General features: G+C 61.1%; 111 protein-coding genes and 1 pseudogene (1 of these 112 running past the window's edge). 55 read left to right on the top strand and 57 right to left on the bottom strand.

The window, feature by feature from the left end; translation table 11 throughout:
• Positions 1-1,276, top strand: the 3' portion of a protein-coding gene (locus tag HX855_RS25225) for a CHASE2 domain-containing protein (RefSeq protein ID WP_177084430.1). It extends 1,016 nt beyond the left edge of the window; only the last 1,276 of its 2,292 coding nucleotides appear in the window; the start codon falls outside the window, past its left edge; its stop codon occupies positions 1,274-1,276.
• Between the two features lie 180 nt (positions 1,277-1,456).
• Here HX855_RS25225 and HX855_RS25220 read toward each other — a convergent pair whose 3' ends face one another.
• The 4 genes from HX855_RS25220 to glyQ form a co-directional block, all read right to left on the bottom strand.
• Positions 1,457-2,227 carry a 1-acyl-sn-glycerol-3-phosphate acyltransferase gene (locus tag HX855_RS25220; RefSeq protein WP_177084431.1) on the bottom strand — a complete coding sequence of 257 codons (771 nt, stop codon included), beginning with the start codon at positions 2,225-2,227 and terminating at the stop codon, positions 1,457-1,459.
• An 84-nt stretch (positions 2,228-2,311) separates the two neighbouring features.
• A complete protein-coding gene (gene gmhB, locus HX855_RS25215) occupies positions 2,312-2,848 on the bottom strand; it encodes a D-glycero-beta-D-manno-heptose 1,7-bisphosphate 7-phosphatase (protein ID WP_167664612.1) in 537 nt (178 codons plus the stop codon).
• Positions 2,849-2,850: 2 nt separating this feature from the next.
• Positions 2,851-4,905, bottom strand: coding sequence for a glycine--tRNA ligase subunit beta (glyS, locus tag HX855_RS25210; protein WP_177084432.1), 2,055 nt, complete (start codon positions 4,903-4,905; stop codon positions 2,851-2,853).
• Positions 4,902-5,855, bottom strand: a complete 954-nt coding sequence (gene glyQ, locus HX855_RS25205) for a glycine--tRNA ligase subunit alpha (protein WP_003213601.1) — start codon at positions 5,853-5,855, stop codon at positions 4,902-4,904. The genes glyS and glyQ overlap by 4 nt, the downstream gene beginning before the upstream one ends.
• An 81-nt stretch (positions 5,856-5,936) precedes the next feature.
• On the opposite strand from glyQ, the gene HX855_RS25200 reads away from it, so the two are divergent.
• Both HX855_RS25200 and HX855_RS25195 read left to right on the top strand, forming a co-directional pair.
• Entirely contained in the window at positions 5,937-6,494 is a 558-nt protein-coding gene (locus HX855_RS25200; protein ID WP_177084434.1) for a DNA-3-methyladenine glycosylase I, read from the top strand.
• A 40-nt stretch (positions 6,495-6,534) separates the two neighbouring features.
• Entirely contained in the window at positions 6,535-7,422 is an 888-nt protein-coding gene (locus tag HX855_RS25195; protein WP_177084435.1) for a lysophospholipid acyltransferase, read from the top strand.
• Positions 7,423-7,549: 127 nt separating this feature from the next.
• On the opposite strand, the gene HX855_RS25190 is transcribed toward HX855_RS25195, so the two are convergent.
• The 5 genes from HX855_RS25190 to def are packed head-to-tail and all read right to left on the bottom strand — an operon-like array spanning position 7,550 to position 12,106.
• Positions 7,550-7,861, bottom strand: a complete 312-nt coding sequence (locus HX855_RS25190) for a hypothetical protein (protein ID WP_177084437.1) — start codon at positions 7,859-7,861, stop codon at positions 7,550-7,552.
• A gap of 18 nt (positions 7,862-7,879) precedes the next feature.
• Positions 7,880-9,253, bottom strand: a complete 1,374-nt coding sequence (gene trkA / locus HX855_RS25185) for a Trk system potassium transporter TrkA (protein WP_003213611.1) — start codon at positions 9,251-9,253, stop codon at positions 7,880-7,882.
• A gap of 22 nt (positions 9,254-9,275) precedes the next feature.
• Positions 9,276-10,586: a 16S rRNA (cytosine(967)-C(5))-methyltransferase RsmB gene (rsmB, locus tag HX855_RS25180; RefSeq protein ID WP_177084439.1), complete on the bottom strand. Its 1,311-nt coding sequence runs from the start codon at positions 10,584-10,586 to the stop codon at positions 9,276-9,278.
• Positions 10,583-11,542, bottom strand: coding sequence for a methionyl-tRNA formyltransferase (gene fmt, locus HX855_RS25175; RefSeq protein WP_177084441.1), 960 nt, complete (start codon positions 11,540-11,542; stop codon positions 10,583-10,585). Before fmt ends, rsmB begins: the two co-directional genes overlap by 4 nt.
• A 57-nt stretch (positions 11,543-11,599) precedes the next feature.
• Positions 11,600-12,106: a peptide deformylase gene (gene def / locus HX855_RS25170; RefSeq protein WP_177084443.1), complete on the bottom strand. Its 507-nt coding sequence runs from the start codon at positions 12,104-12,106 to the stop codon at positions 11,600-11,602.
• Between the two features lie 136 nt (positions 12,107-12,242).
• On the opposite strand from def, the gene HX855_RS25165 reads away from it, so the two are divergent.
• The 3 genes from HX855_RS25165 to HX855_RS25155 all read left to right on the top strand — a co-directional run bounded on the left by HX855_RS25165 (position 12,243) and on the right by HX855_RS25155 (position 14,801).
• Positions 12,243-13,031 carry a peptidoglycan-binding protein gene (locus HX855_RS25165; RefSeq protein ID WP_177084445.1) on the top strand — a complete coding sequence of 263 codons (789 nt, stop codon included), beginning with the start codon at positions 12,243-12,245 and terminating at the stop codon, positions 13,029-13,031.
• 63 nt (positions 13,032-13,094) lie between these two features.
• Complete coding sequence (gene dprA, locus HX855_RS25160; protein WP_177084447.1) at positions 13,095-14,189, top strand: DNA-processing protein DprA; 1,095 nt, start codon at positions 13,095-13,097, stop codon at positions 14,187-14,189.
• A gap of 54 nt (positions 14,190-14,243) precedes the next feature.
• Positions 14,244-14,801 carry an L-threonylcarbamoyladenylate synthase gene (locus HX855_RS25155; RefSeq protein ID WP_177084449.1) on the top strand — a complete coding sequence of 186 codons (558 nt, stop codon included), beginning with the start codon at positions 14,244-14,246 and terminating at the stop codon, positions 14,799-14,801.
• A 140-nt stretch (positions 14,802-14,941) separates the two neighbouring features.
• On the opposite strand, the gene HX855_RS25150 is transcribed toward HX855_RS25155, so the two are convergent.
• Complete coding sequence (locus tag HX855_RS25150; protein WP_177084451.1) at positions 14,942-15,919, bottom strand: NADPH:quinone reductase; 978 nt, start codon at positions 15,917-15,919, stop codon at positions 14,942-14,944.
• 316 nt (positions 15,920-16,235) lie between these two features.
• Between HX855_RS25150 and hemF the strand changes: the two genes are divergently transcribed.
• Together hemF and aroE are read left to right on the top strand one after the other, a co-directional pair.
• Positions 16,236-17,165, top strand: a complete 930-nt coding sequence (hemF, locus tag HX855_RS25145; protein WP_177084453.1) for an oxygen-dependent coproporphyrinogen oxidase — start codon at positions 16,236-16,238, stop codon at positions 17,163-17,165.
• A complete protein-coding gene (gene aroE, locus HX855_RS25140; protein WP_177084455.1) occupies positions 17,165-17,983 on the top strand; it encodes a shikimate dehydrogenase in 819 nt (272 codons plus the stop codon). The genes hemF and aroE overlap by 1 nt, the downstream gene beginning before the upstream one ends.
• Before the next feature lie 130 nt (positions 17,984-18,113).
• On the opposite strand, the gene HX855_RS25135 is transcribed toward aroE, so the two are convergent.
• From HX855_RS25135 to betC, 3 genes are all read right to left on the bottom strand, one after another.
• Positions 18,114-19,682: a SulP family inorganic anion transporter gene (locus tag HX855_RS25135; RefSeq protein WP_177084457.1), complete on the bottom strand. Its 1,569-nt coding sequence runs from the start codon at positions 19,680-19,682 to the stop codon at positions 18,114-18,116.
• A 175-nt stretch (positions 19,683-19,857) separates the two neighbouring features.
• Complete coding sequence (gene choX / locus HX855_RS25130; RefSeq protein ID WP_177084460.1) at positions 19,858-20,778, bottom strand: choline ABC transporter substrate-binding protein; 921 nt, start codon at positions 20,776-20,778, stop codon at positions 19,858-19,860.
• A 16-nt stretch (positions 20,779-20,794) separates the two neighbouring features.
• Entirely contained in the window at positions 20,795-22,309 is a 1,515-nt protein-coding gene (gene betC, locus HX855_RS25125) for a choline-sulfatase (RefSeq protein WP_177084462.1), read from the bottom strand.
• 103 nt (positions 22,310-22,412) lie between these two features.
• Here betC and HX855_RS25120 point away from each other — a divergent pair, with 103 nt between their 5' ends.
• The 6 genes from HX855_RS25120 to HX855_RS25095 all read left to right on the top strand — a co-directional run bounded on the left by HX855_RS25120 (position 22,413) and on the right by HX855_RS25095 (position 28,085).
• Complete coding sequence (locus tag HX855_RS25120) at positions 22,413-23,363, top strand: choline sulfate utilization transcriptional regulator (protein ID WP_177084464.1); 951 nt, start codon at positions 22,413-22,415, stop codon at positions 23,361-23,363.
• Positions 23,364-23,394: 31 nt separating this feature from the next.
• Positions 23,395-23,721, top strand: a complete 327-nt coding sequence (locus HX855_RS25115; protein WP_177084466.1) for a DOPA 4,5-dioxygenase family protein — start codon at positions 23,395-23,397, stop codon at positions 23,719-23,721.
• A 102-nt stretch (positions 23,722-23,823) separates the two neighbouring features.
• Positions 23,824-24,792: a 2-dehydro-3-deoxygalactonokinase gene (locus HX855_RS25110; protein ID WP_177084467.1), complete on the top strand. Its 969-nt coding sequence runs from the start codon at positions 23,824-23,826 to the stop codon at positions 24,790-24,792.
• Between the two features lie 13 nt (positions 24,793-24,805).
• Positions 24,806-25,426: a 2-dehydro-3-deoxy-6-phosphogalactonate aldolase gene (locus HX855_RS25105; protein WP_177084469.1), complete on the top strand. Its 621-nt coding sequence runs from the start codon at positions 24,806-24,808 to the stop codon at positions 25,424-25,426.
• A 33-nt stretch (positions 25,427-25,459) separates the two neighbouring features.
• Complete coding sequence (gene dgoD / locus HX855_RS25100; RefSeq protein ID WP_003213645.1) at positions 25,460-26,608, top strand: galactonate dehydratase; 1,149 nt, start codon at positions 25,460-25,462, stop codon at positions 26,606-26,608.
• Between the two features lie 172 nt (positions 26,609-26,780).
• On the top strand, positions 26,781-28,085 hold the full coding sequence (locus HX855_RS25095; protein ID WP_177084471.1) for an MFS transporter: 1,305 nt from the start codon (positions 26,781-26,783) through the stop codon (positions 28,083-28,085).
• Here HX855_RS25095 and HX855_RS33500 read toward each other — a convergent pair.
• The 4 genes and pseudogenes from HX855_RS33500 to trpB all read right to left on the bottom strand — a co-directional run.
• Positions 28,069-28,167, bottom strand: a pseudogene (locus tag HX855_RS33500) (outer membrane lipoprotein carrier protein LolA); the annotation flags it as partial. The gene HX855_RS25095 and the pseudogene HX855_RS33500 sit on opposite strands and share 17 nt — an antisense overlap.
• A gap of 24 nt (positions 28,168-28,191) precedes the next feature.
• On the bottom strand, positions 28,192-28,638 hold the full coding sequence (locus HX855_RS25090) for an anti-virulence regulator CigR family protein (protein ID WP_177084473.1): 447 nt from the start codon (positions 28,636-28,638) through the stop codon (positions 28,192-28,194).
• 139 nt (positions 28,639-28,777) lie between these two features.
• Positions 28,778-29,587, bottom strand: a complete 810-nt coding sequence (gene trpA / locus HX855_RS25085) for a tryptophan synthase subunit alpha (RefSeq protein ID WP_010168557.1) — start codon at positions 29,585-29,587, stop codon at positions 28,778-28,780.
• The gene (gene trpB, locus HX855_RS25080) at positions 29,588-30,814 is read right to left on the bottom strand and encodes a tryptophan synthase subunit beta (protein WP_177084475.1); all 1,227 of its coding nucleotides are present in this window, start codon (positions 30,812-30,814) and stop codon (positions 29,588-29,590) included.
• Positions 30,815-30,923: 109 nt separating this feature from the next.
• On the opposite strand from trpB, the gene HX855_RS25075 reads away from it, so the two are divergent.
• On the top strand, positions 30,924-31,820 hold the full coding sequence (locus tag HX855_RS25075; RefSeq protein ID WP_177084477.1) for a LysR family transcriptional regulator: 897 nt from the start codon (positions 30,924-30,926) through the stop codon (positions 31,818-31,820).
• On the opposite strand, the gene HX855_RS25070 is transcribed toward HX855_RS25075, so the two are convergent.
• Complete coding sequence (locus HX855_RS25070; RefSeq protein WP_177084479.1) at positions 31,817-32,143, bottom strand: YqjD family protein; 327 nt, start codon at positions 32,141-32,143, stop codon at positions 31,817-31,819. The genes HX855_RS25075 and HX855_RS25070 overlap by 4 nt on opposite strands.
• 156 nt (positions 32,144-32,299) lie before the next feature.
• Between HX855_RS25070 and HX855_RS25065 the strand changes: the two genes are divergently transcribed.
• A complete protein-coding gene (locus HX855_RS25065) occupies positions 32,300-32,515 on the top strand; it encodes a dodecin (protein ID WP_017848986.1) in 216 nt (71 codons plus the stop codon).
• A 115-nt stretch (positions 32,516-32,630) separates the two neighbouring features.
• Complete coding sequence (locus HX855_RS25060; RefSeq protein ID WP_177084481.1) at positions 32,631-32,858, top strand: DUF1161 domain-containing protein; 228 nt, start codon at positions 32,631-32,633, stop codon at positions 32,856-32,858.
• Positions 32,859-32,917: 59 nt separating this feature from the next.
• Here HX855_RS25060 and HX855_RS25055 read toward each other — a convergent pair whose 3' ends face one another.
• The gene (locus HX855_RS25055) at positions 32,918-33,919 is read right to left on the bottom strand and encodes an LLM class flavin-dependent oxidoreductase (RefSeq protein ID WP_010168579.1); all 1,002 of its coding nucleotides are present in this window, start codon (positions 33,917-33,919) and stop codon (positions 32,918-32,920) included.
• A 216-nt stretch (positions 33,920-34,135) separates the two neighbouring features.
• Between HX855_RS25055 and HX855_RS25050 the strand changes: the two genes are divergently transcribed.
• Both HX855_RS25050 and HX855_RS25045 read left to right on the top strand, forming a co-directional pair.
• The gene (locus HX855_RS25050; RefSeq protein WP_177084483.1) at positions 34,136-34,567 is read left to right on the top strand and encodes an OsmC family protein; all 432 of its coding nucleotides are present in this window, start codon (positions 34,136-34,138) and stop codon (positions 34,565-34,567) included.
• A 182-nt stretch (positions 34,568-34,749) separates the two neighbouring features.
• Positions 34,750-34,989 (top strand): DUF1161 domain-containing protein, encoded by a 240-nt coding sequence (locus HX855_RS25045; protein WP_010168581.1) that lies wholly within the window; start codon positions 34,750-34,752, stop codon positions 34,987-34,989.
• Here the strand turns inward: HX855_RS25045 and HX855_RS25040 are convergent, their stop codons facing one another.
• Positions 34,990-35,412, bottom strand: coding sequence for a hypothetical protein (locus HX855_RS25040; RefSeq protein WP_177084485.1), 423 nt, complete (start codon positions 35,410-35,412; stop codon positions 34,990-34,992). It abuts the gene before it with no gap.
• A gap of 142 nt (positions 35,413-35,554) precedes the next feature.
• Here HX855_RS25040 and HX855_RS25035 point away from each other — a divergent pair, with 142 nt between their 5' ends.
• Entirely contained in the window at positions 35,555-36,610 is a 1,056-nt protein-coding gene (locus tag HX855_RS25035; RefSeq protein ID WP_177084487.1) for an aminopeptidase, read from the top strand.
• A gap of 66 nt (positions 36,611-36,676) precedes the next feature.
• Here HX855_RS25035 and HX855_RS25030 read toward each other — a convergent pair whose 3' ends face one another.
• The gene (locus HX855_RS25030) at positions 36,677-37,330 is read right to left on the bottom strand and encodes an HAD family hydrolase (protein WP_177084489.1); all 654 of its coding nucleotides are present in this window, start codon (positions 37,328-37,330) and stop codon (positions 36,677-36,679) included.
• Between the two features lie 11 nt (positions 37,331-37,341).
• Entirely contained in the window at positions 37,342-37,884 is a 543-nt protein-coding gene (locus tag HX855_RS25025) for a gamma carbonic anhydrase family protein (protein ID WP_177084491.1), read from the bottom strand.
• A gap of 102 nt (positions 37,885-37,986) precedes the next feature.
• Between HX855_RS25025 and prlC the strand changes: the two genes are divergently transcribed.
• Together prlC and HX855_RS25015 are read left to right on the top strand one after the other, a co-directional pair.
• Positions 37,987-40,038, top strand: a complete 2,052-nt coding sequence (gene prlC, locus HX855_RS25020) for an oligopeptidase A (RefSeq protein WP_309139936.1) — start codon at positions 37,987-37,989, stop codon at positions 40,036-40,038.
• Positions 40,035-40,307, top strand: coding sequence for a YheV family putative zinc ribbon protein (locus HX855_RS25015; protein ID WP_003214872.1), 273 nt, complete (start codon positions 40,035-40,037; stop codon positions 40,305-40,307). The genes prlC and HX855_RS25015 overlap by 4 nt, the downstream gene beginning before the upstream one ends.
• 27 nt (positions 40,308-40,334) lie before the next feature.
• Here HX855_RS25015 and HX855_RS25010 read toward each other — a convergent pair whose 3' ends face one another.
• Entirely contained in the window at positions 40,335-41,021 is a 687-nt protein-coding gene (locus tag HX855_RS25010; protein ID WP_177084495.1) for a tyrosine-protein phosphatase, read from the bottom strand.
• 275 nt (positions 41,022-41,296) lie between these two features.
• Between HX855_RS25010 and HX855_RS25005 the strand changes: the two genes are divergently transcribed.
• The 6 genes from HX855_RS25005 (at position 41,297) to HX855_RS24980 (ending at position 48,831) form a co-directional block, all read left to right on the top strand.
• The gene (locus HX855_RS25005) at positions 41,297-42,037 is read left to right on the top strand and encodes a gluconate 2-dehydrogenase subunit 3 family protein (protein ID WP_177084497.1); all 741 of its coding nucleotides are present in this window, start codon (positions 41,297-41,299) and stop codon (positions 42,035-42,037) included.
• A gap of 2 nt (positions 42,038-42,039) precedes the next feature.
• Entirely contained in the window at positions 42,040-43,824 is a 1,785-nt protein-coding gene (locus HX855_RS25000; protein ID WP_177084500.1) for a GMC family oxidoreductase, read from the top strand.
• A gap of 12 nt (positions 43,825-43,836) precedes the next feature.
• Entirely contained in the window at positions 43,837-45,135 is a 1,299-nt protein-coding gene (locus HX855_RS24995) for a cytochrome c (protein ID WP_177084502.1), read from the top strand.
• 81 nt (positions 45,136-45,216) lie between these two features.
• Positions 45,217-46,275, top strand: coding sequence for a PA0069 family radical SAM protein (locus HX855_RS24990; protein WP_177084504.1), 1,059 nt, complete (start codon positions 45,217-45,219; stop codon positions 46,273-46,275).
• A gap of 198 nt (positions 46,276-46,473) precedes the next feature.
• Positions 46,474-47,205, top strand: a complete 732-nt coding sequence (locus HX855_RS24985; RefSeq protein ID WP_177084506.1) for a carbonic anhydrase — start codon at positions 46,474-46,476, stop codon at positions 47,203-47,205.
• A gap of 84 nt (positions 47,206-47,289) precedes the next feature.
• Positions 47,290-48,831 (top strand): SulP family inorganic anion transporter, encoded by a 1,542-nt coding sequence (locus tag HX855_RS24980; protein ID WP_177084508.1) that lies wholly within the window; start codon positions 47,290-47,292, stop codon positions 48,829-48,831.
• A 129-nt stretch (positions 48,832-48,960) separates the two neighbouring features.
• On the opposite strand, the gene HX855_RS24975 is transcribed toward HX855_RS24980, so the two are convergent.
• A complete protein-coding gene (locus HX855_RS24975) occupies positions 48,961-49,608 on the bottom strand; it encodes a hypothetical protein (RefSeq protein WP_177084509.1) in 648 nt (215 codons plus the stop codon).
• A 369-nt stretch (positions 49,609-49,977) separates the two neighbouring features.
• Here HX855_RS24975 and coxB point away from each other — a divergent pair, with 369 nt between their 5' ends.
• From coxB to HX855_RS24955, 4 genes are all read left to right on the top strand, one after another.
• Positions 49,978-51,105, top strand: coding sequence for a cytochrome c oxidase subunit II (gene coxB, locus HX855_RS24970; RefSeq protein WP_177084511.1), 1,128 nt, complete (start codon positions 49,978-49,980; stop codon positions 51,103-51,105).
• Positions 51,106-51,163: 58 nt separating this feature from the next.
• Complete coding sequence (gene ctaD / locus HX855_RS24965; protein ID WP_003214853.1) at positions 51,164-52,753, top strand: cytochrome c oxidase subunit I; 1,590 nt, start codon at positions 51,164-51,166, stop codon at positions 52,751-52,753.
• Positions 52,754-52,894: 141 nt separating this feature from the next.
• Positions 52,895-53,446, top strand: coding sequence for a cytochrome c oxidase assembly protein (locus HX855_RS24960; protein ID WP_177084514.1), 552 nt, complete (start codon positions 52,895-52,897; stop codon positions 53,444-53,446).
• 35 nt (positions 53,447-53,481) lie between these two features.
• Entirely contained in the window at positions 53,482-54,369 is an 888-nt protein-coding gene (locus HX855_RS24955; protein ID WP_177084515.1) for a cytochrome c oxidase subunit 3, read from the top strand.
• 6 nt (positions 54,370-54,375) lie between these two features.
• On the opposite strand, the gene HX855_RS24950 is transcribed toward HX855_RS24955, so the two are convergent.
• Entirely contained in the window at positions 54,376-54,579 is a 204-nt protein-coding gene (locus tag HX855_RS24950; RefSeq protein WP_010168612.1) for a twin transmembrane helix small protein, read from the bottom strand.
• 84 nt (positions 54,580-54,663) lie between these two features.
• Between HX855_RS24950 and HX855_RS24945 the strand changes: the two genes are divergently transcribed.
• From HX855_RS24945 to HX855_RS24920, 6 genes are all read left to right on the top strand, one after another.
• Entirely contained in the window at positions 54,664-55,407 is a 744-nt protein-coding gene (locus tag HX855_RS24945; protein WP_177084516.1) for an SURF1 family protein, read from the top strand.
• Positions 55,373-55,972: a hypothetical protein gene (locus tag HX855_RS24940; RefSeq protein WP_177084517.1), complete on the top strand. Its 600-nt coding sequence runs from the start codon at positions 55,373-55,375 to the stop codon at positions 55,970-55,972. Before HX855_RS24945 ends, HX855_RS24940 begins: the two co-directional genes overlap by 35 nt.
• 10 nt (positions 55,973-55,982) lie before the next feature.
• Entirely contained in the window at positions 55,983-57,062 is a 1,080-nt protein-coding gene (locus HX855_RS24935) for a heme A synthase (RefSeq protein ID WP_177084518.1), read from the top strand.
• A complete protein-coding gene (gene cyoE / locus HX855_RS24930) occupies positions 57,050-57,949 on the top strand; it encodes a heme o synthase (protein WP_177084519.1) in 900 nt (299 codons plus the stop codon). Before HX855_RS24935 ends, cyoE begins: the two co-directional genes overlap by 13 nt.
• Positions 57,946-58,581 carry an SCO family protein gene (locus HX855_RS24925; protein ID WP_010168617.1) on the top strand — a complete coding sequence of 212 codons (636 nt, stop codon included), beginning with the start codon at positions 57,946-57,948 and terminating at the stop codon, positions 58,579-58,581. Before cyoE ends, HX855_RS24925 begins: the two co-directional genes overlap by 4 nt.
• A gap of 459 nt (positions 58,582-59,040) precedes the next feature.
• A complete protein-coding gene (locus HX855_RS24920) occupies positions 59,041-59,502 on the top strand; it encodes a Bro-N domain-containing protein (RefSeq protein WP_177084520.1) in 462 nt (153 codons plus the stop codon).
• Between the two features lie 138 nt (positions 59,503-59,640).
• On the opposite strand, the gene HX855_RS24915 is transcribed toward HX855_RS24920, so the two are convergent.
• From HX855_RS24915 to HX855_RS24905, 3 genes are read right to left on the bottom strand one after another with little or no spacing between them, the layout of a single operon-like run.
• Positions 59,641-60,414: a MetQ/NlpA family ABC transporter substrate-binding protein gene (locus HX855_RS24915; RefSeq protein ID WP_010168620.1), complete on the bottom strand. Its 774-nt coding sequence runs from the start codon at positions 60,412-60,414 to the stop codon at positions 59,641-59,643.
• A gap of 51 nt (positions 60,415-60,465) precedes the next feature.
• Entirely contained in the window at positions 60,466-61,140 is a 675-nt protein-coding gene (locus tag HX855_RS24910; protein WP_177084521.1) for a methionine ABC transporter permease, read from the bottom strand.
• On the bottom strand, positions 61,140-62,147 hold the full coding sequence (locus tag HX855_RS24905) for a methionine ABC transporter ATP-binding protein (protein ID WP_177084523.1): 1,008 nt from the start codon (positions 62,145-62,147) through the stop codon (positions 61,140-61,142). The genes HX855_RS24910 and HX855_RS24905 overlap by 1 nt, the downstream gene beginning before the upstream one ends.
• Positions 62,148-62,415: 268 nt before the next feature.
• Between HX855_RS24905 and katE the strand changes: the two genes are divergently transcribed.
• The gene (gene katE / locus HX855_RS24900; RefSeq protein ID WP_177084525.1) at positions 62,416-64,557 is read left to right on the top strand and encodes a catalase HPII; all 2,142 of its coding nucleotides are present in this window, start codon (positions 62,416-62,418) and stop codon (positions 64,555-64,557) included.
• Positions 64,558-64,669: 112 nt separating this feature from the next.
• Here katE and HX855_RS24895 read toward each other — a convergent pair whose 3' ends face one another.
• The 4 genes from HX855_RS24895 to HX855_RS24880 are packed head-to-tail and all read right to left on the bottom strand — an operon-like array spanning position 64,670 to position 67,475.
• On the bottom strand, positions 64,670-65,389 hold the full coding sequence (locus tag HX855_RS24895; protein ID WP_177084527.1) for a PA5502 family lipoprotein: 720 nt from the start codon (positions 65,387-65,389) through the stop codon (positions 64,670-64,672).
• Positions 65,390-65,426: 37 nt separating this feature from the next.
• Entirely contained in the window at positions 65,427-66,215 is a 789-nt protein-coding gene (gene znuB / locus HX855_RS24890) for a zinc ABC transporter permease subunit ZnuB (RefSeq protein WP_177084529.1), read from the bottom strand.
• Positions 66,208-66,993: a zinc ABC transporter ATP-binding protein ZnuC gene (znuC, locus tag HX855_RS24885; RefSeq protein WP_010168633.1), complete on the bottom strand. Its 786-nt coding sequence runs from the start codon at positions 66,991-66,993 to the stop codon at positions 66,208-66,210. The genes znuB and znuC overlap by 8 nt, the downstream gene beginning before the upstream one ends.
• Complete coding sequence (locus HX855_RS24880; protein WP_003214819.1) at positions 66,993-67,475, bottom strand: Fur family transcriptional regulator; 483 nt, start codon at positions 67,473-67,475, stop codon at positions 66,993-66,995. Before HX855_RS24880 ends, znuC begins: the two co-directional genes overlap by 1 nt.
• Positions 67,476-67,533: 58 nt before the next feature.
• Here HX855_RS24880 and HX855_RS24875 point away from each other — a divergent pair, with 58 nt between their 5' ends.
• A complete protein-coding gene (locus HX855_RS24875; protein ID WP_309139795.1) occupies positions 67,534-68,463 on the top strand; it encodes a metal ABC transporter solute-binding protein, Zn/Mn family in 930 nt (309 codons plus the stop codon).
• A gap of 118 nt (positions 68,464-68,581) precedes the next feature.
• On the opposite strand, the gene HX855_RS24870 is transcribed toward HX855_RS24875, so the two are convergent.
• Positions 68,582-69,535 (bottom strand): homoserine kinase, encoded by a 954-nt coding sequence (locus HX855_RS24870; RefSeq protein WP_177084533.1) that lies wholly within the window; start codon positions 69,533-69,535, stop codon positions 68,582-68,584.
• Between the two features lie 56 nt (positions 69,536-69,591).
• On the bottom strand, positions 69,592-69,882 hold the full coding sequence (locus HX855_RS24865; protein ID WP_177084535.1) for a DUF2782 domain-containing protein: 291 nt from the start codon (positions 69,880-69,882) through the stop codon (positions 69,592-69,594).
• A gap of 74 nt (positions 69,883-69,956) precedes the next feature.
• Here HX855_RS24865 and polA point away from each other — a divergent pair, with 74 nt between their 5' ends.
• Positions 69,957-72,749, top strand: a complete 2,793-nt coding sequence (gene polA, locus HX855_RS24860) for a DNA polymerase I (protein WP_177084537.1) — start codon at positions 69,957-69,959, stop codon at positions 72,747-72,749.
• 266 nt (positions 72,750-73,015) lie between these two features.
• Here polA and yihA read toward each other — a convergent pair whose 3' ends face one another.
• Positions 73,016-73,657: a ribosome biogenesis GTP-binding protein YihA/YsxC gene (gene yihA / locus HX855_RS24855; RefSeq protein ID WP_010168644.1), complete on the bottom strand. Its 642-nt coding sequence runs from the start codon at positions 73,655-73,657 to the stop codon at positions 73,016-73,018.
• Positions 73,658-73,849: 192 nt separating this feature from the next.
• On the opposite strand from yihA, the gene HX855_RS24850 reads away from it, so the two are divergent.
• The 6 genes from HX855_RS24850 to HX855_RS24825 all read left to right on the top strand — a co-directional run bounded on the left by HX855_RS24850 (position 73,850) and on the right by HX855_RS24825 (position 79,467).
• On the top strand, positions 73,850-74,152 hold the full coding sequence (locus tag HX855_RS24850) for a cytochrome c5 family protein (RefSeq protein WP_177084539.1): 303 nt from the start codon (positions 73,850-73,852) through the stop codon (positions 74,150-74,152).
• A 33-nt stretch (positions 74,153-74,185) separates the two neighbouring features.
• On the top strand, positions 74,186-74,791 hold the full coding sequence (locus HX855_RS24845; protein WP_177084541.1) for a cytochrome c4: 606 nt from the start codon (positions 74,186-74,188) through the stop codon (positions 74,789-74,791).
• A gap of 169 nt (positions 74,792-74,960) precedes the next feature.
• Entirely contained in the window at positions 74,961-75,599 is a 639-nt protein-coding gene (locus tag HX855_RS24840) for a thiol:disulfide interchange protein DsbA/DsbL (RefSeq protein ID WP_177084543.1), read from the top strand.
• A gap of 10 nt (positions 75,600-75,609) precedes the next feature.
• The gene (locus tag HX855_RS24835; RefSeq protein ID WP_177084544.1) at positions 75,610-76,488 is read left to right on the top strand and encodes an endonuclease/exonuclease/phosphatase family protein; all 879 of its coding nucleotides are present in this window, start codon (positions 75,610-75,612) and stop codon (positions 76,486-76,488) included.
• Positions 76,485-78,593 carry a diguanylate cyclase gene (locus HX855_RS24830; protein ID WP_177084546.1) on the top strand — a complete coding sequence of 703 codons (2,109 nt, stop codon included), beginning with the start codon at positions 76,485-76,487 and terminating at the stop codon, positions 78,591-78,593. Before HX855_RS24835 ends, HX855_RS24830 begins: the two co-directional genes overlap by 4 nt.
• 97 nt (positions 78,594-78,690) lie before the next feature.
• Entirely contained in the window at positions 78,691-79,467 is a 777-nt protein-coding gene (locus tag HX855_RS24825) for an N-acetylmuramoyl-L-alanine amidase (RefSeq protein WP_177084548.1), read from the top strand.
• Positions 79,468-79,484: 17 nt separating this feature from the next.
• Here the strand turns inward: HX855_RS24825 and HX855_RS24820 are convergent, their stop codons facing one another.
• Positions 79,485-81,272 carry a KinB sensor domain-containing domain gene (locus HX855_RS24820; protein ID WP_177084550.1) on the bottom strand — a complete coding sequence of 596 codons (1,788 nt, stop codon included), beginning with the start codon at positions 81,270-81,272 and terminating at the stop codon, positions 79,485-79,487.
• Positions 81,273-81,282: 10 nt separating this feature from the next.
• Complete coding sequence (gene algB, locus HX855_RS24815; RefSeq protein WP_010168658.1) at positions 81,283-82,629, bottom strand: sigma-54-dependent response regulator transcription factor AlgB; 1,347 nt, start codon at positions 82,627-82,629, stop codon at positions 81,283-81,285.
• A gap of 391 nt (positions 82,630-83,020) precedes the next feature.
• Between algB and HX855_RS24810 the strand changes: the two genes are divergently transcribed.
• From HX855_RS24810 to HX855_RS24790, 5 genes are all read left to right on the top strand, one after another.
• Entirely contained in the window at positions 83,021-83,305 is a 285-nt protein-coding gene (locus tag HX855_RS24810) for a hypothetical protein (protein WP_177084552.1), read from the top strand.
• A gap of 78 nt (positions 83,306-83,383) precedes the next feature.
• Entirely contained in the window at positions 83,384-83,548 is a 165-nt protein-coding gene (locus HX855_RS24805) for a DUF1328 domain-containing protein (protein WP_003170804.1), read from the top strand.
• Positions 83,549-83,550: 2 nt separating this feature from the next.
• Positions 83,551-84,018, top strand: coding sequence for an inhibitor of vertebrate lysozyme family protein (locus HX855_RS24800; RefSeq protein WP_177084554.1), 468 nt, complete (start codon positions 83,551-83,553; stop codon positions 84,016-84,018).
• A 729-nt stretch (positions 84,019-84,747) separates the two neighbouring features.
• Complete coding sequence (gltP, locus tag HX855_RS24795; RefSeq protein WP_177084556.1) at positions 84,748-86,079, top strand: glutamate/aspartate:proton symporter GltP; 1,332 nt, start codon at positions 84,748-84,750, stop codon at positions 86,077-86,079.
• 99 nt (positions 86,080-86,178) lie between these two features.
• Positions 86,179-87,408 carry a nucleoside recognition domain-containing protein gene (locus HX855_RS24790; RefSeq protein WP_177084558.1) on the top strand — a complete coding sequence of 410 codons (1,230 nt, stop codon included), beginning with the start codon at positions 86,179-86,181 and terminating at the stop codon, positions 87,406-87,408.
• Between the two features lie 119 nt (positions 87,409-87,527).
• On the opposite strand, the gene HX855_RS24785 is transcribed toward HX855_RS24790, so the two are convergent.
• The 9 genes from HX855_RS24785 to HX855_RS24745 all read right to left on the bottom strand — a co-directional run bounded on the left by HX855_RS24785 (position 87,528) and on the right by HX855_RS24745 (position 97,731).
• Positions 87,528-88,139, bottom strand: a complete 612-nt coding sequence (locus tag HX855_RS24785; protein WP_177084560.1) for an ABC-type transport auxiliary lipoprotein family protein — start codon at positions 88,137-88,139, stop codon at positions 87,528-87,530.
• A complete protein-coding gene (locus tag HX855_RS24780; protein WP_177084562.1) occupies positions 88,136-89,074 on the bottom strand; it encodes an MlaD family protein in 939 nt (312 codons plus the stop codon). The genes HX855_RS24785 and HX855_RS24780 overlap by 4 nt, the downstream gene beginning before the upstream one ends.
• Position 89,075: 1 nt before the next feature.
• The gene (locus HX855_RS24775) at positions 89,076-89,879 is read right to left on the bottom strand and encodes an ATP-binding cassette domain-containing protein (protein ID WP_177084565.1); all 804 of its coding nucleotides are present in this window, start codon (positions 89,877-89,879) and stop codon (positions 89,076-89,078) included.
• Positions 89,876-91,024 carry an ABC transporter permease gene (locus tag HX855_RS24770; RefSeq protein WP_177084567.1) on the bottom strand — a complete coding sequence of 383 codons (1,149 nt, stop codon included), beginning with the start codon at positions 91,022-91,024 and terminating at the stop codon, positions 89,876-89,878. The genes HX855_RS24775 and HX855_RS24770 overlap by 4 nt, the downstream gene beginning before the upstream one ends.
• 55 nt (positions 91,025-91,079) lie before the next feature.
• Complete coding sequence (locus HX855_RS24765; protein ID WP_177084569.1) at positions 91,080-92,123, bottom strand: DUF5924 family protein; 1,044 nt, start codon at positions 92,121-92,123, stop codon at positions 91,080-91,082.
• Positions 92,124-92,195: 72 nt separating this feature from the next.
• Entirely contained in the window at positions 92,196-93,578 is a 1,383-nt protein-coding gene (locus tag HX855_RS24760; protein WP_177084571.1) for a pitrilysin family protein, read from the bottom strand.
• 57 nt (positions 93,579-93,635) lie between these two features.
• Positions 93,636-95,294 (bottom strand): Na/Pi cotransporter family protein, encoded by a 1,659-nt coding sequence (locus tag HX855_RS24755; RefSeq protein ID WP_177084573.1) that lies wholly within the window; start codon positions 95,292-95,294, stop codon positions 93,636-93,638.
• A 296-nt stretch (positions 95,295-95,590) separates the two neighbouring features.
• Positions 95,591-96,358, bottom strand: a complete 768-nt coding sequence (locus HX855_RS24750) for a TerC family protein (RefSeq protein WP_003214768.1) — start codon at positions 96,356-96,358, stop codon at positions 95,591-95,593.
• 65 nt (positions 96,359-96,423) lie between these two features.
• Positions 96,424-97,731 carry a CitMHS family transporter gene (locus HX855_RS24745; RefSeq protein ID WP_017477996.1) on the bottom strand — a complete coding sequence of 436 codons (1,308 nt, stop codon included), beginning with the start codon at positions 97,729-97,731 and terminating at the stop codon, positions 96,424-96,426.
• 273 nt (positions 97,732-98,004) lie between these two features.
• On the opposite strand from HX855_RS24745, the gene HX855_RS24740 reads away from it, so the two are divergent.
• Entirely contained in the window at positions 98,005-98,406 is a 402-nt protein-coding gene (locus HX855_RS24740) for a GFA family protein (RefSeq protein ID WP_177084574.1), read from the top strand.
• Here HX855_RS24740 and HX855_RS24735 read toward each other — a convergent pair.
• The 11 genes from HX855_RS24735 to HX855_RS24685 all read right to left on the bottom strand — a co-directional run bounded on the left by HX855_RS24735 (position 98,403) and on the right by HX855_RS24685 (position 108,503).
• Positions 98,403-100,364 carry a DUF4105 domain-containing protein gene (locus HX855_RS24735; protein ID WP_177084575.1) on the bottom strand — a complete coding sequence of 654 codons (1,962 nt, stop codon included), beginning with the start codon at positions 100,362-100,364 and terminating at the stop codon, positions 98,403-98,405. The genes HX855_RS24740 and HX855_RS24735 overlap by 4 nt on opposite strands.
• Positions 100,361-100,681: a DUF2388 domain-containing protein gene (locus HX855_RS24730; RefSeq protein WP_003214760.1), complete on the bottom strand. Its 321-nt coding sequence runs from the start codon at positions 100,679-100,681 to the stop codon at positions 100,361-100,363. Before HX855_RS24730 ends, HX855_RS24735 begins: the two co-directional genes overlap by 4 nt.
• Positions 100,682-100,707: 26 nt before the next feature.
• Positions 100,708-101,016: a DUF2388 domain-containing protein gene (locus HX855_RS24725; protein WP_177084576.1), complete on the bottom strand. Its 309-nt coding sequence runs from the start codon at positions 101,014-101,016 to the stop codon at positions 100,708-100,710.
• Positions 101,017-101,122: 106 nt separating this feature from the next.
• Complete coding sequence (locus tag HX855_RS24720; protein WP_017478000.1) at positions 101,123-101,443, bottom strand: DUF2388 domain-containing protein; 321 nt, start codon at positions 101,441-101,443, stop codon at positions 101,123-101,125.
• A 153-nt stretch (positions 101,444-101,596) separates the two neighbouring features.
• Positions 101,597-101,791: a DUF1127 domain-containing protein gene (locus HX855_RS24715; protein WP_177084577.1), complete on the bottom strand. Its 195-nt coding sequence runs from the start codon at positions 101,789-101,791 to the stop codon at positions 101,597-101,599.
• A 263-nt stretch (positions 101,792-102,054) separates the two neighbouring features.
• The gene (locus HX855_RS24710) at positions 102,055-102,270 is read right to left on the bottom strand and encodes a DUF1127 domain-containing protein (RefSeq protein ID WP_010168694.1); all 216 of its coding nucleotides are present in this window, start codon (positions 102,268-102,270) and stop codon (positions 102,055-102,057) included.
• A 318-nt stretch (positions 102,271-102,588) separates the two neighbouring features.
• The gene (locus HX855_RS24705; RefSeq protein WP_177084578.1) at positions 102,589-104,082 is read right to left on the bottom strand and encodes an acetyl-CoA hydrolase/transferase family protein; all 1,494 of its coding nucleotides are present in this window, start codon (positions 104,080-104,082) and stop codon (positions 102,589-102,591) included.
• Positions 104,083-104,262: 180 nt separating this feature from the next.
• The gene (locus tag HX855_RS24700; protein WP_177084579.1) at positions 104,263-105,699 is read right to left on the bottom strand and encodes an NAD(P)(+) transhydrogenase (Re/Si-specific) subunit beta; all 1,437 of its coding nucleotides are present in this window, start codon (positions 105,697-105,699) and stop codon (positions 104,263-104,265) included.
• Entirely contained in the window at positions 105,696-106,019 is a 324-nt protein-coding gene (locus tag HX855_RS24695) for an NAD(P) transhydrogenase subunit alpha (RefSeq protein WP_124413458.1), read from the bottom strand. Before HX855_RS24695 ends, HX855_RS24700 begins: the two co-directional genes overlap by 4 nt.
• A 15-nt stretch (positions 106,020-106,034) precedes the next feature.
• A complete protein-coding gene (locus HX855_RS24690) occupies positions 106,035-107,156 on the bottom strand; it encodes a Re/Si-specific NAD(P)(+) transhydrogenase subunit alpha (protein WP_177084580.1) in 1,122 nt (373 codons plus the stop codon).
• Positions 107,157-107,603: 447 nt separating this feature from the next.
• Complete coding sequence (locus HX855_RS24685) at positions 107,604-108,503, bottom strand: LysR family transcriptional regulator (RefSeq protein WP_177084581.1); 900 nt, start codon at positions 108,501-108,503, stop codon at positions 107,604-107,606.
• A gap of 157 nt (positions 108,504-108,660) precedes the next feature.
• Between HX855_RS24685 and HX855_RS24680 the strand changes: the two genes are divergently transcribed.
• Both HX855_RS24680 and HX855_RS24675 read left to right on the top strand, forming a co-directional pair.
• Complete coding sequence (locus HX855_RS24680; RefSeq protein WP_177084582.1) at positions 108,661-109,842, top strand: acyl-CoA dehydrogenase; 1,182 nt, start codon at positions 108,661-108,663, stop codon at positions 109,840-109,842.
• 13 nt (positions 109,843-109,855) lie between these two features.
• Positions 109,856-111,076, top strand: coding sequence for a CaiB/BaiF CoA-transferase family protein (locus HX855_RS24675; protein WP_177084584.1), 1,221 nt, complete (start codon positions 109,856-109,858; stop codon positions 111,074-111,076).
• Positions 111,077-111,200 lie beyond the last annotated feature (124 nt).

Raw genomic sequence — 111,200 nt, 5'->3', positions numbered from 1 at the left:
GACCCTCGGCTGCATGAGCGCTGCGCTTCTCGGTTCGTGGGGCCTGTTGCGCCTGGGCCACTGGTGGTCACCCGCGGCATGCCTGATCGGCATGCTGCTCAGTTACCTGATCTGGAACTGGCGGCGTCTGAGCGTGATCCTGGCCTACTTCGGCTGGGAACTGGCACGCCTGGACAACGAACCCAAAGTGCTGCCGGAGCGCCGTCGCGCGCCCGCCAGCCAGGGTGATGTATTGCAGGGGCGGATTTTCGCCCTGGAACAAGCGGTCAGCCGTACCCGGGACACGCGACGCTTTATGGCCGATGGCCTGGAATGTTTGCCGGTAGCGACCTTGATTACCGACCCCAAGGGCGACGTGCTGCTGGCCAACCGGATTGCCCGTGATGTGTTCGGCAACGAATTGGTGGCTGAAAACCTGCTGGAGCAGCTCGCTGCATTGGGTTATCCACCGCTGCAGGACGGCGTTCGCCCTGCCCTGTCGGCGCTGGAGATCGTCGAGTTTCGCGACCTCTTGAACCGCAGCCTGCGCCTTGACCTGGCCCCCCTGCTGCCTGCGGACGGTGATGTAGCCCTGGGTTGGCTGCTGAGCCTCACCGACCTGAGCATTGAGCGTGATGCCCAGCAGCAGCGGGAAACCCTGCTGCGCTTCCTGTCCCATGACTTGCGTGCGCCGCATTCGGCGATCCTGGCCCTGTTGGATGTCCAGGACTCCGCCGCACCTATATTTGCGCAGATCGAACAACAAGTCCGTCGTGCCTTGAACCTGACTGAATCATTCGTGCAGTTGGCGAAAGCCGAATCCGATGGCTACCAATTCCAGCCCAGCCTGTTCGCTATGTTGGTGCTCGACGCATTTGATCAAGTCGCGGTGCTCGCCCAGTTGAAAGGCGTCCATCTGCTCCATGAGATGAACGAAGACGGCGAGGAGATGATCTGGGCGGATCAATCACTGCTGACCCGAGCCTTGTTCAATCTTTTGGAGAATGCGGTCAAATACAGCGCCTCAGGTACCACCGTAACGTTAAGTCTGACCAGCACCGAGGCGTGGTTGGAATGCCGCATCAGCGACCAGGGCCGAGGAATCGCCCCGCAGGACCTGCCCGAACTCTTTGGCCAATACCGGCGCTTCGCCTCGGCTCAGGGCAGCGAAGGATTGGGATTGGGGTTGACCATGGTCAAGGCCGTCGTGGATCGCCACGGCGGGCGGATTAGCTGTGAAAGTGCGGTGGATAAGGGCACCACGTTCATCCTTCAACTGCCGATATGGAGCGAGTGAACCGGTGCTTTTTACCTGTGCATAAAAAACCGGTCTCAAGGACCGGTTTTTTAATTCGGAAAAAACTTATGCACCTTTTCCGCTGTTTTATGAGTTTGAGAAATATGTAATTAAATCAGCAGCCTATAAGCTAAAAAGTGCAATTCGCCAACAAACCGTACACAGGTTATCCACAGAAACTCAAATCACCGGCGTGTCGACCACGACCGGCTCCGGCGGCAGCGAACCCATGGCCCGTTGTTGCGCTTCATTCCAGGCCTGGGCACGGTCGTTCAGCGCTGCAATGGCGCGCGGGCCTTCGCCCTCGGCGTACATCGGTTCGCCAATGATCACGGTGATGGTGCCTTCACGCTTGGCCCAGCCCGTCTTTGGCCAGAATTTGCCGGCGTTGTGGGCAATCGGCAGCACCGGCAGGCCGGCGTTCACCGCCAGCGCCGTACCTCCGCGTGAGAACTTGCCCACAGTGCCGTAGGGCACCCGGGTACCTTCCGGGAAGATCAGCACCCAAACGCCATCCTTGAGCAGCTCGTCGCCCCTCTTCGCCACATGCTTGAGCGCCGCCTTGGGGTTGTCGCGGTCAATGGCAATCGGCCGCAGCATGGCCATGGCCCAGCCGAAGAACGGCACGTACAGCAGCTCACGCTTAAGCACCTGGCTAAGCGGCGAGAAGTACGCAGACAGGAAGAAGGTTTCCCAGGTGCTCTGGTGGTTCGACAGAATCACGCACGGCTGATCCGGGACGTTTTCGGCGCCCTTGATCTCGAAACGAATGTTCAGGAATACCTTGGTCAACCACAACGCGCAGTTGCACCAAAAGACGTTGATGAAACGATAGCGCGCCTTGAACGGCAGAAAAGGCGCGATAAAAAAGCTCAGGGTGCACCAGAGGAAAGAACTGGTGCCCAGCAGCAGGTAAAAGAAGAAGGTTCTGATGGCCTGCAAAATCGACATGGCGGCATTTACCGTTGCGGGACAACGCCCGCCTGTTAAAAGCGCGCTCCCGAACAGTCCTTGGTCAGGAAGTCAGAAGGGCTGCTAGTTGTTGATAAGTTCTGCGGCAACCGCCGCCAGATCGTCAAAAATCAAGGTGCCTACCGGCAGGGTTTTAGCCTGGGTCTTTTCGCCTTTCCCGGTTTTTACCAAAACTGGCTGAGAGTCGACGGCTTTGGCGGCTTCCAGGTCACCGAGGCTGTCCCCGACAAACCATAGCCCAGCCAATGGCACGTTGTAATGTTCAGCAATAGTTTTAAGCATACCCGGTTTGGGCTTGCGACAATCGCAGCCTTCATCCGGGCCGTGGGGGCAATACACCACCAGCCCTACTTCACCGCCCTGCTCGGCCACCAGCATGCGCAGGCGCGCGTGCATGGCGTCGAGGGTGGCGATGTCGTAGTAGCCGCGGGCGATGCCGGACTGGTTGGTGGCGATCGCCACCGTCCAGCCCGCTTTGCTCAACTGCGCGATGGCCTCGATCGAGCCGGGCAGTGGAATCCATTCCGCCACCGATTTGATGTAAGCGTCGGAGTCGTAATTGATCACCCCGTCCCGGTCGAGAATCAGCAGTTTCAACATGGTCAGCTCAGGGTCGAAATGTCAGCGATGTTGACGAACAAGCCACGCAGACGCGCCAGCATGGCGTAGCGGTTTTTCCGCACACCCGCGTCTTCGGCATTGATCATCACCGCTTCGAAGAACGCATCCACCGGCTCACGCAAGGTGGCCAGGCGCGCCAGGGCTTCGGCGTAGTTGCGTTCGGCGATCAGCGGCTTCACGGCATTCTCTGCCTTGGCGATGGCCGAGTTCAGCGAGAACTCCTTGGCATCGGCAAACAGGCCCGGGTCGACTTCGGCATTGCCGAGGTTGTCGGCCTTGCTCAACAGGTTCGACACACGCTTGTTCACGGCGGCCAGGGCATCGGCTTCCGGCAACTTGCGGAAGGCTTGTACGGCCTGCACGCGTTGGTCGAAGTCCAGCGCCGAACCCGGTTGCAGGGCACGCACCGACAGGTACACCGACACGTCCACACCTTCGTCTTCGTAACGGGCACGCAGGCGGTCGAACACGAATTCCAGCACTTGTTCGGCCAGGCCGGCTTGCTTGACCTTGGCACCGAACTGGCCGACAGCGAACACCACGGCCTGGGTCAGGTCGAGGTCGAGCTTCTTGTCGATCAGGATGCGCAGCACGCCCAGTGCCGCACGGCGCAGGGCATACGGGTCTTTGCTGCCGGTAGGCAACATGCCGATACCGAAGATACCGACGAGGGTATCCAGCTTGTCCGCGATGGCCACGGCCGCACCGGTGAGGGTGGTCGGCAGCTCGGCGCCAGCACCGCGCGGCATGTACTGCTCGTTCAGCGCCAGGGCGACGTCTTGCGGCTCGCCATCATTGAGGGCGTAGTAGTAACCGGCAACGCCTTGCATCTCCGGGAACTCGCCGACCATCTCGGTGGCCAGGTCGCACTTGGACAGCAGGCCGGCACGCGCAGCCCAGGCCGCATCGCCACCAATGCGCGGCGCGATGTACGCCGCCAGCTTGGAAACCCGCACAGCCTTGTCGTAGACGCTGCCCAGCTTCTCCTGGAACACCACGTTCTGCAGGCGCAGGTTGAAGTCTTCCAGCTTCTGCTTCTTGTCTTGTTTGAAGAAGAACTCGGCGTCGGTCAGGCGCGGGCGAACGACTTTTTCGTTACCGGCGATGATCTGCTGCGGGTCCTTGCTTTCGATGTTGGCTACGGTGATGAAACGCGGCAGCAACTTGCCGTCCACGTCCAGCAGGCAGAAATACTTCTGGTTGTCCTGCATGGTGGTGATCAGCGCTTCCTGCGGCACGTCGAGGAAGCGTTCCTCGAACGAGCACACCAGCGGCACTGGCCACTCGACCAGAGCGGTCACTTCGTCGAGCAGGCTTGGCGGCACAATGGCGGTGCCTTCCTGCAGGCGGGCCAGCTCTTCGGTGCGCTTGCTGATCAGCTCGCGACGCTCGTTGGCGTCGGCCAGCACATAGGCAGCGCGCAGGTCGTTGAGGTAGTTGGCGGGCGACGTGATGCGTACGGCTTCCGGGTGATGGAAGCGGTGACCACGGGAGTCACGGCCGGCTTTCTGGGCGAGGATGGTGCAGTCGATGACCTGGTCACCGAGCAGCATCACCAGCCACTGGGTCGGACGCACGAACTCTTCCTTGCGAGCACCCCAGCGCATGCGCTTGGGGATCGGCAGGTCGTTCAGGGAATCTTCGACAATGGTTGGCAACAGGCTGGCAGTCGGCTTGCCGGTGATCACCTGGCTGAAACGCAGTTTCGGGCCGCTCTGGTCGATCTCGCTCAGCTCGACGCCACACTTCTTGGCGAAACCAAGGGCGGCTTGAGTCGGGTTGCCTTCGGCATCGAAGGCAGCCTGGCGTGGCGGGCCGTCGAGGTTGATGCTGCGGTCCGGCTGCTGGGTTTCCAGTGCGGTGAGCAACACAGCCAGGCGGCGCGGCGCGGCGTAGACCTTCTTTGCGGCGAACTTCAGGCCAGCGGTCTGCAGGCCCTTTTCGATACCGGCCAGGAACGCATCGGCCAGGGTGTTCAGTGCCTTGGGTGGCAGCTCTTCGGTGCCCAGTTCAACCAGGAAATCTTGAGCACTCATTGTGCAGCCTCCAGCTTAGCCAACACTTCATCACGCAGGTCCGGGGTTGCCATCGGGAAGCCCAGCTTGGCGCGAGCCAACAGGTAGGCTTGGGCGACGGAACGCGCCAGGGTGCGTACACGCAGGATGTATTGCTGGCGCGCGGTCACCGAGATGGCGCGGCGGGCGTCCAGCAGGTTGAAGGTGTGGGATGCCTTCAACACCATTTCATAGCTCGGCAACGGCAGCGGCTGATCCAGTTCGATCAGGCGCTTGGCTTCGCTTTCATAGAAGTCGAACAGTTCGAACAGCTTCTCGACGTTGGCGTGTTCGAAGTTGTAGGTCGACTGCTCCACTTCGTTCTGGTGGAACACATCGCCATAGGTGACCTTGCCGAACGGGCCGTCAGCCCACACCAGGTCGTAGACCGAGTCCACGCCTTGCAGGTACATGGCCAGGCGCTCGAGACCGTAGGTGATCTCGCCGGTCACCGGGTAGCACTCGATGCCGCCGGCTTGCTGGAAGTACGTGAACTGCGTCACTTCCATGCCGTTGAGCCAGACTTCCCAGCCCAGGCCCCAGGCGCCGAGGGTAGGCGATTCCCAGTTGTCTTCGACGAAACGGATGTCGTGGACCAGCGGGTCCAGGCCGACGTGTTTCAGCGAGCCGAGGTACAGCTCCTGGAAGTTGTCCGGGTTCGGCTTCAGTACCACCTGGAACTGGTAGTAGTGCTGCAGGCGGTTCGGGTTTTCGCCGTAGCGGCCGTCAGTCGGGCGACGACTGGGCTGCACATAAGCGGCGTTCCAGGTTTCCGGGCCGATGGCCCGCAGGAAGGTAGCGGTGTGGAAAGTGCCGGCGCCTACTTCCATATCGTAGGGCTGAAGTACCACACAACCTTGCTCGGCCCAGTATTGCTGGAGGGCGAGGATCAAGTCTTGGAAGGTACGCACGGCTGGCGTAGGCTGGCTCACGAAATTCACCTGTTACTTGGGCTGCGATTTAAAGAGCGGGAGTATACCCGATTCGGCCGCGCCACCATCCCCTGGAGCCTTATGCCACGCTGCTTTTGGTGTTCTGAAGATCCGCTGTACATGGCTTATCACGATCAGGAGTGGGGAACGCCGCTGCGCGATGCGCAGGGACTGTTCGAGTTGCTTTTGCTCGAAGGGTTCCAGGCAGGCCTGTCCTGGATCACCGTTTTACGCAAACGCGAGCATTATCGAAAGGTCTTGTTCGGTTTTGATGCCCAGCGTTTGGCGCGGCTGAGCGATGCGGAGATCGACGCGCTGATGCTCGATCCGGGCATCGTGCGTAACCGCCTGAAACTCAATGCCACCCGGCGTAATGCGGCTGCCTGGCTGGCGCTGGAGGATCCGGTAGGGTGGCTCTGGTCGTTTATTGGCGGTGTGCCCAAGGTCAATCATTTCAAGGATCGCAGCCAGGTCCCGGCGATTACGCCCGAAGCCGAAGCCATGAGCAAAGCCCTGAAAAAGGCCGGCTTCACGTTCGTCGGGCCGACCATCTGCTACGCGTTCATGCAGGCCTCGGGCATGGTCATGGACCACACTCAGGACTGCGACCGTTACGCGGAGCTGGCCAACGCCGGTTAGAATGGCGGCTTTGCGCACCACACACGATCAGGAGTGACCTGTGGAAAAGTTTAAAGGCGCCTTGCTGGTAGGCGCTCTTCGGTTGTTTGCCCTGCTGCCTTGGCGCGCGGTGCAAGCGGTCGGTTCGGCAATTGGCTGGCTCATGTGGAAAACCCCCAACCGGTCCCGCGAGACGGTGCGGATCAACCTGTCCAAATGCTTCCCGGACATGGACCCGGCCGAGCGCGAGCGCCTGGTGGGCCAGAGCCTCAAGGACATCGGCAAGTCCCTGACCGAAAGTGCCTGCGCCTGGATCTGGCCGGCCCAGCGTTCCATCGACCTGGTACGCGAAGTCGAAGGCCTGGAAGTGCTGCACGAAGCCCTGGCCTCGGGCAAAGGCGTAGTGGGCATCACCAGCCACCTGGGCAACTGGGAAGTGTTGAACCACTTCTATTGCAGCCAGTGCAAACCGATCATTTTCTACCGCCCGCCCAAGCTCAAGGCGGTGGATGACTTGCTGCGCAAACAGCGGGTGCAATTGGGCAACCGTGTGGCGGCGTCCACCAAGGAAGGCATTCTTAGTGTGATCAAGGAAGTGCGCAAAGGTGGCCAGGTGGGGATTCCTGCCGACCCGGAGCCAGCGGAATCCGCCGGGATCTTCGTGCCGTTTTTCGCCACCCAGGCGCTGACCAGCAAGTTCGTGCCGAACATGTTGGCGGGGCACAAGGCGGTCGGGGTGTTCCTGCATGCGTTGAGGCTGCCGGATGGTTCGGGCTACAAAGTGATTCTGGAAGCCGCACCGGAAGACATGTACAGCACCGACACCGCGACGTCCTGTGCGGCGATGAGCAAGGTGGTGGAGCGGTATGTGGCCGCTTACCCGAGCCAGTACATGTGGAGCATGAAGCGCTTCAAGAAACGCCCGCCGGGTGAGGCGCGGTGGTACTGACCGGCCGATCTACAGGCCACTGAAGATCTAATGTGGGAGCTGGCTTGCCTGCGATGCAGGCAACTCGGTCTTTCAGTCACACTGAGGTGATGCTATCGCAGGCAAGCCAGCTCCCACAGGGGGCGCGTCAGGCTTGGCGGTCGAGCTTCTTCAGGAATACGGTCATCTCTTTTTCGGCCTGTTTGTCGCCGTGGGCCTGGGCCGCTTCTATACCTTTTTCCCAGGCCAACCGTGCCGCAGCGCTGTCACCCAACCCCACCTGCGCCTTGCCCAACAGCTTCCACGCCGCCGAATACTTCGGATCGAACTCGACGCATTTCTGCAAATGCTCGGCCGCCCTGGCATTGTCCTTCAAGTCCAGATAACCCTTGCCCAAGCCAAACCGCAGCAGCGAGTTATCCACACCCTTGGCGAGCATTTTTTCCAGGGACTCAAGCATACCGGTCACTCCGTTCAATCAGAAAAAGCTCAGCCCCACGTGGAACAACTTCTCCACATCGCGGATATGTTTTTTATCCACAAGGAACAAAATCACATGGTCGCCGGTGGCGATCACCGTGTCGTCGTGGGCGATGATCACTTCTTCATCGCGAATGATCGCGCCAATGGTGGTGCCCGGCGGCAGGCCAATGTCGCGGATGGCCTTGCCAATCACCTTGCTCGACTTCGAGTCACCATGGGCAATCGCCTCGATGGCTTCCGCCGCACCCCGGCGTAACGAGTGCACGCTGACGATATCGCCGCGCCGCACGTGGGCCAGTAACGTGCCGATGGTCGCCAGTTGCGGGCTGATGGCGATGTCGATATCGCCGCCCTGGATCAGGTCGACGTAGGCCGGATTGTTGATGATGGTCATCACCTTCTTCGCCCCCAACCGTTTGGCCAGCAACGACGACATGATGTTGGCTTCGTCATCGTTGGTCAGGGCCAGGAAGATGTCGGCATCGGCGATGTTTTCTTCCAGCAGCAGGTCGCGGTCCGAGGCGCTGCCTTGCAGCACCACAGTGCTGTCGAGGGTGTCGGACAAGTACCGGCAGCGTGCCGGATTCATCTCGATGATCTTCACCTGATAGCGACTTTCGATGGCCTCGGCCAAGCGCTCGCCGATCTGCCCGCCGCCAGCGATGACGATACGTTTGTAGGTTTCGTCGAGCCGGCGCATTTCACTCATCACCGCGCGAATGTTCGCTTTGGCGGCGATGAAAAATACCTCATCGTCAGCCTCGATCACCGTATCGCCCTGGGGCAAAATCGGCCGGTCGCGACGGAAGATCGCCGCCACCCGCGTCTCGACGTTGGGCATGTGCTCGCGCAGCTGGCGCAGTTGCTGGCCCACCAACGGCCCGCCGTAGTAGGCCTTGACCGCCACCAGTTGCGCCTTGCCTTCGGCAAAGTCGATCACCTGCAAGGCGCCCGGGTGTTCAATCAGGCGCTTGATGTAGTGGGTGACCACTTGTTCCGGGCTGATCAGCACGTCCACCGGGATCGCGTCGTTGTCGAACAGCCCGGCGCGGGTCAGGTAAGCCGCCTCACGCACCCGGGCGATTTTGGTCGGGGTGTGGAACAGGGTATGGGCGACCTGGCAGGCGACCATGTTGGTCTCGTCACTGTTGGTGACCGCCACCAGCATGTCGGCATCGTCGGCGCCGGCCTGGCGCAGCACCGTAGGAAACGAGGCACGGCCTTGTACGGTACGGATATCCAGGCGGTCGCCCAAATCCCGCAGGCGCTCCGCGTCGGTGTCGACCACGGTGATGTCGTTGGCTTCGCTGGCCAAATGCTCGGCCAGCGTACCGCCCACCTGCCCTGCGCCGAGGATGATGATTTTCATCCGGTCACTCCCTTAAAACCATTCAGCCGCGAGCGGCGGCAATCTTGATCAGCTTGGCGTAATAGAACCCGTCGTGGCCGCCTTCCTGGGCCAGCAACTGGCGGCCATGAGGCTGCTTGATCCCGGCCTGGATGTCGAGGTCCAGTTCCCGGGCGCCGCTGGTGCGGGCCAGGAAGGCTTGGATGACCTCGGTGTTTTCCGTCGGCAGCGTCGAGCAGGTGGCGTACAGCAGGATGCCGCCGACTTCCAGGGTCGGCCACAACGCGTCCAGCAACTCACCTTGCAGCACGGCCAGGGCGGCGATGTCGTCGGGTTGGCGGGTCAGCTTGATGTCCGGGTGGCGGCGGATCACGCCGGTGGCGGAACACGGCGCGTCCAGCAGGATGCGCTGGAACGGCTTGCCATCCCACCAGGTGGCGGTGTCGCGGCCGTCGGCGGCGATCAGCTCGGCGCTGAGTCCCAGGCGCGCGAGATTTTCCCGCACACGCACCAGGCGCTTGGCTTCCAGGTCTACGGCGACGACGCCGGCCAGGTCAGCCTGCACTTCCATGATGTGGCAGGTCTTGCCGCCGGGGGCGCAGCAGGCGTCGAGCACCCGTTGGCCCGGGGCCAGGTCCAGCAGGTCGGCGGCCAGTTGGGCGGCTTCGTCCTGCACGCTGATCCAGCCTTCGGCAAAGCCCGGCAGGTTACGTACATCACCTGGCTCTGTAAGAACGATGCCGTCCTGGCTGTAGACACAGGCCGTGGCCGCGACACCGGCTTCGCTCAGCAAAGAGAGATACGCGTCGCGGGTGTGATGACGACGATTTACCCGCAGGATCATCGGCGGGTGGGCGTTGTTGGCGGCGCAAATGGCTTCCCATTGCTCGGGCCAGAACGCCTTCAGGGATTTTTGCAGCCAGCGCGGGTGGGCGGTGCGCACCACCGGGTCATGTTCCAGCTCGGCCAGCAGCGCTTCGCTTTCGCGCTGGGCACGGCGCAGCACGGCGTTAAGCAGGGCCTTGGCCCAGGGCTTTTTCAGCTTGTCGGCGCAACCCACGGTCTCACCGATGGCGGCGTGGGCTGGCACGCGGGTGTAGAGCAGTTGGTACAGGCCCACCAGCAGCAACGCTTCCACATCGGCGTCCGCTGCCTTGAATGGTTTCTGCAGCAGCTTGGCCGCCAGCGCCGACAATCGTGGCTGCCAGCGGGCGGTGCCGAAGGCCAGGTCCTGGGTAAAGCCGCGATCACGGTCTTCGACTTTATCCAGTTGGGTCGGCAGCGAACTGTTGAGGGAAGCCTTGCCGTTGAGTACGGCGGCCAGGGCCTTGGCGGCGGCCAGACGTGGATTCATTGGGCGTCCACCGCTTGGCCGAGGACGATACCCACGGCAAATTTCTCACGGCGGCTGTTGAACAAATCGCTGAAGCTCAACGCCTTGCCGCCGGGCAATTGCAGACGAGTCAGGCACAGCGCCTGCTCACCGCACGCCACCAGCAGGCCGTCCTTGCTGGCGCCGATGATTTCACCGGGTGCGCCCTTGCCGTCGGCCAGGGTGGCGGCCAGTACTTTCAGGGCTTCACCGTTGAGGGTGCTGTGGCAGATCGGCCAGGGGTTGAAGGCCCGTACCAGGCGCTCCAGCTCCACGGCCGGGCGGCTCCAGTCGACACGGGCTTCGTCCTTGTTCAATTTGTGAGCGTAGGTGGCGAGGCTGTCGTCCTGCACTTCGCCTTCCAGGGTGCCGGCGGCCAGGCCGGCGATGGCCTTGACGACGGCCGGCGGGCCCATTTCGGCGAGGCGATCATGCAGGCTGCCGCCGGTGTCTTGATCGGTGATCGGGGTGGTGACTTTCAGCAGCATCGGGCCGGTGTCCAGGCCTGCTTCCATGCGCATCACGGTCACACCGCTTTCGGCATCACCGGCTTCGACGGCACGCTGGATCGGTGCCGCCCCACGCCAGCGAGGTAGCAGCGAGGCGTGACTGTTGATGCAGCCCAGGCGCGGGATATCCAGCACGGCCTGGGGCAGGATCAAACCGTAGGCCACTACCACCAGCAGGTCCGGCTTCAGTGCAGCCAGTTCGGCCTGGGCATCGGCGTTACGCAGGGTCGGCGGTTGCATTACGACGATGTTGTTTTCCAGCGCCAGCTGCTTGACCGGACTGGGCATCAGTTTTTGCCCACGACCGGCCGGACGATCGGGCTGGGTGTAGACCGCCACGATTTCATGCGGGCTGGCGAGCAGGGCCTTGAGGTGTTCGGCGGCGAATTCGGGGGTGCCGGCAAAAACGATGCGCAGTGGCTCGGTCATGGGAAACGTCTCACAAAAGAAAAAGGCTTGCCGGAGCAAGCCTTTGAAAGAAGGGAATCAAGCTTGCTGGCGATGCTTCTTTTCCAGCTTCTTCTTGATCCGGTCGCGTTTAAGCGTGGACAGGTAATCAACAAACAGCTTGCCGTTGAGGTGGTCGCATTCGTGTTGGATGCACACCGCCAGCAGGCCTTCGGCAATCAGCTCGAACGGCTTGCCGTCACGGTCCAGGGCCTTGATCTTGACGCGCTGGGGACGGTCGACGTTCTCGTAGAAGTCGGGCACCGACAGGCAGCCTTCCTGATACTGGCCCATCTCGTCGGTCAGGGTTTCGAACTCAGGGTTGATAAACACCAGGGGCTCGCTGCGGTCTTCGGACAGGTCCATGACCACGACGCGCTGATGCACGTCGACCTGGGTCGCGGCGAGGCCGATGCCCGGGGCTTCATACATTGTTTCAAACATGTCATCGACCAACTGACGAACCTTGGCGTCCACTACGGCCACTGGCTTGGCGATGGTGCGCAGGCGTGAGTCCGGAAATTCGAGGATGTTCAAAATAGCCATAAGCGTAATTGCTGCACATGTGAGGTAAAGGCAAGTCGGCGCCGGGGATGGACCCAAGGTGCCGGTGGAGAACGTCCGAAAGCCGCGAAGGCTGTGGCGTTTCACGCGAATGCACATAATAAAGGAGATTCACCCCATGAGGAAATCGCTACTCGTCTTGCTGCTGTGGGCCCAGGCCGTTGTTGCCCAGGTTCCCGCGAGCAATCCACAGGTCGGCCAGCCGCTGGCGCTTCATACGCAGCAAGCCATCCAGCGCTTTTTACTGCACAACCATATCCTCGACACGCCCCAGGCACTGGATAGCGCCCCCTATATTGTTGCAGCAGATGCCGGCCGGGTATTGGGCGCCAACGGTGAGCGTGTTTATGCGCGGGGCGGATTGGACCCTTCTGTCCAAAGCTATGGGATCTTCCGCCGGGGCAAGGTCTATACCGACCCGGATAGCCAGGAACTGCTGGGCATACACGCCGACGACATCGGCACTGCACGCTTTGTGACGGCGGGCGATGTCAGCACGCTGGGTGTGCAACGGGTCACCCAGGAGGTGCGTCCCGGGGACCGGCTGCTCAGCCCGCCAGCACCTTTGGACCTGGCCAGCCTGGTGGTTCAGTGGCCGGCCCAGGCCATTGCCGGGAGCATCATCGACGTACCGCGAGGCGTGACGCAGATAGGTGTGCTGGACGCCGTCACGTTGAATAAGGGCCGTCGCGACGGCCTGATGGAAGGTCATTTGCTGGCCGTGGTGAAAACCGGAGAAACCGTGCGGGACAGGGTAACCGGCGCCCCCGTGAAGATTCCCGACGAAACGGCCGGGACGCTGTTGGTGTTTCGTACCTACGAAAAGCTCAGTTACGGCTTGGTGCTCAGCGCGTCGCGGTCCCTGGCGGTAATGGACCGTTTTGAGGCGCCGGATCGAACGCAATAATTAGGTTGCTAAATAAGTTACCAACAGAGTTATCCACAGCTTGTTCCGATCAAGGACGATCAAATGTTACCGACGAATAACCGGGAAATTTCCCCGGCAGAACTGGAAGCTCGACTACGCTTGCACAGGCTGCCGGAACTGGGTCCCAAAGGCTTTCATAAACTCATCGAAGCATTTGGTTCAGCGTCAAAAGCCATCAGCGCACCGGCGAGTGCCTGGCGTTCCCTCGGCCTCAAGGCCGCCAGTGCCGATGCCCGGCGCAGCGAGGAAGTACGTGATGGCGCCAGTGCTGCACTGGCCTGGCTGGAGCGCCCGGCCCAGCATTTGCTGATGTGGGACCAACCTGACTACCCGGCACTGCTCGCCGAACTGGATGACGCGCCACCGCTATTATTCGTCGCCGGTAACCCGCAGATTCTGGAAAAACCACAGCTGGCGATGGTCGGCAGTCGCCGTGCCTCCAGGCCAGGAATGGACACCGCCGCCGCGTTTTCCCGCAGCCTGGCGAGTGCCGGTTTTGTCATCACCAGCGGCCTGGCCCTGGGGATCGACGGTGCGGCGCATCAGGCGGCTTTGGATGTCGGTGGGCATACAATCGGCGTGCTGGGCACCGGGCTCGAAAACTTTTATCCACAGCGCCATCGTCGCCTGGCTGAGGCGATGATTGCCCAAGGCAGCGCCGTGGTTTCCGAGTTTCCATTGGACGCCCCGCCTCAGGCCGGCAACTTCCCACGGCGCAACCGAATTATCAGCGGCCTGTCCCTGGGCGTGCTGGTAGTGGAGGCCGGTATGGCCAGCGGTTCGCTGATCACCGCACGGTTGGCGGCGGAGCAAGGGCGCGAGGTGTATGCCATCCCCGGCTCTATCCACCACCCGGGCGCCAAAGGTTGCCATCAGTTGATTCGCGATGGCGCGGTGTTGGTGGAAACCATCGAACACATCCTCGAAAACTTACGCGGCTGGCAGGCATTGTCCCGCCCGGCACCGACGGCGGTCACTCACCCACTGGTGGTGCTGTTGCACGCCGCGCCCCACACCAGTGAAGCCTTGGCCATCGCCAGCGGAAGGGCCTTGTCCGAGGTACTGGCCAGCCTCACGGAACTGGAACTGGAAGGCCGCGTGATCTGCGAAAGCGGACGCTGGCTTGCGCGCGGCTAGGTTTTGTAACGAAGATCGGTAAACTGCGCAGAGCTTTAGTCCGGAGAGTGAGCAATGGTCAACAGGTGGCGTGTGCGAGAAGCCGCACGAGAAATTCGCGCAGGCGCGGTGATTGCCTATCCAACCGAGGCGGTCTGGGGCCTGGGCTGTGACCCTTGGAACGAGGAAGCGGTGGATCGTTTGCTGGCGATCAAGGGCCGGTCTGTGGATAAAGGCCTGATCCTGGTGGCCGACAATATCCGCCAGTTTGATTTTCTGTTCGAAGACTTCCCGGATCTGTGGATGGACCGCATGGCCAGCACCTGGCCGGGTCCCAATACGTGGCTGGTGCCCCATCAGGACTTGTTGCCCGAGTGGATTACCGGGGTGCATGACACCGTGGCGTTGCGGGTGACCGATCATCCACAAGTGCGGGATTTGTGTTCGTTGGTCGGTCCGCTGATTTCCACCTCGGCCAACCCACAGGGCCGCCCGGCGGCGCGCACACGGATTCGTGTGGAGCAGTATTTCCGTGGGCAGGTGGATCTGGTGTTGGGCGGGAATCTGGGGGGGCGCAAGAATCCGAGTCTGATTCGGGATTTGGCGACGGGTGAGGTTGTGCGGCCGTCTTAAGACCGAGTCGCGGCCATCGCGGGCAAGCCCGGCTCCCACAGGGATCTGCAGCGAACACAAAATTTATGTTCACCGCAGACTCCAGTGGGAGCCGGGCTTGCCCGCGATGAGGCCCTTACAGGCCCCAGAGACCTAAAGCCCTAAGGCAACAGAATGGTCGACCCGGTCGTCCGCCGCGCCGACAACTCGGTCTGTGCCTTCGCCGCATCCCCCAACGAAAACCGCTGATTAATATCAATCTGCAATTTCCCGCTGATGATCATCGAAAACAGGTCATCCGCCATCGCCTGCAGGTTTTCCGGGTTGTTGGCATAGGTCGCCAGGGTCGGCCGAGTCACATACAGCGAGCCCTTGGCCGCCAGAATCCCCAGGTTGACCCCGTCCACCGCCCCCGACGCATTACCAAAACTCACCACCAGCCCCCGCGGTGCCACGCTGTCCAGTGAGGTGAGCCAGGTGTCCTTGCCTACGCCGTCGTACACCACCGGGCATTTCTTGCCGTCAGTCAGCTCCAACACGCGTTGTGCGACGTTTTCTTTGCTGTAGTCGATGGTTTCCCAGGCGCCGAGGGATTTGGCCAACGCAGCCTTTTCCGGCGAACTGACGGTACCGATCAGCTTCACGCCCAAGGCCTTGGCCCATTGGCAAGCCAGCGAGCCTACGCCACCGGCGGCGGCGTGGAACAGAATGGTTTCGCCGCCCTTCAGCTCATAGGTCTGGCGCAGCAGGTACTGCACGGTCAGGCCCTTGAGCATCGCGCCGGCGGCTTGTTCGAAGCTGATGTCGTCCGGCAGGTGCACCAGGTTGGCAGCTGGCAGCACATGCAATTCGCTGTAGGCACCCAATGGGCCGCTGCCGTAGGCCACGCGATCGCCTACCTTGAATTGGGTGACTTCACTGCCTACCGCGCCCACCACACCCGCGCCTTCGGCGCCCAGGCCTGACGGCAATGCCGGTGGCGCATACAGGCCGCTGCGGAAATACGTGTCGATGAAGTTCAGGCCGATGGCCTTGTTCTGCACGCGAACCTGCTGTGGGCCGGGCTCTGCCGGGGTGTAGTCCACATACTCAAGCACTTCGGGGCCGCCATGGGCACGGAACTGGATACGTTTGGCCATCTGCACTCTCCTTAAGTCAATTTCGCGATAGTGCCCTGTCTCGCCAATGCGTTCCTTTTGGGCGAGTGGCTGTTGTCGTCAGACAAGGCGCCGCGACGACTCATAGCGTGCTATGGGGAGGAGCGGCAACGCAGTATGACGGCAACAGACGCCGCCCAAAAGGAACAGCATTGGTGGGACAGGGCACTTTTCTATCGGACTCCTAAGCTTGATCTTCGTCAACTGCGGCAGCAGGGGGTGCAGTGGTATCCTGTGCGCCCATTTGCCGCCGACGCCCAATGGCCTCGCGTAGCTTTGCCCGATTCAAGGTGATGTCATGACTACCCGCACCGAGGCTGTCAAAGCCTACCTGCTCGACCTGCAAGACCGCATTTGCAGCGCCCTGGAAACCTTCGAGACGGACACTCGCTTTATCGAAGACGCCTGGACCCGGCCTGCCGGCGGTGGTGGTCGCACCCGTGTGATCGAAAACGGCTCGGTGATCGAAAAAGGCGGCGTTAACTTTTCCCACGTGTTTGGCAGCGGCCTCCCACCGTCCGCCAGTGCGCATCGCCCGGAATTGGCCGGTCGCGGTTTTGAAGCCCTCGGCGTGTCGCTGGTGATCCACCCGCACAACCCGCATGTGCCGACTTCCCACGCCAATGTGCGCTTTTTCATCGCCGAAAAAGAAGGCGAGGAAGCCGTGTGGTGGTTCGGTGGCGGCTTCGACCTGACGCCCTACTACGGCAACGAAGAAGACTGCATCCACTGGCACCGCGTCGCCGAACAGGCGTGCGCGCCGTTTGGCCCGGACGTCTACTCGCGCTACAAGGCCTGGTGCGACACCTACTTCCACATCAAGCACCGCAACGAGCCACGGGGCATCGGCGGTTTGTTCTTCGATGACTTGAACGAGTGGGACTTCGACACCAGCTTCGCCTTCATGCGGGCCATCGGCGATGCCTACATCGACGCCTACTTGCCGATCGTCCAGCGCCGCCAAGCCATGGCCTATACCGAGCAGCAGCGCGAATTCCAGGAGTTCCGCCGTGGCCGCTACGTCGAGTTTAACCTGGTCTACGACCGTGGCACCCTGTTTGGCCTGCAATCGGGCGGACGCACCGAATCGATCCTGATGTCGCTGCCACCGCAAGTGCGCTGGAGTTATGACTGGAAAGCCGCACCGGACAGCGAAGAAGCGCGCCTCACCGACTACTTCCTGCAAGACCGCGATTGGCTGGGCGTGCTGCCCAAGGCGGCGGTCTGATGGATCGTTATGTCGTCTTCGGCAACCCTATCGGCCACAGCAAGTCGCCGCTGATTCACCGCCTGTTCGCCGAACAAACCGGCGAGCAGCTGGACTACAGCACCTTGCTCGCGCCGCTGGAGGATTTCACCGGCTGCGCCCGTGAGTTCTTTCAGCAAGGCCGTGGTGCCAACGTCACTGTGCCGTTCAAGGAAGAGGCTTACCGCCTGGCCACCACCCTGACCGAGCGTGCCCAGCGCGCCGGCGCAGTGAATACCTTGAGCAAGCTCGCCGATGGCAGCCTGCTGGGGGACAACACCGACGGTGCCGGCCTGGTGCGGGATTTGACGGTGAATGCCGGGTTCAGCCTGCAAGGTAAACGCATCCTGCTGCTGGGGGCCGGTGGTGCCGTACGCGGAGCACTGGAGCCGTTGCTGGCCGAGCAACCGGCGTCGCTGATCATCGCCAACCGCACCGTGGAAAAGGCCGAATTGCTTGCCGAGCTGTTCGACGACCTCGGCCCGGTGTCTGCCAGCGGTTTCGACTGGCTGCGTGAGCCGGTGGACCTGATCATCAACGCCACGTCCGCCAGCCTGTCAGGCGAGGTGCCGCCGATTGCCGGCAGCCTCGTTGAACCGGGTAAGACCTTTTGCTACGACATGATGTACGCCAAAGAGCCTACGGCCTTCTGCCGTTGGGCCAGCGAACAGGGGGCGGCGGTGGCGATGGATGGCCTGGGGATGCTGGTGGAGCAGGCGGCTGAAGCGTTCTTCCTGTGGCGCGGTGTGCGCCCGGATTCGGCACCGGTTTTAGCTGAGCTGCGCAGGCAACTGGCCTGACGCCAATCCAACTGTGGGAGCGGCGGTGCGACGATTTGACTTGCTCGCGAAAGCGGTGTGACAGTCGCCGTATGTATCGACTGATCCACCGCATTCGCGAGCAAGCCCGCTCCCACAGTTTCAAACGCATTCAGTCTTCGAAATGGATGGGGCACTTGTCGGCCCCTTCCAGTTTCTTCAACTCCTCCACCACCGGTGGCCGGGCCTTGCGCAATGCCAGGCTGCGCCCCAATCCGTTCAATCGGCGCGCCTCCTGGTGCAGCATCTCCACCCCGGAATAATCAATAAAGTTGATCTGCTGCGCCTCGATCACCACCCGCTGGCCGTGCAGGCTTTGCAGCCGCACTTGCAGGTAATGGCTGGCGCCAAAAAAGATCGACCCGCCCACCCGCAGCACATCGTCCTCACCGTCACGCCATTGCTGGACCCGCGGCTGGGACGTGCGCTTGAGGTAGAAAAACAGCGACGCCAGCACCCCGGCGTAAATCGCCGTCTGCAGCTCCAGTAACAGCGTGGCGATGCAGGTCAGGCTCATCACCACGAACTCCGCACGGCTGACCCGGAACAGCGCCCGAATCCCGCGATGGTCCACCAGGCCCCAGCAAATCAGCAGGATGCTCGCCGCCATGCTGGGGATCGGAATATGCGCGATCAACGCCGCGCCGAACAACGCAAACAGGGCCACCCACAGCGCGGAAAATACCCCCGCCAGTGGCGAGCAGGCGCCCGCTTCGTAGCTCAGGCCGGAGCGGGTGAAGGAACCTGCCGACAGGTACCCGGAGAAAAATCCGCCAACAATGTTGGATAAACCCTGGGCGCGTACTTCCTGATTCGCATCGAGCAATTGCTGGGAGCGGGCCGAGAGCGAGCGCGCAATCGACAGGCTGGTCACCAGCCCCAGCATGCCCACCGCCACCGCACTGGGCAGCAGGCGCAAGACCGTGTCCAGGTCCATCGGCAGCGGGCTGAACGGCGGCAGCTTGCCGACAAATGAACTGACCCGCGCCACCTGCCCGAACATCGCCGGCCACAGCCACGGGATAACGCTGCCCAACGCCAGCGCGATCAACAGCGTTGGCCAGCGCGGTACCCAGAGTTTGAGCAGCACACCCACCAGCAAGGTGCCGAGGCCAAGCGCCAGTGAAGGATGATTCCACTCCCCGGCATGGTTGATCAGCGCCAACAGGCTGTTGATCGCCGTGGCCTGGCTGGGCAGGTCCAGCCCCAGCAGGTTGGGTAGCTGGCCCAGGGCGATGACGATTGCCGCGCCAAGGGTGAAGCCGAGCACCACGGAATGTGAGACGAAATTCACCAGGGCGCCGAAGCGCAGCATGCCCAGAAGCCATTGGAAGACGCCGGCCAGGAATGTCAGCAGCAGGATGAGTGTGATGTAGTCCTGGGACCCGGGCACCGCCAGCGGGCTGACACTGGCGTAGAGCACGATGGAAATGGCCGCCGTGGGGCCGCAGATCAGGTGCCAGGAAGAGCCCCACAAGCAGGCGATCAATACCGGGATGATGGCGGCGTACAGGCCGTACTCCGGTGGGAGACCGGCGATCAGCGCGTAGGCAATGGATTGGGGTAATGCCAGGACTGCACCGCTCAGGCCGACGATCGCATCCCGCCCGACGCTGGCGCGGGTCTGGCGCGGGAGCCAGCTGAGGAAGGGGAAGAGGGTATGGCGGTTGGGCCGGGGCATTTAGGGCTCGGATTGATAGGTTTGAATCAGGGTATCAGGACAAACGCCGGACTGTGGGAGTCCGCTGACTGTGGGAGCCGGGCTTGCCCGCGATACAGGCGCCTCGGTCCTACAGGGACACCGCGGTGATGCTATCGCGGGCAAGCCCGGCTCCCACAGGGTGCGGCGTCAGCCGTTAGAGCTTGGCTTTTACGGCGGCCAGTGCATCCTGGCCATCAACGGTTTTCACCCCATCGAGCCACTTATCCAATACCGCCGGATTCGCCTTGATCCACGCCTTCGCCGCCTCCGCGTTACTGACCTTCTTGTTCACCACCTCAGCCATGATGGCGTTCTCCATCTCCTGGGTGAAACTCAGGTTGGTCAGCAATTTCCCCACATTCGGGCACGCCTGCGCATAGCCCTTGCGGGTCAACGTATACACGCTGCCGGTGTCACCAAAGTACTTTTCCCCACCCTTGAGGTAACGCATCTTCAGTTGCACGTTCATCGGGTGCGGCGTCCAGCCGAGGAAGGTCACGAACTTCTGCTTCTTCACCGCCCGGGACACTTCCGCCAGCATCGCCTGTTCGCTGGATTCGATCAGCTTCCACTGGCCCAGGTCAAAGTCGTTCTTCTTGATGATGTCCTGCAGCGAGATATTCGCCGGCGCCCCGGAACCGATGCCATAGATCTTCTTGTCGAACTTGTCGGCAAACGTGTTCAGGTCGGCAAAGTCATGCACCCCGGCGTCCCACACATAGTCCGGCACGGCGAGGGTGAACTCGGTGCCGTCGAGGTTTTTCGCCAGTTGCACCACATCGCCATTGGCCACGAACTTGTCGTAGAAACCCTGCTGCGCCGGCATCCAGTTACCCAGGAACACATCCACCTGGCCGTCCTTGAGCCCGCCAAACGTGATCGGTACCGCGAGGGTGTCGACCTTGGGCTTGTAACCCATGCCGCTCAACAGAAAACCGGTAATGGCATTGGTGGCGGCGATATCGCTCCAGCCCGGATCGGCCATCTTCACGGTGTCGCAGCTGGTGTCCGCGTAGGCACCGGCGCTGCTCAACGCCAGCAGTGCAACGCTCAACACGGTGGATAACTTTTGCATGGCCTTCCCCTCAGTTTTATTGGTTTTGGCAGGGTTGTGGAAAACGTGCCTTGCGCTCCAGATCGTCGAGGTCGATGTGGTTGCGCATGTATTGCTGACTGGCGTCTACCAGTGGCTGGTGGTCCCAGCTCTTCAGCTTGCCTTGGGTCAGCGCCTCAAACACCAGGCGGCGACGGCGTTGGCTGGCGAGCACCTGCTGGTGGATCGCCGGGATGTCCCATTTGGCCCGCGCCTCACTCAAAAACGCCTCGAACAGTGGCCGGTGTTCCGGTGACTGGCTGAGGTCTTCCCGCTCGTGCGGGTCGTTGTGCACATCGAACAATAGGCAAGGATCGTCCTCGCTGTAGATGAACTTGTAAGCGCCACGGCGGATCATCATCAGCGGGCTGATGGTGCCTTCGGCCATGTATTCGCCGAACACTTCGTCGTGGCCGCCCTGCCCTTGCAAGTGCGAGACCAGGGAGCGGCCATCCAGCGGCAGCTTGGGGTCGAGTTCGCCGCCGGCCAGTTCCACTAGGGTGGGCAGCAGGTCGGCGGTGGACACGGCGGCGGTCACCCGGCCCGCCGCAAACTGCCCCGGCGCGCTGATCAGCAGCGGCACCCGGGCCGCCATCTCAAACCAGTGCATTTTGTACCAGAGCCCGCGCTCGCCGAGCATGTCGCCGTGGTCGCCGGAGAAGATGATGATGGTGTCGTCGGCCAGGCCTGTGTCTTCCAGGGTTTGCAGCAGCTTGCCGACGTTGCTGTCGATGTAGCTGCACGCGCCGAAATAGGCGCGGCGCGCATCGCGGATCTTGTTCACCGGCAGTGGCTTGTCCCACAGGTCGTAGACCTTGAGCAGGCGCTGGGAGTGAGGGTCGAGATCGGCCTGTGGCGGGGTTGTGGGCAACGGGATCTCGTTGTCGTCGTACAGGTCCCAGAACGGCTTGGGAATGGTGTACGGGTCGTGTGGGTGCGTCATGGAGACGGTCAGGCAGAACGGCTGGTCGCCGTCCTCGCGGATATGGTCGAACAAGTACTGCTGGGCCTTGAACACCACCTCTTCGTCGAAATCCAGCTGGTTGGTGCGCACGCATGGGCCGGCTTGCAGCACCGACGCCATGTTGTGGTACCAGGTGGGGCGCACGTCCGGCTCATCCCAGTTCACGGCCCAGCCATAGTCGGCCGGGTAGATGTCACTGGTCAGGCGTTCTTCATAACCGTGGAGCTGGTCGGGGCCGCAAAAATGCATCTTGCCCGACAGCGCCGTGCGGTAGCCGAGGCGACGCAGGTAGTGGGCGTAGGTCGGCACGTCAGCGGGGAAATCGGCCGCGTTGTCGTAGGCGCCAATCTTGCTCGGCAACTGGCCACTGACCAGGGTGAAACGCGAGGGCGCACACAGCGGGCTGTTGCAGTAGGCGGCGTCGAACACCACACCTTCAGCGGCGAGGCGGCTCAAGTTCGGCAGCTTGATAGGCGAAGGACCGTAGAACGGAAGCATTGGCGCGGCCATTTGATCGGCCATGATGAAAAGAATGTTCTTGCGCTTCATGGTTTCGCGGCATTCCATAGTCAATGTTTATGCGAATGAGCATGCAGGCCATGGAAATCGTGGTAAAGCCCATGAGAAGCAATGTCTAGGATAAGCCCAGCTTATGTATGAATCCCTTGGTCACCTGTCCCTCGATCTGCTGCGCGCGTTTGAAGCCGCCGCGCGCCAACGCAGCTTTACGGCGGCGGCGATGGAACTGGGCACCACCCAGCCCGCCATCAGCCAGCAGATCAAGCGTCTGGAAGAACAGCTGAAGGTGCGCCTGTTTGATCGCATCTACCGTGGCATCGAGCTGACCGACGCCGGCGCATTACTGTTCGAGCAGGTGCAGGCCGGTTTGCAGAGCATCAACCAGGGCCTGAGCGCCATTGCCGAGCAGGACCCGCACGAAGTCCTGCAGGTAGCGACGGACTTTGCCTTCGCCGCTTACTGGCTGATGCCACGCCTGCACCGTTTCCATGAAGCCAACCCGCAGGTGGACGTAAGCCTGGTTACCAGCCAACGCAATCACGCCACATTGCGCAGCGATATCGACGTGGCTGTGTTGTTTGGCGATGGCCGCTTCAAACAGGGTGAGAGCTTGTGGCTGTTCAATGAAGAGGCATTTCCGGTGTGCAGCCCGCAGTTGCTCCAGGATCGCCCCTCGCCACTGCCGGTCCAGAGCTTGCTGGAGTTCCCTCTTCTGCACCTGCGCCAGGAAAACAACAACCAGTGGTTCGACTGGACCGGCGTGTTCCGCGAACTGGGCATCACCACCGCACCCACTCCGGGCCAACTGCGGTTCGACAACTACACCCTGTTGATCCAGGCGGCGATTGCCGGCCAGGGCGTGGCCATCGGCTGGCGGCACCTGGTGGATAACTTGCTGGAGCAAAAGTGGCTGTGCCGGCCGATCGGCGAGACGGTGATCTCCCGCTTCGGCTATTACGTCGTACTGCCCCAGCGGAAACGCCGCAGCCAGTTGATCGAGCGTTTCGTCGACTGGTTGGTGGCCGAGCAAGCCAGCAGCGCACAATCACTGACCGGTCTGGCCCTGCCGTCCATTGCGGTCTAGGATTTGCCGATCATTGAGCCCGGAGCCTGTCATGCAACGTATCAAGGGCTACCACGCCCACATCTACTTCGACGCCAGCACGATCGACCAGGCGCGCAAACTCTGCGAAGACGCCGCGCAGATGTTCCCGCTGCGCATGGGCCGGGTGCATGAGCGCCCGGTGGGGCCGCACCCGGACTGGAGCTGCCAGCTGGCGTTCGACCCGGAATACATCGGCGTCGTGCTGCCGTGGCTGGCGCTCAACCGCAATGGCCTGGTGGTGTTCCTGCACCCCACCACCGGCGATGACCTCAAGGACCACACCGATCACGCGATCTGGATGGGGGCGATGCGTACGTTGGACCTGTCGATATTCTGAGGCTGCTAATTCCCTATATGTGGGACTGATATTTATATATTGAGACTTTGCCAGTCTTGGGTTTATATTCGCCTCATCCGCTCAGAACACTCAGGTGAAGCGATGCAGGCGCAATTGATCGCGCTCGATTGGGGAACCAGTTCCCTTCGTGCTTATAAGCTCGGCCCGTCAGGCGTCGTGATCGAACGACGTGCGTTGGCGTCGGGGATCATGCACTTGCCCACTGAACCCCGGGACATTGCCGGTGTTCGCTGCCACAACGGGTTTGAACTGGCATTCGATGCGGCCTGCGGTGACTGGCTCGACGCCCAGCCCGGCCTGCCCGTCATCGCCTGCGGCATGGTCGGCAGCGCCCAGGGCTGGAGCGAAGCGGCTTACCGCGACACCCCGGCCGATGTCGCCACCCTCGGCCAGGCATTGCATGAGGTGCGCAGCCTGCGGGGCACAGCGGTGCACATCGTGCCCGGCGTGATTCAACGCGGCGCGTTGCCCAATGTGATGCGCGGCGAAGAAACCCAGGTGCTCGGCGTATTGCAAAGCCTGTCTGCCACGACCGGGCGCGATGTGTTGATCGGCCTGCCGGGCAGCCATTCCAAATGGGTGGAGGTGGTGGAAGGCTGCATCACCCACTTCGACACCTTCATGACCGGCGAGCTGTTCGCCGTGCTCAGCCAACACAGTATTTTGGGTCGCACCCAACGCCCTTCCGAACAGTTCCAGGCGGCCGCCTTTGATCGCGGCGTTCAGGTGGCGCTGTCAGTGGACGGCCAGACCGGCGTGTTATCCACCTTGTTCAGCGCCCGTACCTTGGGATTGACCGGCGAACTGGCGCCTGACGAGCAGCCCGATTATTTATCCGGCCTGCTGATCGGCCACGAACTGAAGGGCCTGCGCACCCGCGCCCATGCCCAGGCGCGCGACATTGTGTTGGTCGGCGCAACCCAACTCTGCACCCGCTACCAGCGTGCACTCCAACTCTGTGGCTTCCCCCACGTGACCCTGGCGCAGGAGGCTACCGAACGTGGCCTTTGGCAGCTGGCCATGGCGGCGGGGCTGCTGCCTGCAACCTGACGAGAGGCCCGACATGCTCAAGCAAGCACTGACACACAACGGTTTGATCGCGATCCTGCGCGGTCTGCGACCGGAGGAGGCGCTGGCGATCGGCGAGGTGCTGTACCAGGCCGGCTTCAGGGTGATCGAAGTACCGCTCAACTCACCGGACCCCTATTCCAGCATCCGCATCCTGCGGGACAGCCTGCCCGCCGATTGCCTGATCGGCGCCGGCACCGTGCTGACCCCGGAGCAGGTCCATCAAGTCAAAGCCGCCGGCGGCCAAGTGATCGTCATGCCCCACAGCGATGCCAAGGTGCTGCGGGCTGCCAAGGCGGCGGGCCTGTTCCTGTCGCCGGGTGTGGCCACGCCGACCGAAGCGTTTGCCGCGCTGGCCGAAGGCGCCGACGTACTGAAACTGTTCCCGGCCGAGCAAATGGGCCCGGCGGTGGTCAAGGCCTGGCTCGCGGTACTGCCCGCGGGCACGGTGCTGCTGCCGGTGGGCGGCATCACCCCGGACAACATGCAGGTATTTTTCGACGCGGGGGTCAAAGGCTTCGGCCTGGGCTCCGGGTTATTCAAGCCGGGCATGAGCGTCGACCAGGTCGCGAGCAACGCCCAGGCCTACGTCGCGGCCTGGAATGCCCTGGGCTGATCAGCGTTCTCCATCTACAAGAGAGATAAGAAGATGAAAATCACCAAACTGACCACCTTCATCGTCCCGCCGCGCTGGTGCTTCCTCAAGGTTGAAACCGACCAGGGCGTGACCGGTTGGGGTGAACCTGTGGTCGAGGGCCGCGCCCACACCGTGGCGGCGGCCGTCGAAGAATTGTCCGACTACTTGATCGGCAAAGACCCACGCAATATCGAAGACATCTGGACCGTGCTCTACCGCGGCGGTTTCTACCGTGGCGGCGCGATCCACATGAGCGCCCTCGCCGGGATCGATCAGGCGCTGTGGGATATCAAGGGCAAGGCCCTCGGCGTATCGGTCAGCGACCTGCTGGGCGGCCAGGTACGGGACAAGATCCGCGTGTATTCATGGATCGGTGGCGACCGCCCGGCCGACACGGCCCGCGCCGCCAAGGAAGCCGTGGCCCGTGGTTTTACCGCCGTCAAAATGAACGGCACCGAAGAACTGCAGTTTCTCGACAGCTTCGAAAAAGTCGACCAGGCCCTGGCCAACGTCGCCGCCGTGCGTGATGCGGTCGGCCCTAACGTGGGCATCGGCGTCGACTTCCATGGCCGGGTGCACAAGCCCATGGCCAAGGTGCTGATGAAGGAACTCGACCCCTACAAACTGATGTTTATCGAAGAGCCGGTACTCAGCGAAAACTACGAAGCGCTGAAAGAGCTGGCGCCGCTCACCAGCACCCCGATTGCCCTCGGTGAGCGGCTGTTCTCGCGCTGGGACTTCAAGCGCGTGCTCAGTGAAGGCTACGTCGACATCATCCAGCCGGATGCTTCCCACGCCGGCGGCATCACCGAAACCCGCAAGATCGCCAACATGGCCGAAGCCTACGACGTGGCCCTCGCCCTGCACTGCCCGCTCGGCCCGATTGCCCTGGCGGCGTGCCTGCAGCTGGACGCGGTTTGCTACAACGCGTTCATCCAGGAACAGAGCCTGGGCATTCACTACAACGAGAGCAACGACCTGCTGGATTACGTGCGCGATCCGGGCGTTTTCGACTATGACCAGGGCTTCGTGAAGATCCCTAACGGGCCAGGCTTGGGCATTGAGATCAACGAGGAATACGTGATCGAGCGCGCGGCCATCGGCCACCGCTGGCGCAACCCGATCTGGCGCCATGCCGATGGGAGTTTTGCGGAGTGGTGATTTCCTCCTGAAGAAACACCGTCAGTGTGGGAGCTGGCTTGCCTGCGATAGCGGTGAGTCAGCTTGCATCTGCGGCACTGACACGCCGCTATCGCAGGCAAGCCAGCTCCTACAGGGATCGCGTTTCTTCAGTAAGACCTGTCCTCAATAACCATAAGAAGAGGCAACCCCCATGCAATCCGAGTCCTTCACCGGGCAGGCTTCTTTAGTCACGCCCAGCCGAAAGCGTTTCTTCATCATGGTGCTGCTGTTCATCACGGTGGTGATCAACTACCTCGACCGCAGCAACCTGTCGATTGCCGCCCCGGCCCTGACCAGCGAGTTGGGGATCGACCCGGTGCATGTGGGGCTGATCTTCTCCGCGTTCGGCTGGACCTACGCCGCCATGCAAATCCCCGGCGGCTGGCTGGTGGACCGGGTGCCGCCGCGCATTCTCTACAGCGTCGCCCTGCTGTTGTGGTCGATCGCCACGGTGATGCTCGGCTTCGCCGCCAGCTTTATCGCGCTGTTCGTATTGCGCATGGCGGTGGGCGCCCTGGAGGCCCCGGCTTACCCGATCAACAGCCGCGTGGTCACCACCTGGTTTCCCGAGCGTGAGCGGGCTACCGCGGTGGGCGTTTACACCTCCGGGCAGTTTGTAGGGCTGGCGTTTCTCACGCCGGTGTTGGCCTGGCTGCAACACGTGTTCGGCTGGCACATGGTGTTTGTCGCCACCGGCGGCGTGGGCATTCTGTGGGCATTGATCTGGTATGCGGTGTATCGCGAGCCTCGGGATTTCAAGGGCGCCAATGCGGCAGAAATCGAGCTGATCCGCGAAGGTGGCGGGTTGGTGGATATGCAGGCGCAGGCGGCCAAGGCGCCGTTCAGTTGGGGCGACCTCGCGATAGTGCTGAGCAAGCGCAAGCTGTGGGGGATTTACCTGGGGCAGTTTTGCCTGAACTCCACACTGTGGTTTTTCCTGACGTGGTTTCCGACCTACCTGGTGAAATATCGCGGCATGGACTTCATCAAGTCCGGCCTGCTGGCGTCGTTGCCGTTTCTCGCGGCGTTTGTCGGCGTGCTGTGTGCGGGGCTGTTTTCCGACTGGCTGATTCGCCGGGGAACGTCCGTGGGCTTTGCGCGCAAGTTGCCGATCATTGGCGGGTTGCTGATTTCCACAGCGATCATTGGCGCCAACTTCGTTGACTCCACGGCGTGGGTCATTGCGTTTCTGGCGGTGGCGTTTTTCGGCAATGGCCTGGCGTCGATCACCTGGTCGCTGGTATCGACCCTGGCGCCCGCAAGGCTGCTGGGGCTGACGGGTGGGGTGTTCAATTTCATCGGCAATCTGTCGGCGATTACCACGCCGATCGTGATTGGCTTTCTGGCCACCGGGGATTCATTTGCGCCGGCGATTACGTATATCGCGGTGCTGGCGTTGCTGGGGGCGTTGTCCTACATCTTGTTGGTGGGCAAGGTCGAACGCATAGAACTGTAGGAGCGAGCTTGCTCGCGAAAAACCTGAGAGCGCCGCGGGGTGTCAGATACCCCGCGGTACCGTTAACGTTTCTCGCGAGCAAGCTCGCTCCTACAGAAGAGAGCTACTAGTACAGCGCGCCATCCAGAATCTGATAGACGATGCTGGTACCCACCGCGATCAGCACGATATCCCCGCCCGAGCGGCGCCATTCGTAGCCCGGGTATTGCGGCAGATGGCCGAGCGCCCGTGGGTCCAGGCGCTCGCCGTAGTAGTTCGGCGGCAGGCGTTGGCCGCGCACCAGGTGGATGCCGGGAGGCGGCGGTGCGCCGCGGCGGAAGTCGCCATGGTTGTCACGGATCACTTGCCGTACCGGGCCGAAGTCCTGGGGAGGCCCGCCACGGTGGTTATCCTGCGGCCCGCGATGATCATCGCCACGGTGATCGTTTTGTTGGCCCTGGGGGCCACCACGGTCTGGCCCGCCACCTTGGTCATACGGTGCGGCTTGCACCAGGGCGCTGGCGCCAAGCAACAGCACACCCAGACCGGCTATCACACGCTTTGGCATTTTCATCAGGGGTTTCCTCAACTGCACAAACAACAAAAAGGGATTTCGAACCACGTTCGAAATCCCTTGGTCTTGTTAGCTTAGGTGCTGATTTGCCAGCATGATTCCTCTGTATCAGGAACTTTACCTACCGCTTACGAGCAGCTTACTTACGGGCGTTGCGCACACCTTCCGACAGCGCCGAACACAGGGTCAATACACCGTCGATGGCCTGCTGATCGTTGCTGGCGTTGGCGATGTGATCGATCAGTGCCGAACCCACCACCACACCGTCTGCCAGGCGGGCGATGGCAGCCGCCTGCTCCGGGGTGCGGATGCCAAAACCGATGCTGATGGGCAGGTCGGTATGGCGACGTAGGCGCGTCACGGCTTCTTCGACGTGTTCCAGGGTCGCGGCACCGGCACCGGTCACACCGGCCACCGACACGTAGTACACAAACCCGGAACTGCCATTGAGCACGGTCGGCAGGCGTACGTCATCGGTGGTCGGCGTGGTCAGGCGGATAAAGTCGATACCGGCAGCCTGGGCCGGGTCGCACAGCTCGCCATTATGCTCGGGCGGCATGTCGACCACGATCAGGCCGTCTACACCGGCTTCTTTCGCGTCGCTGATAAAACGTGGCACGCCGTACATGTGGATCGGGTTGAAGTAGCCCATCAACACCAGCGGCGTGTCGCTGTTGTCCTTGCGGAACTCACGCACCATCTGCAGGGTTTTGGTGAGGTTCTGCTTGGCGGTCAGTGCGCGGATGTTGGCCAGTTGAATGGCCGGGCCGTCGGCCATCGGGTCGGTGAAGGGCATGCCCAGCTCGATCACATCGGCGCCCGCCGCCGGCAAGCCCTTGAGGATCGCCAACGAGGTGTCATACCCCGGGTCGCCGGCGGTGACGAAGGTCACCAGGGCGGCGCGGTTTTGTTCTTTCAGTTGCGCAAAACGTGTTTGCAGGCGGCTCATTTAGTGTTTCTCCTGCTGGGACTGTTCCATGTGGTGCATCACGGTTTGCATGTCTTTGTCGCCACGGCCCGACAGGTTCACCACCATCAGGTGATCTTTCGGCAAGGTCGGTGCGCGCTTGAACACCTCGGCCAGGGCGTGGGCGCTTTCCAGTGCAGGAATAATCCCTTCCAGGCGGCAGCATTTGTGAAAGGCGTCGAGGGCTTCGTCGTCGGTCACGGAGGTGTATTGCACGCGGCCAATGTCATGCAACCAGGCGTGTTCAGGGCCGATGCCCGGGTAGTCGAGGCCGGCGGAAATCGAGTGGGCGTCGATGATCTGGCCATCGTCGTCCTGCAACAGGAAGGTACGGTTGCCGTGCAGCACGCCCGGTACGCCGCCGTTGAGGCTGGCCGCGTGCTTGCCGGTTTCGATGCCATAGCCGGCCGCTTCAACGCCGATGATGTCGACGCTGGTGTCATCCAGGAACGGGTGAAACAGGCCCATGGCGTTGGAACCGCCACCGATGCAGGCCACCAGGCTGTCGGGCAGACGGCCTTCCTGGGCTTGCAGTTGGGTACGGGTTTCCTTGCCGATCACGGCCTGGAAGTCACGCACCATTGCCGGGTACGGGTGCGGGCCGGCCACGGTGCCGATCAGGTAGAAGGTGCTGTCGACGTTGGTCACCCAGTCACGCAGGGCTTCGTTCATCGCGTCTTTCAGGGTGCCGGTGCCGGCCACCACCGGGATCACTTCGGCGCCCAGCAGCTTCATGCGGAACACGTTGGCCTGCTGGCGCTCGATGTCGGTGGTGCCCATGTAGATCACACAGTCCAGGCCAAAACGCGCCGCGACGGTGGCCGTGGCCACACCGTGCATGCCGGCGCCGGTCTCGGCGATGATGCGTTTTTTGCCCATGCGCCGCGCCAGCAGGATCTGGCCGATGCAGTTGTTGATCTTGTGGGCGCCGGTGTGGTTCAGCTCTTCGCGCTTGAGGTAGATCTTGGCGCCGCCACAGAACTCGGTCAGGCGCTCGGCGAAATACAGCGGGCTTGGACGTCCGACGTAGTCGCGCTGGAAGTAGGCGAGTTCTTCGTTAAAGGCCGGATCGATCTTGGCCGCTTCGTATTCGCGGGCCAGGTCAAGGATCAACGGCATCAGGGTTTCCGCCACGTAGCGGCCGCCGAACGAACCAAACAGGCCATTGGCATCTGGGCCGTTGCGTAAATCGGTCTGGGTCTGAGTCATGGGACGCTCCAGGTAGAAAATGTGTAAGAGGCAATGACGGTCACTCTACCCCTGACGCCGCAACGTGAAAACCGATAAGATCGCCATAACCTGTCAGGAAAACTCACAGATGAGCCGAGACCTTCCACCGCTGAATGCCCTGCGCGCCTTCGAGGCGACCGCTCGCCTGAACAGTGTCAGCCAGGCGGCCGAGCAACTGCACGTCACCCATGGTGCGGTCAGCCGACAGCTCAAGGTGTTGGAAGAGCACCTGGGTGTCAGCCTGTTCGTCAAGGATGGGCGCGGCCTCAAACTCACAGATGCCGGCATCCGCCTGAGGGATGCGAGTTTTGAAGCCTTTGAGCGTTTACGGGACACTTGCGCCGAACTCACACAAAGCAGCGCCGACGCGCCGTTTGTACTCGGCTGCTCCGGCAGCCTGCTGGCGCGCTGGTTTATTCCGCGTTTGGGTCGCCTGAACGCCGAGTTGCCGGACTTGCGCCTGCACCTGTCGGCCGGTGAAGGCGACCTTGACCCGCGCCGCCCCGGGCTGGACGCGCTGCTGGTGTTCGCCGAGCCGCCGTGGCCGGCGGACATGCAGGTGTACGAATTGGCCAGCGAGCGCATTGGCCCGGTCATGAGCCCACGTTTCGCCCATTACGAGCGGTTGCGCCAGGCGCCAGCCGAGGCGCTGCGCAATGAGGCCCTGTTGCACACCACGTCACGCCCGCAAGCCTGGCCCAGCTGGGCGCAGCACCACGGGATCGACGCTGGCGCGTTGAAATACGGTCAGGGTTTTGAGCATTTGTATTATTTGCTGGAAGCCGCGGTGGCGGGGCTGGGGGTGGCGATTGCGCCTGAACCGCTGGTGGCCGAAGACCTGCGAGCGGGGCGCCTGGTTGCACCGTGGGGCTTCAGTGAAACCCCGGCGCAACTGGCGTTGTGGCTACCCAAGCGCGCCGCGGATGGGCGCGCCCGGCAACTGGCGCAGTGGCTCAAGGCTGAGCTTGCGCGCCAGGACGTTTAGTCACGGCGTTTGCACAGCAAGTAAGCCGCCAGCAAACCCAGCGCGCCAACGGCGACGCCGGCGGTGGTCCATGGGTGCTCTTGCGCGTAGTCCCGTGTCGCAACACTGGTTTCGCGGAGTTTGACTTTGCTTTCTTCATAGGCATCGCTGATCAGGTGGCGGGAGTGCTTGAGGGCATTCTCGGCATTGCTTTTCAGGGCCTTCAGGGTTTTGCGCGACTCGTCGGATGCGTCGTCCTTGAGGCTTTCCAGAGATTTGAGCAGGCTCGAAATCTCGGCTTCCATGCTTTCCAATGACGCTTTGCGTAAAGAGGTGTTGGCCATGTGGGCTCTCCTGGAGTGATTGAGTGGCGTGTGTTGTTTCCGACTGCGGCGGTTTCAGAAAGTGCAGTAAATCTGAACTTTCGCGTGGGAATGGTCGCCAGAAGCAGTACGAGAATTCACTGCTAGTCTTGATTAACCACCCAGGAGAAAAACCTTATGAGTGATCATCACACCTACAAGAAAGTCGAACTGGTGGGCTCTTCCACGACCAGCATCGAGGAGGCCATCAACAATGCCCTGGCGGAAGCCAGCAAGAGCATCAAGCACCTGGAGTGGTTTGAAGTGACCGAAACCCGTGGTCACATCAAGGACGGCAAGGCCGCGCATTTCCAGGTCACCCTCAAGGTGGGGTTCCGTATTGCCAGTAGTTGATACCGTTGGTTGAACTTGCGGGCTGGCCGATTGCCATAAGCTGCGCTACAACCTTAGGGTGCCGAGGCGATAGGCGTCGGCGCGCTCTTTTCGATCAACGCAAGGAAAGTGACGGATGAAGAAGCTTCTGTTGGCGGTAGGTTTGTTGAGCATTGCAGGCACAGCCCTGGCGGCGGGCAAGCCTTGTGACGAGCTGAAAAGCGAGATTGCGGCGAAAATCGACGCTAAAGGCGCTTCGGGCTACTCCCTGGAAATCGTGGACAAAGGTGCTGCACCTAGCGACCACACGGTTGTCGGCAGCTGTGAAGCCGGTACCAAGGAAATCGCCTACAAGCGCGGGTGATCCCGTGTTGCAGACGTAAAAAACCGACGCAAGTGCGTCGGTTTTTTTATGCCTGCGGTTTAGCCCTTCATGACCTGCGCCAGCAGCTCGTAGGAATGAATCCGGTCGGCGTGCTCGTACAGGTCACAGGTAAAGATCAGCTCATCCGCGCCGGTCTGCTCCACCAACACCTCCAGCTTGGCGCGAATCTTCTGCGGGCTGCCCACCATGGCCAGGCCGAGGAAACTGCCCACGGCGTCTTTCTCATGGGGCAGCCACAGGCCGTCCATGGTCTTGACCGGCGGGCGCTGTACCAGGCTTTGCCCACGCATCAGCGCGAGGATTCGCTGGTACACCGAGGTGGCCAGGTAATCGGCTTGCTCATCGGTGTCGGCAGCCACCAGCGGGATGCCGAGCATCACGTAGGGCTTGTCCAGCACGGCCGAAGGCTTGAAGTGATTGCGGTAGACGCGAATCGCCTCGTGCATCAGGCGCGGTGCGAAATGTGAGGCAAAGGCGTAAGGCAAGCCGCGCTCGCCTGCAAGCTGCGCACTGAAGAGGCTCGAACCCAGCAGCCACACAGGCACGTTGGTGCCGGTGCCGGGTACGGCGATCACACGCTGGTCCGGCGTGCGCGGGCCGAGGTAGGCCATCAGTTCGGCCACGTCTTCCGGGAAGTCGTCGGCGCTGCCGGAGCGTTCACGGCGCAGGGCGCGGGCGGTCATCTGGTCGGAGCCCGGCGCGCGGCCCAGGCCGAGGTCGATGCGGCCGGGGTACAGGCTTTCCAGGGTGCCGAACTGTTCGGCGATCACCAGGGGCGCGTGATTGGGCAGCATCACGCCGCCGGAACCGACGCGGATCGTCGAGGTGCCGCCGGCCAGATAGCCCAGCAATACCGAGGTCGCCGAGCTGGCGATGCCGTCCATATTGTGGTGTTCGGCCACCCAGAAGCGGTTGTAGCCGAATTTTTCAACGTGTTGGGCCAGGTCCAGGGAGTTGCGCAGTGACTGCGCCGGACTGCCGTTGGCCCGTACGGGCACCAGGTCGAGGGTTGAGAATTTTACGTCGGACAGCGGTTTCATAAGCCTGCTTCTCCAAGGGGGCCGCAGGTTTTATGTCGAGCCAAAACCTGCCGCTTCATGTGCATGTCTATGCAATGAGGGCATATACCCGAGATTCAATAGCTGAGGTGAATTTGCCTGGCGGAAAAACGGTTTAGTCCGACAAGGTGAACTTTGCCAGAGCTTCTATCCTCAGAACCCTTACTGACGGAAAACCACAGGCACGAGGAGATTGATATGAGTATCAAGAAGAAAGCGTCCGCCCATTGGGAAGGTGATCTGAAAACCGGCCTCGGTTCCATTTCAACGGAAACCGGCGTGCTGCGTGAAGCACCCTACGGCTTCAAGGCCCGTTTTGAAGGCGGCAAGGGCACCAACCCGGAAGAACTGATCGGTGCGGCCCATGCCGGTTGTTTCTCCATGGCCTTCTCCATGATTCTCGGCGACGCCGGGCTCAAGGCCGACAGCATCGACACCCAGGCCGAAGTGACCCTGGACCAAGTGGACGGTGGCTTTGCGATCACCGCCGTGCACTTGATCCTCAAGGCCAAAATCCCAGGCGCGAGCCAGGCGCAGTTCGATGAACTGAGCAAAAAGGCCAAGGAAGGATGCCCGGTGTCCAAGGTGTTGAATGCAACCATCACCCTGGATGGCACCCTCGTTAATTGATCGACCCTTGTAGGAGCGAGCTTGCTCGCGAAGCGCTCAAAGGCGCCGCGCCCTTCCAGGCGGCACGCGTTATCGTTGACGTTTTTCGCGAGCAAGCTCGCTCCTACACGTTCAGGTATGGTCGAATAGCCGATTGCAGACTTAGCGCACACTCGTGCGCGTGCATTCAGGGAGCTTCACACATGAAACGTATTGCCTTGGCGGTTATCTGCGGTGCGCTGGCCACATCAGCCCTGGCCGCGCCGAAAGACTGTGAAGAGCTGAGGAAAGAGATCGAGGTCAACATCCAGGCCAAAGCCATTCCGTCCTACACCCTGGAAATCATTACCGCAGAAGAAGCCAAAAATCATGACAGCGCCATGATCGTCGGCTCTTGTGAGAACGGCACCAAGCGCATCCTCTACCAGAAGAACAACGACTGATCAGATGCAGTTGACGCTACGTTCTTCCGCCAGCAACTGACCCGCTTTGTTGTACAGCCGGATATTCGGGTTGTAGCCCAGTGAGCGCCCTTCCAGGCGATAGCGCTGGCCTGCCTCGAAACGGTCGTATTGCAGGGTCATGAAGCAGGTTCGGTCGGTGGTTTGGCCCATCCCGCCGAAGCTGCCGCCGGTAGGCACCTCGAAATCAAAACGCACCATCAGTTCATGGCTGCCAGGCGGCACCTGGAAGAAGCGCCCGTCGTTCAGGTTCTTTCCGTCCAGGCGTTGGGCCATCACCAGCTTGGCGCCGGGTGTGGGGGTGGCGAAGTAGACCCAGGCTTGCTGCGGGTCAACCGCAGGCAGTGGCGTCGATGCGCAGGCACTGAGAAAGATCGCTGCGACAGGAAGCAGTAGCTGACGCATGTTAAGCACTCAACTGTAGGAATGGTTTTTTGAGCGGCTGCGCTCGGCAGCAGACTCCCTATGAGTATAAACACGCTACGCCGTGGAAAAATTCCCCACCGGCGAGATAGTCTGGCGGGATAGTTACCGGCGAGAGGTTTTAATGGTCAGGCGATTGCTTCCCGGGTTGATGCTGCTGATGCTCAGCGGCTGTTCCAGCGTCAGTTATTACAGCCAACTGGCAGACGGCCAATTGCAATTGCTGCGGGCCCGCGAGCCGGTGTCCAAGGTCATCGCCGACCCGTCCCGCCCACAGGTGCTGCGCGAACACTTGGCGAAGTCGCAGAAAGCCCGCACCTTCGCGAGTGAACACCTGCACCTGCCCGATAACCAGAGTTACCGTCTGTATGCCGATATCGGCCGCCCTTACGTGGTGTGGAACGTCTTTGCCACGCCTGAATTTTCCCTGTCGCCGCAAACCCACTGCTTCCCGATTGCCGGCTGCGTGGCCTATCGCGGTTATTACAATCAAGGCGCCGCGCGGGGCCAGGCGGCGTTGTTGAAGCAGCAAGGCATGGACGTGTCGATAGGTGGCGTCGAGGCCTATTCCACCCTGGGCTGGTTCAATGACCCGATCATGAACTCGATGATGAACTGGGGCGACGAGCGCCTGGCCACGCTGATTTTCCATGAGCTGGCGCACCAGCGGTTTTATGTGAAGGACGACACCGAGTTCAATGAGTCGTACGCCACCTTCGTCGAGCAGGAAGGCACCCGGCAATGGCGTGCAGCCCAGGGTTTGCCGCCTGCCAGCGAGTCAGCATTGAAACAGCGCGACCAGTTCACCCGGCTGGTGCTCGACACCCGCAAGCGCCTGGAGCAGCTGTATGCGCAGCCGCTGGCGGCCGATGCCATGCGCCAGGCCAAGGCGGCCGAATTCGAACGCCTGCGCACGGACTACCGGCAAATGCGCGATAGCCAGTGGGGTGGCGACAAGCGCTACGACGCCTGGATGAACGTGCCGATGAACAACGCAAGGTTGTTGCCGTTTGGCCTGTATGACCAATGGGTGCCGGCGTTTGCCGCGTTGTTCCGGCAGGAAGGCGGGGATTGGGTGAAGTTTTTTGTCGCGGTGGAGAAGCTGGGTGGGTTGCCGGTGGATCAGCGCAAGGCGGCCTTGAGCCAGTTGGAGGGAGCAGCGCCATTGGTTGGCCGGTAGGGCCTCACCGCGGGCAAGCCCGGCTCCCACAGGGGAACGCGATCAACTGTGGGAACAGGGCTTATCTTATGGCCGCTGCAAAAACGCCTGATGCATCTCAGCCAGCGTTTCAAAATGCCAGGTCGGCCCTTCTGCATTCAACTCTTCAAAGCTGCCAAACCCATAACCCACCGCCGCCGCATCCAGCCCATTGCTGCGGGCGCCGATCAGGTCGTGCTTGCGGTCGCCAATCATCAAGGTGCTGGCCGGGTCCAGGCCTTCCTCGGCCATCAGGTGGGCGATCAGCTCGACCTTGTTGGTGCGGGTGCCGTCCAGCTCGCTGCCGTAGATCACCTTGAAGTGCCGGGCAAAATCAAAATGCCGGGCGATCTCGCGGGCAAACACCCAAGGTTTGGAGGTGGCCACGTATAGCTGGCGGCCCTGGCCGTTCAGTTCTTCAAGCAGCGGCATCACGCCATCGAACACGCGGTTTTCGTACAGGCCGGTGACCTTGAAGCGCTCGCGGTAGAAATTCACCGCCTCCCACGCCTTAGCCTCGTCGAAGCCATAAAACTGCATGAAGGCCTGGAGCAGCGGCGGGCCGATGAAATGCTCGAGCTTGGTCAGGTCCGGTTCATCAATGCCCAGTTTGGCGAGGGCGTACTGGATCGAGCGGGTAATGCCTTCGCGCGGGTCGGTGAGGGTGCCATCGAGGTCGAACAAAACGGTTTGGTAATGCATGGGGGTCCTTGTCATTGGTCGAAGCCTTCGGCCAGGTGCAGGTCTTTGAGCTTCACGTAGTTCGCGGCGCTGTAGGTGAAAAACGCCCGTTCCTTGTCCGTCAGCGGGCGGATCTGTTTAACCGGGCTGCCCACATACAAAAAGCCGCTTTCGAGTTTCTTGCCCGGCGGCACCAGGCTGCCGGCGCCGATGATCACGTCGTCTTCCACCACGGCGCCGTCCATCACAATGCTGCCCATGCCGATCAGGATCCGGCTGCCCACCGTGCAGCCATGCAACATGACCTTGTGGGCGATGGTCACGTCGTCACCGATCAGCAGCGGGAAGCCATCAGGATTGAAGGGGCCTGCGTGGGTAATGTGCAGCACGCAGCCGTCCTGCACGCTGGTGCGCGCACCGATGCGGATGCGGTGCATGTCGCCGCGGATCACTGTCAGCGGCCATACCGAGCTGTCGGCGCCGATTTCGACGTCGCCGATCACCACCGCCGATGCATCGACGAAAGCCCCGGTGGCCAAGGCCGGCGTGTGATTCTGGTAGGTGCGAAGGGTCACGATAGGCTCTCTCTCTTCTGCTGATAGCTGCGGTGGACGTTGATTGTAATTAAGATGGCCCCATCTTTGTTCTTACATGTTTCTTCAGCCAAGGTGCCCACCGTGAGCGCGAACAACCCTCTTTTGCAGTCCTACGACCTGCCGCCGTTCTCGGCGATTCGTGCCGAGCACGTGCAACCGGCCATCGAACAGATCCTCGCCGACAACCGTGTCGCCATCGAAGGCATCCTGCAAAGCCAGGGCAAACATCCGACCTGGGCCGGCCTGATCCTGGCCATGGACGAACTCAATGACCGCCTGGGCGCCGCCTGGAGCCCGGTCAGCCACCTGAACGCCGTGTGCAACAGCGCCGAACTGCGCGAGGCCTACGAGGCTTGCTTGCCGGCACTGAGCGCCTATTCCACCGAGATGGGCCAGAACCGCGAACTGTTCCAGGCCTTCGAAGCCCTGGCCAACAGCCCGGAAGCCGCCGGTTTCGACGTGGCGCAAAAAACCATTCTGGAACACTCCCTGCGGGACTTCCGCCTGTCGGGTATCGATTTGCCGCCGGAGCAGCAAAAACGTTACGCCGAAGTGCAGAGCAAGCTTTCCGAGCTGGGCAGCAAGTTCTCCAACCAGTTGCTCGACGCCACCCAGGCCTGGACCAAGCACGTCACTGACGAAGCGACCCTCGCCGGCCTGACCGATTCGGCCAAGGCGCAAATGGCCGCCGCTGCCCAGGCCAAAGGCCTCGACGGCTGGCTGATCACCCTGGAATTCCCAAGCTACTACGCGGTGATGACTTACGCCCACGACCGCGCCCTGCGTGAAGAAATCTACGCGGCCTACTGCACCCGTGCGTCGGACCAAGGCCCGAATGCCGGTCAGAACGATAACGGCCCGGTCATGGAACAGATCCTCGACCTGCGTCAGGAACTGGCGCAATTGCTGGGCTTCGCCTCGTTCTCCGAACTGAGCCTGGCCACCAAAATGGCCGAGTCCAGCGACCAGGTGTTGAGCTTCCTGCGGGACTTGGCCAAGCGCAGCAAGCCGTTTGCCACCCAGGACCTGCAGCAGCTCAAGGCTTACGCCGCCGAACAAGGCTGCCCCGACCTGCAAAGCTGGGACAGCGGCTTCTACGGCGAAAAGCTGCGTGAACAGCGCTACAGCGTGGCCCAGGAAGCCCTGCGCGCCTACTTCCCGATCGACAAGGTGCTCAGCGGCCTGTTCGCCATTGTGCAGCGCCTGTACGGCATCGAGATCGCCGAACAGAAAGGCTTCGACACCTGGCACCCGGACGTTCGCCTGTTCGAAATCAAGGAAAACGACCAGCACGTCGGCCGCTTCTTTTTCGACCTGTACGCCCGGGCCAACAAGCGTGGTGGTGCCTGGATGGACGGCGCCCGTGACCGTCGCCGCACGATTGACGGCGTGCTGCAAAGCCCGGTGGCCAACCTGGTGTGCAACTTCACCCCGGCCGACAGCGGCAAGCCTGCCCTGCTGACCCACGATGAAGTGACCACGTTGTTCCACGAATTTGGCCACGGCCTGCACCACCTGTTGACCCGCGTTGAGCACGCTGGCGTCTCCGGCATCAACGGCGTGGCCTGGGATGCGGTGGAGTTGCCGAGCCAGTTCATGGAGAACTGGTGCTGGGAGCCGGAAGGCCTGGCGCTGATTTCCGGTCACTACGAAACCGGTGAGCCGCTGCCTCAGGACCTGCTGGAAAAAATGCTCGCGGCGAAGAACTTCCAGTCCGGCCTGATGATGGTTCGCCAGCTGGAATTCTCGCTGTTCGACTTTGAGCTGCACGCCACCCATGGCGATGGCCGCAGCGTGTTGCAGGTGCTTGAAGGCGTGCGGGATGAGGTGTCGGTGATGCGTCCGCCAGCCTACAACCGTTTCCCCAACAGCTTCGCGCACATCTTCGCCGGCGGTTACGCGGCGGGCTATTACAGTTACAAGTGGGCGGAAGTGTTGTCGGCCGACGCCTTCTCCAAGTTTGAAGAAGACGGCGTGCTCAACGCCGAGACTGGCCGGGCTTTCCGCGAGGCGATTCTGGCCCGGGGCGGTTCCCAGGCGCCGATGGTGCTGTTCGTCGACTTCCGCGGACGGGCGCCGTCGATTGACGCACTCTTGCGTCACAGCGGCCTGAGTGAGGACGCGGCAGCATGAGTGAAGCACCTGTGAAAACCAAAAAGCGCTTTATCGCCGGGGCGGTCTGCCCGGCGTGCAGCGAGCCGGACAAGTTGATGATGTGGAGCGAGGACGATGTGCCGCACCGCGAATGCGTGGCTTGCGGTTATTCCGACACGTTGAATGAGCAAGGTCTGTCAGTGCCCAAGGAATTGGGCACTCGGGTGAACACCTCTGCGCTGAAAGCACCGGACCCCAAGGTGCAGGCGGTGCAGTTTTTCCCTAATCCGAAGTTGAAAAAAGACTGACCACCGTGCGCTCCCTGGGCTGATGGCTCAGGGGGCGATCACCAGCGCGGCTTTTTCCTGGGCCGAGTCGGTGGTGTTGTCCGCGGTATTCAGCCAGCTTTTCATCGAGCACAGCGCAAAGGCGCTGGTGCTGCATTCACCGTTGGCCAGTGCGGTGCGTAACTTGTCGACATCGGCCTTCATCATGTAGCGAACGCCGTCTTTAAAACCGTTGCTTGCGCCAAAACCGCCCAAGGTCATTTCGTTCAGCGCGTCTTCCTTGCTCCACCCCTGAACCACCACCCGATACATCGCCGCCATCAGGCCTGTACGGTCCGAGCCGTGTTTACAGTGCATCAGCACCGGGCCGTTGGCTTCGGCGCCCTGAATCGCACGCAACGCTGCCAGCACGTCGGCGTCGTCGACATGGTTGGTGCGATAAGACAATTGCACCTGATTGATTGCCGGTGATTTCAGCCAGCTGGCATCGGACTCGGGCAGGAAATTGATCACTGTACCGATCTTGAGTTTTTCCAGTACCGCCACAGCGCCGCTATCCGGCAGCGCGCTGCGATAAAGCGTGGGCGTCATCTGGTACAGGTTGTACTGGTTGCCCACCGGCTGGGCCCATTCCGCTGAACGAATCGGGGTGAGTTCTTCGGCCTGGAGGTGCACGGTGGTAAACAGCGCCATGAACGCCAGGCTCAGAGCAGGCAGCAATTGATTCTTGAACATGGGCGATGTAACCGAATAGGGAAAGGGCTGATGGGGGCCAGATTCGCCTATGGGGGGTCAACGCCGCGTGAGGTGTTCGTCAAAGAATCGTGAAGTCCTGCTGTTTTTTAAGGCTGAATCGATTCTCCCAGATCCTTAGCCTGCTATCCTTTGTAACTATTGATTGCCGCTGTGTTCTATCCCTTTGGGTCCTTTGGATCCTATTTACTGCCAAAACTATTAAGTCGCTCCCAGAAGCGGCTGATAAATCCGTGACCACATGATGAGGTGCCACCATGTCTGATCAAGATCAAGACAACCCCCGGCGTGAGTTTTTGCGCAAATCCTTGACCTTGATCCCGGTGGTCACTGTCGCCAGCACGGGCCTGGGCGGTTCGATGCTGATGGCGGTCCCCGAGCCGGTTCAAGCAAGCCCCGAAAAGGCGCCTGTCAGCAGCAAGGCCTATGAGCCGAGTTATTTCACTGCCGAGGAGTGGGCCTTTATCAACGCGGCAGTCGCCCGCTTGATCCCGGCAGATGACCAAGGCCCCGGCGCTCTGGAAGCCGGCGCGCCGGAATATATCGACCGCCAGATGAACACGCCGTACGCGGCTGGCGCCTTGTGGTTCATGCAAGGCCCGTTCAATGCCGATGCCCCACCTGAAATGGGCTGGCAGAGCAAATTGGTGCCCAAGGAGATCTATCGCTTGGGCATTGCCGCCACGGATGCGTGGTCGAAGGCGACGAACGGCAAGGTATTTGCTGAGCAAGACAGCGCTACCCAGGAAAAGTTATTGCAACGCCTGGAGGCCGGTGACGCGCAGTTCGACAGCGTTCCGCCGAAGATTTTCTTCAACCTGTTGCTGCAAAACACCAAGGAAGGGTTCTTCTGCGACCCGGTCCACGGTGGCAACAAAGGCATGGTCGGCTGGACCATGATCGGCTTCCCCGGCGCCCGCGCCGATTTCATGGATTGGGTTGAACGCAACGAGCAATACCCCTTCCCGGCTGTTTCCATCCGTGGCGAGAGGGCATAAACGTGGCGACCATCATGAAGAAAGTGGATGCGGTGATCGTTGGCTTCGGCTGGACTGGCGCGATCATGGCCAAGGAGCTGACGGAAGCGGGCCTCAACGTGGTCGCGCTGGAGCGCGGCCCGATGCAGGACACTTACCCGGACGGCAACTATCCCCAGGTCATCGACGAATTGACCTACAGCGTGCGCAAAAAGCTCTTCCAGGACATCTCCAAGGAAACCGTGACCATTCGCCATAGCGTGAATGATGTGGCAATGCCCAATCGCCAGCTGGGTGCGTTCCTGCCCGGCAATGGCGTGGGGGGTGCCGGCCTGCACTGGTCGGGCGTGCACTTTCGGGTCGACCCGATCGAGTTACGCATGCGCAGCCATTACGAGGAGCGCTACGGGAAAAACTTCATTCCCAAGGACATGACCATCCAGGATTTCGGTGTCAGCTACGAAGAGCTGGAGCCGTTCTTCGACTATGCCGAGAAAGTCTTCGGCACCTCGGGGCAGGCCTGGACGGTGAAAGGCCAACTGGTGGGCGAAGGCAAGGGCGGTAACCCTTATGCGCCGGATCGCTCAAATCATTTCCCGCTGGAGTCGCAGAAGAACACCGTCTCCGCACAGTTGTTCCAGAAGGCCGCCACAGCCGTGGGGTACAAGCCCTACAACCTGCCGTCCGCGAATACGTCGGGGCCGTACACCAACCCTTACGGCGCGCAGATGGGGCCGTGCAACTTCTGCGGCTTCTGCAGCGGTTACGTTTGCTACATGTATTCCAAGGCTTCGCCGAACGTGAACATCCTGCCGGCCTTGCGCCAGGAGCCCAAGTTCGAACTGCGGCCCAATTCCCACGTGCTGAAGGTCAATCTCGACAGCACCAAACGCAAGGCCACCGGCGTGACGTACGTCGACGCCCAGGGGCGCGAATGCGAGCAGCCGGCGGACCTGGTGATCCTCGGTTCCTTCCAGTTCAACAACGTGCGCCTGATGCTGCTGTCGGGCATCGGCAAACCCTACGACCCGATCTCCGGCGAGGGCGTGGTGGGCCGGAACTTTGCCTACCAGAACATGGCCACCATCAAGGCGTTCTTCGACAAGGACGTGCACACCAACAACTTCATCGGTGCCGGCGGCAACGGTGTGGCGATCGATGACTTCAACGCGGACAACTTCGACCACGGGCCTCATGGCTTTGTAGGCGGCTCGCCGATGTGGGTCAACCAGGCGGGCAGCCGGCCGATTGCCGGCACCTCCAACCCGCCGGGCACCCCGGCCTGGGGCAGCGCGTGGAAGCGCGCCACCGCCGATTACTACACCCACCAGGTGTCGATGGACGCCCACGGCGCTCATCAATCCTACCGTGGCAACTACCTCGACCTGGACCCGGTTTACCGCGATGCCTACGGCATGCCGCTGCTGCGCATGACGTTCGACTGGCAGGAAAACGACATCAAGATGAACCGCTTCATGGTCGACAAAATGAGCAAGATCGCCGAAGCGATGAACCCCAAGGCGATCGCCTTGCTGGGCAAAAAGGTGGGCGAGCATTTCAATACCGCGTCCTACCAGACCACCCACCTCAACGGTGGCGCGATCATGGGCACCGACCCGAAAACCAGCGCCTTGAACCGCTACTTGCAGTGCTGGGACGTGCACAACGTATTCGTCCCGGGCGCTTCTGCCTTCCCACAAGGCCTGGGCTACAACCCTACAGGCCTGGTGGCGGCGTTGACCTACTGGTCGGCGCGGGCGATTCGCGAGCAATACCTGAAAAACCCCGGCCCACTGGTTCAGGCATAAGGAGCGATGACCATGAAAGCATTTGTAATCGCGTCCCTGGCCTTGATCAGCAGCTGCTCAGTGAGTGCGGCTGAAACCGATCTGGTCAAACAAGGTGAGTACCTGGCGCGCGCCGGTGACTGCGTGGCCTGCCACACCGCCAAGGGCGGCAAGCCATTCGCGGGTGGCCTGCCGATGGAAACCCCGATCGGCACTATTTACTCCACCAACATCACCCCGGATAAAACCGGCCTAGGCGACTACAGCTTCGAAGACTTCGACCAGGCCGTGCGCCATGGCGTCGCCAAGAACGGTAGTACCCTTTACCCGGCAATGCCCTACCCGTCTTATGCGCGAGTCAGTGAAAGCGACATGCAGGCGCTGTACGCGTACTTCATGAAGGGCGTGGAGCCGGTGGCGCAGGTCAACAAGGACAGCGATATTCCCTGGCCGTTGAGCATGCGCTGGCCGCTGGCCGGGTGGCGTTGGATGTTCGCGCCCAAGGTCGAGGACTACAAAGCCCAGGCAGGCGCCGACCCGGTGATCAGCCGGGGCGCGTACCTGGTGGAAGGCCTCGGCCACTGCGGCGCCTGTCATACGCCACGGGCGCTGACCATGCAGGAAAAATCCCTGAGTGCGTCAGACGGCAGCGCTTTTCTGTCCGGCAGTGCGCCGCTGGAAGGCTGGATTGCCAAGAGCCTGCGGGGCGACCACAAGGACGGCCTGGGTAGCTGGAGCGAAGACCAACTGGTGCAATTCCTCAAGACCGGTCGCAGTGATCGCAGCGCGGTGTTTGGCGGCATGAGCGACGTTGTGGTCCACAGCATGCAGTACATGTCGGAAGCTGACCTGACGGCTATCGCCCGTTACCTCAAGAGCCTGCCGGCGGTGGACCCCAAGGATCAGCCGCACCAGTACGACAAACAGGTCGCCGACGCGCTGTGGAAAGGCGATGACAGCAAGCCCGGGGCATCGGTGTATATCGACAACTGCGCGGCCTGCCACCGTACCGACGGCCATGGCTACACCCGGGTATTCCCGGCGCTGGCGGGCAACCCGGTGTTGCAGACGGCGGATGCGACTTCGTTGATCAACATTGTGTTGAACGGCGGCACCTTGCCGGCTACCCATACGGCGCCTTCGACCTTCACCATGCCGGCGTTTGCCTGGCGGTTGTCGGATCAGGAAGTGGCGGATGTCGTCAGTTTCGTCCGGGGCAGTTGGGGCAACAAAGGCGAGCCGGTGAAAGCCAGTGATGTGGCGAACCTGCGCAAGAATGACATGCAGACCACCTCGGGCGATGACCTTGGTCAAGTGACCTCCAAGCACTGATTGGACGTCGACCGCCCAACGGCACTGGCCAGAAACGCTGCGCCTCTATACTGTATAAAAAAACAGTATAGAGGCGCTTTCATGTCCACTCCTCTGCCGCCTCGCGGGCGCGGCACGGCCACCAACCTGCACAATCGTTTCGCGCCCACTGTCAGCGTGGCGGAAGACGACGGCTGGTATCAGGAAGTGCCACAGACCCAGGGCACCGAAGTCCGTATCGAAACCGCTAAAACCATCATCACCCGCAACAGCTCGCCGGATATCCCGTTTGATCGGTCGATCAACCCGTATCGCGGCTGCGAGCATGGTTGTATCTACTGCTATGCACGGCCCAGTCATGCGTATTGGGACTTGTCGCCGGGGCTGGATTTTGAAACCAAGCTGATCGCCAAGACCAACGCCGCGGATGTGCTGGAGCAGCAATTGTCGAAGCCGGGCTATACCTGCGCGCCGATCAACCTGGGTTCCAACACCGACCCGTACCAGCCTATCGAGCGCGAGTACAAGATCACCCGCCAAACCCTGGAAGTGCTGCTGCGCTATCGTCACCCGGTGACGATCATCACCAAGGGTTCGCTGATCCTGCGGGACCTTGACCTGTTGACCGAACTGGCACAGCAGCGGCTGGTGGCGGTGATGATCAGCCTCACCAGCCTGGACGATGAGCTCAAGCGTATCCTCGAGCCGCGCACGGCTGCGCCCAAGGCCCGGCTGCGGGCGATCCGGGTCATGCGTGAGGCGGGAATCCCGGTGGGCGTGTTGTGTTCGCCGATGATCCCGATGATCAACGACAGCGAGCTGGAGAGCCTGCTGACCGAGGCCCACGCCGCTGGCGCGCAAAGTGCGGCGTACATGATGCTGCGCCTGCCCCTGGAGGTGGCGCCGCTGTTCGAGGAGTGGCTGGCGGCCCATTACCCCCAGCGAGCGGCCCACGTGATGAGCCTGGTGCGGCAGGTGCGCGGGGGTGAGGTCTACGACAGCCGCTTCGGTGTGCGCATGCGTGGCGAAGGACCGTTTGCCGACCTGTTGGCACAACGTTTCGCCAAGGCGATCAAACGATTGGGGCTCAACCGTCGGGAAGGGTTTAATCTGGATTGCACCGCGTTTTGTCCGCCGGGCAGGCAGATGGCTTTGTTGTAAACTGCTGGGTAAAGCGCACGGCCTTGTATGAATAGTCGCGTTTTGACATCACTGAAAGCCCCGATCTAGAGCGGTTCATTCAGTTTGAGTTAAGTTTCGGCGGGTACCTTGTTCATCGAGTGACTAATGAGTCGGCGGGCCCGTTTCGGCGCCGACCGCACTGGAAAACTCCCCCTGCTCCAATCAAGAGGATGAATCATGAGTGACAAGGATAAACAGCCGCTGGCTGCGTCGGCTTCAGCCCCTCACGAGGCGGAGTCCGCCGATGCAGCGCTGCAGCACATCGTTGAAGGCTTTTTGCACTTCCATAACGAGATCTTTCCGCAGCAGGAAGAACTCTTCAAAAAACTCGCCACGGCCCAGAGCCCAAGGGCGATGTTCATTACCTGCGCCGACTCGCGCATCGTGCCCGAACTGATTACCCAAAGCTCCCCGGGGGATTTGTTCGTGACCCGTAACGTCGGCAACGTCGTACCGCCCTATGGGCAGATGAACGGCGGTGTTTCCACGGCCATCGAGTACGCAGTACTGGCCCTGGGTGTGCAGCACATCATCATTTGCGGCCACTCCGACTGCGGCGCCATGCGTGCGGTGCTCAACCCTCAAAGCCTGGAAAAAATGCCCACGGTAAAAGCCTGGCTGCGCCACGCCGAGGTCGCCAAGACCATGGTCCAGGACAACTGCGACTGCGCCAGCGAACACGAAAGCATGCACGTGCTGACCGAAGAAAACGTGATTGCCCAGTTGCAGCACCTGCGCACGCACCCGTCAGTGGCCTCGCGCATGGCCAACGGGCATTTGTTTATCCATGGCTGGGTCTACGACATCGAGACCAGCGAAATCCGGGCCTACGATGCGGATCAGGCAGCGTTCCTGCCCTTGAACGGTACCCAACCGATCCCATCCGCGACGCCTAAAGCGCGCTTCTAACACATCCCCTGTCGGGTAACGCGATGGCTGCCATTCGAGCAGCCAGGCCTTGCCACGCCCGGCGAATGCCTCGGGAGAGTCATCATGCGTGCTGCTCAATTAAAAGCTGTACTGCCACGGGAGCTGCTGGCCTCCGTGGTTGTGTTTCTGGTCGCTTTGCCGCTGTGCATGGGGATCGCGATTGCGTCCGGGATGCCGCCCGCCAAGGGCCTGATCACCGGGATCATTGGTGGGCTGGTGGTGGGTTGGCTGGCAGGGTCGCCGCTGCAAGTCAGCGGCCCGGCCGCCGGGTTGGCGGTGCTGGTGTTCGAGGTGGTGCGCCAGCATGGTATGGCGATGCTCGGGCCAATCCTGTTGCTGGCGGGCTTCCTGCAACTGGTGGCCGGGCGTTTGCGCCTGGGTTGCTGGTTTCGTGTCACGGCGCCTGCGGTGGTGTACGGGATGCTGGCGGGGATCGGGGTGCTGATTGTCCTGTCGCAAGTCCATGTAATGCTCGACGGTGTGCCCAAACCTTCCGGGCTGGATAACCTCGCCGGCTTCCCGGCAGCGCTGGTCCAGGCGATTCCGACCCTGGGCGGTGGCCTTGGCTGGCAGGCAGGTTTGCTCGGGCTGTCGACGATTCTGGTGATGTGGCTGTGGGACAAATTCCGCCCACAAAAGCTGCGCTTCGTGCCGGGCGCCCTCCTCGGCGTGGGCTTGGCGACCGTCACCAGCCTGGTGCTGGCGTTGCAGGTCAAGCGTGTGGAGGTGCCGGAAAACCTGGCGGACGCTATCGACTGGCTGCGGCCCAGTGACCTGCTGAACCTGGCGGACCCCAACCTGTTGATCGCCGCTTTTGCCGTGGCGTTTATCGCCAGCGCTGAAACATTGTTGTCGGCGGCGGCAGTCGACCGTATGCACAGTGGCCAACGCTCCGATTTTGACAAGGAATTGTCGGCGCAAGGCGTGGGCAACATGCTGTGTGGCCTGGTGGGCGCCCTGCCGATGACCGGTGTGATCGTGCGCAGTTCGGCCAACGTTCAGGCCGGTGCTACCACGCGGCTGTCGGCGATGTTCCACGGCCTGTGGCTGCTGGGCTTCGTATTACTGCTGTCCAGCGTGCTGCAAAGCATTCCGGTGGCGAGCCTGGCGGGCGTGCTGGTGTACACCGGGATCAAACTGGTGGACATGAAGGCGTTTCGTGGCCTGGCGCGTTATGGGCGGATGCCGATGTTTACCTACGCGGCGACGGCCCTGGCGATCATCTTTACCGACTTGCTGACCGGCGTATTGGTGGGCTTCGGGTTGACGCTGGTCAAGCTGGCGTTCAAGGCTTCGCGCCTGAAAATAAGCCTGATCGACCTGCCCCAGGATGGTGAGATGGAGTTGCGCTTGACGGGGGCGGCGACCTTTCTCAAGGTGCCGGCGTTGACCCAGGTGTTGTCGACGGTGCCCGCCGGCACCACAGTGCATGTGCCGCTGAGTAACCTGAGTTATATCGACCACTCCTGCCTTGAGCTGCTGGAGGAATGGGGGCGGGCCAATGCGGCCAAGGGCTCGAAACTGATGATTGAGGCGCGGGGGTTGAAGCGCAGGCTGGAAGGTAGGGTGCGGACGACGACCGGGATCGGTTCAGCCGCCTTGTGACCTTCTGTCGGAGCGAGCTTGCTCGCGAAAAACTTCAGCACGCCGCGTACATTCAGAATGCCCGCGTTATCGTTGACGTTCTTCGCGAGCAAGCTCGCTCCGACAGTGGATCGGCGTCAGCGATGCAAGTCAGGCCGGCTGATCCAGCTCAAGCCCCACTCCCAACTGCCGCGACAGGCACGGCCAGCGTTTCCACGCGGCTTCCGTGTCCGGGCTCTTGAGCTTGTCGCGGTATGCTTCGACCGACTCAAGGGCAAAGCTCTCTTCGTTGAGCATCTCATCCACTGCGTGGTGCACGGCTTCGTCCAGCTGATTGGCAAAGGTCTCGCCGATCAACTGGTGGGCAATCACGTTCGCCACCGTGGTATCCAGCGGAATCAACGGCTGGCCGAAGTGCTTGATGTACAGGTCGTTGACCTCTTCCACCAGGCGGTGCGCCAGGTAAGCCTCGTCCAGCAAACCGTCCAGGCCTTCATGCCCGGCCAGGATCGCGGGCGGTTGCAGGAAGAAATGCTCGGCGATTTTCAGCACCGGTTTGATCTGGCTTTCAATACCGGCCTCGCGGGCAACGTCGTTGGCCGCGTCCAGCAAGTCCGGCACCTGATCGATGTAGGCACTGACAAAGCGCGTCATTACGCCCTTTGCATCAACGTCAGGCAGGGAAATCGCCGGGTGCAGGTGCGGTAACTGGACTTCCAGCTGCTGAGCAAGCTGGCCGGTGCTGGATTCGTGTTGATGGGCACGGGAAATCTGCTCGCGCAATGCGGCGGTGTTCATGAAAGCTCCAGTGATGCAGGCGTAGGAAATAGGGAGAGCATAAGGTAGCTCGTTTATACGAGCGCCTAAGACGCATTTGTCATAATTATTTCATGGTTATGCACTGCTGTTATATCAAATCGCCATCGTTCGTCGGATAACTCGCGCCACCGGTCCTGTCTGTGTGGTCGGTTCGTCCATTTTCGTTCATTTGCCCGATCACATTGCGGGGTGGCGGTCGCTGTCTATACTCGGTTTTGTACGCAATTAGCTGATGACGCCCGACTGCATGAGCAGGCAAGGCTTAGCGGTTGTAAGCAGTATGGAAGCCGCTCCCTTGGCCGCAGGTGCAAACCGGCGGGATAACAAGAACGATAAGGGGAACCCGCAATGACGCGACATCCACATGTTTGGATGGGCCTACTGTTGTGGTCAGTATTCGGCCAGGCGCACGCCGCCTGGACAACGAATATGGCGCCAGGGGCCACTGAAGTCAGTCACGCCGTGTTTGACCTGCACATGACCATTTTCTGGATCTGTGTGGCGATCGGCATTGTCGTGTTTGGCGCGATGTTCTGGTCGATGATCGTTCACCGGCGCTCCACGGGCCAGGTGGCAGCCAAGTTTCACGAGAGTACGACGGTGGAGATTCTCTGGACCGTGGTGCCCTTGCTGATCCTGGTGGCGATGGCCATTCCGGCCACCAAGACGCTGATCAACATCTACGACAGCACCGAGTCGGATATTGATATCCAGGTCACCGGCTATCAGTGGAAGTGGCACTACAAATACCTGGGCCAGGACGTCGAGTTCTTCAGCAACCTGGCCACGCCCGCCGAGCAGATCCATAACCAGGCCGTCAAAGGCGAGCATTACCTGTTGGAAGTCGACCAGCCGCTGGTGTTGCCGGTGGGCGCCAAGGTGCGTTTCCTGGTGACCGCCGCCGACGTGATCCACTCCTGGTGGGTGCCGGCGTTTGCGGTCAAGCGTGATGCGATTCCCGGCTTCGTCAACGAGGCCTGGGCCCGGGTCGAGAAGCCCGGCATCTACCGCGGCCAGTGCGCCGAACTGTGTGGCAAGGACCACGGCTTTATGCCGATCGTGGTAGAGGTCAAATCCAAGGCCGACTACGACACCTGGCTCGGCGAGCGCAAGGAAGAGGCGGCCAAGCTCAAGGAGCTGACCTCCAAGGAATGGACCCTGGACGAGCTGGTGGCCCGTGGCGACAAGATTTACCACACCACCTGCGTCGCCTGTCACCAGGCCGAAGGCCAGGGCCTGCCGCCGATGTTCCCGGCGCTCAAAGGCTCGCCGATTGCCACGGGCCCCAAGGAAGACCACCTGCACCGCGTGTACTTCGGCAAGCCCGGCACCGCCATGGCGGCGTTCGGCAAACAGCTGTCGGAAGTCGATATCGCGGCGGTCGTGACCTACGAACGTAACGCCTGGGGCAACAACAAAGGCGACATGGTCACCCCTAAAGACGTGCTGGCTCTGAAACAGGCGGAAAGCAAATGACTGCCTTCATTGCGTATTCACCGAACCGTCCCGCCCACTCGTTTGCAGGAGAAAGGCCATGAGCGCTGTGATCGATGACCACGGTCATGCCGGTGACCACGCTCACGGCCCCGCCAAGGGCCTGATGCGCTGGGTACTGACCACCAACCACAAAGACATCGGGACGATGTACCTGTGGTTCAGCTTCTGCATGTTCCTGCTCGGCGGCTCGTTCGCCATGGTGATCCGCGCCGAGCTGTTCCAGCCCGGCTTGCAGATCGTGGAGCCGGCGTTCTTCAACCAGATGACCACCATGCACGGCCTGGTGATGGTGTTCGGCGCGGTGATGCCGGCGTTTGTCGGCCTTGCCAACTGGATGATCCCGTTGATGATCGGCGCGCCCGACATGGCCCTGCCGCGCATGAACAACTTCAGCTTCTGGCTGTTGCCGGCGGCGTTCCTGATGCTGGTGTCCACCCTGTTCATGCCCGGCGGCGGGCCGAACTTCGGCTGGACCTTCTACGCCCCGCTCTCCACCACCTACGCGCCGGAAAGCGTGACGTTCTTCATTTTTGCCATCCACCTGATGGGCATCAGTTCGATCATGGGCGCGATCAACGTCATCGCCACCATCCTCAACCTGCGCGCCCCCGGCATGACCCTGATGAAAATGCCGCTGTTCGTCTGGACCTGGCTGATCACCGCGTTCCTGCTGATCGCGGTGATGCCGGTGCTGGCGGGCTGCGTGACCATGATGCTGATGGACATCCACTTCGGCACCAGCTTCTTCAGTGCTGCCGGTGGCGGTGACCCGGTGTTGTTCCAGCATGTGTTCTGGTTCTTCGGGCACCCCGAGGTGTACATCATGATCCTGCCGGCCTTCGGCGCCGTCAGTTCGATCATCCCGACCTTTTCGCGCAAGCCGTTGTTCGGCTACACGTCGATGGTGTACGCCACGGCCAGCATCGCGTTCCTGTCGTTCATCGTGTGGGCGCACCACATGTTTGTGGTGGGCATCCCGCTGGTGGGCGAGCTGTTCTTCATGTACGCCACGCTGCTGATCGCGGTGCCGACGGGGGTGAAGGTGTTCAACTGGGTCAGCACCATGTGGCAAGGCTCGCTGACCTTCGAGACGCCGATGCTGTTCGCCGTGGCCTTCGTGATTTTGTTCACCATTGGCGGGTTCTCCGGGTTGATGCTGGCCATCGCCCCGGCGGACTTCCAGTACCACGACACCTACTTTGTGGTGGCGCACTTCCATTACGTACTGGTGCCCGGCGCGATCTTCGGGATCTTCGCCTCGGCCTACTACTGGCTGCCGAAATGGACCGGCCACATGTACGACGAAACCCTGGGCAAGCTGCACTTCTGGCTGTCGTTCGTGGGGATGAACATGGCGTTCTTCCCGATGCACTTCGTGGGACTGGCCGGCATGCCGCGTCGGGTGCCGGACTACAACCTGCAGTTCGCCGACTTCAACATGGTCTCCTCCATCGGTGCCTTCACCTTTGGTGCCACGCAGATCTTCTTCCTGTTCATCGTCATCAAGTGCATCCGTGGCGGGCCGCCGGCGCCGGCCAAGCCGTGGGATGGTGCCGAAGGGCTGGAATGGAGCATTCCTTCGCCCGCGCCGTACCACACCTTCACCACGCCGCCGGAGGTCAAATGAACACCTCCCTATCCTGTGGGAACTGGCTTGCCTGCGATGGCATCACCTCGGTGTACCTGAAAGACCGAGTTGCCAGCATCGCAGGCAAGCCAGCTCCCACAGAAAAGCCATTCACAGAACATTCATTCGCAGGTGGCCGCCATGCTTGAGTCCGTGCCTATCAAGCGCCTGGTCACGCGGCTGCTGATCCTGGTGGTGGCGATGTTCGCCTTCGGCTTTGCCCTGGTGCCGATCTACGACGTGATGTGCAAGGCGTTCGGCATCAACGGCAAGACCGCCGGGCAGTACGAAGGCGAGCAGGTGGTGGACCCGACGCGCCAGGTGCGGGTGCAATTCCTGTCCACCAACGCCATCGACATGGTCTGGGAGTTCCACTCCAAGGCTGACGAGGTGGTGGTCAATCCCGGCGCGGTCACCGAGATGCTGTTTGTGGCCTACAACCCCACTGACAAGCCGATGACGGCCCAGGCGGTGCCGAGCATTTCGCCCGCCGAGGCGGCGATGTATTTCCACAAGACCGAGTGTTTTTGCTTCACCCAGCAAGTGCTACAGCCAGGTCAGCGCATAGAGATGCCGGTGCGCTTTATTGTCGATCGCGCCATGCCTAAGGATGTGAAGCATTTGACCCTGGCGTACACGCTGTTCGATATCACCGCGCGCCAACCGCCCGTGGCTGTCCATACAGGCGGCTAGGCGTTGCTTGCGGGCTCGATTAGGAGAACGAATACATGTCGACTCATGATACGTACTACGTACCAGCGCAAAGCAAATGGCCCATAATTGCCACGTTGGGCATGCTGATTACGGTGTTCGGACTGGCTACCTGGTTCAACGACCTGAAGGCGGCACGCCCGGAATCCCACGGCCCGCTGATCTTTTTCGTCGGCGGCCTGCTGCTGGCCTACATGATGTTTGGCTGGTTCGGCGCGGTGATCAAGGAAAGCCGCGCCGGTTTGTACAGTTCGCAGATGGACCGTTCCTTTCGCTGGGGCATGACCTGGTTCATCTTCTCCGAGGTGATGTTCTTCATCGCCTTCTTCGGCGCGCTGTTTTATGTGCGGCATATGTCGGCGCCGTGGCTGGCGGGCGAAGGCTCAAAAGGCGTTGCCCACATGCTGTGGCCGAACTTTGAATTTGCCTGGCCGCTGCTGAACAATCCTGACCCGAAACTGTTCCCCGCGCCCAAGGGCACCATCAGCCCGTGGGGCCTGCCGCTGATCAACACGATCCTGCTGGTCAGCTCCAGCGTGACCATCACCATCGCCCACCATGCCTTGCGCAAAGGCCATCGCGGTGCGCTGAAGATCTGGCTGGCGATCACCGTGTTGCTGGGTTGGGCGTTTCTCGGCTTCCAGGCCGAGGAATACATCCATGCTTATAAAGAGCTGGGCCTGACCCTCGGTTCCGGCGTGTACGGCGCGACCTTCTTCATGCTCACCGGCTTCCACGGTGCCCACGTGACCATCGGTACGATCATTTTGTTTGTGATGCTGATGCGCATCCTGAAGGGGCATTTCAACGAAGAACACCAGTTCGGCTTCGAAGCGGCCAGTTGGTATTGGCACTTTGTGGATGTGGTGTGGATCGGGCTGTTTTTCTTCGTTTACGTGCTTTGAGGTGTTTCACCAGGGCGCATGAGACACCAACTGGCCGCTGAAGAACCCCCAGGTGATCAACCCCAGGGTGATCACGGCCAGCACCACACGCACGGTCAAGGCAGTGACGAGGCGGTTGGAGTTGCCCTCGTCCTTGACCAGGAAGAACAAGCCACTGAACAGGCTCACGACGGTAGCGATCAGCATCAGGGCAATGGCTGCTTTGAGCATGGTGGGCTCCGGGGCTCTTTTTTGGAGGGGGCGAGCAATGAGATTCAGTATAGCCAGCGCAGCACCGACCTTTGCGGCAATGCCATGAAACCCTTTCGCCCCGGTATTGCGCCGACGCTGGTGGTGCTCATGCTGCTGCCGTTGCTGGTGTTTCTCGGCTTCTGGCAGCTGTCTCGCGGTCACGAAAAACAGGCGCTGCTGGACACTTATGCCGAGCGCCGCGCTGCCGAGCCCATGAGCAGTACCCAATTACAGGCCACCGAAGATCCGGCGTTCCGTCGTGTGCACTTGCGCGGGCAGTTCGATGCCGAGCACAGCGTGCTGCTGGATAACCGCTTTCGTGACGGCAAGGTCGGCGTGGAGCTGTTGCAGCCTTTCCATGATCAGGCCAGCGGCCAGTGGCTGTTGCTCAATCGCGGCTGGCTGCCCTGGCCGGACCGGCGCACACCGCCGGTGTTCACCACGCCCGATCAACTGCTGAATCTCGACGCCTGGGTCTATGTGGCGCCCGGCGAGACCTTCCAGCTGCATGCCGATCCGGCGGGCGCGAAATGGCCGCGATTGCTGACCGCACTGCATCCCGAAGCGGTGTGGGCAGAGCTGGGTCGCAGCGGGTTCGCCTATGAAGTACGGGCTGAAGCCGGCCCTGGCACTTACGAAACCAACTGGCCCGTGGTCGCCATGGGGCCGGAAAAACACCTGGGCTATGCCGTGCAGTGGTTCGCCATGGCGGTGGCGCTGTTCGGTCTTTACCTCTACCTCGGATGGCACAACACAAAAAAGGAGAAGCGCCATGGGAGCGGCCATGAATCCACTCAACATGTCTGACGCGCCAGCAGCGCCCAACCGGCGCAAAGGCCGCTGGCAACTGATCCTGATCCTGCTGATGGTGGTCGGCCCGATGGTGCTCGCCACCTTCATGTACAAGTTGCAGTTCTGGGTACCGGACAGCCGCAGCTACCACGGCGAGATGATCGGCAATGGCCAGACCCGCGCCGACATTGGCGTGCAGTCCGACGAAGACCGCTGGCAACTGCTGGTGACCGCGCCCACCGCCTGCACCGCCGACTGCCAGCAACTGGTGTACCTCGCGCGCCAACTCCAGATCGGCCTGGGCCGTGATGCCTCCCGCGCCAGCCACGCCCTGGCCAGCGCGCAGCCGGTGAGCACCGCCTACGACGCCAAGCTCAAGGCCGAATACCCGCAACTGCAACGCTATTCCCTGGACCTCTCGACCTTCAACAAAGACGCCGCCGCCCAGGGCAGTGGCGATGCCCAGCTGTGGATCGTCGACCCCCACGGCAACCTGGTGCTGCGCTACGACGCCCGGGTCAAGGGCAAGGACCTGCTCAACGACCTGCGCCTGCTGCTGAAACTGTCGAACATCGGATAAGGACACCGTCATGGCCAAGCCTGGATTTCGCCTCGCGCTGTTTGCCACCCTGCTGGCCCTGATCGTAGTGCTGCTGGGTGCCTATACCCGCCTGACCCATGCGGGCCTCGGTTGCCCGGATTGGCCGGGGTGCTACGGCTTTATCAGCGTGCCGAAAAGCGAAGCCCAACTGGCCCATGCCGAGCTGCATTACCCGGACACGCCGGTGGAGGCGGACAAGGGCTGGAACGAGATGACCCACCGTTACTTCGCCGGCACCCTCGGGTTGCTGATCGTGCTGCTGGCGGCGCGGGCCTGGACTCATCGGCATCATCCGGGGCAGCCGTTGAAGTTGCCGTTGTTCCTGTTGGCGGTGGTGTTTGCCCAGGCGGCGTTTGGTATGTGGACGGTGACGCTGAAGCTCTGGCCGCAAGTGGTCACCGGGCATTTATTGGGCGGGTTTGCGACGTTAAGCCTGCTGTTTTTGCTGACGTTGCGCCTGTCCGGCGTGTTGCCGGCGCTGATCGTGCCGAGGCGTTTGCAGTACTGGGCCACGGCCGGGCTGGTGCTGGTGATCGGTCAGATTGCCCTGGGTGGATGGGTCAGTTCCAACTACGCGGCGGTGGCCTGTATCGACCTGCCGACCTGTCACGGGCAGTGGTGGCCGGCGGCGGATTTCGCCAATGGTTTTCACCTGACCCAGCATATCGGCCCCAACTACCTCGGCGGCCAACTGGACAGTGACGCGCGCACGGCGATTCATCTCACCCATCGGATTGGCGCGCTGTTGGTCACCGTGGTGTTGCTGGGCCTGGCCTGGCAACTCAAGGTGGTGGGCATGACCCGCCTGGCGGGCCTGTTGCTGATCGCCCTGGCGGCGCAAATCGGCCTGGGCTTGAGCAACGTGTATTTCCACCTGCCGCTGCCGGTGGCGGTGGCCCATAACGCGGGCGGCGCGGCGTTGCTGCTGACGCTGGTGCTGGTCAATTATCACGCCCGTACCAGCCTGGTCCGGGTGCGGCATCAGCTGCCGTTTGGCTGGCGCTTCAGCCCGCGTAAACACGTGTCGGGCCTTATGACCCTGAAAGGAGAGATGCCATGGCGACCTTGATCGGCGAGCGTCATCGCCAGGCGATCTGGCGTGACTACCTGGAGCTGACCAAGCCAAAAGTGGTGGTGCTGATGCTCATCACCTCATTGGTGGGCATGTTCCTCGCCACCCGCGCCGGGGTGCCGTGGCCGGTGCTGATTTTCGGCAACCTGGGGATCGCCCTGTGTGCCGGTGGTGCGGCGGCGGTCAACCATGTGGTGGACCGGCGCATCGATGCGCTGATGGCGCGCACCCATAAACGCCCGCTGGCGGAAGGCCGTGTATCGCCTGTGGCCGCGCTGACGTTCGCGATGGTGCTGGCAGTGGCCGGGCTGGCGTTGCTGCTGGCGTTTACCAATCCACTGGCGGCGTGGCTGACCCTGGCCTCGCTGTTGGGCTACGCGGTGATCTACACCGGTTTTCTCAAGCGTGCCACGCCGCAGAACATCGTTATCGGCGGCCTTGCCGGTGCGGCGCCGCCGTTGCTGGGTTGGGTGGCCGTCACCGGCCACGTCAGCGCCGAGCCGTTGCTGCTGGTGCTGATCATCTTCGCCTGGACCCCGCCGCACTTCTGGGCCCTGGCGATTCACCGCAAGGAGGAATACGCCAAGGCCGACATCCCGATGCTGCCCGTGACCCATGGCGAGCACTACACCAAGGTGCATATCCTGCTCTACACCTTCGCCCTGCTGGCGGTCAGCCTGATGCCCTATGTCATCCACATGAGCGGCGTGCTGTACCTGGTGTGTGCGCTGGTTCTGGGCGGGCGCTTTCTGCAATGGGCCTGGGTGCTGTACCGTGGCAGTCGGCCGCACGCGGCGATCAACACCTTCAAGTACTCTATCGGGTACCTGTTCGCGCTGTTTATCGCCCTGCTCGTAGACCATTACCTATTGTTGAACCTATGACTCGAACTCAAAAAACTGTCTTCATTCTGGTGGCCATCGTCGCGTTGATCATGGGCCTGACCGTCAACAAAGTACTGAGTGGCAAAGGCCAGGGCGACCCGACGGCGTTGATCGATGCCGGCATCATCCTGCTGCCGCAAAGCCGCCAGCTGCCGCCCGTGACCATGACCAACCAGGACGGCCAGCCGGTGGTGGTCAACGAGCTGAAAGGCAAATGGAGCGTGTTGTTCTTCGGCTACACCTTCTGCCCGGACATCTGCCCCACCACCCTCGCCCAGTTGCGCCAGATCAAGAGCGAGCTGCCCAAAGACGTTGTGGATAAGTTGCAGGTGATTTTGGTCAGCGTTGACCCCAATCGTGATACGCCGGCGCAGCTCAAACAGTACCTGGGTTACTTCGATCCTCAGTTTGAAGGCCTGACCGGCGCGAATGTGGAGGATGTGCAGAAGGTTTCGAATGCGGTGAGCATTCCGTTTATTCCGGCGGACACCAGCAAGCCCAACTACACCGTGGACCACAGCGGCAACCTGGCGTTGATCGGGCCGGATGGGACGCAGCGCGGGTTTATTCGTGCGCCATTGAACAACCAGAAGCTGGTGGCGCAGTTCCCGGGGTTGTTGCAGCGTAAATAAGCCTGTCACTTGTCGTGCTGGCACCATGGCGCAAATGTGGGAGCTGGCTTGCCTGCGATAGCGGTGTGTCAGCAGCAGATATGTGACTGACACGGCCCCATCGCAGGCAAGCCAGCTCCCACAGGATTATGTGCACGGTGCCTGAACGGTGTGTCGTCGGACTTTTCCCGCAATGTGTAGCGGTCGGCGCGAACTTGTTCGGCGTGCGTCGACTGACTAGTCTTTGCCCTGTCGCTGCAAATTCAGTGACAGGGTGTGGAAGCCCTTATATCGTTAGGCGCACAAAGCGCCACCTAGAGTCAGGCGCTTTTTATCGTCTGTGTTTTATGGTGGTTGTGCGCGGGGCGCTTTCGAGCGCGCCGGGTGCCTAACGTCCCGGTCTTCCACACCTGCGTACAGCCGCCACCCATTACGTGGAAGTAGTGCTTGGCGGCCCCTCAATACGTTAGGAGCCAGATCATGAAAGTACTCACCCCCGACCCGCCCTGCACCCCCGAAGTATTCACCCGCCATCACCAGCAACTGCACGCCATCCTCATCGATGCCCAAGCCTGGTTCAGCGCCCGCGACATTGGCCATCTGATGGGCCTGCATCTCAACGAAGCTTTGCTGCGCAAGCTCGATCCTGACCAACAACAAACATTAACCGCGACCACTCACGGCAACGCTGCACCCACCCTGATGCTCAGCGAATCAGGTGTGTACGCGATGTTGATCTATCACTACTGCCCCGAAAACCGCGCCCTGCGCCAATGGCTGACCCATGAAGTGGTGCCCGCCCTGCACGGTAAACAGCAAGCAAGCGAAAGCCCGGCCCTGAGTTGGCTGGCCTGGTCGACGGTGAGTTTGAGTGTGTTGCGGTGGCGCAATGAGCCGTGGATACGGCTGCGGGATATGCCCAAGGTGTTGCCGGGCGTGTAGCGCTTGAAACTGTGGGAGCTGGCTTGCCTGCGATACAGGCGGCGCGGTGTTACTGATCCACCGCAGCGATGCCATCGCAGGCAAGCCAGCTCCCACATTTGATCTCCAGTGTCTGGGAGATCGGGTTTCAGCTCTGGATCAGAACGCCGGCAGGATCGCGCCTTTGTACTTCTCGAGAATGAACGCTTTCACTTCCGGGGTGTGCAGGGCGGCTACCAGCTTCTTCACTGCATCCGAGTCCTTGTTGTCTTCGCGGGTCACCAGGATGTTCACGTAAGGCGAGTCATTGCCTTCGATCACCAGGGCATCCTTGGAAGGGTCCAGCTTGGCTTCCAGCGCGTAGTTGGTGTTGATCAGCGCCAGGTCGACCTGGGTCAGCACGCGCGGCAGGGTGGCGGCTTCCAGTTCGCGGAATTTCAGGTTTTTCGGGTTGCCGGTGATGTCCTTGATGGTCGACAGGATGTTGGTCGGGTCCTTCAGGGTGATCAGGTTGTGCTTGGCCAGCAGCAACAGCGCACGGCCGCCGTTGGTGGCGTCGTTCGGGATCACGACGTTGGCGCCGCTTGGCAGTTCTTCCAGCTTTTTGTACTTGCTGGAGTAAGCGCCCAGAGGCTCAAGGTGCACAGCGCCAACGCTCACCAGGTGAGTGCCCTTGGCTTTGTTGAATTCATCCAGGTACGGCTGGTGCTGGAAGAAGTTGGCGTCCAGGCGCTTTTCGGCCACCTGTACGTTTGGCTGGACGTAGTCGGTGAAGACTTTCACTTGCAGATCCACACCTTCTTTGGCCAGCACCGGCTTCACGAATTCGAGGATTTCAGCGTGGGGCACCGGGGAGGCGGCCACGGTCAGGGTTTCGGCGGCGTGGGCGGAAAACGCGGCAACGGCGGCGAAAGCAACCAGTAGTTTTTTCATTCAACGAGCTCCTTGTTCGGGTATTGGCCGGCTTCACGCCGGCAATAGCCGTTATTTTCGAGAAAAGTGCACCACCAGCTTGTCGCCGACGGTTTGCAGAATTTGCACCAGGATCAACAGCAGCACCACGGTGACCACCATCACGTCGGTCTGGAAGCGTTGATAGCCGAAACGGATCGCCAGGTCTCCCAGGCCGCCGGCACCCACCACACCGGCCATGGCCGTGTAAGACACCAGTGTAATCGCCGTCACCGTAATCGCCGCGAAGATGCCGGGGCGGGCTTCGGGCAGCAAGGCGTTGGTAATGATCTGGCGAGTGGTAGCGCCCATGGCCTGGGTCGCTTCGATAATCCCGCGGTCCACTTCACGCAACGCGGTTTCCACCAGGCGCGCGAAGAACGGCGTGGCCCCCACCACCAGCGGCGGAATCGCACCGGCAACACCCAGCGAAGTGCCGGTGATCAGCACGGTGAACGGAATCATCACAATCAACAGAATGATGAACGGCAGCGAACGCAGGATGTTCACGATCAGCGACAGCAGGGCGTACAGGTTCTTTTGTTCGAACAACTGGCGCGGGCTGCACAGGAACAGCAGCACGCCCAGCGGCAAGCCCAGCAACACGGTGAACAGCAGCGAGCCGAACAGCATGGTCATGGTGTCGCCGGTGGCCAGCAGGATTTCCGACCAGTCGATGTTCGAGAAAAAACTCAACAGGAGTTCCATTAGCGCAGCACCTCCATATGGACGTCAGCGGCGGTGAAGGCGGCAAACGCGGCTTCCATGTCACCACCGGTGACCGCGAGGGTCAGTTGGCCGTAGGGGATGTCTTTAATGCGGTCGATACGGCCGGCCAGGATGCTGTAGTCCACGCCCGTTTCACGAGCGACGGTACCCAGCAATGGCGCGTAGGTCGCTTCGCCCTGGAACGTCAGGCGCACGATGCGGCCCGGGACGTGGGCGAAGTCATCGCGCTGTTCGCCTTCGTCGACCTGCTCGGACTCTTGCACGAAACGCTTGGTGGTCGGGTGCTTGGGGTGCAGGAACACCTCGGCAACGGTGCCTTGCTCCACGATCACCCCTGCGTCCATCACGGCCACGTGGTCGCAGACCCGGCGGATCACGTCCATTTCATGGGTGATCAGCACGATGGTCAGCTTCAGCTCGCGGTTGATCTCGGCCAGCAGTTGCAGGACCGAGGCCGTGGTCTGCGGGTCGAGGGCACTGGTGGCCTCGTCGCACAGCAGGATCTTTGGTTTGGTGGCCAGGGCGCGGGCGATGCCGACGCGCTGCTTCTGGCCGCCCGACAGTTGCGCCGGGTACTTCTTGGCGTGGTCGGACAGGCCGACCCGCGCCAGCAATTCAGCCACACGCAGGTCGATATCCTTGCGGGACAGCTCACCCGCCAGCGTCAGCGGCAGCGCCACGTTGTCGGCGACAGTCTTGGACGCCAGCAGGTTGAAGTGCTGGAAGATCATCCCGACCTGTTGCCGGAAACGGCGCAGGCCGTTGGCATCCAGGGCGGTGACTTCTTCGTCATCGACCTTGATCTGGCCACCGCTAGGCTGCTCCAGACGGTTGATCAGACGCAGCAGAGTACTTTTTCCCGCACCGGAATGGCCGATCAGACCAAACACCTGGCCATTTTCGACGCGCAGGTTGGTGGGATGCAGCGCGGGGATATCCTTACCGGCGACCCGGTAGGTTTTATGGACGTTATGAAACTCGATCACGTAGCGAACCTTGTGGGGCGCATTAAAAAGGGATCAGCGGTTAGCCGGGCGCGCATTTTAGCCTGTCCGTATAGCGTTTCTTAGCATTTATTTCGCATCCGACCAGCGATTTGGCAATAACGCGATCAAAGGTCATAAAAAAGGAACGGTCCAAAACCGTGCCAGTCACTACTTAAGCAACTCGAAATTCCCGGGTGCCTTGCCTGGGGTTTTGCTCAAGAAGAGCCGGGGATCGCTCTGGCCTACGCAAACGAGGAGTTTTTGTCTGATGAGTACTAAAAAGCCAGTCACCCCGCCCAAGAGTGAACTTGCGGGTACCGACACGCTGGACCGTGGCAACACCAACGCCAAGCTGCAAAGCCTGGAAACATTCCGCTCCGACGCCACCGGCCAGGCCTTGCGCACCAACCAGGGCGTGAAGGTTTCCGATAACCAGAACAGCTTGAAGGTCGGCTCCCGTGGTCCCTCGCTGCTGGAAGATTTCATCATGCGTGAAAAAATCACGCACTTTGACCATGAGCGCATCCCGGAACGCATCGTCCATGCCCGGGGTACGGGCGCCCATGGTTATTTCCAGACCTATGAAAATCATTCGGCTCTGACCAAGGCTGGGTTCCTGCGTAACCCGGCGCATAAAACCCCGGTATTTGCGCGGTTCTCCACGGTGCAGGGCCCTAGGGGTTCGGGCGATACCGTGCGTGACGTGCGTGGGTTTGCCGTGAAATTCTTCACCGACGAAGGTAACTTCGACCTGGTGGGCAACAACATGCCGGTATTTTTCATTCAGGACGCGATCAAGTTTCCTGACTTCGTGCATGCGGTAAAACCTGAGCCCCACAACGAGATTCCTACCGGCGGCTCGGCTCACGATACGTTCTGGGATTTTGTCTCGCTGCAGCCGGAATCGGCGCACATGGTGATTTGGGCCATGTCTGACCGCGCAATTCCAAAGAGCCTGCGGACCATGCAGGGTTTTGGCGTGCACACCTTCCGGCTGGTGAATGCCGAGGGTAAATCCAACTTCGTCAAATTCCACTGGCGGCCTACCGTCGGCACCTGTTCCCTGGTGTGGGACGAGGCGCAGAAGCTGGCGGGCAAAGACACTGACTTCCACCGCCGCGACCTGTGGGAGTCCATCGAAGGCGGCGATTACCCGGAATGGGAATTGGGTGTGCAGATCATCGCGGAAGCGGATGAGCATAAATTCGACTTCGACATCCTCGACCCGACCAAGCTGATCCCTGAAGAGCTGGTGCCGATTACGCCGCTGGGCAAGATGGTGCTCAACCGCAACCCGGACAACTACTTTGCCGAGACCGAGCAAGTGGCGTTCTGCCCAGGCCATATCGTGCCGGGCATCGACTTCTCCAATGACCCGCTGCTGCAAGGTCGGCTGTTTTCCTACACCGACACGCAGATCAGCCGACTGGGCGGCCCGAACTTTCATGAGCTGCCGATCAACCGTCCGGTCGCGCCGTTCCATAATGGCCAGCGTGATGCCATGCACCGCACCACCATCGACAAGGGGCGCGCGGCCTACGAGCCGAACTCGATTGATGGCGGCTGGCCAAAAGAGACCCCGCCTGCTGCCGAGGACGGCGGTTTTGAAACGTACCCAGAGCGCATTGATGCCCACAAAATCCGTGAGCGCAGTGAGTCGTTCGGCGATCACTTCTCCCAGGCGCGGTTGTTTTTCCGCAGCATGAGCAAGCACGAGCAGGAGCACATCATCGCGGCTTACAGCTTTGAGCTGGGCAACGTGGAGCGCGAGTTTATCCGCGCTCGCCAGGTGAATGAGATCCTCGCCAACATCGACCTGGAGCTGGCCAAGCGCGTGGCGCAGAACTTGGGCCTGCCGGTGCCGAAGAAAGGCACGGTGCCCGAGCGCAAGACCTCTCCGGAGCGTTCGCCGGCGTTGAGCCAGGCCAACTTGCTGTCGGGTGATATCAAGACGCGAAAAGTGGCGATTCTGGCGGCGAACGGCGTTGATGGTGCGGCGATTGCGGCGCTGAAGAAGGCGCTGGAGGCTGCGGGTGCGCATGCGAAGCTGCTGGGGCCGACCTCGGCACCGGTGACAACGGCCGATGGCAAGAGCCTGCCGGTGGATGCGTCCATGGAAGGCTTGCCGTCGGTGGCGTTCGATGCGGTGTTTGTACCGGGTGGTGCCAAGTCGGTGCAGGCGTTGAGCGGGGATGGCGTGGCGTTGCATTACTTGCTTGAAGCGTACAAGCACCTGAAGGCGATCGCCTTGGCCGGTGAGGCGAAGCAGTTGCTGGATGTGCTGAAGCTTGAGGCGGATGCGGGGCTGATCGTGGGCGGTGATGCGAAGGCGTTGAAGGCGTTTTTTGCAGCGATTGCCCAGCATCGGGTCTGGGATCGGGAGCCGAAGGCTAAAGCTGTTCCGGCTTGAGTTATTGGGTGTTTGTCAGACCGCCTTCGCGAGCAAGCCCGCTCCCACATTCGACCGCATTCCAAAGGTGGAACTCGGTTAAGTGTGGGAGCGGGCTTGCTCGCGAATGGAGTTATTCAGTCTTACGCGGAATCAGCACAACCTGCGCCGGCACCTTCTTCAGAATCTGCCGGTGAATCTTCAGGTCATACCCCGAATCGATGCGCTTCACCCGTTTGGTCAGCAAGGTGGCCAGCCACGGGTAATCTTCGGTGCGCGGCGCCTGGATGCTCACATCACACTGGTAATTCACCACATCGGTGGCGATCTCATCCAGTTGATGGCGCAGCGCCTCAATATCGGTGAGGTTCAGCGCAACCGTGGTGCTTTCAGCCGCCGGGTCGATGACCTTGGCGGGCGGCTTGGCTTCGGCGGCTTTCAGGGCGGCTTCGGCTTTGTCCAGCTCGACTTTACGGGCATGGGCGATTGCACTGTTGACGCCACCGGTCAGCGCTGGCGCCTTGGGCATCAGTGCCCGGGCGCGGCTCAGGGCCGTGGCGGCAGCGTTGACGTCACCTTTTTGCAGCACGATCTGGCTGCGCTGCAGGTAGGCTTCGGCCAGTTGGCGCTGATAAGGCTCCAGTGCCGGGTCGTTGGGCGACTGGGCCTGCAGCGCGGCCAGTTCGTCTTCGGCGGTGGCCAGCTCACTGCTGGCGAGGTTTTGCTCCAGCTGTGCGATGGCCGCAGCACGCGCGTCCGGCGCTTCAGGGGCGGCGGGCGGGGTGCTTTGGCAGGCGCCCAGCAGCAAGGAAAATGCGGCAAGGAGCAGATAACGGGCGTTGAACAGCTTCATTCCTGCGACTCTCTAATTGCGCAAAAAGCGAGCAAGTCTACACCCCACGACGGGGCAGGACAAAACTCAGCAGAAACAGGGCGGCCGCGGTGACCACAATCGACGGCCCGGCCGGGGTGTCCTTGAACCAGGACAGTGCCAGGCCACCACACACCGCAAGCATCCCCAATAGGCTGGCGCCGACCGCCATTTGCTCCGGCGAGCGGGCGTGACGCTGGGCCGCAGCGGCCGGGATGATCAGCAGTGAGGTGATCAACAATACGCCGACAATCTTCATCGCGACAGCAATCACCACGGCGATCAGCAACATCAGGGTCATGCGCAGCGCCGCCACGGGCAAGCCTTCGACGGTGGCCAGTTCTTCGTGCACGGTGATCGCCAGTAGCGGGCGCCACAGGGTTACCAGCAACGCCAGTACCGCCGCGCTGCCGCCGAGGATCCAGGCCAGGTCGGTGGGGCTGATCGCCAGCAGGTCGCCGAACAGATAGGCCATCAGGTCGATGCGCACTTCATGCATGAAGCTCAGCACCACCAGGCCCAGCGACAACGTGCTCGGCGCCAGGATGCCCAGCAACGTATCGGAAGCCAGGGGCTGGCGCTGTTGCAGGGTCACCAGCAGCACCGCCAGCAGCAGGCAGCCGACGGTCACGGCGATGGTCGGGCTGACGTCCAGTAGAAAGCCCATGGCCACGCCCAGCAGCGCGGCGTGGGACAAGGTGTCGCCAAAATAGGCCATGCGCCGCCAGACCACGAACGAGCCCAGTGGGCCCGCCACCAGCGCCAAAGCCAAGCCTGCCAGCAGGGCGTAGAGCAGAAAATCAGCCATGCTTGCAGCTATCTCCGTGAACGTGGGTGTGAGGTGTGGCGGGGTCGTCCACGACGGCGCCATGCAAGTCATGGGCGTGGTCGTGATGGTGGTGATAAATCGCCAGGCTCTGGGCATTCTTGCCGAACAGCTCGACGAAAGCCGGGTCGCCGCTGACCTGTTCCGGGTGGCCGGAGCAGCACACGTGGCGATTGAGGCACACCACCTGGTCGGTGGTGCTCATCACCAGGTGCAAATCGTGAGAGACCATCAGCACGCCGCAGCCGTGGCGGTCCCGCAGGCGGGTGATCAGGCTGTACAGCTCGGCCTGGCCGGCCACGTCGACGCCTTGCACGGGTTCATCCAGTACCAGCAGTTCGGGCTCGCGCAACAAGGCGCGGGCCAGCAGTACGCGCTGCATTTCGCCGCCGGAGATACTTTGCACCGGGCTGTCGATGACCTGTTCGGCACCGACTTCCTTCAGGGCCGACTGTGCGCGGGCACGGTCTACGCCGGGCACCAGGCGCAGGAAGCGCAGCACCGACAGGGGCAACGTTGGGTCCACATGCAGCTTTTGCGGCATGTAACCCACCCGCAGCTTGGGTTTGCGCCACACGCTGCCGCTGTCGGGCTTGAGCAGGCCGAGTACGGCGCGCACCAGGGTGGTCTTGCCGGCGCCGTTGGGGCCGATCAGCGTGACGATCTGCCCCGGCTCGACGCTCAGGGCGATGTTGTCCAGCACGTTTTGCCCGGCGAACGTGACCCCGACCTGCTCCAGGCGGATTAACGCAGTGCTCATCAAGCCCCCTGGCAGCCCGAGCACACACCGACCACTTCGACGGTTTGCCCTTCGACCTTGAAGCCGACGTCGCCGGCGCTCTTGATGATGCTGTCGCTGATGCTTTTTTGTTCAAGCTCGATGGCGGCGTGGCATTCGCGGCAAATCAGGAATTGGCCCTGGTGCGCGTGTTCCGGGTGGTTGCAGCCGACAAAGGCGTTGAGCGAGGAGATGCGGTGCACCAGGCCGTTGTCCAGCAGGAAGTCCAGCGCGCGGTACACCGTGGGCGGCGCGGCGCGGCGGCCATCTTGCTCGCTGAGCACGCCGAGGATGTCGTAGGCACCCAGCGGCTTATGGCTTTGCCACACCAGCTCCAGCACCCGGCGACGCAGGGCTGTCAGGCGCAGGCCTTGGCGCGCACACAGTGCGTCGGCCTCTGACAGTGCGCTGTGCACGCAGTGAGAGTGGTCATGGGGACGGCTGGCAAGCGGTGTTTTAGGCATGAGCGGCGACAGATATTTGTGAGAGACGTTATTATGTTACCTGTTCCTGCCTCCTTGAGTGGTCATCGTGTCCAGACTTTTTCCCGTTTTTGTCGTATTTGTCACCAGTTTGTTGCTTGCCGGTGCCGCTCAGGCGGAGGTTCGGGTGCTGACCAGCATCAAACCGTTACAGCTGATTGCCGCCGCCGTGCAGGACGGCGTGGCGATTCCCGAGGTCTTGCTACCGCCGGGCGCTTCCCCCCATAACTATGCGCTGCGTCCTTCCGACGTACGGCGCGTGCAGTCGGTGGACCTGCTGTATTGGATTGGCCCGGACATGGAAAGCTTTCTGCCCCGTGTGTTGAAAGGCCGCAGCTTGCCGACGGTGGCGGTGCAGGACCTTCCGGGGATGAAATTGCGTCGGTTCGCCGAAGATAGCCACTCCCATGCTGAAGATGCCGACGAACATGATCACGATCATCGCCCGGGCAGCCTGGATGCGCACTTGTGGTTGTCGACGGTCAACGCCCGGGTGATCGCCAATCGCATGGCGGCGGACCTCAGCGCTGCCGACCCTGCGAATGCCGAACGTTATCAAAGCAACGTGAAGGCCTTTGATGGCCGCATGGACGCGCTGGATGCGCGTTTGAAAGCACGCATGGCCGACGTCGCGGGCAAGCCTTACTTCGTGTTCCATGAAGCCTTCGATTACTTCGAAGATGCCTACGGCCTCAAGCACACCGGTGTGTTCAGCGTGGCCGCAGAAGTGCAGCCGGGTGCGCAGCATGTAGCGGCGATGCGCACGCGTTTGCAGGAAGTGGGCAAGACCTGCGTTTTCAGCGAGCCGCCGTTGCGCCCGCGCCTGGCGGAAACCCTGGTGGCCGGTTTGCCGGTGAAGCTGGCGGAGCTGGACGCGTTGGGCGGCTACACGCCGGCGACGGCTCAGGGTTATGAGCAGGTGCTGGAGAAGCTGGGGAATGATCTGGCGGGGTGCCTGGAGTCTTTATAAGCCACAACGAAGATCAAATGTGGGAGCTGGCTTGCCTGCGATAGCGGTGGGCCAGCTGACTCAAATGTAACTGACCCACCGCTATCGCAGGCAAGCCAGCTCCCACACTGACCGTGTGCTACAACGCAAACGGCAGCGGAGTCTGGACCTGCTGGCGCTGCGCCAGGCGCACTTGAAACTCCCGCGGGTCGTGAATCAGCACGTCTTGCCCGGCAAACGACTCCGCGGCAATCAGGCGTGACAGCCAGAACCGCACGCACGCCACGCGCAACAGGGTCGGCCACAGCTCCGCTTCTTTCGCGGTAAACGGCCGCAAGCCCGCATACGCACCCAGCAATGCCCGCGCCCGCTGGCCGTCGATCACGCCGTCGGTGTCCGAGCACCAGTCATTCAGGGCGATCGCCACGTCGTACAGCATCGGCCCGGAGCAGGCGTTGTAGAAGTCGATCAGCCCGGTCAGGTGGGTGCCTTCGAACATCGCGTTATCGCGAAACAGATCGGCGTGAATATTCGCCCGGGGCAGCGCGAGGATCTGCGCCTTATGCACCTCGATCTCATCCAGCGCGGCTTGCAGCAGGCCTTGTTGTTCCGCGTCGAGGTGCGAGATCAGTTGGGCGCCTTCGCTGAGCATCCAATCCAGCCCGCGATCGGTCTTGCGTTCCAGCACCTTGTCGCCTTGGGTGGCCAGGTGCAGGTGGCCGAGCAGTTCGCCCACCTGCACGCAATGCTGGGCGTTGGCGTCCTTGACGTGCTTGCCCGCCAGGCGCGGCTGCAGCAGCGCCGGTTTGCCGGCCAGCTCGCGCAAGGCCACGCCGTCGGTGGTGCGCAGGGCATAAGGCACCGGCAGGTCGGCGTCGTGGAGCACGTCCAGCAGTTCGATGAAGAACGGCATTTCCTGCACGGGGCCACGTTCAACCAAGGTCAGGACGAATTCGCCCTGTTCCAGGCTGATGAAGAAATTGGTGTTTTCACTACCAGCGGCAATCCCCTGGAAATCAAGCAGGCGGCCGAGCCCGTAAGGGGCAAGAAAGGTTTCCAGCTCGGGCCGAGCCAGGGGGGTGAACACAGACATGGTTAAAACTGCCGTTACGGGCGCTGCCGTGGGCAGCGCCGATTAAAGTTAAGAAATCATTTCCATTCGAAGATCTTCCATGACGGGATCAGCATATCCGGCTGGTCAGAGCGGATGAAGTTCGCATCGGTTCCGTCTGCGCGCACCAGGAAATAAGGCGGCGCACCCTTTACGGTCACCTTGATTGCGTACAGGAAGCCGTTCTGGCGGTACTCCTGGATGGTTCTGTCACCCTCGGTGCGGATCGTCACTTCCGGATCTGCCGAAGAAGCCCCGTCGGCTGCCGTGGCGGCCAGCGGAAGGAATGCAATCAAGCCGGTCAACAACAGGCGATTCACTGTACGCATGATAACCTTGTCCCTTTGTCGTCATTGGTCCGGCTATTCTAGCGCCTGACCCGCCGAAAAGGTTGATCCTGCTCATGAGCCAAGCCCCCCTCGTCCTGGTGGACGGTTCTTCTTATCTGTACCGCGCCTTTCACGCGCTGCCTCCGCTCACCACGTCCAAAGGCCTGCCTACCGGCGCGGTCAAGGGCGTGTTGAACATGCTCAAAAGCCTGCGCAAGCAGTACCCGGGCAGCCCGTTCGCGGTGGTGTTCGACGCCAAGGGCGGGACATTCCGCGATGAGCTGTACGCCGAATACAAGGCCAACCGCGCGAGCATGCCCGATGACATGCGCGTGCAGATCGAGCCGCTGCACCAGAGTGTGATCGCCCTGGGCTTCCCGCTGCTGTGCGTCGAAGGCGTTGAAGCAGACGACGTGATCGGCACCCTGGCCCGCAGCAGTGCCGCCGCCGACCGGCCTGTGGTGATTTCCACCGGTGACAAGGACATGGCGCAGCTGGTGGACGGGCACATTACCTTGGTGAACACCATGACCGGTAGCGCCATGGACGTTGAGGGCGTGAAGGAGAAATTCGGTGTCGCTCCCGAGCAGATCATCGATTACCTGGCGCTGATGGGCGATTCGTCCGACAACATTCCGGGGGTTCCGGGCATTGGTCCAAAGACGGCTTCCGGCTTGCTGGTAGGTGTCAACGGCGGTTTGAAGGAGCTCTACGAGCAGCTCGATATCGTGCCGACCCTGCCGATTCGTGGCGCCAAGACCCTGGTCGCCAAGCTCGAAGAGCATAAGGACAGCGCGTTCCTGTCGTACGAGTTGGCGACGATCAAGATCGATGTGCCGCTGGATGTGGGCCTGGACGACTTGCACCTGGTCGAGCCGGATCGGGAGAAGTTGCTGGAGCTGTACACGCTGCTGGAGTTCAAAAGCTGGACCGACGAGCTTCAGCGTGACGCCAAGCGTGTTGAGCTGAGCGCGGCCCCGTCGACTTCTGTCGCCGAACAGGCGGTTGAGGCGGCGGCCCCGGTTTCTACGGAGCCGGTGTACGAAACCATCCTCACCCAGGCCAGGTTTGATGCCTGGCTGAAGAAGCTCAACGACGCCAAGCTGTTCGCCTTTGATACCGAAACCACCGGGATCGACGCCCAGAAAGCGCAACTGGTGGGCGTGTCGTTTGCCGTACAGGCCCACGAAGCGGCCTATATCCCGCTGACCCATTCCTACATCGGCGCGCCGGAACAGCTGGACCGGGACACCGTGCTGCTGGCCCTGAAGCCGTTGCTCGAAGACCCGGAAAAGCTCAAGGTCGGCCAGCACGCCAAGTTCGACATGAACATCCTGGCCAATTGCGCCATCGGTGGCGACCCGGCCCATGGCATCACCGTGCGCGGCATCGCCTTCGACACCATGCTTGAGTCCTACGTGCTGAACTCCGTCGCGACCCGCCACGACATGGACAGCCTGGCGAAGAAGTACCTGGACTACGACACCGTCAGCTTTCAGGACATCGCCGGCAAGGGCGCCAAGCAGCTGACCTTTGACCAGATTGCCCTGGAGCAGGCCGGCCCTTACGCGGCGGAAGATGCGGATGTGACCCTGCGTTTGCACCAGGAACTGCACAAGCAGCTTGCCGCTATTCCTACCTTGGCCAGTGTAGTGTCCGACATCGAGATGCCGCTGGTGCCAGTGCTGGCGCGCATTGAGCGCCAGGGTGCCCTGGTGGATGCCGCCTTGCTGGGCATCCAGAGCATCGAGTTGGGCAACAAGATGGTCGACCTCGAGCGTCAGGCGTATGAAATCGCCGGCGAGGAATTCAACCTGGGCTCGCCCAAGCAGTTGGGGGCCATCCTCTACGAGAAACTCGGGCTGCCGGTGTTGAAGAAGACCGGCAAGGGCCAGGCCTCGACGGCCGAGGAAGTTTTGGCCAAATTGGCTGAAGACGACTACCCACTGCCGAAAGTGCTGATGCAGTACCGCAGCATGAGCAAGTTGAAAAGCACCTACACCGACCGTTTGCCGGAGCAGATCAACCCGCGCACCGGTCGCGTGCACACGTCCTATCATCAGGCCGTAGCAGCAACCGGGCGTCTGTCCTCCAGCGATCCAAACCTACAGAACATTCCGGTGCGTACCGCTGAAGGCCGGCGGATTCGCCAGGCGTTTGTCGCACCCAAGGGCTACAAGCTGCTGGCGGCGGACTATTCCCAGATCGAGTTGCGCATCATGGCGCATTTGTCCAAGGACGAAGGCTTGCTGAATGCGTTCCGCGACGACCTGGACGTGCACACCGCCACGGCGGCCGAGGTGTTCAAGGTTGAGTTGGCGCAGGTCACGTCCAACCAGCGACGCAGTGCCAAGGCGATCAACTTTGGCCTGATCTACGGCATGGGCGCGCAGAAGCTCGGCAAGGACATCGGCGTCGACACCAAGACCGCCAAGGCTTACATCGATGTGTACTTCGCCCGCTACCCGGGCGTTCGCGAGTACATGGAGCGCACCCGCGCCCAGGCGGCGGATCAGGGCTACGTGGAAACCCTGTTCGGGCGCCGCCTGTACCTGCCGGAGATCAACTCCAACAAGCCCCAGGAGCGTGCTGGCGCCGAGCGTACGGCGATCAACGCGCCGATGCAGGGCACTGCGGCCGATATCATCAAAAAGGCCATGGTCAAGGTCGACAACTGGCTGGCGGCCTCGGGCCTGGACGCCAAGGTCATCCTTCAAGTGCACGATGAATTGGTGCTGGAGGTGCGTGAGGACCTGGTGGATGAAGTCAGCGCGAAGATCCGTGAGCACATGAGCGATGCGGCGAAGCTGGATGTGCCGCTGGTGGTGGACGTCGGCGTGGGCGACAACTGGGACGAGGCGCACTAAGCGTGGGGCTTGGGCCGCGGCAGCACGCTGCGGCAACGCTTTAGATCGGAAAGCGTGGCGGGTTATTACCAATAGTTTTTTGAACCTGCCGGAACTTAACCCATGAAATGTGACTCAGAGTTACTGAATGGGTGGTGAAGCCCTTCAATGCTCCTATGTTGTGTTAAGTGTTGGCAGATATCTGGACCCCGCCCTAGCGGTCCGGAACTTGGACCCCGAACTTCCCCTCCCCATACGAAGTCCGGGGTTTTTTTTGCCCCGAGTTTTTACTCGGCGACTTCCGAACCCTTGTCAGCCAGTTCCATCCAGCCTGCCAGCACGGTGTAGGCGTCTTCCAGGCCCAGGCGTTTTGGCGCCGAGAACAGCTGGATAGTCACCGCATCGCCCCAACCCTTACGGATTTCTGCCTGCACTTTGAGCAGGGTATTTTTGGCTGCGCCGTAGGTCAGCTTGTCGGCCTTGGTCAGCAGGATGTGCATGGGCATGCCGCTGGCGACGGCCCAATCGAGCATCAGCAGGTCGAAGTCGGTCATTGGATGACGGATGTCCATCATCAGAATCAAACCCTTCAAACTCTCCCGGCCACCCAGATAGGCTTCCAGGTGACGCTGCCAGTGCAGCTTCAGCGGGATGGGTACTTTTGCGTAACCGTAGCCCGGAAGGTCGACCAGACGCCGATCATCGTCTAGCTTGAAGAAGTTGAGGAGCTGTGTGCGCCCCGGGGTTTTCGAGGTGCGGGCCAGGCTCGCGTGGGTCAGGGTGTTCAGCGCGCTGGATTTACCGGCGTTGGAACGGCCGGCGAATGCGACTTCGAAGCCTTCGTCATCGGGGCATTGGTCGACTTTGGCGGCGCTGAGCATGAAGGTGGACTGTTGGCACAGGCCGAGGATGGGATTCTTGAGTTGCATGAGTTTTCCGATGTGGGCGGTGCCGGGAATGGGTGCGGCAAGCGGTGTCGTTTCCGTTTCAGTAGCGCCAGTATATAATGCCGCAGATTTTGTGTGTGCTTTGTCCCAGCGAAGGATGAAGTTCACGGGAGCGATAGACCTTTATTGCGCATTAGAACGCAAAACGCTCTCAAACCCTGAAAAGGTCGATGTATGACCAAGTGGCTGCTGGTCGTCGGTGTCTTGATGCCACTTTACAGTGCGCAGGCTACACAGGATCCGGAGGCTGTGTACAACCGCGTTTGCGTGGCTTGCCATGCCGGACAGTTGCCCAACGCCCCGAAACGGGGTGACCAGGCAGCCTGGAAGCCAAGAGTGGCTCAAGGTATGGACACGCTGGTGCAACACGTGACTCAGGGTTTCAAGGCGATGCCGCCGCGTGGTTTGTGCATGGACTGCAGTACCGAGGATTACCAGGCCGTCATTCAGTTGATGGTGAGTAAACCCGGTCCATAACTCTTTAACCCTTAGCCGTAGTTGGATTAGCTGATGAACAAACTGATCGTGAGTCTGCTGTTGACCTTGGGCATCACCGGTGTTGCCCATGCCGCAGGCGACGCTACTGCCGGCCAGGCGAAAGCCGCCGTATGTGGTGCTTGCCATGGACCGGACGGTAATAGCCCGGCGCCAAACTTTCCAAAACTGGCCGGCCAGGGTGAACGTTACCTGACCAAGCAGATGCACGACATCAAGGATGGCAAGCGTACGGTCCTGGAAATGACCGGCTTGCTGACCAACCTCAGTGATCAGGACCTGGCGGACATCGCGGCGTATTTTGCCAGCCAAAAGGGCAGCGTGGGAGCTGCTGATCCAAAAGTGGTGGCCCACGGTGAAGAATTGTTCCGTGGCGGCAACCTGGAAAAAGGCATGCCTTCCTGCATCGGTTGCCACTCGCCTAACGGCGCAGGCCTCGCGGCGGCAGGCTTCCCGCACTTGAGTGGCCAGCATGCCCAGTACATCGGCAAACAGCTGACGGACTTCCGGGAAGGTAATCGCACCAACGACGGCGACACCAAAATCATGCAAAGCATCGCCGGCAAACTCAGCAACAAGGACATCGAAGCCGTGTCCCAATACATCCAGGGCCTGCACTAAGTGTCCCGGCTACGTTAACGCTCGATTAATCCGTCGATGCAAGCATAAAAAGGGTGGCCTAGGCTGCCCTTTTTTGTGGCCGGTGCCGTTACACTAACGAACTCATGCCCGCGTAGACCTGTCACAACAAAGGTCGCGTGAGGCGACTTTATTTGTCCAGGAGTAAAGCATGCGTAATCTGATCCTCAGCGCCGCTCTCGTCACTGCCAGCCTTTTCGGCATGACCGCACAAGCTGCCGATAATGTGCCGCTTGAAGCCGGTAAAACCTATGTTCAACTGGAGACGCCTGTACCGGTTTCCGTGCCGGGCAAGATCGAAGTGGTGGAGCTGTTCTGGTATGGCTGCCCGCATTGCTACGCGTTTGAGCCAGTGATCAATCCGTGGATCGAGAAGCTGCCTGAGGACGTGAACTTCAAACGTATTCCTGCCTTGTTCGGCGGCCCATGGGATGCCCACGGCCAGCTGTTCATTACCCTGGACACCATGGGTGTAGAGCACAAGGTTCACGCCGCTGTCTTCAACGCCATCCAGAAAGAAGGCAAGCGCCTGCTCAAGCCTGAGGACATGGCCGATTTCGTGGCCACTCAAGGCGTCGACAAAACCAAGTTCCTTGAGACGTTCAACTCGTTCGCAGTGAAGGGCAAGATGGCCCAGTACAAAGAACTTGCCCAGAAATATGGCGTGCAAGGCGTACCGACCCTGATCGTCAACGGCAAATACCGTTTTGACATCGGCAGCGCCGGTGGCGAAGAGCAAGCGCTGAACGTGGCTGACCAGCTGATCGCCAAAGAGCGCGCAGCCAAGTAAGGGGCCTGTCATGCGTCGCTGGGGTACTGAACGTGTCGTTGGCCTGCATGACCCGAAGGTCAATGGACACCATCTGGAATCCACAGGCCTGCCGGCAGACAGCCGGTTGCGCCTGCTCAGTTTCAATATACAGGTGGGCATCAGTACCGAGAAATACCGGCATTACCTGACCCGTGGCTGGCAGCACCTGCTGCCCCACAACGGGCGTGCCGGCAATCTGCAAAAGATCGGCGACCTGCTGGGCGACTTCGACCTGGTAGCCCTGCAGGAGGCCGACGGTGGCAGCCTGCGTTCCGGCTACATCAACCAAGTCGAACACCTGGCCCAGCTGGGTGCCTTTCCCTACTGGTATCAACAACTCAATCGCAACCTCGGCAAACTCGGCCAGCACAGTAATGGTGTGCTCAGCCGCCTGAAACCGTGGGCGATCGAGGATCACCCGTTACCCGGCCCCAAAGGCCGTGGGGCGATTCTCGTACGGTTCGGCGAAGGGCCGGAAGCGTTGGTGGTGGTCATGATGCACCTCGCGCTGGGCGCGCGAACCCGCACCCTGCAATTGGCCTACATCCGTGAGTTGATTGGTAACTACAAACATCAGGTACTGATGGGTGACATGAACACCCATGCCACAGACCTGCTACAGAATTCCCCGTTGCGTGACCTTGGGTTGCTGGCGCCGCAAGTCGAAGCCACCTTTCCCAGCTGGCGTCCGCAACGCTGTCTTGATCACATCCTGCTCAGCCCGACCCTCACACTCGAAAGTGTGCAGGTACTGGCTCAGCCCATCTCCGATCACCTGCCGGTCGCGGTAGAGATTCGTCTGCCGGGTTCGCTCACGGCTGATGCATTGCCCGCGTTGAGCCCCGGCCCTCGCGGACCCCTTGCATGAGCGACGACGCCCAGCGCTGGAAAGAAAAATACCTTAAAAGCATCGAGCAACAAGACAAGCTCGAGCGCCGCTGGGCCGCCCGCCTCGACCTGCTGCGCCGGGGGCTGGTACGCAGCACCCTGGCGGCTGAAGGGACCGACCGTGCGGTTGACCTATGCATGAAGGAAATGCGCGATGTTGTCCGCACAGACGACATGGACGCCGCCCTCGCCGCCTTGTTGCCGCGCCTGGAAAAGGCCGTGCTGGATTCGGAGCAGCGCCGTGAAACCCGGGTCGACCAGATCGGCACCGCGTTGACGGCCTTGGTCACCCAGTTGCAGAAACTGCCCTTGCCGCGTGAGGTCAGCCGCCCTCTGAAGGCGTTCGCCAAACAGTTGGACGGGCGGGTCGGCCAGGCGCGGGAAATTCCACTGCTGTTGAGTGAGTTGAGCGGCCTTCAGGGGCAGGCATTGAGCAACCTGGAGCCGGAGGGCGAAGCCAGCCGTCCGAGCCCGGGGCTGTTGCAGCGTCTGTTTGGCGCCAGGGACGCTGCGGCCGAAACCGCCGAGGTTGAGGCGTCGGCACCCTCACGCCCGGCTGCTCACGCGCCCGCTGCGCCAAAGCCGGTGAATGAGGCTGAAGCGCCGGCGCAATCGGCCGAGTTGGCACAAGCGCTGCGGGCTTTTGCGCCGCAGCCGAAGGCCCCGGCTTCCGTAGAGCCGCTGCCTGAGCGTGTGCCGCAAGTACAGGCGGCTGAGGTTGTCAGCGAAGCGGCGCCTGTTGCCCCCGCCGTTGTGGTCAAAGCCCCCGTGATTGAGGCGCCCGCCGCGATCATCGAACCACTGGCGCCTGAACAACCGCTCGAAGCGCAGGTTGAGCCAGCCCTTGAGAGCGCCCTTGCTGCCATGGTCGAGGCGCCAGAGGTGCAGGCCCGCGAGCTGGAGCAAACGGAGATCGGCAGTCTCTCCTTGCCGCCGGTCCTGGCCGACGAGCCGGAAGAGGCGCCCGAGCCCGCAGAGCCGAACCCCGACGCGCTGCAAGCGGAGCAGGCCTACGCCCTGCCCGACACCCCCGAGCCGTCTTACAGTTCGGTGGCCAAACACATCGAAGACACCCTGCTCGGGTTGCTGGAAGACCTGTCGCTGCCAGAGCGTTATCGGCCCCAGGCCGAAGCCATGCGTGATCGCTTGACCCATGGCTTGAACTGGTACGAACTGCTGCCGATCCTCGATGACCTGGCGGTGTTGATGCTGGCGGTCACCGACAGCGGCCAGCACGAGTTCGAAGCCTACCTCAAGCAGCTCAACGAGCGCCTTGAAGCCTTTCAGGGGCACTTGCAGGTCGCCAGTGACGGCCACGCCGACAGTCGCTCGGCCGCCAGAGAGCTGGACACCCAGATCCGCGAACAGGTGGATGGTTTGCAGAGTAGCGTCCAGGAGGCGGCAGACCTCGACAGCCTCAAGCATGTGCTCGAGAGCCATCTCGAAGGCCTGCTGGGCACCATGGACGAACACCAGCACCAGCGTGACCAGCGTGAGCAGGAAGTGGCCGCCCGCCTCAAAGGCCTGGCCGAACGGGTGGCCAATATGGAACAGGAGGCTCAGGGCTACCGTGAGCACCTGGAGGTTCAGCGCCAGAAAGCCTTGATCGACCCCCTTACCGGCTTGCCCAACCGCGCTGCCTGGAGCGAGCGCCTGGAGCAAGAGGTCAACGCCTGGCACCAGCGCGGCAACAGCCTGTCGCTGGCAATGCTGGACCTTGATCACTTCAAGCGTATCAACGACGGCTATGGTCACCTCGCCGGTGACAAGGTGTTGAAGATCATCGCCACGGTGCTGCGAAAACGCCTGCGGCCCAATGACTTCATCGCGCGCTTTGGCGGTGAAGAGTTTGTGCTGCTGATGCCCCATTCATCGCTGTCCGAGGCGCTGGCGGTGGGTGAAACCCTGCGCGCCGCCATCGAAGCCTGCCCGTTTCACTTCAAGGGCGAGCCGGTGACGATCACGGTGTCCATGGGCATGGCGCAGTTTCAGCCGGGAGAGCGCAGTGACCTGGCCCTCAAACGCGCCGACGAGGCGTTGTATCGCGCCAAGGCAGCGGGGCGTAATCAGGTGCAGGCGGCCTGAAATGTTCCATTTTGTTTAAAATGTCGCATTTGGCCGCCGACCCGCAAACGGTACGTTACACTGTTGCATTATCGTCTTAAGCGTATTGTCTGCTGCCATGAAATTTCTGTGTTCTGCCTTACTGCTTCTCCTGCTCGCCGGTTGCGCCAGCGGCCCTCGCCTGAACACCAGCCATCCGTCGGTGAATCACGACAACCGGGTGCAGTTCGTCATCGTGCACTACACCTCGGCGTCCCTTGAGCGTTCCCTCGCGCTGTTGACCCACGGCCAGGTCAGCAGTCATTACCTGATCGGCGACGATGCGTCTGCCATCATCTATAAGCTGGTGGACGAAAGCCAACGCGCCTGGCACGCCGGGGAAAGCGAATGGATGGGCCGCACCTGGCTCAACTCCAGCTCCATTGGCATCGAGATTGTGAACCCGGGGTATCGCGACTTGCCGACGGGCCGCGTCTGGTATCCCTACTCCGAGGCGCAAGTGCAGTCGCTGGTGGTGCTGCTCAAGGACATCAGCAAGCGTAACGGCATCGACCCGAGAAACATCATCGGCCATAGCGACATTGCCCCGCTGCGCAAGCTGGACCCGGGGCCGTTGTTCCCGTGGAAGCGCCTGGCGGATGAAGGGCTGGGCATGTGGCCGGACGCCAAGGCGGTTGCGCGTTACCAGGTGCAGTACGCCAGCGATTTTCCGAGCATTACCTGGTTTCAGGAAGAGTTGGCGAAGTTGGGCTATCCGACGCCGCAAACGGGCGAGCTGGATGTGGCGACGCGGCATGTGGTGGCCGCGTTCCAGATGCATTTCCGGGCGTCGTTGTATGACGGGACGCCGGATGCTGAAAGTGCCGCGATCCTGCGGGCGCTGAATCACCAATAACGGCAGGCGCGTGTGCGCTACAGGGGCAGCGCCATATAGAACTGCGTCCCCTGTCCCGGCCGCGAATAAACCCCCATGCGCCCACCGTGCAACTGCACGATCTCCTTGCACAGCGCCAGGCCCAGCCCGGCACCGCCTTTCTTGCGGCCTACCTGCACAAACGGTTCGAAGATCCGCCCCTGCTGGCCGTAGGCAATGCCTTCACCGTTGTCCTCGACGCTGACAATCACCCGTTCTCCATGGCGACGCGCCTGCAGGCGAATCTGCCCACCGTCGGCGGTGTGTCGCAGGGCGTTACCCAAAAGGTTGTCGAGCACCCGCTCCAACTGCGCTCGATCGGCGTGCAGTCTTGGCAGTGGGGATTGCTCTTCAACCAGCAGTTCGATGTTCTGCGCATTCGCCTGCTCCGCGAAGCGGGCACGGGCATGTTCGAGCAGGTCGCTGATGTCGCACGGGCCCAGAGTGAGTTTCTGCAAGCCGTTCTGGTAGCGCGAGAAGTTGAGCAAGTCGTTGATCAGCTGCATCAGGCGCTGCATTTCTTCGTTGACCGTATCCAGCAGGTCCGCTTCGCGAGACTCCGCCGGAAACTTCGCCCGTTCACGGAACAAGCCGAACGCCATGTGCATGCCCGTCACCGGGGTGCGCAACTCATGGGAGGCACGCAACACAAACTCACTGCGCACCCGTTCAAAGGCGCGTTGTTCGGTGACGTCGTGCAGCACCATCACCGCGCCCAGAATGTGTCCCTGGGTATGGCTGACCGGCGTCAGGCTGTACGTCAGCAGGCGCAGCTCGCCTTCGACTTCCACTTCCAGGTCTTCAGGCGCGCGCTCCAGGTTGCCGCCGCGTAGCACCAGGTGCAGCTGTTCATCCAGTTCCGGGCGGCCCAAGGCCTCGCCAAGGCCTTGGCCCAGGCGATTCTCGTCCCAGCCCAGCTGGCGCTGCGCCACCGGGTTAAGGTGCTCCAGGCGGCCCTGGCGGTCGATCATCAGCAGGCCGTCGTCGATGCTGTCGAGCACCGCCTGCAGGCGTTGCTGCCCGGCGAGCAGCTCATCGACATTGGTTGCCTGATGCTGGCGCAACGCCTCGGCCATGATGCCGAAGCGCCGGGTCAGCAGGTTCATCTCGGCCGCCGAGGAAATGGGCAGCGTGACTTCGAAGTTGCCCTGGCCGATCTTGTCGGCGGCCTTGGCCAGGGCTTCGATTGGCCCGCCAAAGCGCCGGGCGATACCATGGGCGGTGACGAAACCGATGATCAGCACCGCCAACCCCACCAGGCCCAGCAGGCCGGCAATCAACAGCGCGCGCTCACGGGACTTGTGTTCGGTGTCGTTGATGTTGTCCAGGGCCTTCTTGTGCTCGGCGATCAGGCCGTTGCGCAAGACGTTGAAGCGCTCGGTCAGCTCGTCGTTGTTACGCAGTTGCGGCGGCGCGTTTTCATTTTTTTCGAACGCCTCAAGAAAGCTCAGGTAGTTGGTTTTGGCCTGGGTAAATCCGCGGGTGACTGCCTCCTTTTGTTCGTGATCGATGCCTTGTTGCAGCAGGGCGAAATAGTGCCGCTTGGAGTCGTTGAGCGCGGCACGATCGGGCTGCTCGTTGAGCATGATCATCAACTGATCGCCGAGGGTCTGCCGAAGCTTGAGCCCCAGGTCCAGGGTGATGAAGTTGCTGCGAATCAAGGACTCCTGGGTCTTGGCCATTTGCATGACACTCACCAGGCCCAGCAGCAACCCCAGCAGGGCAACGGTGATCAGCGCGGAAATACTCAGGAACAGCCGAGTGCGCAGCTTCATCGCAAGCTTCATAGGCTACAGCTCACAGGTTGTATTGTTTGCGTTTGCGGTAAAGCGTCGACGCATCAATGCCAAGGGTCCGGGCCGCTTGGTCCAGGGTGTCACTGGTGGCCAGCACGGCGCCGATATGGGCTTTTTCCAATTCATCCAGGCTCAGCGCCGCGCCGATACGCGGGGCGTTGTTGGTCGGCTGTTCGGCCATGCCGAGGTGGCTGATCTCGACCTTTTCCTGCGGGCAAATAATGCTGGCCCGCTCCACGACGTTGCGCAGTTCGCGGATGTTCCCGGGCCAGCGGTAGTTGAGCAGCGCCTCACGGGCTTCATCGCTGAACCCGCGAGCCGGTCGTGCATATTCCTTCACGAAGCGCGCCAGGAACCGGTCGGCCAGGGTCAGGATGTCTTCGCTACGCTCGCGCAGGGGCGGCAGGTGCAGGGTGATGACATTCAGGCGGTACAGCAGGTCTTCGCGGAAACGACCGTCGCGGACCATGTCTTCCAGGTTCAGGTTGGTGGCGGCGAGGATACGCACGTCGGCGCGACGAGTGACCGGGTCACCGACACGCTCGTATTCCTTGTCCTGGATAAAGCGCAGCAACTTGGGTTGCAAGGTAAGGGGGAAATCGCCGATCTCATCGAGAAACAGCGTGCCGCCGTCGGCCTGGTTGACGCGGCCGAGGGTGCTTTCGCTGGCGCCGGTAAACGCGCCGCGGCTGTGGCCGAACAGTTCGCTTTCCATCAGCTCGGCTGTCAGCGACGGGCAGTTAATAGTCACGCAGGATTTCTTCGCGCGCTTGCTCCAGCCGTGAATGGCCCGGGCCAGCTCGCCCTTACCGGTGCCGGACTCGCCGAGAATCAGGATATTGGCGTCAGTGCCCGCCACTTGGCGTGCCGTTTCCAGCACCACCATCATCGCGGGACTGTGGGAGTCGAGGCCGTCCTTGGGCTGGCGTACTTCGCCTTCCAGGGCTTCCAGGCGCGCCGACAGTTGACGCACTTCCAGTTGCTTGGCCGTGGCCAGGCGCAATTGGTCGGGGCTGCAAGGTTTGACGAGGTAATCGGCGGCGCCGGCCTGAATGGCATCCACCGCGGTGTCGACGGCCGAATGGGCAGTGACGATCACCACCCGCATCCACGGCGCCTGAATGCGCATTTGCGCCAGTACGTCGAGGCCGTTGTCTTCGCCCAGCCGCAGGTCCAGGAAGCACAGGTCAAACACTTGGCGTTGCAACAAGGCATCGGCCTGGGCGGCGCTGTTGGCGGTGGCTACGGTATAGCCTTCATCTTCCAGGCAGTAACGGAAGGTGCGAAGGATCGCGGACTCGTCATCCACTAAAAGAATGCGGCCTTGAAGTTCCTTGGCTGATTCCATCTGTCCCGCGCTCCTTAAGAATGAATGATGTTGTTTAGTCCCGGAATAATCGGGCAAGTTGCATGGTTTATTCTGATTGATTAAAGCCGTCATCGCGCAGGTATCTGCGCTTATTCCTACAAAGACGCCCATTCATGGCGTTTTGATCCCTCTCTTCCCTCTTCGGCAACCTGCGGTTGCATTCCTATCCCTCGATCCGACCACTGACCATCGTGCATTTCGCACGGCATGGATAGGGCCATCGTGCAGGATGCTCGTGGTGTCAAAGCGCTTTTGTTTTTAACTTGTTGAATTCATTGAGTTTTATTTTGTTAAAAAACTGGCACGCAGGCTGCAATACCCCTCATACGAGCTTCATCAACGAATAATCAGAATGCGGGAGAGATACAGCATGACTCGCCAAAGCCTCACCCAACTGCGTGTATCGCCACTGCGTCTGCAACAGGGGCTGTTTGCCAGCCTGGCCCTGATGGTGACCTTGATTGGCGGTCAGCAATTGGCGCATTGGCAGCAGGGTCAGCACACCCCCGCGCAGTTCGAACGCCCGATGATGACTCAGACCCATTTTCGTTCAGTCGGCGCTACCGCTGCTGACGTGACAACCCCGCAACTGACGGCGGTTGAACAGGATTCCACCCTCGGCGACCTGCCCTCTCAGGAACGCTGGGTGTTCTAGGCAAGACACGGTCGCTTGGATCAAGCGACCGCAGGCATTACCGCTGTTACCCCTAAAAGAAGCGTAAGGAGAATCACCATGTTGAGTTGGGCAATCACATTTCTGATCATCGCCATTGTGGCTGCAGTCCTGGGCTTCGGTGGTATCGCGGGCACCGCCACGGGTATCGCCAAGATTCTGTTTGTGGTCTTCCTGGTGATGTTCATCGCTTCGTTCTTCTTTGGCCGTCGTGGCCGAGGCTAAACATGTTCAATTCGTCCCTTAAAGCCCTGGCTGCCGCCCTGTTGTTGGGCGGCAGTGGCCTGGTGCTGGCTGCCAATGACGGCCAGTCCCGGGCCAACGAACTGCTGAGCTCGGACCCGCAGTACCGCGAAACCTGGCAGAGCGTGGTCAAGAAGGAAGAGCGTCTGCCGGAATGGGTGATGAACCTTTCGGGCAGCGCTGAACAAATGAATGCCGTTGAAGAGGACGGTGACAAGTACTTGGTAGGGCCGCTCTGCGAAACGGCAGACACGTGCCTGAACAAGCGCCTGATCGTCGCCTTCAGCTTCGACAAGGAAGATGCCTACGCGATGTTGGTGGAAGTTCCGGCCGGCCTGCCGTCGGACAAGTCGCCAACACGGCATGCCGACTACCGCTTTCTTGGCAAGCCGGACGACGGCATGAAGAAGCTGTTGATGGAACAGCTCAAGAAAGATCCGAATTGGTACTAGGTTTGGTCTGACGACGCTGTCGTCTACCGGCTTATCGTCCATAGAAAGGAGCGCCACGCTTCTTTCTGTTTGCACGGCCCGACAAGGGCGGTGCATGACCAAGGGGCCGGGTTGCTCTGATCGATAGGATCGGCGTGACCTACGGGGACACGGAGTGCCTGCGTGAGGGCCGGGTCAGGTGAAAAGCTGCGACGCAAGTCCGCAAGCCGATGGCTTGTGGAACTTGCGACGGGCTTATGGCTCCTATGCCCGCTTCTGTCATACCGCCCATAGCGGCAATTTTCCTTTTTGCATCACTCCAACCATTTCTTGGTGTTTCCACGTGACCATCTATCGAGAAAGTTTGTCTCCTGCCAGACGAGTTTTCCGATGGTATGCGTAGGAATTTTCAGGGGTTTTCAGCCGCGGCCGTAGAATTTCGAAAAACCCCGCACGAGCCTGAAATGGCAGGTTCGCGGCATTTATGCCTGCCAATATGTCGTATTCGAACTGACCGTTCAGACAGAAAAACTCAAAAAAACTCATGCCGATTCGGCATGGGGTAGGCGTTTACGGCATTAGACGTCGCCTCCTTGCATCGGAATAGTTGCGCCTTTTTTCGCCTGTCAGTGAGCCATATCGGCCAACTGCGGTGACCTTCTACGGGGGCAGATGCACACACTTTTTCGCTCTCGAGCGTTCCAGCTGCTGGCGCATCTGCCTGAGTCCACTTGAAGTAAGGGTAATGACATGAAGAAGGCAAAGCTAAGCCTCGCCTGGCAGATCCTCATCGGTCTGGTGCTGGGGATTGCAATCGGTGCGGTGCTTAACCATTTCAGTGCTGAAAAGGCCTGGTGGATCAGCAACGTGTTGCAGCCCGCTGGCGATATCTTTATCCGCCTGATCAAGATGATCGTTATCCCGATCGTGATTTCGTCGCTGATTGTCGGAATCGCCGGTGTTGGGGATGCGAAAAAACTCGGTCGGATCGGCGTGAAAACCATCCTTTACTTCGAAGTGGTCACCACCATCGCCATCGTGGTCGGCCTGCTGCTGGCCAACCTGTTCCATCCAGGTACCGGCATCGACATGAGTACCCTGGGTACCGTCGACATCTCCAAATACACGGCCACTGCCGCCGAAGTTCAGCATGAGCATGCGTTCATCGAGACGATCCTCAACCTGATCCCGTCGAACATCTTTGCCGCCGTCGCCCGTGGCGACATGCTGCCGATCATTTTCTTCTCGGTGTTGTTCGGCCTCGGCCTGTCGAGCCTCAAGCCTGAGTTGCGCGAGCCCCTGGTAACCATGTTCCAGGGCGTGTCCGAGAGCATGTTCAAAGTCACCCACATGATCATGAAGTACGCCCCGATCGGCGTGTTTGCCCTGATCGCGGTGACGGTCGCCAACTTCGGCTTCGCCTCGCTGCTGCCGTTGGCCAAGCTGGTGATCCTGGTTTACGTCGCCATTCTGTTCTTCGCCTTTGTGGTACTCGGCCTGATCGCCCGCCTGTTTGGCTTCTCGGTGATCAAGCTGATGCGCATCTTCAAGGATGAGCTGGTGCTGGCCTACTCCACCGCCAGTTCCGAAACCGTGCTGCCCCGTGTGATCGAGAAGATGGAAGCCTACGGTGCGCCGAAGGCGATCTGCAGCTTCGTGGTGCCGACCGGCTACTCGTTCAACCTCGACGGCTCGACCCTGTATCAGAGCATCGCGGCGATCTTTATCGCCCAGTTGTATGGCATCGACCTTTCGATTGGCCAGCAACTGATGCTGGTGCTGACCCTGATGGTCACCTCCAAAGGCATCGCCGGCGTGCCGGGCGTGTCCTTCGTGGTGCTGTTGGCGACCCTGGGCAGTGTGGGCATTCCGCTGGAAGGCCTGGCGTTTATCGCCGGTGTCGACCGCATCATGGACATGGCCCGTACCGCGCTGAACGTGATTGGTAACGCCTTGGCCGTACTGGTCATCTCCCGCTGGGAAGGCATGTACGACGACGCCAAGGGCGAGCGCTACTGGAACTCCCTGCCGCACTGGCGTACCAAGGACGTGCTGCCAGCCGGCGAGACCTCTCGCGGCTGATCGCCAGAACGGCCTCGTACACAAACCCCGGGAAATCCGGGGTTTGTCGTTTCTGCCAGCCCCGCTATCATTCGCCCCATCTTTCGGGGGATTCAACTGATGCTCAACGGCCTGTGGCTTGGCTTTTTTATCGTGGCAATGGTCTCCGCACTGGCGCAATGGCTGATCGGCGGTAACGCCGGCATCTTTGCGGCGATGGTGGAAAGCATCTTCGCCATGGCCAAGTTGTCGGTCGAGGTCATGGTGCTGCTGTTCGGCACGCTGACCTTGTGGCTCGGGTTCCTGCGTATCGCCGAGAAAGCCGGGATCGTCGACTGGCTGGCCAAGGCGCTGGGGCCGCTGTTCCGCCGCCTGATGCCGGAAGTGCCCGCCGGCCACCCGGCCATCGGCTTGATCACCCTCAACTTTGCCGCCAACGGCCTGGGCCTCGACAACGCGGCCACCCCCATCGGCCTGAAAGCCATGAAGGCGCTGCAAGAACTCAACCCCATCCCCAACACCGCCAGTAACGCGCAAATCCTGTTCCTGGTGCTCAATGCGTCTTCCCTGACCCTGCTGCCGGTGACCATCTTCATGTACCGCGCCCAGCAAGGTGCAGCCGACCCGACGCTGGTGTTCCTGCCGATCCTGTTGGCAACCACTGCTTCGAGCCTGGTGGGCCTGCTATCGGTGGCGGTGATGCAACGCCTGCGGCTGTGGGACCCGGTGGTGCTGGCGTATCTGATTCCGGGTGTGCTGGTACTGGGTGGCTTCATGGCCTTGCTGGCGACGCTCTCAGCCACTGCGCTGGCGGGCTTGTCCTCGATCCTCGGCAACCTGACGCTGTTCGGGCTGATCATGGTGTTCCTGGTGATCGGCGCGCTGCGTAAGGTCAAGGTCTACGAGGCGTTTGTCGAGGGTGCCAAAGAGGGCTTCGACGTCGCCAAGAACCTGCTGCCGTATCTGGTGGCGATGCTGTGTGCGGTAGGCGTGTTGCGGGCGTCCGGCGCGTTGGATTTCGGCCTGGAAGGGATTCGCCATGTGGTGGCCTGGACGGGCATGGACACGCGTTTTGTCGATGCGTTGCCGACGGCGATGGTCAAGCCGTTCTCCGGCAGCGCGGCGCGGGCGTTGCTGATTGAAACGATGCAGACTCAGGGCGTGGACAGCTTCCCGGCGCTGGTGGCGGCGACGATTCAGGGCAGTACCGAGACCACGTTTTATGTGTTGGCGGTGTACTTTGGCTCGGTGGGGATCCAGCGAGCGCGGCATGCGGTGGGGTGTGCGTTGTTGGCGGAGTTTGCCGGTGTGGTGGCGGCGATTTCCGTCTGCTACTGGTTCTTCGGCTAAACCACTATCCCAGTAGGAGCGAGCTTGCTCGCGAAAAGCTTGAGAGCGACGCGGGGAATCAGGTTCCCCGCATTATCGTTGACGATTTTCGCGAGCAAGCTCGCTCCTACAGGTTGGGGCTATCTTTTCGCGGCTGTATTGCCCTGCCCCACCACCCAATCCACCACCTGCCTGTTCAGCGTATCCCCAGCCTGACCAAACCCGGCGACTACCGCTGGCACTTTGGTATCCCCCACCGGCTGCCTCACCTCAAACCGCTTGCTGGCAATAATCCGCTGATCACTCCCGCGTACCAGCCGCGCATCCAGGCGTATCACCACCTCAACCGCGCTGCCGCGATACTCACTCTGAAACGCCTGCAATTGCCCGCCCAGCTCAAAGTCCGCCTGCAGATTGGTCTCATCGGTACTGAGCAATGTCACCCGTCCATCCCGCTGGAACCCATCCAGCAAGCGGTTACGCAATAACACCGGTGCGGGATCGCTCCAGCGTGAATTCGCATAGCTGCTGATCAGGTCACCGTTAGGCACCACGGCAATCCGCGGGCTGTCGAGGAATTCGCTGGTCTGCGGCTTGGCCACCCGCAGCGACCAGGCCACCGGGCTGACCTGGGTGGTGGTCTGCGCCGATGGCAACCGGTACACGTCCGAAGGATCCGCCTTGGGCAGGATCGAACACGCACTGATCAATGCCAGGGCAACGGGGGCGATCACTTGGTAAGCACGCTTCATGGCGTGAACTCCTTGTTCTTGTCGCTGCCCAGCAGGTAACCGCTGGGGTTGGCTTCCAGGCGGCGGGAAATACCGCGCAACGAACTCAGGGTTTCCCGCAGTTCGCGCACGGCCGGAGCCAATTCGTTGAGGCCCTGCATGCCGCTGTTGAGGGAATCCTTGTTGTTGGTCAGCAAGGTGTCGATGGTGGCCGTGCTTTGTTGAAGGGACTGCATGGCCTTTTCAGCGCTGCCGAACATTTGTTTGCCCTGATCGTTGAGCAAGCCGTTAGCGTTGCGCATCAACGCGGTGGTTTGCTCCAGGGTGGCGCTGGCCTGTTTGCTCACCTGCAGCAATTGCTGCATCACCACTTTGATATCGCCGCGCTGATCGGCGATGGCGCCGGTGGTCTGTTGCAGGTTGTCCAGGGTATTGCTCAGGCGCTCGACGTTTTCCCGGGAGAACATGTGGTTGGCGTTGTGCAGCAGCAGGTTGATGCTGGTCATCAGGTCGTTGCTGTTGTTCAGCAGGCGAGCGATAGGCGACGGCGAGGCGATGATTTGCGGCAGTTCGCCGTCCTTGCCGGTGAGTTCCGGGCTTTGGGGCGTGCCGCCGCTGAGCTGGATGATTGAGGTGCCGGTGATGCCGGTCAGGGCCAGCTTGGCCTGGGTGTCTTCCTTGATCGGCGTCTGCCCGGCCAGGCGGATACGCGCCAGCACACGGCGCGGGTCTTTCGGGTCGAGGCGCAGGCTGGTGACATCGCCGACCTTGATCCCGCTGTATTGCACCGCGCTGCCTTGGGACAAACCACTGACGGCCTCGTTGAAGATCACTTCGTAATCCTGAAACGCGCTGTCGACGCTGGATTTGGCCAGCCACAGGCCAAACAGCATGGCGCCGACCACGACGATCACGCTGAACAGACCGATCATCACATGATGGGCTCGGGTTTCCATGTCATACCTCGTTGAGCAGTTGAGCGGCATCCAATGCCGCGCGGCCCCGTGGGCCATGGAAGTATTCGTGAATCCAGGCGTCGTCGGTTTTCGAGACGACATCGATGGCGTCTGCCACCAGCACCTTTTTCTGCGCCAGCACCGCCACGCGGTCGGTGATGGTGTAGAGCGTGTCGAGGTCGTGGGTGACCAGGAACACACTCAGGCCCAACGCATCGCGCAGGGTCAGGATCAGTTGGTCGAAGGCCGCGGCACCGATCGGGTCGAGGCCGGCGGTGGGTTCGTCGAGAAACAGGATGTCCGGGTCCAGCGCCAGGGCACGGGCCAGGGCGGCGCGCTTGATCATGCCGCCAGAGAGTGACGAAGGGTATTTGTCGGCCGCCGACAGCGGCAACCCGGCCAACGCCAGTTTCACCGCCGCCAGGTGCTCGGCATCCGGACGGCTCAGGCCGGCATGCTCGATCAGCGGCAAGGCGACGTTTTCGGTGACCGTCAGCGAGGAAAACAGCGCGCCCTTCTGGAACAGCACGCCGAAGCGCCGTTCAACCATCGAACGCGCGTGCTCCGACAAGCTCGGCAAGTCCTGCCCGAATACTCGTACCTGCCCCTCGCTGGGCTGGCGCAGGCCGATGATGCTGCGCAGCAGTACCGACTTGCCGCTGCCGGAGCCGCCGACCACCGCAAGAATCTCGCCTTTGTACAAATCCAGGTCGAGGTTCTCGTGCACGCTTTGCGGGCCAAAACGGTTGCACAGCCCGCGGACTTCGATCACCGCCTCGGCGGGCGCACGGCGTAAACGACTCACCAGCCCATCTCCATGAAGAACAGGGCGGCGACCGCATCCAGCACGATCACCACGAAAATGGATTGCACCACACTGGACGTGGTGTGGGCGCCGACCGACTCAGCACTGCCGCTGACCTTGAAACCTTCAAGGCAACCGATGGCGGCGATCAGGAAGGCGAAGATCGGCGCCTTGATCATGCCCACGATAAAGTGCTGCACGCCGATGTCCGAGTGCAGCAGCGAGAGGAACATCGCCGGTGAAATATCCAGGGCCACGGCACACACCACGCCGCCGCCGATAATGCCCGAGATCATCGCCAGGAACGTCAGCATCGGCAGCGCCACCAGCAACGCCAGTACCCGGGGCAGCACCAGCAACTCCATCGGGTCCAGGCCCAGGGTGCGGATCGCGTCGATTTCTTCGTTGGCCTTCATCGAGCCGATTTGCGCGGTGAACGCACTGGCGGTGCGGCCGGCCATCAGGATCGCGGTGAGCAATACGCCAAATTCCCGCAGGAACGAGAACGCCACCAGGTCCACGGTGAAGATGCTCGCGCCAAAACTGGCCAACACGGTGGCGCCGAGAAACGCCACCACCGCGCCCACCAGAAAGGTCAGCAGGGCAACGATGGGCGCCGCGTCGAGGCCGGTCTGTTCGATATGCGCGACCATCGGCGTCACGCGCCAGCGCTTGGGCCGGAACACACCACGGGCGAAGGTCTCGAGGATCAGGCCGATAAAGCCGAGCAACTTCAGGCCGTCTCGCCAGACGGTGTGCACCGCGCCGCCGATGCGTGCCAGCAACATAATGCCGGCGGCCTCTTCCGGCTCCTTGACCGGCACACAGAAGTCATTAAGGGAGCGGTAGACGGTTTTGAGCAATGCGCGGTCGGCGGTCGAGAGGCTGCAGTCGGTCTGTTCGGCGGATTGTTCGATGCGCTCGGGGCCGAGCAACTCCACCAGCAGCGAGGCGCCGGCCGTGTCCAGGGCGCCCAGGCCGTTAAGGTCGATGCGTGCACCAGCGTCGTACTGGCCGTCGAGTTTTTCCGACAGTTTCTTCAGGTTCGCATAGTGGGCAAGCGTCCAATCCCCCGTAATCCTCAGCAATGGAGGTTGGGTGGACGTGTCCAGATGGGCTGCACCGGCCGTTGTGCTACTGGTCATAAGCTCCGAGCTTGCTTGGCTATTCCACAATTCCTACGTAATAGCACGATCCTGACTACTTTGGCGCGTCCGGCGTTGTGGCGTCCTGACCGGGATCAGTGACCTTGAAGCGCAACACGCCGATGACTTGGCCGTCTTCCGTCAGCACCCGTACTTGCCAGCGTCCCACCGAGTCGGCAGGGAAGTTCTGTTTGTGGGTCCAGGCCCGGTAGCCTTCCTTGCGGCCGCCATGAATGTCCAGGGCGATGCGGTCGACTTCCTTGCCGTTGAATTTCCACACATGGTAGATCCGCTCATCCAGCCCGCGCGGCGCATTGATCGCGGTATAGGCGTACAGCCCGGTGCTGCGCAGTTGGGCGGCGCTCACTTCTTTCAGGTCATCGCCGGGCGTGCGGTCCTGCAATTGGGTGCTGATGGCCACTTCGGTCATCCACAGCGTAGCGGGGGGCACCCAACTGCGCAGGAACCAGCCCGCGCAACCAATCGCCGCGGTAACGCCCAGTAACATCGCCCACCCCTTGATGCTGCGCAGCGGCAGGCTGACGGCCAGGCTTGGGATGGAAAGCAGCATTGCCACGCCGAGGGCCAGTTTGTAACTCTCGGCGGTGGTCAGGTGCAGGATGATCGGCAGTGCGGTCAGCAGGGCCGCAAACAGCGTCAGGGTGTGCAGCGCCAGGAACAGCGAGCGCTTGGGCGCCAACCACTTGTAGTACAGCGGGTCGGTGATCGAGACGAGTGCCGCCGCGCCCAACAGCCCGGTGAAGACCGATTGGCCGCTGTTCCAGGCAGTGGTGACAAAAAAGAACGGCAAGACAAAAAACAGGCTTTCCTGATGGATCATCTGCGTGGCGTAGCGCAGCAGCGGTTCGGGAATTTCCCGTTTGAAGACTTTGCTGAACAGTTGGGTGAAGCTGTTTTCCAGCATCAGCCATAGCCAACTCACCAGCATGATGATGGCGATCCAGCTGGCCATGCCTTGCTGGCGGTCCACCAGGATGAAGCTGCACACACCCGAGATGAAGCCGCCGAGTGCAATCACCCCTGGGTAGCGCTTCATCAGTTCAAGGATGCGCTGGATGGTCTGGGTCAGGATAGGCATTCGGCGGTTCACAGTCTTTGTAGGAAAAAATCCCAGACAGAATAACGTTTTAGCGGTTTTCTCGGGGCCTCATTACGCAATCCCTTTGCGATAACGCCACACACCGAGCAACACAATCGCAATCAGCCCCAGCACGCCAGCGGCGATCCAGTTGAGGGCGTCGTAGCTGAACAACGGTTTCTCGATGCGCCAGTAGCCGTTCTGCTTGAACAGCTCGCGCATAGCCTGGTTGGTTTGCTCCAGGGTGATGGCCTTGATGCGCTTGACCGGGTCGCTGAAGCGCCCCTTGGCGTAGTCGCCCGAGGCACTCCAGTAATAGTCGGCCAACGCGCTGTTGCCCTGCACGGCCCACGCTTGGCGGGCGATGGCCGCTTGTTGCAGGCGGGCGAAGGTGGCGGGGTCGAGGCCGTCCTGAAGCAATTGGGCCTTCAGGGTTTCCAGCACCTGCTCGGCTTCGGGCAGGCTGTCGCGCTCAAGGTCGGCGTTGAGGCTCATGAAACCCACGCCACCGAGCACTTCGCGTTCGCTCCATGGCCCGTAGGACAAACCATGCTGCAACCGCAATTGGCGGTACAGCGCCCAATCCAGGTAGTCCTTGAGCAGGTCGAAGGTTTCATCGTACTGGTCATCCAGCACCGGCTCGGGGAATAGCCAGTGCAGCTTGGCGTTGTCGCCGACCCAGCCATGGATCAGGTCGCGGCGAAGGGCGGCGGCGTGTTGAATGTCCGGGAGTGGGCGATGTTCGCTGGGGTCAACCGGGTCGAGCGCGCCGTAAGTGCGTTCGAGGTAGGCCGGCAAGAGTTTGTCGAGGTCGCCGACGATGATCAGGGTCATATTGTTGGGGGCGTACCAGGCCTTGCGCAGCTGTACCAATTGGTCGCGGGTCAGGTGGTCGGCGTCGGCCCGTTCGGCGCACTTCAGGCCCAGCTCCACGGCAAGCTGACTGCTGGCCTTGTGGCCAAGGTCCTGGCGGTCCAGCAGGCGTTGCAGGTGCGAGTAATGGCCGCCGTCTTCGCGCTCCACCACCTGTTTGGCGGCGTTGATGTTGGCGTCGGTCAGTTCGGTGCGGGTGAGGATGGCCAGCAGCAGGTCGAGCACCTTGCGCTGGTTCTGCGCCGGGGCCTCGATGACGAAGGTGGTGTCGGCGTTGCTGGTGTAGGCGTTCCAGTCACCGCCGAGGGCCTGCATGCGCTCTTCCAGTTCACCTTCGCCGCCACCGTCGATGCCGCTGAACAACAGATGTTCCAGCAGGTGCGGCAGCTCCTTGTCTTCGCAACTGAAGTCGTCCAGGCCCACACCCACCACCAGGCGAATGGCCACGTGACCGCGTTCGGTGCCCGGCTTGAGCAGCAATTGCAGGCCGTTGGGCAGTGTGTAGCCCTCGACTTGCAGGCGGTCAAAGGCAAAGGTGTGTGCCGAGCCCATAAGCAGGCAGGCGAATAACAGGCGACGCATAACAAGCTTCCTGGCGAGTGAGGTCCTTGTTAACTGACTTCGCTCGCCACCTTACGTTCAGGGCGAATGGGTGATGTCGGCAATATCTTCCGCCGCGAGGGCGCCGGTGTCGGTGGTTTCCAGCACCACATAGGCACTGCTGCAAAACAACGAGTTAAGGCGCTTCATGTCGGCAATCAGCTCAAGGTGCAGGGAGCTGGTCTCCAGACTCTGTACGATTTTACGCTGCAAGCGGCTGACGTGGGCGTGGGCCAGGCGACGTTCCTGGGCGCGAAAACGACGTTTCTCCCGCAGCAGTTGCCGGGCGCTTTCCGGGTCGGCGCTGAGGAACACCGAAAGGCCCAGGCGCAGGTTGGCAATCAGCTGGGTTTGCAGGCCGGCGAGTTCTTCCAGGCCGACTTCGGAGAACGAGCGGCGCTGGGAAGTTTTTTGCTGCTGGACTTTGCGCAGCATGCGTTCGATCAGGTCGCCCGCCAGCTTAAGGTTGATCGACAGCTCAATGATTTCGGCCCAGCGCCGGCTGTCTTGCTCGCTGAGGTCTTCCCGGGGCATTTGCGCGAGGTAGAGTTTGATCGCGCTGTAGAGCGCCTCGACATCATCGCTGAGGCTGCGCATTTCCTGGGTGATAGCGGTTTGCTTGCCCCGCAGCACCTCCAGCATTGAGGTCAGCATGTTGTCGATCAGGTCGCCCAGGCGCAGGGTTTCGCGGGCGGCGTTGGCCAGTGCCAGGCTGGGCGTAGTCAGGGCTGCCAGGTCCAGGTGCCGCGGCTTGGCCAAGCCGTTGACCTCCTCGCGTTCCGGCAGCAGCCAGGCGCACAGGCGGGCCATCGGGCCAATGGTCGGCAGCAGGATCAGGCAGCGGCTGACGTTGTAGAGCAGATGAAAGGTGATCACCATGCCTTGAGCGCTGTAGTCCAGGGTGTCCATCCAGCGTGCCAGCGGGTCAAGAGCCGGGATGATCAGCAGCAACCCGATCAGCTTATAGAGCAGGCTGCCCAGGGCCACCTGGCGCCCGGCGGCGTTCTGCATGCTGGTGCTGAGGAAGGCCAGCACGCCGCTGCCGATGTTGGCGCCGATCACCAGGCCGATGGCCACATGCAGGCCGATCACGCCGGCGCCGGCCAGGGTCGCGGTCAGCAGGACGGCGGCCAGGCTGGAGTAGGAAATCATCGCGAACAGTGCGCCCACCAAGGCATCGAGCAGGATGTCGCCGGTCAGCGAGGCGAACAGGACTTTAACGCCCTGCGCATGGGTAATCGGGCCTGCAGCTTCGACAATCAATTGCAGGGCCAGAATGATCAGGCCCAAGCCGATCCCGACACGGCCCATCTGCCCGGCGCGCGTCTGTTTGCGCGAGAGGAAGAAAATCACCCCGAGAAAAATCAGCAGGGGTGACAGCCACGACAAGTCGAAGGTCAGTACCCGGGCCATCAACGCGGTACCGACGTCGGCGCCGAGCATGGTCGCCAGGGCGGGCATCAGGCCCATCAGGCCCTGGCCGACAAATGAGGTGACCAGCATCGCCGTGGCGTTGCTGCTTTGCACCATGGCCGTCACCAGGATGCCGGCGATAAACGCCAGCCAGCGCTTGGACATGTTCTGCCCGATGACCTGGCGCAAGTTGGAACCGTAGACCCGCAGGATGCCGGTACGGACGATGTGCGTGCCCCAGATCAGCAGGGTTACCGCGGAAAGCAGATTGAGCAGGGTCAGCATGCTGGGCCCCCTGTGTTGAGTCGTGCTCCAGCCGGAGCAAGTGGATAGTGCCGCGTGCCTTTCTACGTCTTGTGCTTAAGCTGTAGTTGGCGAATGGGCTCCGCGCCAGCATCGCATAGCTAAAGTCGGGATTGAAACAAAACTGTCATGAAATCAGCTTTTTGCAGATGACAAAAACGACTGTAGGAGCGAGCTTGCTCGCGAAGAACCCCAGGACACCGCGTTTAACCAGACAGCACGCGTGATCGTTGACGTTTTTCGCGAGCAAGCTCGCTCCTACATGTGTTCAACGCAGGTTATTGACCCGGAATGTCCTTGCGTAGTTTCACAGGGTCCTGCTGTTTCTTCTTTTTCGCGATGGCAGTGCGCATCTTGATATTCACCGCCTCCACCGCCAGGGAGAACGCCATGGCGAAGTAAACGTAGCCTTTTGGCACGTGAACGTCGAAGGCTTCGGCGATCAGCACGGTACCCACCACCAGCAGGAACGACAGCGCCAGCATCTTCAGCGACGGGTGTTTGTCGATGAAATCGCTGATGGTGCCGGCGGCCAGCATCATCACCAGTACGGCGACGATGATCGCGGCCACCATCACCGGTACGTGGGAAACCATACCGACGGCGGTAATTACCGAGTCCAGGGAGAACACGATGTCGATGATCGCGATCTGGATGATGGTGTAGATGAACTTGCCACCGGCGCCTTTGGGCTCGTCGTGGGTTTCGTCTTCACCTTCCAGGGCGTGGTACATCTCCTGGGAGCTTTTCCACAGCAGGAACAGGCCACCGAAGAACAGGATCAGGTCGCGGCCGGAAATGCCTTGGCCGAACACCACGAACAGGTCGTCGGTGAGGCGCATCACCCAGGTAATCGACAGCAGCAACAGGATCCGCGTGACCATGGCCAGCGCCAGGCCGAAGATCCGGGTGCGCGCCTGCATGTGCTTGGGCATGCGGCTGACCAGGATCGAAATCATGATGATGTTATCGATGCCCAGGACGATCTCGAGGGCCGTCAGGGTGAAGAAAGCAATCCAGATTTCCGGATTGGTCAGCCATTCCATGTGTATTCCTTTGAACAAGTGTTAGACCGAGCCAGCCTTAACGGCCGGCGCAGTGAGTTGTACGATTATAGAGTGCTGAACAGCGGAAAAATCCCCATCAGCAATGCGGCGACCATTATGCACAGGCACACCAGCACCGCCCACTTGAGGGTGAAGCGCTGGTGATCTCCAAATTCGATACCCGCCAGGGCCACCAACAAGTAGGTGGATGGAACCAGTGGGCTCAACAAGTGCACGGGTTGGCCAACGATCGAGGCACGGGCCATTTCCACGGCGGTGATGCCGTAGTGGCTGGCCGCTTCGGCCAGTACCGGCAGTACGCCGTAGTAGAAGGCATCGTTGGACATGAAGAAGGTGAACGGCATGCTCACCAGCGCGGTGATCACGGCCAGGTACGGGCCCAGGGCGTCGGGGATGACCGCCAGCAGGCTCTTGGACATGGCATCGACCATGCCGGTGCCGGACAGGATGCCGGTGAAGATACCGGCGGCGAAGATCAACCCGACCACCGCCAGTACGCTGCCGGCGTGGGCGGCGACGCGGTCTTTCTGCTGTTGCAGGCACGGGTAGTTGACGATCATCGCGATACTGAAGGCCACCATGAACAGCACCGGCAGCGGCAACAGGCCGGCGATCAGGGTGCACATCAGGGCCAGCGTCAGGGCGCCGTTGAACCAGATCAGCTTCGGACGGCGGGCGTCCGGGTACTGTGAAACGCTGATTTCGCTGTGGTCGATTTCGTCGCCGTGCAGGTGCAGTTCGCCGAGGCGCGCACGTTCGCGTTTGCCATACATGTAGGCAATCACCAGGATCGCAACCACGCCCGCCAGCATCGCCGGGATCATCGGTACAAAAATGTCCGAGGGGTCTACATGCAGCGCGCTGGCGGCACGGGCGGTCGGGCCGCCCCATGGCGTCATGTTCATCACGCCGCCGGCGAGGATGATCAGGCCGGCCATGATCCGCGGGCTCATGCCGATGCGCTTGTACAGCGGCAGCATGGCGGCGACGCAGATCATGTAGGTGGTGGCACCGTCACCGTCCAGCGAGACCACCAGGGCCAGTACGGCAGTGCCGACCGAGACCTTCAGCGGGTCGCCCTTGACCAGCTTGAGGATCTTGCGCACGGCCGGGTCGAACAGCCCGGAGTCGATCATCAAGGCGAAATAGAGGATGGCGAACATCAGCATCACGCCGGTCGGCGCGAGCTTGGTAATGCCTTCGAGCATCATTGGGCCGATCTTCGGCGCAAAGCCGCCGAACAGCGCAAACAGGATCGGCACGATGATCAGGGCGATCAGCGCAGACAGGCGCTTGGTCATGATCAGGAACATGAACGTGATGACCATGGCAAAGCCAAGGAAAGTCAGCATAGGAATACTCCAGGCGTAGCGCGGCTAGGGAATGGCGAACCGGGTTGGGGTCAGCGCAGAACGAAAGGCACTAGGCGTACGGGTGGAGTTGGGGCAAACGGGCGGGTACGAGCGGACATCGGGAATCACCATTGTTGTTGTTAACAACCGGTCTGTTGCCGGTAGTGGTGGGCGATCCTAGTCCCGGAAGCTTTCAGCCAGCTTTCGCTTGAGAAACAGGCTACGTTGAGTGACGACTGGTCCTACAAAAAATAGGGAAGCGGGAGACGGAGCATGCATGAGCAACACCAAGGCGGCTGCCATTGCGGCCGGGTGCGGTATCAGTTCAGCGGGGCGTTAGTGGATATTGCCCACTGCCATTGCTCGATTTGCCGGCGGGTCAGCGGTGGTGTGGTGACCACCTGGATCACCCTGCCCCGTTCCGCGTTTGCGTGGCTGGCGGGAACGCCGGCGCAGTACGAATCGTCATCGACATGCGTGCGGTATTTCTGTTCGAACTGTGGGTCGCATCTGGGGTTGGTGACCCGCCTGAGCCCTGCGAGTATCGATGTGACCGTCGCGACCCTGGATCACCCGGAGCGGGCCCCGGCGGATCGGCACGTCTGGGTAGAGAACCGATTGCCGTGGCTGCACCTGGATGAACAGTTGCCGGAAGAAGATGGAGAAACGCTTTAGGGCAACTCGAAGCCGCCGGAAGCCTTGTGCAGCGCCCGCAAGTGTTCGCCCAGCTGCTTGAGGTTGGCTTCACACGCGGCGATCTCCGCCGCGCGGGACGGTTCCAGCAGCGCCCTCACCTCTTTGTCCAGATCACCGGTCAGCGACTGTAACTGCTTCTGGCGCGCGGCGCTTTCGGATTCCAGGCGTTGAGATTCGGCGGGCTGCGGCAGCCCGTAGCCGCTGGTGCCCAGCAGTTCTGCCGGGCGGCTGAGGAAGCCGCTGTTGGCGAGGATCTGCTGCAAGGTGGCGTTGGCCTTTTCCATGCCGCCGTTCTTCAGTTCGCGGGCGCCGAGGTAGCGTTGTTTGACTTCGTCCTGGGCCAACATGAGTTGCCTGCGAAAACTCGCTTGCTCCAACAGCAGCAAGGCCGCGCTGGTGCGCAGGTCGGCCTGGGCGAACCACGGGCGGCGTTCCTCGGCGCTCAGTGACAGCCAGTCTTCCACTTCAGCTTGCTTGATCGGCAGGCGCTTTTTCAGCACTTCGAACATCGCCTGGTAGCGCTCGCGGAAAGAATCGAAGTGATAGCCCAGGCGAAGTGCCCGTTTTTTGTCATCCAGCACGCTGGTATCGGCCAGGCCCCGGCCCTTGAGGACTTCCAGCAGGCCATTGGGCGTGATGTTGTCCAAGCCGGTGAGCTGCGGGTTGGCGCTGCCGCTGCGTAACAGCTTCAGGCTCTCGACCGCGCAGTTGTTGGAGATGAAAAAGTAATTGCCGTCGTAGCTCCAGTGCATTTCGGCGGCGTGTTCGACGGTGTCGTTGATCTCCTGGCGCGTCAGTTTCAGCGGCACTGACGCCAGGCCGCGCAGTTCGGTCTTGGTGTATTCGTCGATGACCTGTGACAGCGGCAGCACGAACAGCCGCGACGGGTACTTGCCGATCAGGCCGTCCCAGCTCGACAGCTGTACGTCACCGACGAATGCGCGGTAGGACAAAACCAGGTGCTGGTCCAGGTCCAGCCGGCAATCCGGGCCACGTGGCCGGCCCGGGGCGCAGATCACCAGGCGCAACATGCTGTGGCCCCAGCGGCTTACCAGGTTCTGGTTGGCTTCGGCCAGCAGGTAGTCGATTTCGTAGACCCGCTCGGGGTCGACCTGGCCCAGTGGGGTCTTGGCGAAGTCGTTGCCGGCATTGAGGAAGGCGTAGGTTTTGGCGCAGGTGTCCTTGGCCGGCGGTGCCCAGCCAAAGTGTTCCTTGTAATAGCGGTACAACGAAGGTCGGCGGCAGGCGTAGCTCGGGTCGAGGAGGAAGTACTCCATGTTGACCGCGACAAACTCCAGCGGGCTGGTGGTCTCGTAGATGTCCGGGCTGCGGGCGACCTGGTGGTTGTTCTGTTCGCGTTCGCCGCGACGGCCGACGTATTGCGGCCAGCCGGCAAGGTCCAGCAGGCGCGGATCATCGCTGAGGGTAAAGCGGCGGTCATTCTGGCCACGGCATTGATCGGGCAGGCCGATCAGGCCGGTGATGTTGTTCTGGCGGCTGCAACGCTGGATCAGCTTGCGATCGGCGCTGGACCACAGGCGGGCGCGGTCGTAGATGTGGGTCAGCTCATGCAGCACGGTGGCGAGCATTTCCCGGCGCACAGTGCCGTGGGGACGGTTGGTTTTTTGCGTCGCGGCGCTGCCGTCGGTGAGGCCTTCCAGCAGGTTGCTGTTGAGGTCCAGTTCGGACACCAGCGAGGCCTGGCCATAGGCGTTCTCGGGCATCTTATCGGTCCAGCCGACGTCTATGGTACGGTCCAGCTGCTCGATGAAGCGCGGCGGCAACGCCTGCATCGCTTCATCCAGCAATGCCTGGCTGGCCTGCTGCTGGGCCGGGCTCAAGCCATCGGTCTTGAGCCGCAGTTGCAGGGCAGCCTGAGCCGCACTTGCGCCGAGCAGCAGCGTGCTGGCCAGCAGCCAGGCGGCAATTCGCCTCACAGTGAGAGGATAGCTTCGGCGAGGACCTGGTCGCTGGCGTCGCGGGCTTCCGGCACGCGGGTTCGCAGGGTATCGAAGGCCGCTTCCAGCTGGGCGCCACGAATCTCGCCATTGCTGGCGACGAAACTGGCTGCGTCGTCGTGGGCTTCGCGCACGACTTTGGAGTCGCGGATGGACGTGGTGGTGTCCGAGGTGAAATCAATGGTGCGGGCCGAGGCACGGACGATGATGTTACTGGTGGCCTTCAGGGTTTGTGCCTGGGCAACACCGGCCAACAACAGCAGGCCGAGAGCGGCGGCGATCAGCGGGCTACGCATGGAATGACTCCGAAATACAAAGATGATTATTGGACGAGAATTGCTTGCGCCAGTTCAAGGTCACTGGCGTTAAGTTTTGGCTGGGTGCGGCGCAGATAATCCAGCGCTGATTCCAGGCGGGCTCCCCGCCATTGGCCGTCAGTGGCAATGAAAGCGGCAGCGTCATCCTGGGCGGCCAGTATCAGTTTATGGTCGAACGGTGCGGAGGTCACTTTGCTGGTGGCATACGCGGTGATCACAGTGCTCTGGGTGGTCAGGTCAAAGGCCGGGGCCTGCGCAGACCAGCAGGTGCAAATCAACACGGGAACGATCAACAGGCGGTATGAAAAAGCCATGGGACTCGACAACTGAAAACGAGCGCCAAGGCTAGCGCAATGCCCGCGCGAGAGCCAGCGCAGAGGATTCAGGAGCGCCAGGCGCTCCCGTCTTCCCCACCTGAGGTCAGATGGCCAGGATCGCCTGGGCCAGCTGCGCGTCAGTCGCGGTATTCAGTTGCGGTGCCTGTTGGCGGATCTGGGCCAGGGCGCTTTCCAGTTTCACGCCGCGAATCGCGCCTTCGCTGGCCACAAAGCTGGCGGCGTCATCACGGGCGGCACGTACCACCTTGTTGTCACGCAGGGAGGATGTGGCATCGGAGGTCGCATCCGAGGTGGCTTTCAGTGCGCCGACGATCGAATCCGTGGTCACGATCAGGCTTGAGGCGTTGGCATTGGCAGCCAGGGCCAGCAGGGCTGCAGTGCTCAGCAGGCGAAGACGGGACATGGGGTGACTCCTGTAAATGAACGAATAAAGGTGGCTCAAAGCCGCTACTGATCAGCGGGACCATGGGCATCAGACGCCCGTTCTACAGGGTTCGCCACGTGGTAGTCGGATATTAAGCCGCCGTTTATCCGTTCGGATAGTCACCCGAGGTGATTACTCGCTCCAGAACGACTTGGACAGTTCGGCTGCTCGGTCGCCGTGGCTGATGCCCGCGTCAGATAATTCCCGCGGGTCCAGTTGAGCCAGCAACCTGCGTGTACGGGCACGTTGCTCCCAGCGAGCGAGTGCCGAGGCCGTGCGTTGCAGTAGCCTTATCAATAGAGGGCGTTGCTGGGCGTGGGTGTTCATGGCGAGCGCCTTTTATGAGGTTCTGAAACTCCATGTTGGGCGTGAAGGTTTTACCGGTACAGATACACCAAGGCTAAATTGTACTGCTTAATTGTTATGTTTTTTAAACTGTACCTGTTGATATGAAAGCCTATTGTTTTTGCTCTCAAAAATCCAGACCCCAGAAACAACAAAACCCGCCTCCGGTTACCCGGGGCGGGTTTTGCTTGATCAATTCTGAGTGCTGGCTGTGGACCCGGTGGGTCAGGGCCAGCGGACGCTAATTAGCGCCAGAACGGCTTGCTCAGCTCTTCGTAGCGTTGTGCTTCGCTGATACCGGCGTCAGCCAGCAGACGCGAATCCAGACGAGCCAGTTGATGGCGGCTGGAGATGCGGCGCTGCCACAACATCAGGTTGGCGATAACGCGCAGAGGCAGGGAAGCCTGGGTGTTTACAGCTTTTTCTTCGAAGAACAGATCGGAACTGAGTGTACGTTCCATGATGACATCCTTCCGCTTGTGGCGGGATTAGGTAGTGGTTTAACTGATGCCAATGATCCTCTTCCGGTGCAAGACTCTCTAGATACAGTTCACCTGTATTGTGAGGGGCCAGTTAACTGTTTATAGAGGCTGTACTGTACGAAATTGTGGCAACTGTACCTGTCTGCACATTTATAGTGCGTTTTAGGCGTTTTGAAGTATGAAGGTAGGATTTTTCGGTAGGAAATGACCGGTACAGCAGTACAGTTTTTTGAATAAGGTGGGTTCGACAACCCGAACTGATGAAACTGTGTTTGCATCAGTCCGAATCTGTATCAATTACGCCTTCAGCATATGCCCGGTTTCTTCCAGGTTAATGTGCCAACTCAGTGCTTCCCGCAGGATGTGCGGGGTGTGACCGCCCAGCGCGCAGGCTTGGGTGAAGTACGTGTTCAGGGCATCGCGGTACGCCGGGTGCACGCAGTTGTCGATGATCACCCGAGCCCGCTCACGCGGGGCCAGGCCCCGCAGGTCTGCCAAGCCAACCTCGGTCACGAGGATGTCGACGTCATGTTCGGTATGGTCCACATGGCTGACCATCGGCACCACGCTGGAAATTGCACCGGCTTTAGCAATCGACTTGGTGACGAAGATCGCCAGGTGCGCGTTGCGTGCAAAGTCCCCTGAGCCGCCGATACCGTTCATCATCCGAGTGCCGCAGACGTGGGTGGAGTTGACGTTGCCGTAAATGTCGAACTCCAGCGCGGTGTTGATACCAATGATGCCCAAGCGCCGCACCACTTCAGGGTGGTTGGAAATTTCCTGTGGCCGCAGCACCAGTTTGTCTTTATAGCGCTCCAGGTTGCCGAACACGTCGGCGTTGCGCCGTTCTGACAAGGTGATCGAGCTGCCCGAGGCGAAGCTCAGCTTGCCGGCGTCGATCAGGTCGAACGTCGAGTCCTGGAGCACTTCCGAATACATCGTCAGGTCTTCGAAGGGCGACTCGATCAAGCCACACATCACTGCGTTGGCAATGTTGCCGATGCCGGCTTGCAGCGGGCCGAGCTTGTTGGTCATACGCCCGGCGTCGACTTCTTCTTTAAGGAAGTTGATCAGGTGGTTGGCGATCGACTGGGTGTCGCTGTCGGGCGGCGTCACAGTGGAGGCCGAGTCAGCCTGGTTGGTGATGACGATGGCGACGATCTTCTCCGGCGGGATCGGGATCGCGGTGCTGCCGATACGGTCATCCACGGCCACCAATGGAATTGGCGTGCGGGTTGGGCGGTAGCTCGGGATATAGATGTCGTGCAGACCTTCCAGGTTCGGGTTGTGCGCCATGTTGATCTCGACGATCACGTGCTTGGCGAAAATTGCGAAGCTGGCGGAGTTACCCACGGAAGTGGTCGGCACGATATGGCCTTGCTCCGTGATAGCCACGGCTTCGATCACCGCGATGTCCGGGAGCTTGAGCTGATTGTTGCGCAGTTGCTCGACGGTCTCCGACAGGTGCTGGTCGATAAACATCACTTCGCCTGCGTTGATCGCCTTGCGCAGGGTGCTGTCCACCTGAAACGGCATGCGCCGCGACAGCACGCCGGCTTCGGTCAGTTGCTTGTCCAGGTCGTTGCCCAGGCTGGCACCGGTCATCAGGGTGATTTTCAGCGGCGAGGTCTTGGCGCGTTCGGCCAAGGCGTGGGGCACGGCCTTGGCTTCACCGGCGCGGGTGAAGCCGCTCATGCCGACGGTCATGCCGTCCTGGATCAGTGCGGCAGCGTCAGCCGCGCTCATGACCTTGTTCAACAACGAAGGCAAGCGGATACGATCACGGTACATGGATTGTTATCTCGGGCTACGGAAGCAAGATGCGCAGTCTAGTGATTTCAAAAAATTTCGTCCCGCTACCATGGTCGAATGCCAGGCAGCGATTTAGAGCCTTTTGTCGGTTTTTTGCCGGCAATAAAAAACCCCAGCCTACTAAAGGCCAGGGTTTTGGGTATTGCGCTGGCGCAGTGTTTATTCGACGGCCTTGACCATGTCTTCGATGACCTTCTTGGCGTCGCCGAAGACCATCATGGTCTTGTCCAGATAGAACAGTTCGTTGTCCAGGCCGGCATAGCCGCTGGCCATCGAGCGCTTGTTGACGATGATGGTCTTGGCCTTGAACGCTTCGAGGATCGGCATGCCGGCAATTGGCGACTTCGGATCGTTCTTGGCGGCGGGGTTGACCACGTCGTTGGCGCCGAGCACCAGCACCACGTCGGCCTGGCCGAACTCGGAGTTGATGTCTTCCATCTCGAACACCTGGTCGTAAGGCACTTCTGCCTCGGCCAGCAGCACGTTCATGTGGCCAGGCATGCGACCGGCAACCGGGTGGATCGCGTACTTCACAGTTACGCCACGATGGGTCAGCTTCTCGGTCAGCTCTTTCAGCGCATGTTGCGCCCGTGCCACCGCCAGGCCGTAGCCCGGGACAATGATCACGGTGTCGGCGTTGGTCAGCAGGAAGGTCGCGTCGTCAGCTGAACCGGACTTCACCGGACGGGCTTCTTTCGAACCCGCCGGGCCGGCAGCATCTGCTGTGTTGCCGAATCCGCCGAGCAGTACATTAAAGAAGGAGCGGTTCATCGCCTTGCACATAATGTACGAGAGGATCGCGCCGCTTGAACCCACCAGCGAGCCAGCAATGATCAGCATCGAGTTGTTCAGCGAGAAACCGATACCCGCCGCCGCCCAGCCGGAGTAGCTGTTGAGCATCGAGACGACCACTGGCATGTCGGCGCCACCAATCGGGATGATGATCAGCACGCCCAGTACGAACGCCAGGGCCAGCATCAATGCGAATGCGCTGAGGTTTCCGGTGAGCATAAAGGCCAGGCCCAGGCCCAGGGTCAGCAGGCCCAGCACCAGATTCAGCTTGTGCTGACCGCCGAACTGTACCGGTGCGCCCTGGAACAGGCGGAACTTGTACTTGCCCGACAGCTTGCCGAAGGCAATGACGGAGCCGGAGAACGTAATCGCACCGATGGCAGCACCAAGGAACAGTTCCAGGCGGTTACCGGCAGGGATCGAATCCCCCAGGTGTTTGACGATGCCCAGGGATTGCGGCTCCACGACTGCGGCAATGGCAATAAACACCGCAGCGAGGCCGATCATGCTGTGCATGAATGCCACCAGCTCTGGCATCTTGGTCATTTCTACGCGCTTGGCCATGATCGAGCCGGCGGTGCCGCCGACCAGCAGGCCAACAATGACGTAGCCGATGCCGGCAGTCGCCAGTTCAGCGCCGAGCTTATAGATGAGGCCCACAGTAGTGAGCACCGCCAGTCCCATGCCGAGCATGCCGAACAGGTTGCCGCGCCGCGAAGTGGTTGGGTGCGACAAGCCCTTGAGGGCCTGGATAAAGCAGATCGACGCGATCAGGTAGAGCGTCGTAACCAGATTCATGCTCATGACTTCGGCGCCTCTTCTTTTACTTTCGGGGCTTTCTTCTTGAACATTTCAAGCATCCTGCGGGTAACCAGAAAGCCGCCGAATACATTGACCGCAGCCAGGGCCACGGCCAGGGTGCCCATGGTCTTGCCCAGCGGCGTCACGGTAAGTGCGGCTGCCAGCATGGCGCCGACGATTACGATCGCCGAAATCGCGTTGGTCACGGCCATCAGCGGGGTGTGCAAGGCTGGGGTGACGTTCCAGACCACGTGGTAACCGACATAAATGGCCAGCACAAAGATGATCAGGTTGTAGATACCGGGGGAGATAAGCTCTTCCATCGTCTGAATCCCTGCTTAGGCGTTTTTGCGGATGACTTGGCCGTCGCGGCACATCAGGCACGCGGCGACGATGTCGTCTTCGAGGTTGATTTCAAACTGCCCTTCCTTGGTGAAGACCAGCTTCAGGAAGTCCAGCAGGTTGCGTGCGTACAGCGCCGAGGCATCGGCTGCGACGGCGCCTGCCAGGTTGGTCGGGCCGCAGATGGTCACGCCGTTTTCCACGACCACCTGATCTGCCACGGTCAGCGGGCAGTTGCCGCCCTGGGCGGCGGCAAGGTCGATGACCACCGAACCTGGCTTCATCTGTGCGACGGTCTCGGCGCTGAGCAGGGTTGGCGCCTTGCGACCCGGGATCAATGCGGTGGTGATGACGATGTCGGCTTGCTTGGCGCGCTCATGCACAGCCAGGGCCTGGCGCTGCATCCAGCTAGTAGGCATCGGGCGGGCGTAACCGCCGACGCCGACGGCACATTCGCGCTCTTCATCGGTTTCGTAAGGTACGTCGACAAACTTGGCGCCCAAGGATTCGATCTGTTCCTTTACGGCCGGGCGCACGTCTGACGCTTCGATGACCGCACCCAGGCGTTTCGCGGTAGCGATCGCCTGCAGCCCCGCTACACCCGCGCCAAGGATAAGCACGCGGGCGGCTTTTACCGTGCCGGCGGCGGTCATCAGCATTGGCATGAAGCGTGGGTAGTGATGAGCGGCGAGCAACACGGCCTTGTAGCCGGCGATATTGGCCTGGGAAGACAGCACATCCAGGCTTTGCGCGCGGGAAGTGCGCGGTGCGGCCTCAAGGGCAAAGGCCGTGATGCCGTGATCAGCCAGTCGAGAGATGGTTTCGTTGCTGAACGGATTGAGCATGCCCACCAATACGGCGCCGCTTTTGATCAGTGTCAGTTCGCTGTCATTCGGGGCGACCACCTTGAGGATCAGCTCGGCGCCGAATGCCTCGTTGGCGCTGCCAATGGTTGCACCTGCCGCTTCGTAGGCACTGTCGACGACGCTGGCATTAACGCCTGCCCCGCTTTGTACAGTGACCTTGTGGCCCTGGCCGATCAGCTTCTTGATGGTTTCCGGGGTGGCAGCCACCCGCGTTTCACCGGTCTGGGTTTCGAGAGGAACACCAATGTGCACGTCAAATCTCCTGCATGATCTTTTTGCTTTGATTTTTGTAAAAGGCCAGTGCACCACGAGAGGGGCATCTGGGCGGCCGATCAGCACGATCCCGCTGAAATACAGCGGGGCGCGGCATTTTGCAGGCGAACTTTACGGCCTTCAAGAGATTATGACGGGTGACGAAAAATTAACTACAAGTCACCCTGTGACTGATTGTCGCAATTATTGGATATAAATCTTTTAAATACAGGTAGTTAGATGGTCTTTTACGAGCGGTTTGGCTTTTCATCATCGTCAATGTGAATGGCTGTCTATTGCTCTGATTTTATGGCTATAGACCCATATAAGCATGGCTTTAAGGCAGATTTAAGGTCGAAAAGTACGGTCTTCTAAATTGCGACATATATATACATATGTAGGTATTTTAATTTGTTGACTACAGGGTCAGCAAGTCTGAAGTCCCCTTTAGATATTAGGGCTGTAGCGTAGCGACTGGTCGATCAGCCAGTCTCTGAACGCGCGGAGAGAAGCGGATTCGACTTTTCTCTCGGGAATCATCAAGTAATATGCCTTTGAGCTCGCCAGTACCTGCGGGCTTGCGACCACCAAGTGCCCTTCGTTCAATTCTCTTTGGATAAGGAACGGCGGGATCAGTGCAATGCCCATGTCGTGCATGGCTGCCTGGGACAACATGGAGAATAGCTCGTAACGCGGGCCTGTCATGTCGCGGGGTATGTCCAGCTGTTGCGCGTTGAACCACTGGCGCCAGGCGTAGGGTCGAGTGGTTTGCTGCAGCAGAGGCAGTTCGGCGATTTCCTGTGCGGTGAAGTGAGTACGCTCACCCAGTAATCGTGGGCTGCACACGGGCAGCGGGTTTTCTCCCATCAGTTTGTGGGACTCGGTACCGGACCAGTCGGCATCGCCAAAGTAGATCGCCGCATCGAATTCAGTATCGGCGAACAGGAACGGCCGTGTGCGGTTGGTCAGGTTGACGGTGACCTCCGGGTGTTGTTGCTGGAAGTCCTTGAGGCGTGGGATCAGCCACTGGGTGCCGAAGGTGGGGACTACCGCCAGTTCGATAACGTTGGTGCCCTGCTGGCCCATCACCGACAAGGTGTCGCGCTCGACTGCGTCCAGCTGTGTGGCCACCCGGCGGCTATAGGAAAGCCCGGCTTCTGTCAGCTTCACGCCCCGGCGGGATCGTCGAAACAGCTCGACACTCAAAAACTCCTCCAGGCTGGCGATCTGTCGGCAAATTGCGCCTTGGGTGATCGAAAGCTCCTGCGCCGCCTTGGTAAAGCTCTCGTGGCGGGCCGCGGCCTCAAAACTGACCAGCGCTGTGGTGCTGGGAATCTTTCTGCGCATGTACCGTCGCCTCACAGGTAAATAGCATCTATGGCGGTATTTAATGTTACGGAGTGAGAAATTAGCACAAGGCCATGCAAAAACCTCGTTTGCCCTCCTCGCCTGCCCGGCCTAGGCTCCATGCACGACTTTTGATTTATTTCGCGAGGACTCACTCATGGGCGGTAAGGCAAGCTTCAACTGGATCGATCCACTGCTGCTGGATTCACAGCTCACTGAAGAAGAACGCATGGTGCGCGACAGTGCCGAGCAGTTCGCTCAGGACAAGCTGGCGCCGCGTGTGCTCGAAGCCTTCCGTCACGAAAAGACCGACCCTGCGATCTTCCGCGAAATGGGCGAGACCGGTTTGCTGGGGGCGATGATCCCCGAGCAGTACGGTGGCAGCGGCTTGAACTACGTCAGCTATGGCCTGATTGCTCGTGAAGTGGAGCGTGTGGACTCTGGCTACCGCTCGATGATGAGTGTGCAGTCATCGCTGGTGATGGTGCCTATCAATGAATTCGGTACCGAAGCGCAAAAGCAGAAATACCTGCCGAAGCTGGCTTCTGGGGAATGGATTGGGTGCTTTGGTCTGACCGAGCCTAACCATGGTTCCGACCCAGGCGCGATGATTACCCGTGCGCGCAAGGTGGATGGCGGCTACAGCCTCACCGGCAGCAAGATGTGGATCACCAACAGCCCGATTGCCGATGTGTTCGTGGTGTGGGGCAAGGACGATGCGGGCGACATTCGTGGCTTTGTATTGGAAAAGGGCTGGAAAGGCCTGAGTGCTCCGGCGATCCACGGCAAGGTCGGGCTGCGCGCCTCGATCACCGGTGAGATCGTCTTGGATAACGTGTTTGTGCCTGAAGAAAACATCTTCCCGGATGTGCGTGGCTTGAAAGGGCCTTTCACGTGCCTTAACTCGGCGCGCTACGGGATTTCTTGGGGTGCGCTGGGGGCTGCGGAATTTTGCTGGCACACCGCGCGCCAGTACACCCTTGATCGCCAACAGTTTGGGCGCCCATTGGCGGCCACTCAGTTGATCCAGAAGAAGCTCGCAGACATGCAGACTGAGATCACCCTCGCCCTGCAAGGTTGTCTGCGGCTGGGTCGCATGAAGGATGAGGGTACTGCGGCCGTGGAAATCACCTCGATCATGAAGCGCAACTCGTGCGGCAAGTCCCTGGACATTGCCCGGATGGCGCGGGACATGCTCGGCGGTAATGGCATCTCCGACGAGTTCGGCATTGCCCGTCACCTGGTCAACCTTGAGGTGGTGAACACCTATGAGGGTACCCATGACGTGCATGCGCTGATCCTGGGGCGTGCTCAAACCGGTATTCAGGCGTTCTATTAATAGGAGGACGGCCATGGGCGCGCTATCGCACCTGCGGGTACTGGATTTGTCGCGAGTGCTGGCGGGGCCTTGGGCCGGGCAGATACTTGCGGACCTTGGCGCTGAAGTGATCAAGGTCGAGCGACCTGGAAACGGCGATGACACGCGTGCCTGGGGGCCGCCTTTCCTCAAGGATGCGTATGGGGAGAACACTACCGAGGCGGCGTATTACTTGTCGGCCAATCGCAATAAAGAGTCGGTGACCATCGACTTCACGCGGGCGGAGGGTCAGAAGCTGGTGCGTGACCTGGCGGCGAAGTCCGATATCTTGATCGAGAATTTCAAAGTGGGTGGCTTGGCGGCCTATGGGCTCGACTATGAGTCACTCAAGGAGATCAATCCGGAGCTGATCTACTGCTCGATTACTGGATTTGGCCAGACCGGGCCCTATGCCGCGCGTGCGGGCTACGACTTCATGATCCAGGGGCTTGGCGGGCTGATGAGCCTGACTGGCCGTCCGGAGGGTGAAGATGGCGCCGGGCCGGTCAAGGTGGGTGTGGCGCTGACGGATATTCTCACGGGGCTCTATTCGACGGTGGCGATTCTGGCGGCCATGGCTCACCGGGATCACGACGGTGGCGGTCAGCATATCGATATGGCCCTGCTGGATGTGCAGGTGGCCTGCCTGGCCAACCAGGCGATGAACTACCTGACGACGGGAGTCTCCCCCAAGCGCCTGGGTAATGCTCATCCGAATATCGTGCCCTATCAGGATTTTCCTACGGCGGATGGCGACTTCATCCTGACTGTGGGTAACGACGGGCAGTTCCGCAAGTTTGCAGAGGTGGCTGGGCAGCCTCAGTGGGCGACGGATCCTCGGTTTGCGACTAATAAGTTGCGAGTGGCTAATAGGGCGGCGCTGGTTCCGTTGATTCGTCAGGTTACCGTCTTCAAGACAACCGCTGAGTGGGTGGCTCAGCTGGAGCAGGTGGGGGTGCCTTGCGGGCCAATCAATGACTTGGCACAGGTGTTTGCCGACCCCCAAGTAAAGGCCCGCGGATTGGCGATGGAGTTGCCTCACGCATTGGCGGGGATGGTGCCTCAGGTAGCCAGCCCTATGCGCCTATCCAAGACGCCCGTTGAATACCGTAGTGCGCCTCCCCTTTTGGGGGAGCATACCCTTCAGGTGCTGCAGCAAGTCCTGGGTCTGACACCGGCAAGCGTGTCGGCGTTGAGAGAGGCAGGGGTCATCTGAAGTCTCTCTTCTATATAGAGGGTTGTTGGTGCCCTCTTATATAGAAGGAAATCGGTCGGTTTTTAGCCAAAAGTGCCTAATTGATAGAAATCCTGAATTAAGGGTTGACGGCAGATTCTGGAAG

It is taken from the genome of Pseudomonas sp. IPO3778, assembly GCF_013386825.1.
Lineage (GTDB): Bacteria > Pseudomonadota > Gammaproteobacteria > Pseudomonadales > Pseudomonadaceae > Aquipseudomonas.
The sequence above is the reverse complement of the archived record's forward strand: the minus strand, read 5'-3'. Positions and strand labels throughout refer to the sequence as shown.

What these genes read in the sequence shown, in the direction of transcription:
- HX855_RS24910 (WP_177084521.1), bottom strand. Translation starts at nt 61,140, where the DNA reads ATGGAACTCCTGTTGAGTTTTTTCTCGAACATCGACTGGTCGGAAATC.
- HX855_RS24850 (WP_177084539.1), top strand. Translation starts at nt 73,850, where the DNA reads ATGACCAAGTGGCTGCTGGTCGTCGGTGTCTTGATGCCACTTTACAGT.
- HX855_RS24995 (WP_177084502.1), top strand. Translation starts at nt 43,837, where the DNA reads ATGAAAGCATTTGTAATCGCGTCCCTGGCCTTGATCAGCAGCTGCTCA.
- HX855_RS24720 (WP_017478000.1), bottom strand. Translation starts at nt 101,443, where the DNA reads ATGTCCCGTCTTCGCCTGCTGAGCACTGCAGCCCTGCTGGCCCTGGCT.
- betC (WP_177084462.1), bottom strand. Translation starts at nt 22,309, where the DNA reads ATGAAGCGCAAGAACATTCTTTTCATCATGGCCGATCAAATGGCCGCG.
- HX855_RS24765 (WP_177084569.1), bottom strand. Translation starts at nt 92,123, where the DNA reads ATGCCTATCCTGACCCAGACCATCCAGCGCATCCTTGAACTGATGAAG.
- trpA (WP_010168557.1), bottom strand. Translation starts at nt 29,587, where the DNA reads ATGAGCCGCCTGCAAACACGTTTTGCGCAACTGAAAGAACAAAACCGC.
- HX855_RS25105 (WP_177084469.1), top strand. Translation starts at nt 24,806, where the DNA reads ATGCTCAAGCAAGCACTGACACACAACGGTTTGATCGCGATCCTGCGC.
- HX855_RS24960 (WP_177084514.1), top strand. Translation starts at nt 52,895, where the DNA reads ATGCTTGAGTCCGTGCCTATCAAGCGCCTGGTCACGCGGCTGCTGATC.
- HX855_RS25095 (WP_177084471.1), top strand. Translation starts at nt 26,781, where the DNA reads ATGCAATCCGAGTCCTTCACCGGGCAGGCTTCTTTAGTCACGCCCAGC.
- HX855_RS24780 (WP_177084562.1), bottom strand. Translation starts at nt 89,074, where the DNA reads ATGGAAACCCGAGCCCATCATGTGATGATCGGTCTGTTCAGCGTGATC.
- znuB (WP_177084529.1), bottom strand. Translation starts at nt 66,215, where the DNA reads ATGGCTGATTTTCTGCTCTACGCCCTGCTGGCAGGCTTGGCTTTGGCG.
- cyoE (WP_177084519.1), top strand. Translation starts at nt 57,050, where the DNA reads ATGGCGACCTTGATCGGCGAGCGTCATCGCCAGGCGATCTGGCGTGAC.
- HX855_RS25045 (WP_010168581.1), top strand. Translation starts at nt 34,750, where the DNA reads ATGAAACGTATTGCCTTGGCGGTTATCTGCGGTGCGCTGGCCACATCA.
- HX855_RS25220 (WP_177084431.1), bottom strand. Translation starts at nt 2,227, where the DNA reads ATGTCGATTTTGCAGGCCATCAGAACCTTCTTCTTTTACCTGCTGCTG.
- HX855_RS24865 (WP_177084535.1), bottom strand. Translation starts at nt 69,882, where the DNA reads ATGCGTACAGTGAATCGCCTGTTGTTGACCGGCTTGATTGCATTCCTT.
- coxB (WP_177084511.1), top strand. Translation starts at nt 49,978, where the DNA reads ATGACGCGACATCCACATGTTTGGATGGGCCTACTGTTGTGGTCAGTA.
- HX855_RS24985 (WP_177084506.1), top strand. Translation starts at nt 46,474, where the DNA reads ATGAGTGACAAGGATAAACAGCCGCTGGCTGCGTCGGCTTCAGCCCCT.
- HX855_RS25030 (WP_177084489.1), bottom strand. Translation starts at nt 37,330, where the DNA reads ATGCATTACCAAACCGTTTTGTTCGACCTCGATGGCACCCTCACCGAC.
- HX855_RS25135 (WP_177084457.1), bottom strand. Translation starts at nt 19,682, where the DNA reads ATGCCCCGGCCCAACCGCCATACCCTCTTCCCCTTCCTCAGCTGGCTC.
- HX855_RS24685 (WP_177084581.1), bottom strand. Translation starts at nt 108,503, where the DNA reads ATGCGCAGAAAGATTCCCAGCACCACAGCGCTGGTCAGTTTTGAGGCC.
- HX855_RS24755 (WP_177084573.1), bottom strand. Translation starts at nt 95,294, where the DNA reads ATGCTGACCCTGCTCAATCTGCTTTCCGCGGTAACCCTGCTGATCTGG.
- HX855_RS24770 (WP_177084567.1), bottom strand. Translation starts at nt 91,024, where the DNA reads ATGACCAGTAGCACAACGGCCGGTGCAGCCCATCTGGACACGTCCACC.
- HX855_RS24705 (WP_177084578.1), bottom strand. Translation starts at nt 104,082, where the DNA reads ATGTACCGTGATCGTATCCGCTTGCCTTCGTTGTTGAACAAGGTCATG.
- HX855_RS25120 (WP_177084464.1), top strand. Translation starts at nt 22,413, where the DNA reads ATGTATGAATCCCTTGGTCACCTGTCCCTCGATCTGCTGCGCGCGTTT.
- HX855_RS25200 (WP_177084434.1), top strand. Translation starts at nt 5,937, where the DNA reads ATGCCACGCTGCTTTTGGTGTTCTGAAGATCCGCTGTACATGGCTTAT.
- HX855_RS24950 (WP_010168612.1), bottom strand. Translation starts at nt 54,579, where the DNA reads ATGCTCAAAGCAGCCATTGCCCTGATGCTGATCGCTACCGTCGTGAGC.
- HX855_RS25010 (WP_177084495.1), bottom strand. Translation starts at nt 41,021, where the DNA reads ATGTTCAAGAATCAATTGCTGCCTGCTCTGAGCCTGGCGTTCATGGCG.
- HX855_RS25035 (WP_177084487.1), top strand. Translation starts at nt 35,555, where the DNA reads ATGGTCAGGCGATTGCTTCCCGGGTTGATGCTGCTGATGCTCAGCGGC.
- HX855_RS25070 (WP_177084479.1), bottom strand. Translation starts at nt 32,143, where the DNA reads ATGGCCAACACCTCTTTACGCAAAGCGTCATTGGAAAGCATGGAAGCC.
- HX855_RS25190 (WP_177084437.1), bottom strand. Translation starts at nt 7,861, where the DNA reads ATGCTTGAGTCCCTGGAAAAAATGCTCGCCAAGGGTGTGGATAACTCG.
- HX855_RS25110 (WP_177084467.1), top strand. Translation starts at nt 23,824, where the DNA reads ATGCAGGCGCAATTGATCGCGCTCGATTGGGGAACCAGTTCCCTTCGT.
- gltP (WP_177084556.1), top strand. Translation starts at nt 84,748, where the DNA reads ATGAAGAAGGCAAAGCTAAGCCTCGCCTGGCAGATCCTCATCGGTCTG.
- HX855_RS24810 (WP_177084552.1), top strand. Translation starts at nt 83,021, where the DNA reads ATGACTCGCCAAAGCCTCACCCAACTGCGTGTATCGCCACTGCGTCTG.
- znuC (WP_010168633.1), bottom strand. Translation starts at nt 66,993, where the DNA reads ATGAGCACTGCGTTAATCCGCCTGGAGCAGGTCGGGGTCACGTTCGCC.
- HX855_RS25055 (WP_010168579.1), bottom strand. Translation starts at nt 33,919, where the DNA reads ATGAAACCGCTGTCCGACGTAAAATTCTCAACCCTCGACCTGGTGCCC.
- fmt (WP_177084441.1), bottom strand. Translation starts at nt 11,542, where the DNA reads ATGACCGAGCCACTGCGCATCGTTTTTGCCGGCACCCCCGAATTCGCC.
- algB (WP_010168658.1), bottom strand. Translation starts at nt 82,629, where the DNA reads ATGGAATCAGCCAAGGAACTTCAAGGCCGCATTCTTTTAGTGGATGAC.
- rsmB (WP_177084439.1), bottom strand. Translation starts at nt 10,586, where the DNA reads ATGAATCCACGTCTGGCCGCCGCCAAGGCCCTGGCCGCCGTACTCAAC.
- glyS (WP_177084432.1), bottom strand. Translation starts at nt 4,905, where the DNA reads ATGAGTGCTCAAGATTTCCTGGTTGAACTGGGCACCGAAGAGCTGCCA.
- HX855_RS24695 (WP_124413458.1), bottom strand. Translation starts at nt 106,019, where the DNA reads ATGGAAGAGCTTATCTCCCCCGGTATCTACAACCTGATCATCTTTGTG.
- HX855_RS24830 (WP_177084546.1), top strand. Translation starts at nt 76,485, where the DNA reads ATGAGCGACGACGCCCAGCGCTGGAAAGAAAAATACCTTAAAAGCATC.
- def (WP_177084443.1), bottom strand. Translation starts at nt 12,106, where the DNA reads ATGGCTATTTTGAACATCCTCGAATTTCCGGACTCACGCCTGCGCACC.
- HX855_RS24940 (WP_177084517.1), top strand. Translation starts at nt 55,373, where the DNA reads ATGGGAGCGGCCATGAATCCACTCAACATGTCTGACGCGCCAGCAGCG.
- HX855_RS24945 (WP_177084516.1), top strand. Translation starts at nt 54,664, where the DNA reads ATGAAACCCTTTCGCCCCGGTATTGCGCCGACGCTGGTGGTGCTCATG.
- dgoD (WP_003213645.1), top strand. Translation starts at nt 25,460, where the DNA reads ATGAAAATCACCAAACTGACCACCTTCATCGTCCCGCCGCGCTGGTGC.
- HX855_RS24800 (WP_177084554.1), top strand. Translation starts at nt 83,551, where the DNA reads ATGTTCAATTCGTCCCTTAAAGCCCTGGCTGCCGCCCTGTTGTTGGGC.
- HX855_RS24895 (WP_177084527.1), bottom strand. Translation starts at nt 65,389, where the DNA reads ATGAAGCTGTTCAACGCCCGTTATCTGCTCCTTGCCGCATTTTCCTTG.
- HX855_RS25165 (WP_177084445.1), top strand. Translation starts at nt 12,243, where the DNA reads ATGAGGAAATCGCTACTCGTCTTGCTGCTGTGGGCCCAGGCCGTTGTT.
- HX855_RS24785 (WP_177084560.1), bottom strand. Translation starts at nt 88,139, where the DNA reads ATGAAGCGTGCTTACCAAGTGATCGCCCCCGTTGCCCTGGCATTGATC.
- HX855_RS25050 (WP_177084483.1), top strand. Translation starts at nt 34,136, where the DNA reads ATGAGTATCAAGAAGAAAGCGTCCGCCCATTGGGAAGGTGATCTGAAA.
- HX855_RS25060 (WP_177084481.1), top strand. Translation starts at nt 32,631, where the DNA reads ATGAAGAAGCTTCTGTTGGCGGTAGGTTTGTTGAGCATTGCAGGCACA.
- HX855_RS24680 (WP_177084582.1), top strand. Translation starts at nt 108,661, where the DNA reads ATGGGCGGTAAGGCAAGCTTCAACTGGATCGATCCACTGCTGCTGGAT.
- HX855_RS24745 (WP_017477996.1), bottom strand. Translation starts at nt 97,731, where the DNA reads ATGCTGACTTTCCTTGGCTTTGCCATGGTCATCACGTTCATGTTCCTG.
- HX855_RS24710 (WP_010168694.1), bottom strand. Translation starts at nt 102,270, where the DNA reads ATGGAACGTACACTCAGTTCCGATCTGTTCTTCGAAGAAAAAGCTGTA.
- HX855_RS24845 (WP_177084541.1), top strand. Translation starts at nt 74,186, where the DNA reads ATGAACAAACTGATCGTGAGTCTGCTGTTGACCTTGGGCATCACCGGT.
- HX855_RS24675 (WP_177084584.1), top strand. Translation starts at nt 109,856, where the DNA reads ATGGGCGCGCTATCGCACCTGCGGGTACTGGATTTGTCGCGAGTGCTG.
- HX855_RS25015 (WP_003214872.1), top strand. Translation starts at nt 40,035, where the DNA reads ATGAGTGAAGCACCTGTGAAAACCAAAAAGCGCTTTATCGCCGGGGCG.
- HX855_RS24840 (WP_177084543.1), top strand. Translation starts at nt 74,961, where the DNA reads ATGCGTAATCTGATCCTCAGCGCCGCTCTCGTCACTGCCAGCCTTTTC.
- HX855_RS25040 (WP_177084485.1), bottom strand. Translation starts at nt 35,412, where the DNA reads ATGCGTCAGCTACTGCTTCCTGTCGCAGCGATCTTTCTCAGTGCCTGC.
- HX855_RS24835 (WP_177084544.1), top strand. Translation starts at nt 75,610, where the DNA reads ATGCGTCGCTGGGGTACTGAACGTGTCGTTGGCCTGCATGACCCGAAG.
- HX855_RS24920 (WP_177084520.1), top strand. Translation starts at nt 59,041, where the DNA reads ATGAAAGTACTCACCCCCGACCCGCCCTGCACCCCCGAAGTATTCACC.
- trpB (WP_177084475.1), bottom strand. Translation starts at nt 30,814, where the DNA reads ATGACTCAGACCCAGACCGATTTACGCAACGGCCCAGATGCCAATGGC.
- ctaD (WP_003214853.1), top strand. Translation starts at nt 51,164, where the DNA reads ATGAGCGCTGTGATCGATGACCACGGTCATGCCGGTGACCACGCTCAC.
- HX855_RS25075 (WP_177084477.1), top strand. Translation starts at nt 30,924, where the DNA reads ATGAGCCGAGACCTTCCACCGCTGAATGCCCTGCGCGCCTTCGAGGCG.
- HX855_RS24825 (WP_177084548.1), top strand. Translation starts at nt 78,691, where the DNA reads ATGAAATTTCTGTGTTCTGCCTTACTGCTTCTCCTGCTCGCCGGTTGC.
- HX855_RS25005 (WP_177084497.1), top strand. Translation starts at nt 41,297, where the DNA reads ATGTCTGATCAAGATCAAGACAACCCCCGGCGTGAGTTTTTGCGCAAA.
- polA (WP_177084537.1), top strand. Translation starts at nt 69,957, where the DNA reads ATGAGCCAAGCCCCCCTCGTCCTGGTGGACGGTTCTTCTTATCTGTAC.
- HX855_RS24805 (WP_003170804.1), top strand. Translation starts at nt 83,384, where the DNA reads ATGTTGAGTTGGGCAATCACATTTCTGATCATCGCCATTGTGGCTGCA.
- HX855_RS24790 (WP_177084558.1), top strand. Translation starts at nt 86,179, where the DNA reads ATGCTCAACGGCCTGTGGCTTGGCTTTTTTATCGTGGCAATGGTCTCC.
- HX855_RS24880 (WP_003214819.1), bottom strand. Translation starts at nt 67,475, where the DNA reads ATGCCTAAAACACCGCTTGCCAGCCGTCCCCATGACCACTCTCACTGC.
- HX855_RS25150 (WP_177084451.1), bottom strand. Translation starts at nt 15,919, where the DNA reads ATGGCCAAACGTATCCAGTTCCGTGCCCATGGCGGCCCCGAAGTGCTT.
- HX855_RS25155 (WP_177084449.1), top strand. Translation starts at nt 14,244, where the DNA reads ATGGTCAACAGGTGGCGTGTGCGAGAAGCCGCACGAGAAATTCGCGCA.
- HX855_RS24935 (WP_177084518.1), top strand. Translation starts at nt 55,983, where the DNA reads ATGGCCAAGCCTGGATTTCGCCTCGCGCTGTTTGCCACCCTGCTGGCC.
- HX855_RS24870 (WP_177084533.1), bottom strand. Translation starts at nt 69,535, where the DNA reads ATGTCTGTGTTCACCCCCCTGGCTCGGCCCGAGCTGGAAACCTTTCTT.
- HX855_RS25065 (WP_017848986.1), top strand. Translation starts at nt 32,300, where the DNA reads ATGAGTGATCATCACACCTACAAGAAAGTCGAACTGGTGGGCTCTTCC.
- HX855_RS24730 (WP_003214760.1), bottom strand. Translation starts at nt 100,681, where the DNA reads ATGCGTAGCCCGCTGATCGCCGCCGCTCTCGGCCTGCTGTTGTTGGCC.
- HX855_RS24715 (WP_177084577.1), bottom strand. Translation starts at nt 101,791, where the DNA reads ATGAACACCCACGCCCAGCAACGCCCTCTATTGATAAGGCTACTGCAA.
- HX855_RS24740 (WP_177084574.1), top strand. Translation starts at nt 98,005, where the DNA reads ATGCATGAGCAACACCAAGGCGGCTGCCATTGCGGCCGGGTGCGGTAT.
- aroE (WP_177084455.1), top strand. Translation starts at nt 17,165, where the DNA reads ATGGATCGTTATGTCGTCTTCGGCAACCCTATCGGCCACAGCAAGTCG.
- trkA (WP_003213611.1), bottom strand. Translation starts at nt 9,253, where the DNA reads ATGAAAATCATCATCCTCGGCGCAGGGCAGGTGGGCGGTACGCTGGCC.
- HX855_RS24700 (WP_177084579.1), bottom strand. Translation starts at nt 105,699, where the DNA reads ATGAGCATGAATCTGGTTACGACGCTCTACCTGATCGCGTCGATCTGC.
- yihA (WP_010168644.1), bottom strand. Translation starts at nt 73,657, where the DNA reads ATGCAACTCAAGAATCCCATCCTCGGCCTGTGCCAACAGTCCACCTTC.
- HX855_RS24980 (WP_177084508.1), top strand. Translation starts at nt 47,290, where the DNA reads ATGCGTGCTGCTCAATTAAAAGCTGTACTGCCACGGGAGCTGCTGGCC.
- choX (WP_177084460.1), bottom strand. Translation starts at nt 20,778, where the DNA reads ATGCAAAAGTTATCCACCGTGTTGAGCGTTGCACTGCTGGCGTTGAGC.
- HX855_RS25090 (WP_177084473.1), bottom strand. Translation starts at nt 28,638, where the DNA reads ATGAAAATGCCAAAGCGTGTGATAGCCGGTCTGGGTGTGCTGTTGCTT.
- HX855_RS24820 (WP_177084550.1), bottom strand. Translation starts at nt 81,272, where the DNA reads ATGAAGCTTGCGATGAAGCTGCGCACTCGGCTGTTCCTGAGTATTTCC.
- gmhB (WP_167664612.1), bottom strand. Translation starts at nt 2,848, where the DNA reads ATGTTGAAACTGCTGATTCTCGACCGGGACGGGGTGATCAATTACGAC.
- HX855_RS24725 (WP_177084576.1), bottom strand. Translation starts at nt 101,016, where the DNA reads ATGGCTTTTTCATACCGCCTGTTGATCGTTCCCGTGTTGATTTGCACC.
- HX855_RS24975 (WP_177084509.1), bottom strand. Translation starts at nt 49,608, where the DNA reads ATGAACACCGCCGCATTGCGCGAGCAGATTTCCCGTGCCCATCAACAC.
- HX855_RS24990 (WP_177084504.1), top strand. Translation starts at nt 45,217, where the DNA reads ATGTCCACTCCTCTGCCGCCTCGCGGGCGCGGCACGGCCACCAACCTG.
- HX855_RS24915 (WP_010168620.1), bottom strand. Translation starts at nt 60,414, where the DNA reads ATGAAAAAACTACTGGTTGCTTTCGCCGCCGTTGCCGCGTTTTCCGCC.
- hemF (WP_177084453.1), top strand. Translation starts at nt 16,236, where the DNA reads ATGACTACCCGCACCGAGGCTGTCAAAGCCTACCTGCTCGACCTGCAA.
- dprA (WP_177084447.1), top strand. Translation starts at nt 13,095, where the DNA reads ATGTTACCGACGAATAACCGGGAAATTTCCCCGGCAGAACTGGAAGCT.
- HX855_RS24925 (WP_010168617.1), top strand. Translation starts at nt 57,946, where the DNA reads ATGACTCGAACTCAAAAAACTGTCTTCATTCTGGTGGCCATCGTCGCG.
- katE (WP_177084525.1), top strand. Translation starts at nt 62,416, where the DNA reads ATGAGTACTAAAAAGCCAGTCACCCCGCCCAAGAGTGAACTTGCGGGT.
- HX855_RS24760 (WP_177084571.1), bottom strand. Translation starts at nt 93,578, where the DNA reads ATGCGTCGCCTGTTATTCGCCTGCCTGCTTATGGGCTCGGCACACACC.
- HX855_RS24955 (WP_177084515.1), top strand. Translation starts at nt 53,482, where the DNA reads ATGTCGACTCATGATACGTACTACGTACCAGCGCAAAGCAAATGGCCC.
- HX855_RS24750 (WP_003214768.1), bottom strand. Translation starts at nt 96,358, where the DNA reads ATGGAATGGCTGACCAATCCGGAAATCTGGATTGCTTTCTTCACCCTG.
- HX855_RS25115 (WP_177084466.1), top strand. Translation starts at nt 23,395, where the DNA reads ATGCAACGTATCAAGGGCTACCACGCCCACATCTACTTCGACGCCAGC.